The organism is Mesorhizobium sp. M1227 (assembly GCF_040318315.1).
Taxonomy (GTDB): Bacteria; Pseudomonadota; Alphaproteobacteria; order Rhizobiales; family Rhizobiaceae; genus Mesorhizobium.
The window spans coordinates 1-84,234 of record NZ_JAMYLZ010000028.1; the positions used below are offsets into that span (position 1 = coordinate 1).

General features: G+C 62.1%; 72 protein-coding genes and 1 pseudogene. 26 read left to right on the top strand and 47 right to left on the bottom strand.

What is annotated here, in order from left to right; all coding sequences use genetic code 11:
* Both NKH28_RS25310 and NKH28_RS25315 read left to right on the top strand, forming a co-directional pair.
* Positions 1-430: phosphatase PAP2 family protein (locus NKH28_RS25310; protein WP_352980678.1), on the top strand; the 430-nt coding region annotated here is incomplete at its 5' end.
* A gap of 17 nt (positions 431-447) precedes the next feature.
* Positions 448-1,005, top strand: coding sequence for a cytochrome c (locus NKH28_RS25315; protein WP_352980679.1), 558 nt, complete (start codon positions 448-450; stop codon positions 1,003-1,005).
* A gap of 5 nt (positions 1,006-1,010) precedes the next feature.
* On the opposite strand, the gene atzF is transcribed toward NKH28_RS25315, so the two are convergent.
* From atzF to NKH28_RS25355, 8 genes are read right to left on the bottom strand one after another with little or no spacing between them, the layout of a single operon-like run.
* A complete protein-coding gene (gene atzF / locus NKH28_RS25320; protein ID WP_352980680.1) occupies positions 1,011-2,819 on the bottom strand; it encodes an allophanate hydrolase in 1,809 nt (602 codons plus the stop codon).
* The gene (locus NKH28_RS25325) at positions 2,816-3,166 is read right to left on the bottom strand and encodes a cupin domain-containing protein (protein WP_352501326.1); all 351 of its coding nucleotides are present in this window, start codon (positions 3,164-3,166) and stop codon (positions 2,816-2,818) included. The genes atzF and NKH28_RS25325 overlap by 4 nt, the downstream gene beginning before the upstream one ends.
* The gene (locus NKH28_RS25330; RefSeq protein WP_352771278.1) at positions 3,159-3,827 is read right to left on the bottom strand and encodes a cysteine hydrolase family protein; all 669 of its coding nucleotides are present in this window, start codon (positions 3,825-3,827) and stop codon (positions 3,159-3,161) included. The genes NKH28_RS25325 and NKH28_RS25330 overlap by 8 nt, the downstream gene beginning before the upstream one ends.
* A complete protein-coding gene (locus tag NKH28_RS25335; RefSeq protein ID WP_352980681.1) occupies positions 3,827-5,359 on the bottom strand; it encodes an ABC transporter ATP-binding protein in 1,533 nt (510 codons plus the stop codon). Before NKH28_RS25335 ends, NKH28_RS25330 begins: the two co-directional genes overlap by 1 nt.
* A gap of 10 nt (positions 5,360-5,369) precedes the next feature.
* Positions 5,370-6,071, bottom strand: a complete 702-nt coding sequence (gene biuH / locus NKH28_RS25340) for a biuret amidohydrolase (protein WP_352980682.1) — start codon at positions 6,069-6,071, stop codon at positions 5,370-5,372.
* Positions 6,072-6,085: 14 nt separating this feature from the next.
* Positions 6,086-7,012, bottom strand: coding sequence for an ABC transporter permease (locus NKH28_RS25345; RefSeq protein WP_352980683.1), 927 nt, complete (start codon positions 7,010-7,012; stop codon positions 6,086-6,088).
* Positions 7,012-8,136, bottom strand: coding sequence for an ABC transporter permease (locus NKH28_RS25350; RefSeq protein WP_352699442.1), 1,125 nt, complete (start codon positions 8,134-8,136; stop codon positions 7,012-7,014). The genes NKH28_RS25345 and NKH28_RS25350 overlap by 1 nt, the downstream gene beginning before the upstream one ends.
* Positions 8,137-8,156: 20 nt before the next feature.
* Positions 8,157-9,284 carry a BMP family ABC transporter substrate-binding protein gene (locus tag NKH28_RS25355; protein WP_352980684.1) on the bottom strand — a complete coding sequence of 376 codons (1,128 nt, stop codon included), beginning with the start codon at positions 9,282-9,284 and terminating at the stop codon, positions 8,157-8,159.
* A gap of 322 nt (positions 9,285-9,606) precedes the next feature.
* Here NKH28_RS25355 and NKH28_RS25360 point away from each other — a divergent pair, with 322 nt between their 5' ends.
* Entirely contained in the window at positions 9,607-10,266 is a 660-nt protein-coding gene (locus NKH28_RS25360) for a GntR family transcriptional regulator (protein ID WP_023677208.1), read from the top strand.
* 3 nt (positions 10,267-10,269) lie between these two features.
* On the opposite strand, the gene doeB is transcribed toward NKH28_RS25360, so the two are convergent.
* The 10 genes from doeB to ehuR all read right to left on the bottom strand — a co-directional run bounded on the left by doeB (position 10,270) and on the right by ehuR (position 19,989).
* The gene (gene doeB / locus NKH28_RS25365) at positions 10,270-11,271 is read right to left on the bottom strand and encodes a N(2)-acetyl-L-2,4-diaminobutanoate deacetylase DoeB (RefSeq protein WP_023677207.1); all 1,002 of its coding nucleotides are present in this window, start codon (positions 11,269-11,271) and stop codon (positions 10,270-10,272) included.
* Between the two features lie 5 nt (positions 11,272-11,276).
* Positions 11,277-12,455, bottom strand: a complete 1,179-nt coding sequence (gene doeA / locus NKH28_RS25370) for an ectoine hydrolase DoeA (RefSeq protein WP_352980685.1) — start codon at positions 12,453-12,455, stop codon at positions 11,277-11,279.
* Positions 12,456-12,493: 38 nt separating this feature from the next.
* A complete protein-coding gene (locus tag NKH28_RS25375; RefSeq protein WP_352980686.1) occupies positions 12,494-13,486 on the bottom strand; it encodes a cyclodeaminase in 993 nt (330 codons plus the stop codon).
* Complete coding sequence (gene eutB / locus NKH28_RS25380; protein ID WP_352980687.1) at positions 13,483-14,475, bottom strand: hydroxyectoine utilization dehydratase EutB; 993 nt, start codon at positions 14,473-14,475, stop codon at positions 13,483-13,485. The genes NKH28_RS25375 and eutB overlap by 4 nt, the downstream gene beginning before the upstream one ends.
* Positions 14,476-14,485: 10 nt before the next feature.
* Positions 14,486-15,259: an ectoine utilization protein EutA gene (gene eutA, locus NKH28_RS25385; protein ID WP_352980688.1), complete on the bottom strand. Its 774-nt coding sequence runs from the start codon at positions 15,257-15,259 to the stop codon at positions 14,486-14,488.
* Positions 15,256-15,915 carry an ectoine/hydroxyectoine ABC transporter permease subunit EhuD gene (gene ehuD, locus NKH28_RS25390; RefSeq protein WP_352467665.1) on the bottom strand — a complete coding sequence of 220 codons (660 nt, stop codon included), beginning with the start codon at positions 15,913-15,915 and terminating at the stop codon, positions 15,256-15,258. The genes eutA and ehuD overlap by 4 nt, the downstream gene beginning before the upstream one ends.
* Positions 15,916-15,931: 16 nt before the next feature.
* The gene (ehuC, locus tag NKH28_RS25395) at positions 15,932-16,591 is read right to left on the bottom strand and encodes an ectoine/hydroxyectoine ABC transporter permease subunit EhuC (protein WP_352541675.1); all 660 of its coding nucleotides are present in this window, start codon (positions 16,589-16,591) and stop codon (positions 15,932-15,934) included.
* Positions 16,592-16,778: 187 nt separating this feature from the next.
* Positions 16,779-17,630, bottom strand: coding sequence for an ectoine/hydroxyectoine ABC transporter substrate-binding protein EhuB (ehuB, locus tag NKH28_RS25400; protein WP_023677200.1), 852 nt, complete (start codon positions 17,628-17,630; stop codon positions 16,779-16,781).
* A 65-nt stretch (positions 17,631-17,695) separates the two neighbouring features.
* Positions 17,696-18,481: an ectoine/hydroxyectoine ABC transporter ATP-binding protein EhuA gene (ehuA, locus tag NKH28_RS25405; RefSeq protein ID WP_023677199.1), complete on the bottom strand. Its 786-nt coding sequence runs from the start codon at positions 18,479-18,481 to the stop codon at positions 17,696-17,698.
* Positions 18,482-18,603: 122 nt separating this feature from the next.
* Entirely contained in the window at positions 18,604-19,989 is a 1,386-nt protein-coding gene (ehuR, locus tag NKH28_RS25410; RefSeq protein WP_352980689.1) for a MocR-like ectoine utilization transcription factor EhuR, read from the bottom strand.
* Between the two features lie 82 nt (positions 19,990-20,071).
* Here ehuR and NKH28_RS25415 point away from each other — a divergent pair, with 82 nt between their 5' ends.
* From NKH28_RS25415 to NKH28_RS25435, 5 genes are all read left to right on the top strand, one after another.
* The gene (locus NKH28_RS25415) at positions 20,072-20,563 is read left to right on the top strand and encodes an Lrp/AsnC family transcriptional regulator (protein WP_352473224.1); all 492 of its coding nucleotides are present in this window, start codon (positions 20,072-20,074) and stop codon (positions 20,561-20,563) included.
* Between the two features lie 127 nt (positions 20,564-20,690).
* Positions 20,691-22,184, top strand: a complete 1,494-nt coding sequence (locus tag NKH28_RS25420; protein WP_352980690.1) for an NAD-dependent succinate-semialdehyde dehydrogenase — start codon at positions 20,691-20,693, stop codon at positions 22,182-22,184.
* 34 nt (positions 22,185-22,218) lie between these two features.
* Positions 22,219-23,598 carry an aspartate aminotransferase family protein gene (locus NKH28_RS25425; protein ID WP_352980691.1) on the top strand — a complete coding sequence of 460 codons (1,380 nt, stop codon included), beginning with the start codon at positions 22,219-22,221 and terminating at the stop codon, positions 23,596-23,598.
* Between the two features lie 9 nt (positions 23,599-23,607).
* Complete coding sequence (locus NKH28_RS25430; protein WP_352541678.1) at positions 23,608-24,702, top strand: alcohol dehydrogenase family protein; 1,095 nt, start codon at positions 23,608-23,610, stop codon at positions 24,700-24,702.
* 271 nt (positions 24,703-24,973) lie between these two features.
* On the top strand, positions 24,974-26,086 hold the full coding sequence (locus NKH28_RS25435) for a nucleotidyltransferase family protein (protein WP_352980692.1): 1,113 nt from the start codon (positions 24,974-24,976) through the stop codon (positions 26,084-26,086).
* A gap of 87 nt (positions 26,087-26,173) precedes the next feature.
* On the opposite strand, the gene NKH28_RS25440 is transcribed toward NKH28_RS25435, so the two are convergent.
* Positions 26,174-27,550, bottom strand: coding sequence for an aspartate aminotransferase family protein (locus tag NKH28_RS25440; protein ID WP_352743585.1), 1,377 nt, complete (start codon positions 27,548-27,550; stop codon positions 26,174-26,176).
* Positions 27,551-27,716: 166 nt separating this feature from the next.
* On the opposite strand from NKH28_RS25440, the gene NKH28_RS25445 reads away from it, so the two are divergent.
* Both NKH28_RS25445 and ftsZ read left to right on the top strand, forming a co-directional pair.
* On the top strand, positions 27,717-28,835 hold the full coding sequence (locus tag NKH28_RS25445) for an NAD(P)/FAD-dependent oxidoreductase (protein ID WP_352743583.1): 1,119 nt from the start codon (positions 27,717-27,719) through the stop codon (positions 28,833-28,835).
* 221 nt (positions 28,836-29,056) lie between these two features.
* The gene (ftsZ, locus tag NKH28_RS25450; RefSeq protein WP_023677189.1) at positions 29,057-30,064 is read left to right on the top strand and encodes a cell division protein FtsZ; all 1,008 of its coding nucleotides are present in this window, start codon (positions 29,057-29,059) and stop codon (positions 30,062-30,064) included.
* A gap of 46 nt (positions 30,065-30,110) precedes the next feature.
* On the opposite strand, the gene NKH28_RS25455 is transcribed toward ftsZ, so the two are convergent.
* The 7 genes from NKH28_RS25455 to NKH28_RS25485 all read right to left on the bottom strand — a co-directional run bounded on the left by NKH28_RS25455 (position 30,111) and on the right by NKH28_RS25485 (position 39,033).
* Positions 30,111-31,127: a phosphotransferase family protein gene (locus NKH28_RS25455; RefSeq protein ID WP_352980708.1), complete on the bottom strand. Its 1,017-nt coding sequence runs from the start codon at positions 31,125-31,127 to the stop codon at positions 30,111-30,113.
* Positions 31,128-31,134: 7 nt separating this feature from the next.
* Positions 31,135-32,376 (bottom strand): acyl-CoA dehydrogenase family protein, encoded by a 1,242-nt coding sequence (locus NKH28_RS25460; RefSeq protein WP_352541731.1) that lies wholly within the window; start codon positions 32,374-32,376, stop codon positions 31,135-31,137.
* A gap of 217 nt (positions 32,377-32,593) precedes the next feature.
* Positions 32,594-34,735 carry a beta-galactosidase gene (locus tag NKH28_RS25465; RefSeq protein ID WP_352980693.1) on the bottom strand — a complete coding sequence of 714 codons (2,142 nt, stop codon included), beginning with the start codon at positions 34,733-34,735 and terminating at the stop codon, positions 32,594-32,596.
* Positions 34,736-34,753: 18 nt separating this feature from the next.
* Positions 34,754-35,893: an ABC transporter ATP-binding protein gene (locus NKH28_RS25470; RefSeq protein WP_352473208.1), complete on the bottom strand. Its 1,140-nt coding sequence runs from the start codon at positions 35,891-35,893 to the stop codon at positions 34,754-34,756.
* A 61-nt stretch (positions 35,894-35,954) separates the two neighbouring features.
* Positions 35,955-36,806 carry a carbohydrate ABC transporter permease gene (locus tag NKH28_RS25475; protein ID WP_352452362.1) on the bottom strand — a complete coding sequence of 284 codons (852 nt, stop codon included), beginning with the start codon at positions 36,804-36,806 and terminating at the stop codon, positions 35,955-35,957.
* Complete coding sequence (locus tag NKH28_RS25480) at positions 36,806-37,690, bottom strand: carbohydrate ABC transporter permease (RefSeq protein ID WP_023677182.1); 885 nt, start codon at positions 37,688-37,690, stop codon at positions 36,806-36,808. Before NKH28_RS25480 ends, NKH28_RS25475 begins: the two co-directional genes overlap by 1 nt.
* Before the next feature lie 71 nt (positions 37,691-37,761).
* Positions 37,762-39,033 (bottom strand): ABC transporter substrate-binding protein, encoded by a 1,272-nt coding sequence (locus NKH28_RS25485; RefSeq protein WP_352473206.1) that lies wholly within the window; start codon positions 39,031-39,033, stop codon positions 37,762-37,764.
* Positions 39,034-39,277: 244 nt separating this feature from the next.
* On the opposite strand from NKH28_RS25485, the gene NKH28_RS25490 reads away from it, so the two are divergent.
* Positions 39,278-40,480 (top strand): ROK family transcriptional regulator, encoded by a 1,203-nt coding sequence (locus tag NKH28_RS25490; RefSeq protein ID WP_352473205.1) that lies wholly within the window; start codon positions 39,278-39,280, stop codon positions 40,478-40,480.
* A 26-nt stretch (positions 40,481-40,506) separates the two neighbouring features.
* Here the strand turns inward: NKH28_RS25490 and NKH28_RS25495 are convergent, their stop codons facing one another.
* The 6 genes from NKH28_RS25495 to NKH28_RS25520 form a co-directional block, all read right to left on the bottom strand.
* Positions 40,507-41,877 carry an alpha-glucosidase/alpha-galactosidase gene (locus tag NKH28_RS25495; RefSeq protein WP_031211901.1) on the bottom strand — a complete coding sequence of 457 codons (1,371 nt, stop codon included), beginning with the start codon at positions 41,875-41,877 and terminating at the stop codon, positions 40,507-40,509.
* 21 nt (positions 41,878-41,898) lie between these two features.
* Entirely contained in the window at positions 41,899-43,566 is a 1,668-nt protein-coding gene (locus NKH28_RS25500; RefSeq protein ID WP_352817371.1) for an ABC transporter ATP-binding protein, read from the bottom strand.
* 10 nt (positions 43,567-43,576) lie between these two features.
* The gene (locus NKH28_RS25505; RefSeq protein ID WP_352473202.1) at positions 43,577-44,710 is read right to left on the bottom strand and encodes an ABC transporter permease; all 1,134 of its coding nucleotides are present in this window, start codon (positions 44,708-44,710) and stop codon (positions 43,577-43,579) included.
* Position 44,711: 1 nt separating this feature from the next.
* Complete coding sequence (locus NKH28_RS25510) at positions 44,712-45,719, bottom strand: ABC transporter permease (protein ID WP_352452370.1); 1,008 nt, start codon at positions 45,717-45,719, stop codon at positions 44,712-44,714.
* Between the two features lie 112 nt (positions 45,720-45,831).
* Positions 45,832-47,916, bottom strand: a complete 2,085-nt coding sequence (locus tag NKH28_RS25515) for an ABC transporter substrate-binding protein (protein ID WP_352980694.1) — start codon at positions 47,914-47,916, stop codon at positions 45,832-45,834.
* Positions 47,917-48,035: 119 nt separating this feature from the next.
* Positions 48,036-49,502 (bottom strand): alpha-glucosidase/alpha-galactosidase, encoded by a 1,467-nt coding sequence (locus NKH28_RS25520; RefSeq protein WP_352980695.1) that lies wholly within the window; start codon positions 49,500-49,502, stop codon positions 48,036-48,038.
* A gap of 276 nt (positions 49,503-49,778) precedes the next feature.
* Here NKH28_RS25520 and NKH28_RS25525 point away from each other — a divergent pair, with 276 nt between their 5' ends.
* The 6 genes from NKH28_RS25525 (at position 49,779) to NKH28_RS25550 (ending at position 54,917) form a co-directional block, all read left to right on the top strand.
* Positions 49,779-50,576, top strand: a complete 798-nt coding sequence (locus NKH28_RS25525) for an AraC family transcriptional regulator (protein WP_352541733.1) — start codon at positions 49,779-49,781, stop codon at positions 50,574-50,576.
* Positions 50,577-50,951: 375 nt separating this feature from the next.
* Positions 50,952-51,086: a hypothetical protein gene (locus tag NKH28_RS25530; RefSeq protein ID WP_352501351.1), complete on the top strand. Its 135-nt coding sequence runs from the start codon at positions 50,952-50,954 to the stop codon at positions 51,084-51,086.
* Positions 51,083-51,520, top strand: a complete 438-nt coding sequence (locus NKH28_RS25535) for a CBS domain-containing protein (RefSeq protein ID WP_352472517.1) — start codon at positions 51,083-51,085, stop codon at positions 51,518-51,520. Before NKH28_RS25530 ends, NKH28_RS25535 begins: the two co-directional genes overlap by 4 nt.
* A gap of 111 nt (positions 51,521-51,631) precedes the next feature.
* The gene (locus NKH28_RS25540) at positions 51,632-52,558 is read left to right on the top strand and encodes an NADP-dependent oxidoreductase (RefSeq protein WP_352449638.1); all 927 of its coding nucleotides are present in this window, start codon (positions 51,632-51,634) and stop codon (positions 52,556-52,558) included.
* A 359-nt stretch (positions 52,559-52,917) separates the two neighbouring features.
* The gene (locus tag NKH28_RS25545; protein WP_352980696.1) at positions 52,918-54,609 is read left to right on the top strand and encodes an FAD-dependent oxidoreductase; all 1,692 of its coding nucleotides are present in this window, start codon (positions 52,918-52,920) and stop codon (positions 54,607-54,609) included.
* Complete coding sequence (locus NKH28_RS25550; protein WP_036238601.1) at positions 54,606-54,917, top strand: UBP-type zinc finger domain-containing protein; 312 nt, start codon at positions 54,606-54,608, stop codon at positions 54,915-54,917. Before NKH28_RS25545 ends, NKH28_RS25550 begins: the two co-directional genes overlap by 4 nt.
* A 221-nt stretch (positions 54,918-55,138) precedes the next feature.
* Here NKH28_RS25550 and NKH28_RS25555 read toward each other — a convergent pair whose 3' ends face one another.
* The 3 genes from NKH28_RS25555 to NKH28_RS25565 form a co-directional block, all read right to left on the bottom strand.
* Positions 55,139-56,308 carry a GNAT family N-acetyltransferase gene (locus NKH28_RS25555; RefSeq protein ID WP_352980697.1) on the bottom strand — a complete coding sequence of 390 codons (1,170 nt, stop codon included), beginning with the start codon at positions 56,306-56,308 and terminating at the stop codon, positions 55,139-55,141.
* Positions 56,305-57,300, bottom strand: a complete 996-nt coding sequence (locus NKH28_RS25560) for a sterol desaturase family protein (RefSeq protein ID WP_352980698.1) — start codon at positions 57,298-57,300, stop codon at positions 56,305-56,307. Before NKH28_RS25560 ends, NKH28_RS25555 begins: the two co-directional genes overlap by 4 nt.
* Positions 57,301-57,539: 239 nt before the next feature.
* A complete protein-coding gene (locus NKH28_RS25565) occupies positions 57,540-59,468 on the bottom strand; it encodes a heparinase II/III family protein (protein WP_352980699.1) in 1,929 nt (642 codons plus the stop codon).
* 116 nt (positions 59,469-59,584) lie between these two features.
* On the opposite strand from NKH28_RS25565, the gene NKH28_RS25570 reads away from it, so the two are divergent.
* On the top strand, positions 59,585-60,826 hold the full coding sequence (locus NKH28_RS25570; protein WP_352980700.1) for a glycoside hydrolase family 5 protein: 1,242 nt from the start codon (positions 59,585-59,587) through the stop codon (positions 60,824-60,826).
* Between the two features lie 168 nt (positions 60,827-60,994).
* Complete coding sequence (gene asnB, locus NKH28_RS25575; RefSeq protein ID WP_352817247.1) at positions 60,995-62,920, top strand: asparagine synthase (glutamine-hydrolyzing); 1,926 nt, start codon at positions 60,995-60,997, stop codon at positions 62,918-62,920.
* Here asnB and NKH28_RS25580 read toward each other — a convergent pair.
* On the bottom strand, positions 62,894-64,012 hold the full coding sequence (locus NKH28_RS25580) for a glycosyltransferase family 4 protein (protein WP_352980701.1): 1,119 nt from the start codon (positions 64,010-64,012) through the stop codon (positions 62,894-62,896). The genes asnB and NKH28_RS25580 overlap by 27 nt on opposite strands.
* Before the next feature lie 169 nt (positions 64,013-64,181).
* Between NKH28_RS25580 and NKH28_RS25585 the strand changes: the two genes are divergently transcribed.
* Entirely contained in the window at positions 64,182-65,621 is a 1,440-nt protein-coding gene (locus NKH28_RS25585) for a lipopolysaccharide biosynthesis protein (RefSeq protein WP_352771238.1), read from the top strand.
* Between the two features lie 45 nt (positions 65,622-65,666).
* Here the strand turns inward: NKH28_RS25585 and NKH28_RS25590 are convergent, their stop codons facing one another.
* Genes NKH28_RS25590 through wecB form a run of 3 tightly spaced genes read right to left on the bottom strand, consistent with a single transcriptional unit; the run spans position 65,667 to position 68,945 of the window.
* Positions 65,667-66,470 carry a WecB/TagA/CpsF family glycosyltransferase gene (locus NKH28_RS25590; RefSeq protein WP_031211886.1) on the bottom strand — a complete coding sequence of 268 codons (804 nt, stop codon included), beginning with the start codon at positions 66,468-66,470 and terminating at the stop codon, positions 65,667-65,669.
* On the bottom strand, positions 66,467-67,798 hold the full coding sequence (gene wecC, locus NKH28_RS25595; protein ID WP_352569040.1) for a UDP-N-acetyl-D-mannosamine dehydrogenase: 1,332 nt from the start codon (positions 67,796-67,798) through the stop codon (positions 66,467-66,469). The genes NKH28_RS25590 and wecC overlap by 4 nt, the downstream gene beginning before the upstream one ends.
* Complete coding sequence (gene wecB / locus NKH28_RS25600; RefSeq protein WP_352541699.1) at positions 67,791-68,945, bottom strand: non-hydrolyzing UDP-N-acetylglucosamine 2-epimerase; 1,155 nt, start codon at positions 68,943-68,945, stop codon at positions 67,791-67,793. Before wecB ends, wecC begins: the two co-directional genes overlap by 8 nt.
* 201 nt (positions 68,946-69,146) lie before the next feature.
* Between wecB and NKH28_RS25605 the strand changes: the two genes are divergently transcribed.
* On the top strand, positions 69,147-70,589 hold the full coding sequence (locus tag NKH28_RS25605; protein ID WP_352980702.1) for a glucosamine inositolphosphorylceramide transferase family protein: 1,443 nt from the start codon (positions 69,147-69,149) through the stop codon (positions 70,587-70,589).
* An 18-nt stretch (positions 70,590-70,607) separates the two neighbouring features.
* Here the strand turns inward: NKH28_RS25605 and NKH28_RS25610 are convergent, their stop codons facing one another.
* A complete protein-coding gene (locus NKH28_RS25610; RefSeq protein WP_352980703.1) occupies positions 70,608-71,921 on the bottom strand; it encodes a VpsF family polysaccharide biosynthesis protein in 1,314 nt (437 codons plus the stop codon).
* A gap of 167 nt (positions 71,922-72,088) precedes the next feature.
* Here NKH28_RS25610 and NKH28_RS25615 point away from each other — a divergent pair, with 167 nt between their 5' ends.
* Complete coding sequence (locus NKH28_RS25615; RefSeq protein WP_352472503.1) at positions 72,089-73,639, top strand: GumC family protein; 1,551 nt, start codon at positions 72,089-72,091, stop codon at positions 73,637-73,639.
* 8 nt (positions 73,640-73,647) lie between these two features.
* Complete coding sequence (locus tag NKH28_RS25620) at positions 73,648-74,754, top strand: glycosyltransferase (RefSeq protein WP_352980704.1); 1,107 nt, start codon at positions 73,648-73,650, stop codon at positions 74,752-74,754.
* Positions 74,755-74,848: 94 nt separating this feature from the next.
* Here NKH28_RS25620 and NKH28_RS25625 read toward each other — a convergent pair whose 3' ends face one another.
* The gene (locus tag NKH28_RS25625; protein WP_352817234.1) at positions 74,849-75,709 is read right to left on the bottom strand and encodes an alpha/beta hydrolase; all 861 of its coding nucleotides are present in this window, start codon (positions 75,707-75,709) and stop codon (positions 74,849-74,851) included.
* Positions 75,710-75,947: 238 nt separating this feature from the next.
* On the opposite strand from NKH28_RS25625, the gene minC reads away from it, so the two are divergent.
* From minC to minE, 3 genes are read left to right on the top strand one after another with little or no spacing between them, the layout of a single operon-like run.
* Positions 75,948-76,667, top strand: a complete 720-nt coding sequence (minC, locus tag NKH28_RS25630) for a septum site-determining protein MinC (RefSeq protein WP_352980705.1) — start codon at positions 75,948-75,950, stop codon at positions 76,665-76,667.
* Positions 76,668-76,686: 19 nt separating this feature from the next.
* Positions 76,687-77,502, top strand: a complete 816-nt coding sequence (gene minD, locus NKH28_RS25635; RefSeq protein WP_023677152.1) for a septum site-determining protein MinD — start codon at positions 76,687-76,689, stop codon at positions 77,500-77,502.
* Positions 77,499-77,771, top strand: a complete 273-nt coding sequence (gene minE, locus NKH28_RS25640; protein WP_023677151.1) for a cell division topological specificity factor MinE — start codon at positions 77,499-77,501, stop codon at positions 77,769-77,771. Before minD ends, minE begins: the two co-directional genes overlap by 4 nt.
* 182 nt (positions 77,772-77,953) lie before the next feature.
* Here the strand turns inward: minE and NKH28_RS25645 are convergent, their stop codons facing one another.
* The 6 genes and pseudogenes from NKH28_RS25645 to NKH28_RS25670 all read right to left on the bottom strand — a co-directional run.
* Entirely contained in the window at positions 77,954-79,273 is a 1,320-nt protein-coding gene (locus NKH28_RS25645; RefSeq protein ID WP_352980706.1) for an ABC transporter substrate-binding protein, read from the bottom strand.
* A 94-nt stretch (positions 79,274-79,367) separates the two neighbouring features.
* On the bottom strand, positions 79,368-80,216 hold the full coding sequence (locus tag NKH28_RS25650; RefSeq protein ID WP_031211878.1) for a carbohydrate ABC transporter permease: 849 nt from the start codon (positions 80,214-80,216) through the stop codon (positions 79,368-79,370).
* Complete coding sequence (locus tag NKH28_RS25655) at positions 80,213-81,130, bottom strand: carbohydrate ABC transporter permease (RefSeq protein WP_502893759.1); 918 nt, start codon at positions 81,128-81,130, stop codon at positions 80,213-80,215. The genes NKH28_RS25650 and NKH28_RS25655 overlap by 4 nt, the downstream gene beginning before the upstream one ends.
* A gap of 19 nt (positions 81,131-81,149) precedes the next feature.
* Complete coding sequence (locus tag NKH28_RS25660) at positions 81,150-82,241, bottom strand: ABC transporter ATP-binding protein (RefSeq protein ID WP_352980707.1); 1,092 nt, start codon at positions 82,239-82,241, stop codon at positions 81,150-81,152.
* Positions 82,242-82,290: 49 nt separating this feature from the next.
* The gene (gene arfA / locus NKH28_RS25665; protein WP_352449659.1) at positions 82,291-83,802 is read right to left on the bottom strand and encodes an arabinosylfuranosidase ArfA; all 1,512 of its coding nucleotides are present in this window, start codon (positions 83,800-83,802) and stop codon (positions 82,291-82,293) included.
* A 184-nt stretch (positions 83,803-83,986) separates the two neighbouring features.
* Positions 83,987-84,234, bottom strand: a pseudogene (locus NKH28_RS25670) (transcriptional regulator); the annotation flags it as partial.

The following is an 84,234-nucleotide window of genomic DNA, read 5'->3' on the forward strand; positions in this document are numbered from 1 at the left end:
TGCCCTGCAATGGTGGGCAAAGGCCGACCGCTACCATGTGCGCCATGCTGCCTTGTCCGCCGGCTTGGCGTTCCTGCTCGGTCTGGCGATCAATCAGTTCATTTTGCTATTCGTCCACCGGCTGCGGCCCTACGATGCCGGCGTGACGCATCTGCTGATTGCGCCCAGCGCCGACTGGTCGTTTCCCTCCGACCACGCGACAGCCAGCTTTGCGGTTGTTGCTGCTCTTGCAATGCAAGGTCTGCCGCGCCGGACGCTGGCCCTCTCCATCATGGCATTGCTGATCTGTTGGTCGAGAATTTATATCGGCACCCACTATCTCACCGACGTGATAGGCGGTGCCACCACTGGCGTCTTAGGTGCCGTTGTGGTCCGATTTGCCTATCGCGAGAACTCCCGACTGGACAGTCTGGTCACAAGAATTCTCTAGCTCCTTATGTGCCAACGATGAGACGAGCAGCTATCATAGCGGTCCTGTCGCTTGCCTGCGTCTCTGTCGTGCTCGCCGCCGCCCATTCGGGTCGTGATGCGGTCATCCAGGCTCGCCAGGCCTCGATGAAGGAAATGGCCGCGGCGGCAAAGGTGATCGCTGGGATGTTCGACGGCAAGCAGGCGTACGACGCCGCGGCCTTCAAGGCGGCGGCCGAGACCATCCGCGCCCGCACCGGCCCTGCCCTGATTGCCGAATTCCCCAGCGCGACATTGGGCGCGCCTTCAGGCGCCAGGCCGGATATCGACCCCGCCCGCGCGGAGTTCGAAGAGCTGGCTCGCCACATCGGGACGCTGGCCAGCGCCTTGGCCTTCGACGCCGAGCGGGCGCCGCCGCGCATCACCGACGACATGAGAATGGGTTCCGGCCTGGCGATGGGCGGTGGCAGCCTGCTTGGCAAGCGACCATCACTCGCGGAAGCCGATCCCACTAAATTGCCGGCGGAGCACCTCCTGCATCTCATCTTGCAGGATTGCTCGAGCTGCCATTCGAAGTTCAGGCAAAAGGTCGAGTGATAGCGTCAGCTTCGCTGCAGCTGACCCGCCATGAAATTGCGCCAGCCGCCGAAATGCGAAATCTCCTTTGCATCGGTGAGACCGGCACTTTCGACGAGGAAGCCTTTCGGCGAAGTTCCGTCATCAAGCAGAAGCGTGCCGATGCCTAGCGGCGGCGGGATCGCGGCAACAAAACGGCCGAAGGCTTGCGGCGAGAGCCGCCAGACTTCGACCTCGATCGCTGTTCCCTTGCCGTTGCAGATCCGTTCGAGCCCCGGTCGCGGCACCGACTGGCCGGCGAGCGCGTAAAGCCGGTAGAGCGGCGCCGTTCTTGCAGCCCGGGCGAACATTGCGCCGAGCTGCTGCAGCTGGCCGTTCAGCGCCATCCCCGACAGATGCGCGCCGACCACGGCCAGCTCGATCGTGCCTTCATCCACGCCCGCCAGAACATCGCCGCGCTGCGGCTGCGGCCAACCGATAGCACCAAGCGCAAGGCCGCTTGCCGCATGGACATCGCGCGCAAGCGACGCAGTCAGGTGGTCCTTGCCCGCCGCGGCAAGCAAGGTGACGCTCATCGGCAGACCGTCGCTACGGGTTCCGCTCGGCACGGCAATGCCGCACATGTCGAGCAGATTGACGAAGTTGGTGTAGGTGCCGAGCCGGCTGTTGGTGACGATCGGATCGGCCAGCACCGCTTCGACTGTGTAGTGCGTCGGCGCGGTCGGCACGCAGAAAACGTCGACCGAGGCGATGACCGGCGCAAGCTTGGCCTTATAGCCTTGCAGGGCATAGAGCCCGTTGAAAGCGTCCGCAGCGGAAAGTTTTCGCGCACCGCCGATGATCTGCCGCGTCACCGGATGCATGGCGGCCTCGTTGGCATCCATGAAGTCCCTGATCGCGGCGTAACGCTCGGCCACCCAGGCGCCTTCGTAGAGCAGAGTGGCGGTGGCGTAGAAATCACCGAACGGGATTTCGACCAGCCGGCAGCCCAGCGTCTCCAGCGAGGCAAGAGCGGCCTCGAAACCCGCCTGCATCGCCTCGTCGCCGAAGAACGTCCAGTCGGCCCTGGCCGGCACGCCGACAGTCAGCACCGGCGGGCGCGCGGCAAGAGCCTGAATGCAGAGGTCACGTGAATAGGGATCGGCGTCGTCCTTTGCCGCCGCCGCCTCGAACACGTGATAGGCGTCATCGACGGTGAGCGCGAAGACCGAGACGCAGTCGAGCGTCCGGCAGGCCGGCACGACGCCGGCGGCTGATAGCGCGCCGACGCTCGGCTTCAGCCCGACGATGTTGTTGAGGCCGGCGGGTATGCGCCCCGAACCGGCGGTATCGGTGCCGAGCGCGAAGGAGACGATGCCGCGCGCCGTCGCCACGGCCGAGCCGCACGAGGAACCGCCCGGCACCAGTTTCGGGTCGATCGCATTCCTCGGGATTGGATAGGGCGTGCGAACGCCGAGCAGGCCGGTGGCGAACTGGTCGAGATTGGTCTTGCCGACAACCAGCGCGCCGGCGGCCTTGAGCCGCGCGACGACGGTGGCGTCTTTCGCCGGCAAGTAGGCATATTCCGCACAACCCGCCGTGGTCGGCATGCCGGCAACATCGATGTTGTCCTTGACCGCGAACGGCACGCCCCACAGCGGCTTTGCCGCGGGATCGAACGGGCCGAGCTTTTCCGCCTCGGCAAGCAACTCCGCCCTGCTCGCCAGATGGATGAAGATGCCGGGGTCATCGGCCGCCGCGAGCCGCGCATGGACCACATCGATCACCTCGCCAATGCCGACGCCGGCCTGATAGGCAACGTGCAGGCTCGCTATGTCGAAGCGGATGTCGCTCATTTGGCCTCGCCCAGAATGACTACCGGCAGGTTCCACTGGATGAGCACGACGCAGCCATCCTTGGTCCACACCGAATGCTCGGTTCCGACCGGGTTCAGGATCACGCTGCCCGCGGCATGATCGCCGTTCTCGTCGCTCTGCGTGCCTTCCAGCACGATGATCGTCTCCAGCCCGGCATGGCGATGACGCGGCACGCTGGCGCCAGCCCGGTAGTTCAGGATGGCGACCGACGGTTCCATCGGCCCACCCTTGAGCAGCCAATGCACTGTGATGCCTTCGCGAAAATGCTCGAATGGCAGATCACGCCAGCCCCCTTGGATGAGAGCCGCGTATGCGACGTTAGGCATTGGAAAGTCCCTCGAGCACCTGGTCCGTCGTTGCCGTCCAGCCGACGATGGCGCCCTGCGCCCTGATCATGGCAAGGGCTGCCGCCTTGAACTCTGGAAAATAGCTCTCAGTGGCATCCTCCGCCAGAAGGCATTCATAGCCGCGGTCGTTGGCCTCGCGCATCGTCGTCTGCACGCAGACCTCCGTCGTCACCCCGGCAAAGACTAGCTGCTGTGCGCCGAGCCGCTTGAGGTCGTCGCCGAAGCTGGTGGCATAGAACGCGCCCTTGCCGGGTTTTTCGATGACGATCTCGCCAGGCAGTGGGGCAAGTTCATCGAGGATCGCCGTTCCCGGCTCGCCGATGATCAGCACACGACCCATTGGCCCGACATCGCCGATCCTGATCGACGGATTGCCGCGATTGCGCTTGGCCGGCGGCAGATCCGAAAGGTCTGCCTTGTGGCACTCCATCGTGTGGATCACCGGCAGGCCAGCGGCGCGAAACCCCGCGATCAGCCTCTTCACCGTCGGCACGATCGCCGTGACCCGGCTGACGTCATTGCCGAGGCTGGCGCCGAAGCCGCCGGGTTCGGCAAAGTCGCGCTGCATGTCGATGACGACCAGCGCCATCGCCTCAGGCTTGAACACAAACGGAAACGGCAGCGCCTCGATCTCCGCCATCAGTGATGTCCCGCCATGTGCTCGCCGATCGTCTGCACGCTCGCCTGCGCGATCGGCGTTTCATAGACCAGCGCGCCATCCGACATGACGAAGATGCGGTCCGAGAGCTCGAGCAGCTCATCAAGGTCCTCCGACATAAGGAGCACGGCGGCACCGGCGTTGCGCGCCTTCATGATGCGGGCGCGGATTTCGGCGACGGCAGAGAAGTCGAGGCCGAAGCAGGGGTTGGACACGATGAGCAAATCGACCTCGCCGGTCAGCTCGCGCGCCAGCACGGCGCGCTGCACATTGCCGCCCGAGAGCGACGAAATCGGCGAAGCGAGCGATGCCGTCTTGACCTTGAACTGTTCGACCAGGCGGGCCGCGTAGTCCCTGATCGCACTCATCCTGATCCAGTTGACCGGCTTGCCCGCCTCGTTGAGGTCGAAGGTCCGGAAGGCCATGTTTTCCGCCACCGTCATCTTCGGTGCGCAGGCATTGCGCAACGGCTCCTCCGGAATGAAGCGGACATTGAGCGTACGCGCCTCGCTGCGGCTGGCGCCATAGGGCGAGCCTTTCACCAGAACGTCGCCGCCATTGCGCGCCCGCTGTCCGGCAAGGACTTCGAGAAACTCCTTCTGGCCGTTGCCGGAGATGCCGGCAATGCCGACGATCTCACCCGACTTCACATCGAGTTCGCCGATGTCGATGGTTTTCAAACCGGTGCGGTCAGGCGCCTTCAGCGACTTTACCGTCAGCACCTGTCTGGCGCCGGCCGGCACCGGGGCGCGGCTGTCGAGTGCGGCGATCGGTTGGTCGCCAATCATCATCGCCGCCATCTGCTTGTGGGAAAGTTCGGAGACCTTTCCGGTTCCGGTCAGCCTGCCCTTGCGCAGCACGGTGATATCGTCGGCAAAGGCCGTCACCTCGTGGAATTTATGCGAGATCATCAGCACGGTGAGGTCGCCGGTCCTGGTCATGTCGCGCACCAGGCCAAGCACTTCGTGTGCCTCGCCGGGAGTGAGCACCGAAGTCGGCTCGTCGAGCACCAGGAAACTGCGGCCGAGATAGAGCTGCTTGATGATTTCGAGCTTCTGCTTCTCGCCGGCCGCAAGTTCCGCCACCTTGACGTCGAGCGGCAGCTTGAACGGCATACGCTGCATGAATTGCGCAAGTGCGGCGCGCTCCTTGCGCCAGTCGATGACGCCGGGCACCTTCTCGCGCGAAATGACCAGGTTTTCCGCACCGGTCAGCGACGGGACCAGGGTAAAGTGCTGGTAGACCATGCCGAGCCCGAGCGCCGAGGCATCCTTCGGACTGGCGATCGCGACCTCGCGGCCATCGACCAGCATGTCGCCGGCGGTCGGATGGTAAAAACCCGTCATGCATTTGACCAGCGTCGACTTGCCGGCGCCGTTTTCGCCGAGCAGCGCATGGAACGATCCCGCCGGCACCTTGATCGAGACGTCGTCCAGCGCGGTGAAAGCGCCGAAGCGCATGGTCATGCCGATGGTCTCGACGCCGGCGGCTTTCTTGCCGATGCTTCCGCTCAAGATCGTGTCCTCACGGCAGCTGCGCGACGAAGGATGCCGAATTCGACACCGCGCCGAACACGCCGCCCTGCATCTTGATCATCTTGATCGCGGCGAGATGGTTGCCGTAATCGGTCGCGCCGCAGCAATCCTCCAGCATGACGCATTCAAAGCCGCGATCGTTGGCCTCGCGCATCGTCGTGTGGACGCAGACATCGGTGGTGATGCCGGTCAGCACGATGTTTTCGATGCCGCGCTGGCGCAGGATCAGCTCGAGGTCGGTGGCGCAGAACGAGCCCTTGCCCGGCTTGTCGATGATCGGTTCGCCCGCCGCCGGATAGAGGTCGGGGATGATGTCCCAGCCGGGTTCGCCGCGCACCAGGATGCGCCCGGAAGGTCCGGGGTCGCCGATGCCGGCATTGATGCGGCGCGAACGCCAGCGCTTGTTGGCCGGCAGGTCGGCGAGATCGGGCCGGTGGCCCTCGCGCGTGTGGATGATGGTGTAGCCCTTGGCCCGCATGGCTGCGAGCACCGACTTGATCGGCTCGATTGGCGCCCGCACCAGCGAAAGATCGTAACCCATATGATCGACATAGCCGCCCGGCCCGCAGAAATCGGTCTGCATGTCGATGATGATCAATGCCGTATTGTCCGGCCGCAGCTCGCCATTATAGGGCCATGGATAGGGGTCGGCATCGATATAGCGCTGGGTGATCTCGGCTCTGGCGTTCATCGGAAAAACTCCAGTCATTTGGTGATCGACAACTCGCCCGGCGCGCCGGCAAGCGTGCGGCTCGGCGACGAGGTGGCGATCATGATGATGAGCGTGAGGATGTAAGGTGCGGCGTAGAAGAGATAGTAGCCCTGCGTCACCCCGACCGATTGCAACGCCGGGCCTAGCGCGCCCGCACCGCCGAACAATAGTGCCGCGGCAAAGCAGCCGAGCGGATTCCAGCGCGCGAAGATGACCAGCGCCACCGCCATCAGCCCCTGCCCCGACGAGATGCGTTCGGTCCAGCTGCCGGGATAATAGAGCGACAGATAGGCGCCGCCGATGCCAGCAAGCGCACCGCCGACACCTGTCGCAAGCAGGCGCACGGTGTTGGGATTGAGGCCCATGGCGCGCGCCGCATCGGAGCTGTCGCCGACGACGCGCACGATCAGGCCGGCGCGCGTATTGCGGAACGCCCACCATAGGAACACGGCAAGTGCGGCACCAATCAGGAACAGGATGTTGACGTTGAACGCCGCCTGCACCTGCGGGATATCCGACCAGCCACCGAAGGCGATGGCCGGCAGGTCTGGTGCCGAGGGCTGGATGAACGGCTTGCCGAAGAAGAAGGCGAGGCCGGAGCCGAACAGCATCAGCGCGATGCCGATGGCGATGTCGTTCACCCCGCGGAATTTGCAGATCCAGCCGTGGAACAGGCCGAAGCAAAGACCGGCACCGGCGGCAGCCAGCACGCCGAGCCATGGCGAGCCGGTCATCACCGCGACGGCGTAGGCAGTCATCGCACCGAAGACCAGCGTGCCTTCGAGGCCAAGATTGATGCGGCCGGAGCGTTCGGTGATGGCTTCGCCGAGCGAGACGAAGATGAAGGGCGTCGAAACGCGGATGGCGCCGCCGAGAATGGCGAGCGGCACGCCCCACAGGCCGATCTCGGTCGCGTCCATCAGGAGCCTCTCTTCCACAGATCGGGATTGAAGACCTTGAAGCGGCCGTAAAAGGTTTCGCTGAACAGGATGACGACGAAGAGCATGCCTTGCAGCACCAGCACGGTGGCGTCGGGCAGGTCCATGCGGCGCTGGATCAGCCCGCCGGAAGCGCCGATACCGCCGAGCAGGAAAGCGACCGGGATGATGGCGAGCGGATTGTGGCGAGCGAGGAAGGCGACGAGGATGCCGGTATAGCCATAGCCGGCGGCGAGCGAGGCGTTGGCGCTGCCTTGCACGGCGCCGACCTCCAGCATGCCGGCCAGCCCGGCAAAGCCGCCGGCGAGCCCGGTGAAGCCGACGATCAGCGGCCCGACGGCAAGCCCTTGCACCTGAGCTGCCCTGACATTGCCGCCGGCGATGCGGGCGGCAAACCCCCAGCGCGTCTTTTCGATCAACAGCCAGGACAGGACGCAGGCGAGAATGCCGACGACCAGGCCCCAGTGCACGTCCATGCCTGGAATGTTGCCGATGCGGTAGGCATCCGCCAGCGGCTCGGTCGAGGGTTTGTTGAGCGAAGCCGGATCGCGCAGCGGCCCTTCGACCAGATGGTTCATCAGCGCGATGGCGATATAGGCCATCAGCAGGCTGGAGATGGTTTCGTTGACGGCGCGGTAGTGGCGGAGTGCGCCGACGGCACCGATCCAGATGCCGCCGGCGACCGCGCCCGCCACGCCCATCAGCAGGATGACCAGAAAAGCCGGCGCGCCATTCGCCGCGACGCCGATGGCGGCGGCGGCAACGCCGCCCAGCACGATCGCGCCTTCGCCGCCGATGACGACGAGGCCGAGCCGGGCCGGCAGCGCCACGCAGAGCGCTGCCAATAAAAGCGGTGCTGCCCGCGACAGCGAGTTCTGGATCGAGAACCACGAGCCGAAGCCGCCGCGCCACATCGTCTCGTAGAGTTGCACCGGCGATTTGCCGACCAGCGCGATGAACACGCTGAACAGCGCCATGCCGACGATCAGCGCCGCGAGCGGTATGACGAAGGCTTCCGCCTGCCGCGCCGCCCATTCGAGCGCCGCCGGATAATTCCTGGCGCCAAACAGCGCCGGTGCGCCCGCAGTGCTGACAGTGTCTGCCATGGCCTCGTCTCCGATCCGGTTCAGGCGGTCGAACCGACGACGCCCTCGACCAGGTAGTCCATGCTTTCGAGTTCGAGCGCGGTCTCGGCGAAGGCCTGGCCTTCGGTCGCGACGACGACGCCCTTGTTGCTCTTCAGCGGACCCTTGATGACGGAAAAGCCGCCTTTCATCATTTCGGCCAGCGTGCCGTCGAACTGCTTGCGGGCGGCCTCTCCGACAGCGGGGCCGAGCGGGCTCATCTTGACGAAGCCGTCGGCCAGGCCACCGCGCGTGAAATTGGGCAGCGGCGTGCCGGCCACCAGATCGTCGACGAACATCTTGTAGACCTTGGCCCAGTTCCATTCCGCGCCGGTCAGGTATTTTTCCGGCGCCAGCGGGCTCTGGTTGGCATGATAGCCGCAGACGAAGGCGCCACGCCCGGCCGCCGTCTCGACCACCACCTTGGGGCTATCGACATGGCAGGTGATGACGTCGGCACCCTGGTCGACCAGCGCATTGGTGGCCTCGGCCTCCTTGACCGCTAGCGACCACTCGCCGGTGAAGATCACCTGGCAGGTGATGGTCGGGTCGACCGAGCGCGCGCCGAGCAGGAAGGAATTGATGTTGAGCAGCACCTGCGGGATCGGCTTTGCCGCGACGAAGCCGAGCTTCTTGGTTTTGCTGGTGTGACCGGCGACGACGCCGTTCAGATACTGGCCCATGCCGATATAGCCGAAATAGGAACCGGCATTCATCGAATGCTTGTCCTTGTTCCACATGCCACCACAATGGCGGAACTGCACGTCGGGGAATTTCGCGCACATGGCGAGCATGTGCGGATCGAAATAGCCGAACGAGGTCGGGAAGATCAGCGACGCACCGTCGAGATTGATCATCGATTCCATCGTCTTCTGAACGTCGACCGTCTCCGGCACGTTCTCCTCCTCGACGACGGAAATTCCTTCGATCCCCTTCAGCGTGGCGGCCCCTTCGGCATGCGCCTGGTTGTAGCCGTAGTCGTCCTTTGGCCCGACATAGATGAAGCCGACGGTGGCCGTCGCGGCGAAGGCCCTGCTGATCGGAAACGATGCGGACGCAAGGCCGAGCGCCGCTCCGGCGGCGGAGGTTTTGAGCAGGTCGCGGCGGCTAAGCATGAATCTCTTGGACATTGAATGCTCCCTCTGTGGGGCCTTTGGGGCCGGTTAACACCTCAATGAAAGAAGTGTATGCAATCAGCATGCCAGTTTCAGAAATGAGATTTATTCAGTAATATCAATGAGTGTTCCGATGTGGACTGCACAAAGCCGGAGCAATTGCATACACTTTTTGCCTCCAAAATCGCCAATTTGACATGAAGGCTAAAACATAGGCATACAGAGATGCGGAGGAATCGAAGCCGGTGAGTGGCTTACAGCTCTAGCGAAAAGACTGGACGGAGGAGACGTGTCGGGAAAGCGCAATTTGATCAGGTCGGGCACGACCGTCGATCAGATGGTGAGGGCGATCAGCGACCGGATCGTCACCGGTTTCCTGCGCCCGGGCGAAAAGCTCGACGAGGCCTCGCTCGCCGCCCGCTTCGACGTCTCACGCACGCCGATCAGGGAAGCGCTCAGCCGGCTCAGCGCCATGGGGCTGGTCGAAAGGCGGCCGAACCGCGGCGCCACCGTCGCCGTGGTGACGCAGGAGCACCTCGCCTCGATGTTCGAAAGCATGGCCGAGCTTGAAGCGATCTGCGCGCGGTTCTCGGCCGAGCGCATGACCGCTGGCGAGCGCCGCACGCTGGAGGCCGAGCACCAGGCCTCGGCGCGCTTCGTGCAGCTCGGTGCCGAAGAAGAGTATGAGCTTTTCAACACCGAATTCCACACCCGGCTCTATCGCGGCGCCCACAGCAAGCACATTTATGAACTGACCGTCATGACCCGCGGCCGCCTGGCGCCGTTCCGGCGCGCGCAATTCATGCTGCCCGGGCGGCTGGCCCAGTCCTGGCAAGAACATGACGCCATCGTCACCGCAATCATGCGCGGCGACAGTGCGGCGGCCGGAACAGCCGCCAAGGATCATGTCTCGATCGTCAGCGAGGCGAGCGCCGTCTTTGCGATCGGCGATCGCCCCAAAGGCAGGACCGAGCCGTTCCCGACATCGGCTTCCTAACCGTCAATCGACCAGCACGGCGACCACGGCAGCGCAGTCGCCGGCCTTGACCAGCCCCGGAAAATGCCGCGCCGCCAACAGACCGGACATTTTGGCCCGGATCTCCTGCGGAGCGCCGCCGGTGCGGCCTATGGAATGGATACGTGCCAGCACCTGGTTCTCTGCCACCGGCTCGCCGAGATCGATCATGGTTTCGATCATCCCGTCGTCCTCGGCGAACGAGAAGCAATCGCCGGACGGCATGTCGAGCCAGCGGGTTGGCTGCATCTCGACCGCGCCGGCGACGATGCCGGCATGGCGCAGCACATTGAGCACGCCGCGACGTGCGATCCGCACCGTTTCCGCGCGCGAAGTCCCGCCGCCGCCAAGCTCTGTGGTGATGAACAGCTTGCCCATCTCTTCGGCGGCAGTGTCGAACATGCCGACCGCGTCGATCTCCAGCATTTTCATCGACCATGGTGCGGAGAAGGCTTCAACCGCAGCGAAACCCTTCGCTTCCAGCACCTTGTCGGGCCGGATGTGGGCGGCGCAGAACGGCACGAAGTCGAGCGTCTTGCCGCCGGAGTGGAAGTCGAGCGCGATGTCTGTACGGGGCAGAAGCTCGCGCTGGAAATAATCAGCGATCTTCTCGGTCACCGTGCCGTCGGGCCGGCCGGGAAAGCTGCGGTTGAGATTGCCCTTGTCGATCGGCGAGGTGCGCGTGCCGGCGCGGAACGCCGGATAGTTCATCGCCGGCACGATGATGATCGTGCCGCTGACTTGCTTCGGGTCGAGCGTACGGGCGAGGTCATAGAGCGCCAGCGGCCCCTCGTACTCGTCGCCATGATTGCCGCCGGTGAGCAATGCGCTCGGCCCCTTGCCGTTGCGGATGACGCAGATCGGGATCATCACCGACCCCCAGGCGGAATCGTCGCGGCTGTAAGGCAGGCGCAGGAAACCGTGCTGCACGCCGTCGCGCTCGAAATCGACGGTCGGCGTGATCGGTGACGGGCGAAGGCTGGACATCGGACTCAATTCTTCACCACCAGTTTGCGCGGCACATTCGCCAGGCACTCGACGCCCGTCTCGGTGATCAGGATGGATTCGGTGATTTCCAGCCCCATCGTCTCAAGCCACAAGCCGGTCATGAAATGGAAGGTCATACCGGGCTTCAACTCGGTGCGGTCGCCTGGACGCAGGCTCATCGTGCGCTCGCCCCAGTCAGGCGGATAGGAAAGCCCGATCGGGTACCCGGTGCGGTTGTCCTTGACGATGCCGTACCGCTTCAGCACCGCGAAGAAGGCGTTGGCGATGTCCTCGCATGTGTTGCCGGGCTTGGCGGCGGCAAGTCCCGCCTCCATGCCTTCCAGCGTCGCCTTTTCTGCATCGAGGAATTCCGGCGTCGATTTACCAAGGAACACGGTCCGCGACAGCGGGCAGTGATAGCGGTTGTAGCAGCCGGCGATCTCGAAGAAGGTGCCCTCGCCCGATTTCATCGGCCGGTCGTCCCAGGTCAGATGCGGCGCCGATGCGTCGGCGCCTGACGGCAGCAGCGGCACGATCGCCGGATAGTCGCCGCCGATGCCGTCGACGCCGCGCGTGCCGGCATCGTAGATCTCGGCGACCAGGTCGCATTTGCGCATGCCGACCTCGATCTTATCGACGATGCGCTGGTGCATCGCTTCGACGATGCGGGCGGCCTTGCGCATGTAGTCGATTTCGGTCGGGCTCTTCACCGCGCGCTGCCAGTTGACGAGTGCCGTGGCGTCGACGAAGCGGGCATTGGGTAAGTGCTTCTGCAGCGCTGCGAAGGCAGCGGCCGAGAACCAGTAATTGTCCATCTCGACGCCGATGCTGAGCTTGCCCCAGCCGCGATCGGAGAGCACGCTGGACAGAAAATCCATCGGATGGCGCTCGGTCGACTGCACATAGTGGTCGGCATAGCCGATGATGTTGTCGTGCGCGAGATAGGCGGTGCGCTTGGCGCCGTTGGCGTCCTGGCCGCGCCCGTACCACACCGGCTCGCCCGACGGCGGCACGATGACAGCCTGGTGCACGTAGAACGACCAGCCGTCGTAGCCGGTCAGCCAGGCCATGTTGGACGGATCGCTGACGATCAATAGATCGACGCCCTTGGCCTCCATGACCTTCCGCGTTTTGGCGAGGCGCTCCGCATATTCGCCGCGCGAGAATTTCAAATTGGGCTGCATTGTTCTTGGTCCTCGTTTGTTGGGCCTTGCGGCCAGCATCAGCTTTCGAAAATCGTACCGGTCTTGGCTGCACGCGCACGGTCGCGGGCGAGCGTGGCGATCGCCGTGTCCTGCACGCCGGTGCCGGTCAGGTCGGCAATGGTGATGTCGCTGTCCGAGCGCCGGCCATGCCTTTCGCCGGCGATGATGTGGCCAAGCTCGGTGATTTCGGCATCGGACGCCATCACGCCCGCCGCGATAGCATGGTGCAGTTCGCCCAGCCGGCGCGTCTGTTTGGCGCTATCGGCGACGTAGAGATCGGCCATGCGCAGGATCGCCGGCGCGATCTCGTTCTTGTGCTCGGCATCCGAGCCCATGGCAGTGATATGCTGGCCGGCGGAGACGAAGCCGGCCTTGATCAGCGGCTCGGTCGACGGCGTCGTGGTGACGATGATGTCGGCATCGGCCGCAGCCTTTGCCGCGTCGGGCTCGGCGTGAACGGCGATGCCCAGTCTTTCGGACAATGCGTCGGCCGCGGCCTCGGCCTTGGCGGCATCCCTTGCCCAGATGCGAGCCTCGGTGATTGGCCGCACCAGCATCAGCGCCTCGAGCTGCAGTCCGGCCTGAACACCGGCGCCGAAGATCGCGGCAACGGAGGAGTCCGGCCGCGACAGATGTTTGGCGGCGACCGCACCGGCGGCGGCCGTGCGGATGTCGGTGAGATAGCCATTGTCGAGCAGCAGCGCTTCGACCAATCCGGTTTTCGCCGACAGCAGCACCATCATGCCGTTGACGCTGGGCAAGCCGAGCTTGGGATTATCGAAAAAGCCGGGGCTGATCTTGATCGCAAAACCGTCGATACCCGGTACATAGGCGGTCTTGACGTCGACCTCGCCGCGATGCTCGGGAATGTCGAGCCTGAGGATTGGCGGCATCGCCACCTGCAAGGTGGCGAGCGCGCGAAACGCGTTCTCGACGCAGGCAACGGCATCGAGATCAAGCTTCACGATCTTGCGCAATTCAGCTTCGGTGAGGATCGTCATCCGGCTCATGCTGCGCTCTCCGCAATTGCTTCGCCGCAGATGATCTTGCGGTGCAGTGTCATATCGATGTTGCGGCCGGACAGCACGAGCACCGTCGGGCCATTCGCTTTGACCTTGCCGGCAAGCACGGCCGCGATGCCGACCGCGCCGGCGCCTTCGACGATCTCGCGCTCCTGCTCATAGGCATGGCGGATGCCGGCGGCGATCTCGTCCTCGCTGAGCAGGATCACATTGTCGAGCAGGTCGCGGCACATCGAGAAGGTCAGCCGGTTGTCGAGGCCGATGCCGCCGCCGAGTGAATCCGCCAGCGTCGGCAGTTCTTCGACCAAAACCGGATGTCCGGCGTCGAGGCTCGCCTTCATCGCCGCACCGCGCGCCATTGAAACGCCCACCACCTTCGTCGCCGGGCTGACGCCCTTGACGGCAGCGGCAACGCCAGCCGCCAGCCCACCGCCAGAAAGCGGCACCAGCACAAGGGCGGCATCAGGAACCTGTTCGATGATCTCCAGCCCGAGCGTGCCTTGCCCGGCGACAATGGCGGGATGGTCGAAAGGCGGCAGCATGACCAGCCCCTCTTCCGCGACCAGCCGTTCGACCTCCCGCTGCGCATCGTCCTGGCTGTTGCCGACGATGCGGATCCCGGCGCCGAGCCGGCGGATCTCGTCGAGCTTGTTCTGCGGCACCAGCCGCGACATGCAGATCGTCGCGTGGATGCCTTGCAATTGAGCAGCATAGGCAAGTGCCCGGCCGTGGTTGCCGGTCGAGGCCGCGACGACGCCGCGCGCCTTCTCCTCTTCTGTCAGCGAAGCGATAGCGTTCGAGGCACCGCGCAGCTTGAAGGCGCCGGTGGTCTGCCGGTGTTCGAGCTTGAGATAAACAGGAGCGTCCAAGTGCTGGGAAAGACTCCGGGAAGGAACGGTCGGCGTACGCTCGACCTTGCCTGCGATGCGCTCGCGCGCGGCGTGGATTTCGGACAGGCTTATCCTGGACGTGGTCATGGCTCATCAATCAGTTCAGCGGCAGCGTCATCAGACGGCCGAATTCAGGGCGCGGCTCGTCGTCGTCGCAAAGCCGCAGGCAATTCCAGGCCGTCGCCTGGTTGCTGGTGACGACAGGACGGCCGATGGCTTCTTCCATACCGACAACTGCCGCCGCGGACCGCAGTGCCGTGCAGGAGACAAACAGCGCGTCCGAGTGTTCGGCCGTCGCCTCGCGAGCCAGATCGACCAAGGATTTCGGCGCAATCCGCGCCATCTCGCGATCATCCTCGAAGCCGAGGCAAGTGAAGCTGACGATTTCGAAACCATGCTCGGTGAAATAGGTCGCCATCGGCCGGCTGGTCTCGACCGTATAAGGGGTAAGAATGCTGATCGTCCTGGCGCCCAGCGCCTTCAGGCCGCGCACCCCGGCCATCGGCGGCGTAACCACCGGCGCACCGGGTTTCGCGGCCTGCACCGCCGCCTCGATTTGGGCATCGCGGATCACGACGGAAGCTGAGGTGCAGGAATAGCAGATCGCATCGAGCGGCTCGTCGGGCAGGATCAGGGCCGCGGCCGCCGTCAGTGACGGCTGCATCTTGCGCAAATTGTCCGGCGTCGTCGGGTTGGCGTAGGGGATGCGTGCGACATAGACCCCGATGCGGTCGCTTGCCACCATGCGGTGAAAATCCGGTTCGCTCGTATGGTCGGTGGCAAGGATGATCAGGCCGACCCGCTTTTCCAGCGGACGCGCGTCGAGCGGCGGCCGGGCCGAATGCAGGCGGATTTCGGGTGCAGCGCTCATCTTTCGATCCGCCCATAACGGTGTTCCAGCCAGCGCAGCAGCACCACCGAGAACAGGCTGATGGCGAGGAAGAAGGCGCCGACCAACGTGATCGGTTCGATATACCGATAATAGGTATTGGCGACGCTCTTGGCCTGGTTCATCAGTTCCAGCACGGTGATCGCCGACAGCAGCGGCGTCTCTTTGAACATGGCGATGAAATAATTGGCAAGCGCCGGGATCATCGGCGGGATCGCCTGCGGAATGATGATGTGCGTCCAGGTCTGGGTGGCGTTCAGATTGCAGGCCTTGGCCGCTTCCCACTGGCCGCGCGGAACATTATCGATGCCGGCGCGGTAGACCTCGGCCGTGTAAGTGCCGTAATGCAGCCCGAGACCGATGACGCCCGCGACCAGCGGCGGCAACAGGACGCCAAAATCCGGCAGCACGTAGAAGATGAAATAGAGCTGCACCAACAGCGGTGTGCCACGGATGAACTCGGCAAGGAAACCGACGGTGCGCGACAGAGCCCTGTTCGGCGACCGGCGCGCCAACGCGATGCCCAGCCCGACGATCGCCGCCAGTACCGAGCCGAGCAGCGTCGCCAGGATGGTGATCTTCACCCCCTCGATCAGCGTCGGCAGGATCTGCCGGACAAAATCCCAATCCCATTCCATTATCAGGTCCGATCCATCATACGCGCACCCCGTCGAGGCCACGCGCCATGCGGCGTTCCAGCGACCGCACGCCCCAGGAGATGAGCAGCGCCAGGACGAAATAGATGACGAGGATGGTGCTGAACGGCACCAGAGTATTGCCGGTCTGCGAGCGCACCACCTGCGCCTGGAAGGTCAGGTCGGCGAGCGAGATTAGCGAAACGACGGCGGTGGCCTTGAGCAATTCAATGGCGTTGTTGCCGAAGGTTGGCAGCATCACCAGAAGCGCCTGCGGCAGGATGACATGGCGCATGGCTTGCCAGCGGCCGAGATTGAGCGCGGTGCACGCCTCATATTGTTCGCGGCCGATCGACTTGATGGCGCCGCGCACCACTTCCGCTGCATAGGCGCCGACATTGAGGCCCAGCGCCAGCACGCCGGCCTGCAGCGGCGTCAGCGAAATGCCGGCAAAGGGCAGCACGAAATAGGCCCAGAACAGCTGCACGAAAATCGAGGTGCCGCGGAAGAACTCGATATAGGCGGTGGCCAGCGCCCGCAGCACGAAAAACCGCGACAGCCGCCCCAGCCCGGCAAGAAAAGCCATGATCAAGGCCAGCACCGACCCCATCAGCGTCAGCTCGATGGTGACAAGCGCTCCTTGCAATATCAGGCCGAAATAGCCGGACCATTGGGTCATTGGGTCGAAAGTTTCCGCGTTGAATGTCTAGCGACACGTTGCTTCCAGCGTCCTTCTCCCGGTTCACGGGGAGAAGATACCGGCAGGCAGATGGGGGGCAGCGCGAACCAACCGGAGTATGGCGCCGCCCCTCATCCGGCCCTTCGGGCCACCTTCTCCCCGTGAAAGGGGAGAAGGAAGAACGCACCTACTTCGCCGAGCAGAGCTTGTCGCGGCTCGTCGACATTGCCGCCGCCGCCGAGAAGCCGTAAGGCTCGATGATCTTGGCGAACTCGCCGGACTTCTTCAGTTTCGCCAGCTCGACATCATAGGCGTCGCGCAGCGCTTCGTCGCCCTTCTTGAAGGCCGCGCCGTCGCAATAGACCGGCGCACCGACCACCGGCGCGATGACTTCGAGGTTCGGATCATTGGCTTTCTTGACCAGGTCGTTGATCGACAGCACGGGCAGCGAATAAGCATCGATGCGGCCGTCCTGCAGCATTTTCAGGCCGCTCTGGCCGTCCGGCACGACGATGACGCGCTCGCGCGGCACACCTGCGGTGAGCGCCAGCTTCTCTTCAGTGCCGCCACCCGGCGCGCCGATCGTGGCGCTCGCGTCCTTCGCGACGTCCTCGTAGCTCTTGAAGCCCTTCGGGTTGCCCTTCTTCACCAGCATCGCCTCGGCGTCGCACAGCACCGGTTCCGAATAGGCGACCGCAGCACAACGTTCGGGCTTCATGAACAGGCCGGCGGTGACGACGTCGAAACGGCCGGCCTGCAGGCCGGGAATCATCGCGCCATATTCCGAGATCGAGGCGACGATATCGTTGACGCCAAGGCGCTTGAAGATTTCACGGGCAACGTCAGGCGCCGCACCCGAAACCTTGCCGTCGGCAGCGACCGCCGTATAGGGCGGCTCGTTGGCGATGGCGACGCGGGCAAAGCCTTGCGCCTTGAGCTCTTCGAGCTTGCTGTCGTCGGCCGAGCCGGCCGTCGAGGCGGCCAGCACCGCCGTCAGCGCGATACCGGCGACGCCGGCCAAAATGGCAAATTTCTTCATTGTTCCCAACTCCTTGTTTGTCTGTCTTCTTGGCTTGCTTGAGGCGTCGCCGCCTCGCATGGCAGTCAGACCCGATGTCCGGCCGCAATGATCTTCTTCAGGAAACCTTGCGTGCGCTCCTGTTTGGGATGGCGGAAAATCTCGTCGGGCTTGCCCTCCTCGACTATTCTGCCGCGATCGAAGAACAGCACCCGGTCGGCGAAGTCATGGGCGAAACCCATCTCGTGGGTGACCAGCAGCATGGTCATGTCGGTCTCGGCGGCGAGCTTGCGCATGACGTTGAGCACCTCGTCGACGAGCTCAGGGTCGAGCGCCGAGGTGACCTCGTCGAACAGCATGATTTTCGGCGACAGCGCCAGCGCCCGCGCAATCGCGACGCGCTGCTTCTGGCCGCCTGAAAGCTGCGCCGGCATCGCTTTGGCCTTGTCGACCATGCCGACCATGTCGAGCAGTTCCATCGCCCGCTTTTCGGCGGCGGCCCGCGGCACGCCTTTGGTCAGCATCGGTGCCAGCGTCACATTGTCGATGACGCATTTGTGCGGAAACAGATTGAACAGTTGGAAGACCATGCCGATCTTCTGGCGCATCTTTGCCAAATGCCGTTCATCGGCCGTCAGCAGCCGGCCGTTACGCTCCATGTGGTACAACTGTTCACCGTCGACCTGGATGTGGCCGCTGTCGATACGCTCTAGCGTCATCAGGATGCGCAGGATCGTCGTCTTGCCCGAACCCGATGGACCGATCAGTGCCAGCTTCTCGCCGGGCATGACTTGCATCGAGAGGCCGTCCAGCACCTTGAAGGTGCCGAAGCTTTTCGAAATACCGTCGATCTTGATGATGGGCGCCGACAATGAATTTCCCGTGCTGGAGAAGCTATGCCTTTAACGATGCGGATCGCGGCAAATCATGTCAATCAAGAAAATAATATCATGACAATATTTCGAACTCCGCACAATTCCCCGCCATGTGTTCCCTAGATGGCAAGCAGGAGATGCTCGGGATCGCCGAGCAGAAGCTTGGTGACAACGCCGAGACCGGCACGCAGTTCCCCCTCCGTGGTCGAGCCAAGCGAAATCCGGACAGCTGGATGCCAAGGCATCTGCGAAATGCGAAACGACGTACCGGGCGCAATCGCCACGCCCTGCAGGCGCGCCTGGGACACAAAGCTTTCCTCGCCGCGATCCTCGGGCAGTTGCAGCCAGACATGCAGCCCGTCGCGATGAGCCCGATAGTCCACTCCGGCAAGCACCTCGGCGGCTATGTCCAGACGCCGCCGCAAAGCCAGGCGCTGCCATCGCACGAGTTCCATCGCGGTGCCGTCGGTCACCCATTTGGTGGCGATCTCGGCCACCAACGGCGTCGCCATCCAGTTCGAGACGAGATGGCGATTGGCGACCGCGGCGACATAACGATCGGGCGCCGCGAGATAGCCGATGCGCAGGCCCGGCACCACGATCTTGGTAAAGGAGGTGACGTAGAGCGTGCGCTCGGGGGCAAACGCCGCGACCGGCGGCGGACGGTCCTCGACCAGCGGGCCGAGCACGTCGTTTTCGATAATGGCGATGTCGTGCCTGCGCGCCACCGCAGCGATCTGCTCGCGCCGGGCGGCATCCATCAGCGTTGCCGTCGGGTTGATCACCGAGGGCTGCACGAACACGGCGCGGATGTCGGACAGCCGGCAGGCCTCGTCGAGCGCTTCCGGGATCAGCCCATTGTCGTCGATCGGCAAACCCTCGAGGTTGAAGCCGAGATAACGCGCCAGCGGGATCAGCGTGTGGTGGCCGATCGCCTCGGTGGCGACGGTCGAACCGGGCGGCGCTACGCTCATCAGCGCTACCGTCATACCGGCGGTGGCGCCGTTGGTCAGGCTGATGTTCTGCGGCGACGCGTCGAGGCCGCAGAGCCGCAGCCACTCGACACCCACCGCACGGTGGCGTGGGAACACCATGTTCGGCCTGAACGACAGCGCCGAGCTCGACGGCAGGTTTTCGGCGAGCCAGCCCAGTGCCTGCCTCAGCCGCTCCAGATGCATCGGTTCGCAGACCGGCTTCAGGATGGAGAGGTCGATGAGCTCGCCCAGCCGCTCCGGCAGATAGGGCGGCTCCGGCTCGCGGCGCTGCGTCTGCACGAAGCTGCCGCGGCCGACCTCGCCGGAAACCAGCCCGCGGCGGATCAATTCCTCGTAGGCGCGGCTGACCGTCTGCACGGAAAGTTGCAGATCGTCGGCCAGTTGCCGGTGCGTCGGCAAGCGCGCGCCATTGGCCAGGCGCCCGTCATGAATGGCGCGCGCGAACTGGTCGGCGAGCGATTGATAGGCCGGCCGCCGGATAAGAGCGGGATCTGGTCGCCAAAATGTCATGACTTATTAGAGATCGAAATCAGTGCAATTGACAATCGAAATAATGCGCCGTCATGGTGTCCGGCACCGGAAGTGGGCGATCATGGCTGCAGCGAAACTCGATCCGATCGATCTGAAAATACTCGACGCCATCCAGCGCGACGGGCGCATCACCAAGCTGGCGCTGGCCGAGAAAGTCGGCCTGTCGCCGACGCCGTGCTGGATGCGGCTGCGCAAGCTGGAAAAGGCCGGCATCGTCTCGGGCTACCATGCCAGGATCGCCATGCGCGCCATCTCGCCGGTCGCTACCGTGCTGATGGAGGTGACGCTTGCCAGCCACCGCCAGGCCGATTTCGACCGTTTCGAGCGCGTCATCCGCGACATTCCCGAGATCGTCGCCTGCTGGTCTGTCGGCGGCGGCGTCGATTACCTGCTGAAGGTGATGGCGCGCGACATCGACGCCTATCAGCGGCTGGTCGACACTCTGCTCGAACGCGAGATCGGCATCGACCGCTATTTCACATATATCGTCACCAAGACGGTGAAGGAGGAGAGTGTGCTGCCGGTGGCGGACCTGTTGCCGGCATCTTCCTGATACCGGAGAGATCGTCTGCGCGCTCGGTGCAATAGAGACAATCTCTCTACGTGCAGGCACGCAAACAGCCTCTCTGTTTGCGCGGCAGAGATAGTCTTGCGGCATCACCCGAACCGGGAGCCCGATGATGTCCGCACATTTTGCCCGCTCGCAGCGCCATGAAGCACTTGACCGCCTCGCCGACCGACGGCTGCTGCGCGAACTCGCCTATGTCGCTGGCCACTGGACGGCGAGCGAGACCGCGGAGAGTTTCGAGGTGACCGATCCGGCCACCGGATCCACCGTCGCTTTCGTTGCCGCGCTCGATGCCCGGCAGACGACATTGGCGATCGATGCGGCATCGCGCGCCTTTCCTGCCTGGCGCGCATTGCTGCCGCAGGAACGGTCGAAAATCTTGCGAAAATGGTTCGATCTGATCGTCGCCGCCAAAAATGACCTGGCCCTGCTGATGACGCTCGAACAAGGCAAGCCGCTGAAGGAATCGCGCGGCGAGATCGACTACGCAGCCTCTTTTGTCGAGTGGTATGCCGAGGAGGCCAAACGTCTCAACGCCGAAAGCGTCACCAGCCATTTGCCAAATGCCGAGATGGTGGTGCGACGCGAACCGCTCGGTGTCGTCGGCGTCGTCACGCCGTGGAATTTTCCAGCGGCCATGCTGACCCGCAAGGCGGCTGCCGCCCTTGCCGCCGGCTGCACCATCGTCGCGCATCCTTCCTCGGAAACGCCGCTGTCGGCACTGGCGCTGGCCGAGCTTGGCGAACGTGCCGGCCTGCCGGCTGGCGTGTTCAACGTCCTCACCGGCAGGGCTTCGACCATCGTCGGGCGGATGTGCGAAGACCCGCGCGTTCGCGCCATGAGCTTCACCGGCTCGACCGAGGTCGGCAGGTTGATCGCCGCGCAGAGTGCGCCGACGATGAAGCGGCTGGTCATGGAGCTTGGCGGCCATGCGCCGTTGATCGTCTTTGCCGACGCCGATCTCGACAAGGCGGTGAGAATAGCCGTCGACGCCAAATTTGCCACCTCCGGCCAGGACTGCCTCGCCGCCAACCGCATCTATGTCCAGCGTCCGCTCTACGATCGGTTCTGCGCTGCTTTCGCCAAACGCGTCGAGGCATTGCGGACCGGCAATGGCCTGGCTGACGACACCGAAATCGGACCGTTGATGCACGAGCGCGGCGTCAAGAAGATCGAAGAGCAGGTGGCCGATGCGCTCGCCAAAGGCGCGCGTTGCCTGACCGGCGGCAAGCGCCATCCTGCCGGGCCGCTGTTCTACCAGCCGACGCTGCTGGCCGATGTTGACGACGACGCCCTGATCATGCGCGAGGAGACCTTCGGTCCGGTTGCGGCCGTGACGCCCTTCGACAGCGAAGAGGAAGTCGCCGCCCGCGCCAATGCCACCGAGTACGGCCTGGTCGCCTATGTCGTCACTGAAAACGGCGGCCGGCAATTGCGCATGGGCCGCGCGCTCGACTATGGCATGGTCGCCATCAATCGCGTCAGGATCACCGGCGCGCCGATCCCGTTCGGCGGCGTCAAGCAGTCCGGCATCGGCCGGGAGGGCTCGCGTCACGGCCTCGAAGCCTTTACCGATCTCAAATATCTCTGCCTCGACGTAGCGTAAGCCGCGCCCGACACTTTTCCTCAGGAGTAAAAAGATGCTCGATCAGTCAAACGAACTCGCCGCCTGGGACCGCGATCACTTCTTCCATCCCTCGACCCATATGGGCACGCATGCACGGGGTGAATCGCCGACCCGCGTCATCGCCGGCGGCGAAGGCGTCACCATCTGGGACAACAACGGGCGCAAGAGCATCGATGCTTTCGCCGGCCTCTATTGCGTCAATGTCGGCTATGGCCGTCAGAAGATCGCCGACGCCATCGCCGCACAGGCCAAGAACCTCGCCTATTATCACGCCTATGTCGGGCACGGCACCGAGGCGTCGATCACGCTTGCCAAGATGATCATCGACCGCGCGCCGCAGGGCATGTCGAGGGTCTATTTCGGGCTCTCCGGTTCCGACGCCAACGAAACCAACATCAAGCTGATCTGGTACTACAACAACGTGCTCGGCCGGCCGGAGAAGAAGAAGATCATCTCGCGCTGGCGCGGTTATCACGGCTCCGGCATCATGACCGGATCGCTGACCGGCCTCGACCTGTTCCACAACGCCTTCGACCTGCCGCGTGCGCCGGTCCTGCACACCGAGGCGCCCTACTACTTCCGCCGTGCCGACCGCTCGCTGAGCGAGGAGCAGTTTTCGCAACACTGTGCCGACAAGCTCGAGGAGATGATTCTCGCCGAAGGGCCGGAGACGGTCGCCGCGTTCATCGGTGAGCCTATCCTCGGCACCGGCGGCATCGTGCCGCCGCCGGCCGGCTACTGGGAGAAGATCCAGGCGGTGCTGAAGAAATACGACGTGCTTCTGGTTGCCGACGAGGTCGTCACCGGCTTCGGCCGGCTGGGCACCATGTTCGGCTCCGACCACTACGGCATCAAGCCCGACCTGATCACGATCGCCAAGGGCCTGACCTCGGCCTATGCGCCGCTGTCGGGCGTCATCGTGTCAGACAAGGTCTGGCAGGTGCTGGTGCAGGGTTCAGACAAGCTCGGCTCGCTCGGTCATGGCTGGACCTATTCGGCGCATCCGATCTGCGTCGCCGCCGGCGTCGCCAACCTGGAACTGATCGACGAGATGGACCTGGTGCGGAACGCCGGCGAGACCGGCGCCTATTTCCGCGCCGAGCTGACGAAAGCTGTCGGCGGCCACAAAAACGTCGGCGAGGTGCGCGGCGACGGCATGCTGGCGGCGATCGAGTTCGTCGCCGACAAGAACGATCGCGTATTCTTCGACGCCTCGCATAAAATCGGGCCGCAGGTCGCGACCACCCTTGCGGCAAGCGGCGTCATCGGCCGGGCCATGCCGCAGGGCGACATTCTCGGTTTCGCGCCGCCGCTCTGCCTGACGCGGCAAGAGGCCGATATCGTCGTGTCGAGGACGGCCGACGCGGTGAAGAGCGTGTTTGCAAATATCTGAAGAGCCGACATGAATGCCATGACCAAGACCCTCCCCGCCACCATGGCCGCCGTGCAACTGATCGGGCACGGCGGACCGGAAAAGCTCGTCTACCGCACCGACGTGAAAGTGCCCTCGCCCGCCCGGGGCGAGGTGCTGGTCAAGGTCACCGCTTGCGGCATGAACAACACCGATGTCTGGGTGCGCCAGGGCGCCTATGGCACGGAGGAGGATGCCGCCGCTGTGTCGACCTGGCGTCGTCAGGGCAATACGCTGAGCTTCCCGCGCATCCAGGGCACCGACACGGTCGGCAACATCATTGCCGTCGGCGACGGCGTGTCGCCGGCCCGCATCGGCGAGCGGGTGATGGTCGATTTCTCCATCTACAATCGCGACGACGATTCACTCGCCGACATCGACTATATGGGCCATGGCCGCGACGGCGGCTATGCCGAATACCAGGCAGTACCGTCCGAAAACGCCCATGTCGTCGACACCGATCTGAGCGATGTCGAGCTTGCCACTTTCTGCTGCGCCTATCTCACCGGCGAGCAGATGTTGGAACGCGCCGCATTGAAAGCCGGCGAGCGTGTGCTTGTCACCGGCGCCTCTGGCGGCGTCGGCTCCGGCATCGTGCAGCTGGCGCGGGCGCGCGGCGCCATTCCCTATGCGGTTGCCGGCAAGGGCAAGGAACAGGCCGTGCGTGAGATCGGCGCCGAGGCGGTGATCACCCGTGGCGTTGCCGATCTGCCGGCCGCCGTCAGCGCGGCGACCGGCGGGCGGCCAATCGATGTGGTCGCCGACCTGGTCGGCGGCGCGATCTTCAACGACCTCCTGCGCATCTTGAGGCCGGAAGGCCGCTATACCACGGCCGGCGCGATTGCCGGCCCGGTCGTGCAGCTCGATCTGCGCACCATGTACCTGAAACAGCTGCAACTGCATGGCTCAAGCCAGGGCACACGCGCGGATTTCCGCCGCATCGTGCGCTACATCGAGGACAAGAAGATCCGGCCGCTGGTCGGCGGCGTCTACAAGCTGTCCGATTTCCATCGCGCCCAGGCCGATTTCATCACCAAGGATTTCGTTGGCAAGCTGGTCGTCGTGCCGGATGCGTCGCCAAAATAGCGCGTCGACCAAAAACGCCTATGACAGGCTCGGGCCGTTCGCGGACGCGGTGAGGTCGAGCGCCACATCCAAGCAGCGTTTTCGTGATGGCTTTGTTTATCTGAATGAGCAAAACCCATTCTGATTTGGCTGCACGCCGGCAACAAGGATTCCTGACCCTCTCCTGCGGTGTTATAGGTTTTCGCGATTTTCTTATAACTTCCGCTTGCGTCCCTTGAGGTCATGCCGCTATAAGAGAACCGCATTTTTCTTATAACCGGAGCCGCCTGACATGAAGACGGTCGACCTCGTTTACCGCACGATGTATGCGGAACTCGTCCAGCGATCCTTGGACGCAGTCTTCGAAACGGATTTCCCTACGACGGGCAATCTCGTCAAGGTGCCCGTCAAGGGCAAGGTATACTGGTATTTCGAGGAAACGCAGCCGACGAAGACGCGACGGTATGTCGGGCCTGACAGCGATCCCGAGATTGCAAAACGCGTTGAATCCTTCCGTCAGATCAAGGACGACCTCCGCGCCCGCAGGAAGCTGGTATCCACGCTCGTGCGCGAGGCAGGGCTGACAGAACCCGAAAGGTTCACCGGGGATGTCGTCGAGGCGCTGGGGAAGGCTGGCATCTTCCGCTTGCGCGGCGTCCTGGTCGGCACAGTCGCCTTTCAGTCCTACGCGGGCTATCTGGGCGTGAAGCTGCCCGGTGCAGCGTTGCAGACGGGCGATGCAGACTTCGCCCTATTCCATTCCGTGTCGGCCGCGGTCGAGGACAGCCTGCCGCCCATCCTCGAAATCTTGAGGGAGATCGACCCAACCTTCAGGGAAATCCCTCACAGATCAGATCCCGAACACGCGACGCAATTCGAGAACGCAGTCCGATACAAGGTCGAGTTCCTTACACCGAACACGGGCAGCGATGACTACGCCGATCATGCAACCTCGATGCCGTCTTTGGGCGGTGCATCCGCGCAGCCTCTTCGGTTTCTCGATTTCCTGATCCACGAACCAATCAGAACTGTGCTGCTGCATCGATCGGGAGTGCCTGTCGTGGTACCGTCGCCCGGACGATATGCGGTTCACAAGCTGATCGTTGCCTCGCGCCGACAGAACAACGCAAACGGCGTGGGCAAGCGGGAAAAGGATGTCCACCAGGCAGCACTTCTGGTCGAGGCACTGGAAGCTACCCGTCGCCAGGACGATCTCGCCATCGCGTTTTCGGAAGCGTGGGACAGGGGGAAACATTGGCGTGAAGCGATACAAAAAGGACTTGGCTTGATTCCCCAGAAACAGCGTGGCGACGTCGAGGCGACGATCGTCAACGCACTTTCAGGAATCGGCGAGGAACTGGAAGGATTCAGCGGCTCATCTGCGAAAACAAAGCACGGAGACTAAACGGCAGCAACGGGTGTGGAGGGTAACCTTCTGCCAGCCGTCGCCGACGCGTTTTTGTTTTCAGGTTTCAAAATCGACTTTGCCTATTCAGCTCTGCGATCGGACCTGCTTGGCGGCAGCCTCGAGCGACCGTTCAAACGCGTCGATCACCTGGTCGACCTGCGGCTCGGTGATGATCAGCGGCGGGCAGAAAGCCAGCGCATCGCCCATATTGCGCGAGATGACGCCGTTCTGCTGCATGAAGCCGTTGACGAGTCCGCCCAAGGCACCAACCGTGCCCCACGGCGTCTTGTTCGCCTTGTCGCTGACCAGCTCGACCGCCGCGATCAGGCCGACGCCGCGCACCTCGCCGACAAGCGGGTGCGAAGCGAGCGTGCGCAGCCGCTTCTGCAAATGCGCGCCGACCGCACGCGCATTGCCGACAAGGTCGCGCTCCTCGATCAGCTTCAGGTTCTCGAGCGCGACCGCTGCCGCAACAGGATGGCCGCCGCCGGTGAAGCCGTGGCCGAAGGTGCCGATACGGTTGCTTTCGTCGGCGATCGGCTCAAATACCTTCTCGTTGATCAGCAGGGCCGAGATCGGCAGGTAGGACGAAGAGATCTGCTTCGACAGCACCATGATGTCGGGCCTGATGCCGAAGGTCTGCGAGCCGAACATCTCACCTGTTCGGCCAAAGCCGCAGATCACCTCGTCGGCAATGAGCAGGATGTCGTATCTCCATAGCACCGCCTGTATCTTCTCCCAGTAGCCGGCCGGCGGAACGATGACGCCGCCGGCGCCCATGATCGGTTCGCCGAAAAAGGCGGCGATGGTTTCCGGTCCTTCGGCGAGGATCAGCTTTTCCAGCTCGTCGGCAAGCCGCGTCGAAAACAGCTCTTCGCTTTCACCCGGCAGCGCCTCGCGCCAATGGTGCGGCGTCGAGGTGTGCAGCACATTGGCGATCGGCAGATCGAACGAAGTGTGGTTGTTGGGCAGTCCGGTCAGGCTCGCCGAGGCGATGGTGACGCCGTGATAGCCCTTCTTGCGGCTGATGATCTTCTTGCGCGCCGGCTGGCCGAGCGCATTCGACCGGTACCAGATCATCTTCATGGCCGTATCGTTGGCCTCGGAGCCGGAATTGGTGAAATACGCCTTGCTCATCGGTACCGGCGCCATCTGCACCAGTCTCTCGGCGAGATCGATCAGCGGCGAATGCGATTTGGAGCCGAAATCGTGATAGTAAGGCAGCTTCGACATTTGCCGTACTGCCGCATCGACCAGCCGCTTCTCCGAAAAGCCGACCGCGACGCTCCAGAGCCCCGCCATCGCCTCGATATAGCGGTTGCCGGCAAGGTCCTCGACATAGATGCCGTCGCCCTTCTCGATGACGAGCGGCCCCGACTCCTGATGCTTGCGCGCATTCGTATAGCCATGCATGTGAAAGCTTATGTCGCGGGCTTCGGGTGAATTCGGTCTTGCGTCCATGACGGCTCCTGTGCTGCACGCGGAACAGTCCTGCCGCCGGTCCGGCTCAGCAGGTCCCCGTGCGTTATGCCGTTTGATGCATCTTTCTCGAACGGTATAGTGTCAAGCGCTTTCGACAGGGCCAGCGGATGGATGGACGCATGCAGAACTTCGGCTTGACCTAACCGTGGACCATGTCGACTGCATTGTCGCCGGCGCCGGCGTTGTTGGCCTGGCGATCGCGCGAGAGATGGCGCAGCGCGGCATCGATACGCTGGTCCTGGAAGCCGAGAGCGCTATCGGCACCGGGACAAGTTCGCGCAATTCCGAGGTCATCCATGCCGGCCTCCACTATCCGGTTGGATCGCTGAAAGCCCGGTTCTGCGTGGCCGGCCGGGAAAGACTCTATCGCTATTGCGAGGAGCGGGCGATCCCGCACGCGCGCTGCGGGAAGGTCATCGTTGCCACAAATGCCGAACAGGAGCCGGTGCTCGCCTCAATCCGGGCCAATGCACGCGCTTGCGGCGCCGGCGACCTGTTGCGCTTGAGCGATGCCGAGGCGCATACGCTGGAGCCCAGCCTTAAGTGCACGGCGGCGCTGCTGTCGCCCGCCACCGGCATCATCGACAGCCATGCCCTGATGCTCGCCCTGTTGGGCGACGCCGAGGAGCACGGGGCGGCACTTAGTCTCAACACGCGCATCGCCTCCGGCCGCATCGAAGCAGGCCGCGTCGTGCTCGAGACGGTGGACGCTGCCGGCGGCGAGCGCTTCGAGATCGCCACTCCGCGTTTCGTCAATGCCGCCGGGCTTGGCGCGGCAGCACTTGCAGGTTCGCTTGAAGGGCTCAATCAGCAATTCGTGCCAAAGCTCCATTATGCCAAGGGCAATTATTTTTCGGTGGCCGGCCGGGCGCCCTTCTCGCGATTGGTCTATCCGGTGCCCGAACCCGGCGGGCTCGGTGTTCATCTGACGCTCGATCTCGACGGCGTCGCCCGCTTCGGGCCGGACGTCGAATGGACCGATCAACTCGACTATCGCGTCGACCCGGCTCGTGGCGAGCGCTTCTACAGCGAGATCCGCAAATACTGGCCGGACCTGGCCGATGGCAGCCTGCAACCCGCTTACAGCGGCATCCGGCCAAAACTGTCCGGTCCCGGTGAGGCCAATGCCGACTTCGTCGTCCAGGACGTGGCGGTGCACGGCGTGGATAGCCTGGTCAATCTGTTCGGCATCGAAAGCCCCGGCCTGACCTCCTGCCTGACGATTGCCGACCATGTCGCGCAGTGCCTCGCGCCGAAGTTGTAGCGTGCGGCGCCACGCGCCATGATCTGCACTGTATCAAGGCGCATTGCGTGAACTTTCAGACGCAAGTCGCCTATGAGGCACATCGCGCACTTGCAGCCCGCTCCGCGCTCTGATTCCCTGCATTCTGGGCTGTCCTGATTCGCACTGCCCGGTTCAGAGTTTTCGCAGTGCGCCCGGGACAAGCTTCCAGCGACCACTCGGCGTATCCAGGGAGAACGGCAATGAACACCGCGACGAGGCCGGTAATCTCGGAGATGAGGCCCAAGATCACCGTCGTCGGGGTCGGCGGCGGCGGCGGCAACGCCGTCAACAACATGATCGCCGAAGGCCTGCAGGGCGCGGAATTCATCGTCGCCAACACCGATGCCCAGGCCCTTGCCATGTCGAAGGCAACGAGGCTGATCCAGTTGGGCGCTCATATCACCGAAGGTCTCGGCGCCGGGTCCCTGCCCGAGGTCGGCCGTGCCGCGGCCGTGGAATCCATCGACGAGATCATGGATCACCTTGCTGGAACGCACATGTGCTTCGTGACCGCCGGCATGGGAGGCGGAACCGGCACTGGTGCCGCGCCTGTTATAGCACAGGCAGCGCGGGCAGCCGGAATACTGACCGTTGCCGTCGTCACCAAGCCATTCGTCTTCGAAGGCAGGCGCCGCATGTACGCTGCCGATGAGGGCATCGAGCGCCTGCGCGAAAGCGCCGATACCGTCATCGTCATTCCCAACCAGAATCTGTTCAGGATCGCCGACGCCAGAACCACGTTCGCCGACGCCTTTGCCATGGCCGACCGGGTCCTCTATGCGGGTGTCGGCTGCATCACCGATCTGATCGTCAAGGAAGGCCTGATCAATCTCGACTTCGCCGATGTGAAGTCGGTGATGCGCGACATGGGCCGCGCCATGATGGGAACCGGCGAAGCCGCCGGAGAAGGCCGCGCCAAGAAGGCAGCGGAAGCGGCAATCGCCAACCCGCTGCTCGACGAAGCTTCGATGATGGGCGCCAAGGGCGTCCTTGTCTCGATATCGGGCGGCATGGACATGACGCTGTTCGAGGTCGACGAAGCCGCTACCCGCATCCGCGAGGAGGTCGACAACGATGCCGACATCATCGTCGGCGCCATCTTCGACAAGGCACTCGCCGGAAAATTCAGGGTATCGGTCGTGGCGACCGGCTTGCGGCGTGGCCTGGAGATTCCACTGCTTGCCGAACCGGAAGTTCGCATGAACTGAACAGCGTTATCGCGTGCGGTTCGCTCAGCTGTTTGCCAGCCTCGCGTCACCACGGCCGCGCGCCGTCGATGACTTCCATGGCGCGTGCAGCAAAACGGCCGGCCAGCGGTGCCACGTCGGCCGCATCGGCCGCAACCGCGCTGCCGGCCAGCACGCGGTCGGCGATGCCGACGAAGATCACGGCAAAGCGGAACATGGCAAACACCAGATGGAACCGCTGGAGCGGCGCCGTCGGCACGGCGTGGGCGAAGTAATGATCGAGGAATTCGCGCTGTGTCGGAATCCCGAGGGCTGCCTGATCAAGGCCGAGGATGCCGCCATATTCGTCCGATGAGGAATGCCAGGGCATCGAGCAGAAGCCGAGATCAGCAAGCGGATGGCCGAGGGTCGATAACTCCCAGTCGAGTATGCCGATCACCTCGGGCCGCTCGGGATGGAAGATGAGATTGCCGAGACGGAAATCGCCATGCGCGATCGAAACGTGGCCGTCATCTGGCGGAAGATGTCGCGGCAGCCATTCGGCGACGGCTTCGAGCGCGGCAATGCGCTCACTCGGCGATTCCCGCAACTGTCTGGTCCAGCGCGCGATCTGTCGCTCAAAATAGTTCCCGGGACGGCCATAGTCGCCGAGCCCAACCTCTTCCGGCCGGACTGCGTGCAGCTTTACCAGCGCCTCGGCCATGCCGAAATAGATGCCGCGCCGCTCGTCCGGCGCCAGTCCCGGCAACGCGCCATCGTGGAACACCCGGCCGTCGAGCCGCTGCATCAGATAGAACGGCGTGCCGAGCGGCTCGTCGCCGTCGTGATAGAGCACCGGCCGCGGCACCGGCACCTTTGTCGATGCTAGCGCCTCGATCACCCGGTACTCGCGATCGACCGCATGAGCGCCGCGCAGGATCGGTCCCGGAGGTTTCTTGCGCAGAACCATGCGGCGGCCGCCATAGTCGACGAAATAGGTCGGGTTGGATTGGCCGCCGACGATCCGCTCAAGCGACATTTGGCCATCGCCAAAATGCGCTCTCAGAAAATCCTCCAGGCGTACCGGATCGAAATCCATCCTCATTGCCGGCTCAGCGGTTCCCGCCGCGACCTGTTTCGTCTTGTCTGCCGGCTTCGACATGCCAGCGCCAGAAGCCCGCACCTTCCTCGTTGAGAAAGCGGTTGAGCACCATCTTGTGGACCTCGTCGGCGCCGTCGACCAGGCGAGCCTGGCGGGCGTAGCGGTAAATCCATTCGAGTACAGTGTCTTTCGAATAGCCGCGGGCGCCGTTGATCTGGATCGCCACGTCGGCGGCGTCATGCAGCACGTTGGCGACCTGGATCTTGGCCATGGAGACCTCCTTGCGGGCAAAGCCACCGCGATCGAGCTCCCAGGCCGCCTTCATCACCAGCAGCCGCCCGATCTCGATGCGCATGGCAAGGTCGCCGAGCATCAGCTGGATACTCTCACGGTCGGCCAAAAGCTGCCCGAAACCGCTACGCTCGGCGGCATAGGCGCGCGCGATCTCGATGCAGCGCTTGGCAAGACCGAGCCAGCGCATGCAATGGGTGAGCCGCGCCGGACCGAGCCGGACCTGGGTAACCCGGAGGCCGCTGCCTTCGCCGGCAAGCACGTCCTCGACCGGGACTTCCAGGCCGTCGAACTCCAGCTCGCAATGGCCGCCATGTTCTTCCGGTCCCATGATTTCGATGCGCCGCACGATCCGCCAGCCCGGCTGGTCCTTGTGGAACAGCAAGGCCGAAAGGCCGTGACGCGGATCGTCCGAAGTGCGCGCAATGAGAATGAAGTGGCTCGCCTCTTGCGCGCCGGTGATGAACCATTTGCGGCCTGTGACGACATATCTGTCGCCACGCCGTTCGGCTCTGGTCATGATCATCGACGGGTCGGAGCCGCCGCCCGGATGCGGTTCCGTCATTGCGAAAGCCGAGCGCACCTTGCCCTCGACGATCGGTTTCAGCCATCTTTGCTTCTGCTCAGGCGTTCCCAACCCTTCCAGCATCATCATATTGCCATCGTCGGGGGCCGCGGAATTGAACACGACCGGACCGAAGATCGAGCGGTTCATCTCTTCATAGCAGACGGCCATATCCACCTTGGAAAGGCCGGCCCCGCCGGTCTCGGGTTTGAGCTGCAGGCACCACAGGCCGGCTGCTTTCGCCTTGCCGCGCAGCGTTTCAAGCAGCGGCAGCGCAATATTGCCATGGCCGTCATAGCAAGCCTTGTCAGCCTCGAGCGGCAGGATTTCGCGCTCGACGAAATCGGCGATCCGGCTGCGGAAGGCCTCGGTTCGGACGGAAATGTCGAAATTCATGGCGCTCACAAGGATGAAACGAGATGCCGCCATCGGCTCCGATGGTCGCGCCGGTAGTGTAACTGCCGTCGTTGAATGCGAGCAACAGCAGTTCGCCGGCCGTTCCTTGCGCACGTTCAAAGCGCCGGTTCGATACGCATCGATGCCGGCGTGCTGCCGATGGCGGTCGAATTCCAGGAGTACTCAGGCTTCGTATGGCTAACGTCCGCGACAATGCTCAGATCAATTCGAGGACAGCGCAGCCATAGCCGTCCAGCGTCAACACTCCGGAGACGGGTCCTTCGCTATCGAGCAGGTTGCTGCCGAAGGGAACGCCGGTTACCGAAACGGGCGTGTCTTTGACGTTTTGCACGAACAGCAGCCGGCGTTCGTCATTCTCGCGCATCGTGACCTCGACGCCGTCCGGCAGATCCGGAACCAGAGGCTCCACATTCGCATCGACGAAAGTGCGCGTAGCGAGTTGAGCTGTCAGCTCCGGGGTTAGATAAGTGCCGACATAGAGCACACGGCCCTTGCCGACGGCGCGGGAGGTAATTGCAGGCGTTCCCGCCGCGTAGCGGTTCGACCAAACCCCTACAATTTCGACTTCCGGTTCGACTGCGAGGTTCTCATAGAAATAACCGGCATCGACCTCGTGGTTTCCGACGGTAAAACGACGGATACGGCGGCTGGATTCGGCCGGTCTGTCGGGAGGAATGACGAGCCCGCCGGAGCGCGACATCGTATTGAACAGGCCATTGGCCCCAGGTGCCGCCAGCCGCCCGAAATCCTCGACGCGAACGCCGGTCAACTTCGACAGCGACCGGCCCGGCGCTGTCTCGCGGATGACGTGGTTGTTTTCGTCGCGGGTTCCAGTGCGCGCGCCGATGATGACGGTACCGCCATTTTCGGCAAAGACTTGCAGCCGCTCGGTCCAGCTGTCCTTCCAGATCACCCAATGCGGCACGTAGAACACCTTGAGCTTCGACAGATCGTCTTCCGGGTGGATGAAGCCGCAGGCGATGCCGCGGTCATAGCAATACTGATGCAGCAAGATTGCATCATCCTGCGGACTTGGCAGGCCGATGGGGAAGGTCTTGTGGGCTTCCTGATTGTCGAAGTCCGAGCCGGCGATGCCGACATCCATCCGCACATGGGTGCCCAGGATCTTGTCTTTAAGCGCCGTCATCTCGGTGGCGAACTGCCTGGCTTCGTCATAGCGGCGGCGAGCGACATCATCATGGTCTATGATGCCCATCCAGTATATCTCGGCGCCGAAATGTGCGGGACGCCAGCGGAAGAACATGATCCCATCGGCGCCACGCGCAACCGACGACATCGCCATGCGTCGCATTTCGCCTGGCTCCGGCGTCAGCGTGCAGAAGCCCGGCTGGGCGCCAAAACCCGACTGTTGTTCCGGCACTATGTAGTTGCCGGAAAATCCCCTGCAGATGTCGAGATGCAGCGCCTGGATCTTGGCGTGGTTGCCTAGGCGAAAGAACTCGTCATAGAGGAACGGATAGATGTCGTAGCCGACGAAGTCGAGATCGGTGGAGAATTGGCCGCGAAAGTCGATGTCACGCAATCCGCCGAGATTGTGGAAAATGAACCAACTGGCATTCGCTTTTCTCAGGATCTCGACCTGGTCGTGCTGGAACCGTGCTGTCGAAAAGGCGAGAAAACGGTGGTAGTCCTGGAGGTGACCGGGACCGGGAAAGGACGGGGAAAAATCCAGCGGGAAGACAATTTCGCTGAAATCGCCGTAAGCCGTCGCCCAGAAATCGCCACCCCAGGCGAAGTTCAGCCTGTCTATCGTCTTGTAGGTTTCCTGAAGGTAAGCCTGGAATTCCTTCAATGCCGACGGCGAATAGGATTCCGGCATGCTGGTGTTGAGTTCATTGTCGGTCTGCCAGCCGATGACATTTGCGTTGTCGCGGTAGTGGTCCGCCATCGCCCTGGTAATCTTGCGGCTGTAGTCGCGAAACACCGGGCTGCTGGTGTCGGCATACTGGCGCGAGCCGTGGCCCATCGACCGGCCATTTCCATCAAGCCGCAGGATTTCCGGATGTTTTGCCGTCAGCCAGCGCGGCGGGGTGGCGGTCGGCGTGCACAGGATCGTGTTGACGCCGTGACGCGCGAGGCGCTCGATTGCCCGGTCGAACAGGTCGAAATCGAAGGTGCCTTCACGCGGTTCGAAAATGTGCCAGGCGAATTCGCCGAGGCGGGCGACGTTGAAGCCGGCCTCGGCCATGCGCCGGGCGTCGTTGTCCCAGTAACTCTCGTCCACATGTTCGGGATAGTGCGGCGCGCCGACCAGAAAGCGGTCGGTCTGGATCGTGCGCCAGACCGACAGGGCGCGGCCTCTTGAAGTCTTGTTCACGAAGGATACTCCTGCAGATCAGTCGGTGATGGTGGATTTGCGGGCACTGATTGTCCGCTCATCGACAGAGGAAAAGAGATAGACGTCACGCGGCTCGACCTTGAAGCCGACGGTCGCGTCGGCAGCGACGGCACTCGCATGGCCGATCTGGACGGTGACGTTGCCGCTGCCGCTTTCGGAACTGACGCATTGCAGCGGGCCCGCGTCGGCATAGAGGATGGTCTCGCGGCCGAGATGCTCGACCAGCCGCACCCGTCCTGCAAAACTCGCTGTCCCTTCCGCGGCCAAGCTGATGCTCTCCGGCCGAATCCCCATCGTCACCCTATCGCCGACCTGTACGGATGCCGCTTCCGTCAGTTCGACAGTCAAAGGAGAAAGACCGGCGGTCGACAGCGTGGCGGCACCGCCGGAGACAGCGGCGACGGTCACTTCGAAAAAATTCATCCGGGGTGCGCCGAGGAAGCCCGCGACGAAGAGATTGGCCGGATTGCGGTAGAGTTCGAGCGGAGCGCCCACCTGCTCGACCGAGCCGCGATTGAGCACGACGATACGGCTCGCCATTGTCATCGCCTCGGTCTGGTCGTGCGTGACATAGACCATGGTGGCGCCGAGCCTGGCGTGCAGATCGGAAAGCTCGACGCGCATCTGCGTGCGCAGCGCTGCGTCGAGGTTGGACAATGGTTCGTCGAACAGGAACACGTCGGGCGAGCGGGTTATCGCACGGCCGATCGCCACTCGCTGACGCTGGCCGCCGGAAAGCTGTTTCGGCCGCTTGTCGAGCTGGTCGGTAATGCGAAGGATCTTGGCGGCTCGCAGCACGGCGGCATCGATCTCGGCCTTGGGGCGATGCGCCATGCGCAGGCCGAAACCCATGTTCTCGGCGACGGTCATATGCGGGTAAAGCGCATAGGACTGGAAGACCATGGCAATGCCGCGCTCACCCGGCTCGGTGGTGGTGACATCACGGCCGTTGATCAGAATCTTACCGGTCGAGACGGTTTCAAGCCCGGCGATGATCTTCAACAGCGTTGACTTGCCACAGCCGGACGGCCCGACGGTGACAATGAACTCGCCCTGTTCGACGCTGAGATCGATGCCGCGCAGCGCGTGGTAGCTGCCATAATTCTTTTGTATCTGCCGGAGTTCAAGACTGGTCATGGAGCCCTGCTTGCGAAATCAGTTTCGGATCGGGTGGGCGACGCCTTGAAGTCATGGTCGCTCATCCCTTGACCGCTCCCATGGTGAGGCCGGTGATGAAGTGCTTCTGCATTAGGAAGAACATGGCAACCGGCGGCAAAGCCACGACGATGGTGCCAGCCGAGATCAGGTTCCAGGCCGAGACCCATTCGCCGCGCAGGTTGGCGAGGCCGGCGGTTACCGGTTTGACGGTATCGCTGATGGTCAGCACGACCGCCCAGAAATAATCGTTCCAGATAAAGGTGAAGAGCAGGATGGCCAGCGCCGCGAGAGCCGGCCGCACCAATGGGACCACGACATGTACCAATGTCTGAAACGGCGTCGCGCCCTCGGCCCTGGCGGCCTGAAACAGTTCTCCCGGCAAGGCGGCGATGAAGTTCCGCATGAACAGTGTCGCAAACCCGGTCTGGAAGGCGATATGGAAGATGATCAGGGCCGCCATCGTGTCGTAGAGGTTGAGCCGCACCATGAGATCGCGCACCGGGATCATCATGATCTGGTGCGGCAGGAAGTTTCCGCCGACGAACAGGGCGAAGACGAGCATATTGCCGCGAAACCGGTAACGGGCGAGCACGAACCCGGCGAGCGTGCTCAAGATGAGAACGCCCATCACCGAGGGGATTGTGATCGTCAGGCTGTTGAGGAAGTAGCGGGCCATGGGCGTCTGGGTGAAGACCGCCGTGTAGTTGTCGACCAGGCCGAATTGGGTCGGCCAGCCCCACAGATTGCCGCCCATGACATCCTGTGTAGAGCGGAACGAGGTAAGGATGATGGCAAAGAGCGGCGCCAGCCAGACAATCAGGATGCCGACCACCAGCACGACATAGAGGCCACGCTGCCAAATAGCAGTCTCGGGAATCGGGCGGGGAAACATCAGCCGCCTCTTTCATCGGCGCGGATCATCCGCGTCAGGTACCAGGCGATGAAGACCGCCATGATCACGAACAGCACCGAGGCAATGGCCGCGCCATAGCCGAAGCGGTAGGAAAATATGGACTGCTCGAACATCTGATAGGCAAGCACCTCGGACGAACCGAAGGGGCCGCCGCTGGTCATCACCGAGACCATGTCGAAGGAACGCAGTGCGCCGACAACAGTGACGGCGATGGCGATAAAGGTGACCTGCGTCAGCTGCGGCAACACGATGTGGCGCAGCATGTTCCAGCCCCTGGCGCCGTCGACCCGCCCGGCGCCGATCAGGTCCTCGCTGAGATTGTTGAGGCCGGCGAGATAGAGCACCATGCAGAAGGCGATCTGCGGCCACAACGCTGCGATCACGACGGCGAAGGTGACGAAGTTTTCATCCGACAGCACTGCCGGGGCGGTCGCGCCGAAGGTGCGGAAGATCAGGGCGAGAAGTCCGAATTCCGGCGTATAGACCCAGGTGAAGACAACGCCGACGGCAACCGAAGCCAGCACCAGCGGAATGAAGAACAGCGATTTGAGCAGGCGCATGCCGCGGATTTTCTGGTTGACGAGCAGCGCGATGGCGAGGCCGAGCGGCGGCGCCAGCATGAACATCACCAACCAGATCAGATTGTTCTTCAGCGAAACATAGAACTGCGGGTCGGCGAACAGTTCGCGGTAGTTGCCGAGGCCGATCCAGACCATCGGGCTGAAGCCGTCCCATTCGTGCAGGCTGATCCACAGGCTCTCGACCGCAGATGCCAGAATGACGACGGAAAACAGCACAGCGGCTGGCAGGATCAGAAGTGTCGGTGTCAGCCACCAGCGATGGCGGCGCCAAAGCTTCGTCATTTTGGGAGACCTCATTCACGGAAAGCATCAGGGAGCAGAGTACGAACCCCGCTCCCCTCCGCTGGGAGGCGCTAGATCTTGAAGATCCGGCGACGGGTTCCCTCGAGACGCTGAAGAATGGCGTCCCGGCGCTCCGGCTTGGCCATGAATTCCTGGAAGCCGACCAGGCCGGCCTGGGCCATGTCGGGATCGGTGTCACGGTCGTAATATTGCGACGTGCCGGCCACCGTCTTCAGGCTTTCCACAGCCGCGTTGACCAGCGGGTCCTTGCTGGCCGGAAGGTCGTTGCGCGGCGGAACGTTGCCGCCGGGTTCCAGATAAGGGCCGAAATTTTCCGGCTGGTAGAAGAACGCGAGGAACTCGCGGGCACCCGCCTTGTTCTTGGCGTTGGCCGGGATGTGGACCGAATTGACCGAGAATTCTTCGTAGCGGTCGAGGGCGCCGTCAATCTTCGGGAAAGGGGCGAATGTCAGCTGCTCGAGATCCTGCTCAGGGAAAGTAGCTTTCACGAAGGCACCGAGGTTCATCATGCCGGCCTTCTTCTGGGCGAGGAAGGCGCCGGCCTCCTGCCAGCCGAACGACGTCTGATCCGGTGTGAAGAAACCCTGCTTGATCAGCTCTTCCCAGTGGTCGAAAACAGGCGTCAGCGCCGGGTCGGTGTAAGCCATCTTGCCATTCATCAAGGCAAAGTGCTTGTCGAGACCGTTGATCCGCAGGTTCATCTGGTCGAACCATCCGGCCGCCGGCCAGAGTTCCTTGGTGCCGATGCTGACGGGAATAAGGCCGGCAGCCTTGGACTTCTGGCCGTAAGCAAGGAATTCGTCCCAGGTCGCCGGCACCGTCAGTCCGTGCTCGGCAAAGACGTCCTTGCGATAGAACATGCCCCACATCGTGCCGCCAGTCGGCAGGCCATACTGCTTGCCGTCGACAGTGACGGCACCGGTCGTGGCACCCAGCACGTCCTTGTACTTTTCCTTCTCGAACAGATCCGAAATGTCGTCGAACAGGCCGCGAGTGACGAAGGCGCGCATGCGGTTTCCGGAGAACCAGAAGCAGACATCCGGCGCGCCGGCGACAAGGTAGTTGCGGATCGCGGTCTTGTGGGCCTCGTGATCCATATTGTTGATCACAACCTTGGTGCCGGACTGCTTCTCGAAGTCGGCCGCGATGCGCCGCAAGATCCGCAGGGCATCGGCATTGTTTTCGTCGGAAATGATGGTGACTTCGCTCGACTGGCTGAGTGCCGGCATCGGGAAGCCCGCGAGGGCTCCAGCGGAAATGCCCCCAGCTCCCTTCAGGAAATTGCGCCGCGTCGACGGCTTTTCAATCCACTTGAACGTCATTGTTACTCCTCCCGTGTTGTCAATTCTCTACTGGCACACCGGCCGGCGCGGTTGTTCTTCTCAACGGCACGGCTCACCCTCCCGGGCAAGGGAATATGCTTGCCCGCTCCTTCAGAGCGCGGTGACATTGCTAACCGGATTAATTTCGCTGACCCCCGGTTCGGGTGTTGAACAGTCGGGCAAACTTATGCATATGTTTTCTCGAGAGGCAATAATTAATTTACAAAATTAAGAAAGCGGATCCGTGAAGCTCAAGGGTGACCCGAGCACGACTCGGGCGATGAACCGCAGACTGATCCTCAATCTCTTGCGGCAGGAAGGAGCGCGCAGCCGGGCCGACATAGCGTCAGTTACCGGCCTTAGTCCGGCAGCGGTCACCTTCGTCGTGGCCGACCTCATCGAGGATGGCCTGCTGATCGAAGGCAAGACAGTCGTGGGCTCGGCTGGGCGCCGCCCTATCCCGGTGGATATCAACTATGCCAACGGCCTTGCCATAGGTTTCAAGCTGATGGTCGGATCGGTCGAATGCGTGGTCACCGATCTTGCGACCAATCCGCTGGGCTCTCTGCGCGTCAAGCTCTCGGACAGCGATCCCGACCACATCATAGCGACCTTGGCCAAGGCGGTACCGGAGCTGATTTCCATTGTCGATCGGCCCGCTGCCAAGCTTGCCGGGATCGGCATTTCAATGCCTGGCGTCATAGACAACCAGAAGGCTGTGTGTATCCGCAGCAATCGCTATAACTGGGACAACGTTCCCCTTGGCCCGATGCTGGCCGAACTGGTAGACGTCCCCGTGTGGCTTGAGGACGACACCAATGCCTATGCCATTGCCCAGCAACTCTTCGGCCTGGGACGCCAGCACCGCAATATGGCTGTGCTGGCGATCGGCGTCGGAATCGGCTGCGCGCTCGTCTTCGATGGCAAACTCTATCGCGGCGCGAACGGTGCCGCCGGCAAGTTCGGCCACACCTCATATGAGGAGAACGGCCGCCTTTGCGAGTGCGGAAAGCGCGGCTGCTTGATGGCCTATTACGCCGAGCCGGCGATCCTGCGCACCTGGCGCGAAGCCACGGGGCACAACGAAACGGATAGCAAAGTCAGCCTTATGGCAGCCTTGGCAGACCGCGAACCGCGAGCCGTCGCCATTCTCGAGGAAGCGGGACATGGCATCGGCCGGCATCTCGCCAATCTTGTCAACATCACCGACCCGGAGGTCATTGTCGTCGGTGGTGAAGCCGTGTCGTTTGGCGATGCGCTGTTTGGCCCAATGCGGCTGACGCTTGGGAAAAATACCTTTCGCGCGGCACCACCAATGCTGCTGGACTGGGAGGACAATTCCTGGGCAAGAGGGGCGGCTGCACTCGTGACGCAGAAGCTCTTTGATTTCGAAACATCTGCCGGCAACGCCGCTCCGCTTTCAAAGCCGGCCCTATGGTCGGCATAGGCGAGTGAAATAGACAGCCCTGCGCCTCAGGCCGCTCGAACGCTGCGCGCTCCACGCGCCCAGGCCGGCAGCCAATCGCCATGCGCAACCAGCAAATCATCGACCAGCGACCATATCTGGTCGAGGTCGAGCTCGGCCGCCGTGTGCGGGTCCATCATCGCCGCGTGATAGATGTGCTCGCGGTTCTCGGTCATCAGCGCCTGGACCGTCAGCTCCTGGACGTTGATATTGGTGCGGATCAGCGCGGTGAGCTGCACCGGCAGGTCGCCAATGAACGTGGGTTGAATGCCGGAGGCGTCGACGAGGCATGGCACCTCGGCCGCGCAATTATACGGCAATGACGTGATGCAGCCATTGTTGCGGACGTTGCCGTAGATCACCGACGGCTCGCCGGTCCAGACCGAATTCATGATCGAGGACGCATATTCCTTCGACTGCTCCACTTCGATCTTGTCAGCCGAGCGATAGGCTTCCGCTTGCCCCTTCCAGCGTTCGATCTGCTCGATGCAGCGCTTCGGGTATTCGTCGAGCGGGATACCGAATTTCTCGATCAGATCCTCGCGCCCGTCCTTGATGAAATAGGGCGTGTATTCCGCGAAATGTTCGGAGCTCTCGGTGACGAAGTAACCGAGGCGCTTCAGCATCTCGTAGCGCACCTTGTTCGGGCAGCGCGGATTCCATCCCGGCTTCGGCGCCCGCCCTTCGCTGTAGGCGCGCAGCAGATCCGGATAGAGATTGCGGTAGGAGCCGTCCGGCTGGCGATGCTCGAACTTCAGGTAGAAGGCCATGTGATTGATGCCGGCCGAGCGGTAGCGAATCTCCTCGTAGGGAATATCGAGATCATGCGCCAGTTCCATCGCCGTACCTTGCACCGAATGGCAGAGGCCGACCTGCTTGATGTCGGGGTATTTCTCCGCGATCGCCCAGGTGTTGATCGCCATCGGGTTGACATATTGCAGCATGATCGCCTGCGGGCAGACCGCGAGCATGTCCTCGCAGATCTTCCAGAGATGCGGCACGGTTCTCAAGCCTCGCATGATGCCGCCAACACCGAGCGTATCGGCGATGGTCTGGCGCAGCCCGTATTTCTTCGGAACTTCGAAATCGGTTACCGTGCAGGGCTCGTAGCCGCCGATCTGGAAGGCGACGACGACGAAATCGGCGCCCGCCAGCGCCTTGCGCTGGTCCGAATAGGTTTCGGCTTTGGCCTTTACGCCAAGCGTCGAGATCAGCTTGCCGACGACGATTGCGCTTTCCTCGAGCCGTTGCGGATTGATGTCCATCAGCGCGATCGTCGAGCCGGATAAAGCCGGACGCTGCAATATGTCGCCGACGATGTTCCTCATGAACACCGTCGAGCCAGCTCCGATGAAAGCGACCTTGGGATTTCTTGCCACAACAACCTCCGGCATAAGCAATTAGGCTACCTCGAAAGCGGCTTTGACCAGCCGTTCGGTGTAAGCGGTCTTGGGATGGGACAGGACTTCGTCGACCGGCCCCTCTTCGACGATCTTGCCGTGCTGCATGACGATGACGCGGTGGCACAGCGCCCGCACGACCTTGAGGTCGTGCGAGATGAAGATGTAGCTCAGGCCCCGTTCGCGCTGCAGCTTGCGCAGCAATTCGATGATCTGCGCCTGGACCGAGAGATCCAGCGCCGATGTTGGCTCGTCGAGTACGATGAATTCCGGTTCGAGCGCGACGGCGCGGGCAATCGCAATACGCTGGCGCTGGCCGCCGGAAAACTCGTGCGGGAAGCGCGAGAGGATATCGCCGGGCATGCCGGCGCTGATCAGCGCCTCGCGCACCCGCTCGATCCGATCGTTCCTGGTGGCGCCCATGCGGTTGACGACCAGCCCTTCCTCGATGATCTGGCCGATCGTCATGCGCGGGTTGAGCGACGAGAACGGATCCTGGAAGACGACCTGCATGCGCGACCGCAACGGCCGCATCTGCGCCCGCGAGCAGCCATGGATCGGCTGGCCATCGAAATAGATCTCGCCGCTGTCGGTGGTGTTGAGCCTGAGCAACGCCTCGCCGAAGGTGGTCTTGCCCGATCCGGATTCGCCAACGAGACCCAGCGTCTCGTGCCGTCGAAGGGTCAGGCTGAGGCTGTCGACGGCAACGAGTTCGCGCAGGTCCGGCCTCATGAACGTGCCATGCCGCAGCATGAAGGAGACGCGCACATTCCTAGCTTCAAGAATAACGTCGGCGCCTTCCGGCAACGGATTTGCCTGGCCGCGCGGCTCGGAGGCAAGCAGGTGACAGGTGTAGGGATGCTGCGGATTGGCGAACAGCTTCTCCGTCACATTGTGCTCGCGCATCTCCCCATGCTGCATGACGTAGACATAGTCGGAGAACTGCCGCACCACGGTCAGGTCATGCGTGATCAGGATCACCGCCATGCGCAGTTTCTTCTGCAGGTTTCGGATGAGATTGAGGATCTGCGCCTGAACCGTGACGTCGAGCGCCGTCGTCGGCTCATCGGCGATCAGCACATCGGGATCGTTGGCCAGCGCCATGGCGATCATCACACGCTGGCGTTGGCCGCCGGAAAGCTGGTGCGGGTATTGTTTCAGCCGCGCCTGGGGCTCAGGAATCTGTACCTGCTGCAGCAGCTCGAGCGCTCTTGCTTCGGCCTGCCTGCGGCTCATCTTGCGATGCACCCGTATCGCCTCGACGATCTGGCTTCCGATCGTGTAGATCGGGTTAAGCGAACTCATCGGCTCCTGAAAGATCATCGAGATGCGGTCGCCGCGCAGTTTGCGCCGCGCACGCTCGGAAAATTTCAGGATGTTGGCCCCGTTGTATTCGACAGTCGATTTCGGCGACACGACTGCGCGCTTCGACAACAGTCCCATGACGGTGCGCGCCGTCACCGACTTGCCCGATCCCGACTCGCCGACAATGGCGATCGTCTCGCCGCGATAGAGCTGGAAGGAGATGTCCTTGACGGCTTCGATCATGCCGTGTTCGACCTTGAAATCGACGGCGATGTTGCGGGCATCAATGACCGGGTTTTCCGAACGGCCGTCATGGTCGAGCCGGACAGGCGGTGCGAAGGATTTGACGAGCGCGTGTTGCATCATCTCATGCTCAATAAGGATCGACCGCATCGCGCAGTCCATCGCCAAGCGCGTTGAACGCGAAGACGGTGACAAGCACGAAGCCGACCGGTGAGAGGATCCAGGGATAGGTGCCGATGACCGAATACGTCGCGGTGTCTTGCAGCATCAGGCCCCAGGAGATCAGCGGCGGCTTCACCGCGAAGCCGAGAAAACCGAGGAAGGATTCGAGCAGAACCACGCTGGGGATTGCCAACGTGACCGCAACGATCACGTGGCTCATCACGTTTGGAAAAATGTGTTGCATGATGATGCGGCCATCTGTGGCGCCGACCGCCATCGCCGCACGAACGTAATCAATCCGCGCCAGTGCCAGGGTCTTGCCGCGCACTTCGCGCGACATCTGCGCCCAGCCGAGTGCCGACATGACAACGATCACGAAGGCCAGGAAGACATTCGTCGGCGCCGTCACCGGAACCAGCGAGGTCAGCGCCAGATAAAGCGGCAATTGCGGAAACGCGAGCACCAGTTCGACGAAGCGCTGGACCCAGACGTCGAATGTGCCGCCGAAATAGCCCGACACCATGCCGACCGTCGTGCCGATCACGGTGACGATGAAGACCACGGTCAATGCGATCATCAACGAGATGCGCGAACCATAGATCGCACGAGCCAGCACATCGCGACCGAATTTGTCGGTGCCAAGGAAGTGCACCGGCTGGCCGTCGGTCGAGCCGAAGAAGTGCCGGTTCGCGGGAAGCAGGCCGAGCAGTCTGTACTCCGCTCCCTTGACGAAGAAGCCGAGCAGCCGCGGATGGTCGTAGTCCGGCCCGACGACGGGTTGGAAGGTAACCGGGTCGAGGTCTTCCGAATCCGCCAGGGCATAGACGCGTGGCTGGAAGACGAAGTTGCCGTCCTTGTCATGGAAGCTCATCACCTGCGGCGGGGCGAAGCCGACATCGGTCACCTTGGGATCCATCGGTGCGAAGAAGTCGGCAAACACCGCCAGCAGCACCAGAAACGCGACCAGGATGAGCCCGGCCATGCCGGTCCAGGACCGTTTCAGGCGGCGCCAGACGAGTGCGATGTAACTCTCATTGCCGCGCGGCTTGATCTTGGCCGGTTCCTCGGCAAGTGGCGGCAGCGAGGGCTCGAAAGCAAGCATCTCAGGACCCTGCATATTGGCGCACACGCGGATCGAGCATGACGAGCAGCATGTCGGCGATGATGTTGCCGACGATCAGCGTCGCCGACAGCACCATCATGAATGTCGCCGTGACATAGACGTCGCCGACCGCCATCGAGCCAACGATCGCCGGGCCGACGGTCGGCAGGGCAAAGATGATCGCGGTCTCGATCTCGCCGGTCAGCATATAGGGCAGCACCACGCCCTGATACATGACCAGCGGATGCAGCGCATTGGGCACCGCATGGCGCATCACGACCGCACCGCCGCTAAGGCCCTTGGCGCGAGCGGTTTCGACATATTGCGCGTTCAGCGTGTCGAGCAGATTGCCGCGCATCACCCGCATGTTGTAGGCGAGCCCGCCGAAGGTGGCGATGGCGACAACCGGCCAGACATGCCGGACGAGATCGACGAACTTCGCCCAGGACCACGGCGCCCCGCCAAATTGCGGCGAAAAGAAGCTGCCGATCTCGGAAACGTTGAACTGGAAGACCAGCAGATAGACGATGATCAGCGCCATCAGGAAGCGCGGCACCGTCATGCCGAGGAAGGAAATCGCTGACAGCGTACTGTCGATCCAGCTGTACTGCCTGGTCGCCGCCCATATGCCGAAGGTGATACCGAGGACCGAGGCCAGCAGATGGCACACCAGCGCCAGCAGCAGCGTGCGCGGCAGCCGCTCGCCCACCACATCGGCCACCGGCTTGTTGTAATAGAGGCTGTAGCCGAAATCGCCGCGGGTGATGATGCCACCGATCCAGTTGAAATACTGGACGGGCAGCGGCTTATCGAGCCCGTGTTCTATCCGATAGGCCTTGGCCTGCGCGTCGGCCTCGGCGAATGAGGCCCCGCCCTGATTGATCAACTGCGAGCGGATGTAGTCGGCATAGTCGCCCGGCGGCGCCTGGATGATGGCGAAGGTGACCAGGCTCAGAATGGCGAGGACCGGGATCGCCGACGCTATGCGCGTGAGCAGGAATCGCAACATCGGTCGGTCCGCTTCCTTGTCTGGCCGGTCGCTCTCTTTGAGCGTACGGAGGTTTGCTTTGTCCGGCCGCGCCAACTGGCGCGGCCGGAGTTGTCAGTCAGGGGAGGTAAACCTAGTTCATCGGGCCCTTGTCTCCGGGCTTGCCGGGAAGCTCTTCGGGGAACAGCTCGTACTTGGCCTGCTTGTCGGCAGCGACAAAGACCCGCTCGCGGACGATCGAATCCTCGGCCCAGTTGAACATGAAGATCGGCGTGCCCTGCGGGATGTTGGAGAAGCGTTTGTTGATGATCAGCGCGCCGGGATATTCCGTCAGGCCGACATTGTAGACGTGCTCGGTCGAGATCTTCTGGAACTTTCTCATCAGGCTGGCGCGCTCGTCATTGTCCGCGGACGAGACAAACTTGTTGACGATGTCGACGAGGTCCTTCTCGAAAGGCATCATATCGACCTCGCCGTTTTCCGGCGCACGATGGTCCCAGCTGGTTCGTGGACCGACCGGGGCCAGCTGATCGGTATTCTGGACGACGGAAGTCAGCTCCTGATCGTTGCGCCGTACCAGCCAGTCGAAGCGGCCGGAGTATTGCGAGGCATCGCGCTGGGTGCCGTTGAGTCCGTTCAGCACGATCCGCAGCCCTAGCTTTTCCATCTGGGCGACGACACCTTCGGCAAGGCTCTTGTCGGTGGTGTAGTCGTTGTTGACGAGCATCACGATCTCGACATTCTTGCCGCCGGCGGTACCTGCAGGAAAATTGACGAAGCCGTCGCCATCCGTGTCCTTCAGGCCTGCCTTGGCGAGTTCCGCCTTAGCGCCTTCGAGATCGAAGGGGTAGTAGACCGTCGACTTCCGGTCGTAGAAGCTCGTGCCCGAGGATAAGCCGCCCGGATAGATGGCAGTGAACGGACCCTTGACCAGCGAGTCGCCGAGCGCCTTGCGGTTGAGCGCCATGGTGACGCCTTTGCGGAAGTCCTCGTTGCGGTTCAGCTCGCGTATCGCCTGTCCGCGCTCGTCGGGGTTGCCCCAGCCATTGGCTGAGAAATTCATGCGCAGATTATAGCCGATCAGCCGCGCGCCGAACGCAAGCCGTGCCGGTGCGTCTTTTTGCGCCGCGCGCTTCAGCGAGGCGACGAAGTTCTCTGGCTGCTCCAGATTGGAGAAGTCGCCGGCTCCCGCGACGGCCTGAACGTCGCGGTCGGCCCAGGTCGACAATTTGTAGTGCAGTTCATTGAGATACGGCAGTTGGTTGCCCTTCTCGTCGACCTTCCAATAGTACGGATTGCGACGCATGACGATGATGTCGTCGGGGCGGTATGCCACCGGCACCCAGGCGCCCATCACCGGCATGTTCATATATTCCGGCGGGAACGCGTTCTTGAACTGCTCGTAGGTGTTCTTCGAATATTTCGGATGCTGCGGCTTGAGGATATGCGACGGGCCCGGACAAAAGGTGCCGTAAGCCATGGCGTAAAGGTATTGTTTCGGAAAGGCGTCCTTGAACGTCCACTCGACGGTGTAGTCGTCGATTTTCTTCAACGTCGTGCCGACGCCGAAGGTCTCCTGCGTCGCGCCGTTCAGCGGCGACACATTGGGGTCGATCACCTCGTCGTCCCAGTAGAACATCACATCGTCGGCGTTGAACGGAACGCCGTCCGACCATTTGGCGCCTTCGACCAGATGCATCGTCAGCGTGTGGCCGTCCTTCGACCAGTCCCAGCTCTTGGCGAGGTTCGGCAGCGGCTCCGTGTCCTTGGCCTCGACCTGGAACAGCGGCGCGGTGCGCGTCAGGCATTCGGAAAGGCCGATGTCGATACCGCCCCAGCCTTGCGTCTGGCCGGCGCCGTAGTTCCAGCCCTCCGGCCGGCCGCCGATGACATGACGCATCGTATCACCGTAGACACCGACGCCGTCCGGCATATTGCCGGTCTTGAAGACCAGCGGCTCCTTCGGCAGCCGGTCCTTGACCGGCGGCAGCTTGCCTGCCTTGACGTATTTGTCGGTGACCCAATCGGGTTCGTGGTATTCCGGAAGTGCCTTGAACTCCAGGATGGAGTCGCGCGCCACGTATTTGATCTTTCCCTCGGCGGGAAATTGCGCGGGCACCGGCGGCACGGTCGGCTCGGATGCATACGCGTTCAGCGCCGAGGCCGAGACGCTAAGCACCAGCCCGGCGAGAATGCCAATGTTTCGAAAATTCCTCATCGTCTCTCCTCCCTGTTGTTCAGGAGCGCGTTGACGCCGCTCCATTTCTCCTCGAACGAATGTACAGACGGGTGCGGAAAATCCTCCCGAAAGCTTGCCGCGATCCGTTCTGGCGAAATTCAGACGGCCTGCTTGAGAGCCGTTTTTTCCGCACGCAATTCCTCGATCGAACGGACGTCGCGCCTTGCCGCACCGGCCCATTCGCGGGTCTTGATCCTGGATTTCGAAAGCCGTTCCTTCGCGGCCGGCACCGCATCGGCATATTGCGGCAGCCAGCGAGCCTGGGCGACGACCATTTCGTCCACCATTTGCCAAACCTCTTCCGGCGTCGAAACCGCGCCGACCAGCGGGTCGTGCAGGACCGCGAGCTTCAGCAGGTCGATATCGCCGGAGATCGCCGCATGAACCGACATGCGCTGGACGTTGATCGAGGAAATGCAAGTGGCGGCGCAGGCCTCCGGCAGCGTGATGCCGGAGGCCATGTTGATACCGAAGCGGTCGACGAAGCCGGGCGACTCGATGATCGCGTCCTGCGGCAGGTTGGTGATGATGCCGTTGTTCTTGACGTTGAAATGGCCGCGGTAAACGCGGTTCGTCTCCAGCGCCTCGAGAATGTGGCTGGCATGCTCGTTGGAGCGCTTGGCGGGGTCTATCGGCCTGGCGGCGGATTCCAGAAATTGCGGGAACTCCGTTTCGAACCAGTTGCGTGTTTCGGTCGAATAACGAAGGTAGCCGCCGGTCTCGCCGTGAATCCAGTCGGACATGTCGATCCAGCGGGTGATTTCGTCCGGCCGCTTGCGATACCAGGGCAGGTATTCGGAAAGATGGCCGTTGCTTTCGGTCGAATAGACGCCGAAGCGCTTCAGGACATCGATGCGCAGCTTTTCCTGCTGCGAATAGACCGGATGCGCCTCGAAGGCGGCAACCAGCTCGTCCTTACCGATCTTGCGGCCGTTGAGACGCAGGTCGATGAACCAGGTCTGGTGATTGATGCCGGAGCAGACGTAGTCGAGCTCGGTGCGCGACTTGGCGCCGAGCACTTCGGCGATCTGGTCGGCGCCATGCTGGACGCCGTGGCAGAGGCCGACGGTATCGACCCTGCCATATTCGATCGCCGCCCAGGTGTTCATGGCCATCGGATTGGCGTAGTTCAGGAATTTCGCCCCAGGCTCGGCGACTTCGAGGATATCCTTGCAGAAATCGAGGATTACCGGAATGTTGCGCTGGCCATAGAGGATGCCGCCGGCGCAGATCGTGTCGCCGACGCACTGGTCGATGCCATACTTCAAGGGAATGCGGATATCGTCCGCATAGGCTTCGAGACCGCCGACGCGAACGCAGCTGATGATGTAGCGGGCACCCTCGAGGGCAGCACGGCGGTCTGTCGTTGCCGTAACCTTGGTCGGCAGCCTGTTGAATTCGACGACCCTGTCGAGGATCGACTTGATCATCTGGAGGTTGCGCTCGCTGAGATCGGTCAATGCGAATTCGACATCCCTGAATTCAGGAACGCACAAAATGTCGGTGAAGAGCTTCTTGGTGAACCCGACGCTTCCCGCACCGATGATAGCGATCTTGAAACTCATCAGCCTCACCTCGACCTGATCGAACACTAGGCAAAGGCGGCGAAAAGAGGCCTGGCCCGCCTGCCACGCTATGCAGGCTGGAATCCGGCACTTCCTCCCATCCGCTCTTCGACCGCGGTTTCTTTTGCTTTTCTCGAGGGATTATGCGCCTTATTCGGCAAGCGACCAGAGAAGGATTATGCTTTTAGGGGTAATTTTGTGCTGCGGAACTTGATCGACATCGGGCCGGCGGGCAGGACAGTATCGCTGCCGCGCGGGCGCCAGCGCCTACACACCATGCCGACAAGCACCGGCTATGAAGTGCGCGAGAACGAGGTCTACGACTGGGATGGGCGCAAGCGCGGCCTGACGCCGTTTACCGTGCTCCAGCATACGATCAGCGGCACCGGCCGATTGCGCTACGAGAACCGGAACTACCGCCTGCAAAAGGGCGACACTTTGCTGGTTCTCGTGCCGCACAACCACCGTTACTGGCTGGCCAAGGGCGAACGCTGGGAGTTCTTCTGGATATCGATGAACGGCGAGGAGGCACTGCGCATCCACAAGTCGATCCTTGCCGCCGTCGGTCCGGTGCTGCGGCTGCAGCCCTCGACGATCGATCATCTGGCTGATTGCAGTGTGCGCCTGATCACGGGCGCGGTCTCGCCGGGAGCCGCCTCGGCCGTCGCCTATGAAGCAGCCATGGCGCTCTACGACGATGTCTTCGGCTCGCATGCCGTCACCGACGACAAGAGCGCCATGCAGCCGGTCATCGATCACATCAGGGCCAATCTCGACAGGCCGCTCCGCGTTGCCGATCTCGCTGAGATCAGCGGCCTGAGCCGCGCGCATTTCTCGCGCTGCTTCGCCGAGAGCGAGGGACTTCCGCCCGCCGAATTCGTGCTGCAGCAGCGACTGCAGCTCGCGGCGAAGTTGCTGACGAAGGCCGATTTCCTGCCGGTCAAGGAAGTCGCCATCATGTGCGGCTTCGAGGATGCCAATTATTTTTCGAAGGTCTTCCGCCGCCTCTACGGCATCAACCCGACGCAGTTCCGCACCAACGGGATGTATGCCAGCCTGGGAACCGCCCGATAGCCCGATAGATTGGCACCGCGCTTGGCATCGGATGCGGGAACGCTTTTGCTTCCCCTCGGTTTAGGACAAGAGAGCCTGCTCGCCGCTGCGGCACCCCCGCTCTGGCGGAGATCAGGCCACAGATGTCAGGGAGTGATCGATGAACAACCCCGATCCGAACAACCCGAATCCACTGCCGGACAATCCCAATCCGGAGCCGGCCCGGCCGCCTGCCCCGCCGGAGACTCCGCCGGGAGAACCTCCAGGCGTACCCCCGCCCTCGCCGGATCCAATTCCGACGCCGGACCAGGAGCCGATCGGAGTTCCTCCCGACACGCCTTCCGAAATTCCTTCGGAACCGACCTTTCCCGGGCCGACCGCCTGAAGGGCAGTCGGGTGGAGGATGGCAAGGGTGATTTCGGCGAAGCGCTCGAAACGGGTCTTGCCATGGAACGTTTTGCGCTGGCGCTCATTCACCCTTTCATCCTGGAAACCGGCGGCGGGCCCTGCAACCAAGGGAGGTTAAAATGAAAGTTGGCAACTGCATGACAAAGGACGTCGAGATCGCCAGTCCGCAGCAAACCCTGCGCGATGCGGCAGAAATGATGGGTCGCCTCGACGCCGGCGCAATGCCGGTGGGCGAGAACGATCGGCTTGTCGGCATGGTAACCGATCGCGACATCGCAATCCGCGGCGTCGCCCAAGGCAAGACACCTGACGCCAAGGTACGGGAAGTGATGAGCACCGAGGTCAGGTATTGCTTCGAAGACGAAGACGCGGAGGATGTTCTGCGTAACATGGCTGACCTGAAAGTGCGCCGCTTGCCGGTGCTAAATCGCGACAAGCGCCTGGTCGGCATCGTTTCGCTGGGCGACCTCGCCACCAACAGCGAGACGGCAACAGCAGGTGAAGCGCTGAGCGGCATCTCGCAACCCGGCGGCGAGCATTCGCAAACGATACACTGACGGCGCACCATCGGCCGGCCTTTGCTACGACCGAACCGCCGGCTGGATAGACGCCGGCCTGCCGGCGAAACTGTTCAGAGGCGAACTGGACTACAACCCGAGGAGCAAGCCATGATTACTATGAAGGCCGTCCGTATCCACGATTTTGGTGGACCGGAGGTTCTTTCGCTGGACGCGGTTCCGTTGCCTCAGCCGCATGACGACGAGGTCACGCTCAAGGTCTACGCGGCAAGCGTCAATCCCGTCGACTACAAGGTTCGCGAGGGCTCTTCGGGCGCGGATCTGCCCGTCACACTCGGCCGCGACGTATCCGGCGTGGTGGAACTGTGCGGCACGCGGGCCCATACGCTGAAGAAGGGCGATCCGCTATATGCCATGCTCGGCAACGACCGCGGCGGCAACGCCGAATATGTCGTCGTCAAGGCAACGGAGGCGGCGGCGAAGCCGCAACGCTTAAGCCACGCCGAAGCCGCCGCCGTGCCACTTGCCGGCCTTACCGCGTGGCAAGGCCTTTTCGATCACGGCGGCCTCAAATCCGGGCAGCGGGTCCTTATCCATGGCGGCGCCGGCGGCGTCGGTCATCTGGCGGTGCAGTTCGCAAAGGCCGCGGGCGCGTTTGTCGCGACGACTGTGTCCGCGCAGGATTTCGATTTCGTCCGCGCGCTTGGCGCCGACCAGGCGGTCGATTACAAGAACCAGCGCTTCGAGGAGCTTGTCGAGGACGTCGACCTCGTCTTCGACCTGGTAGCGGGCGAAACACAGGACCGCTCGTGGGACGTGCTCAAGCCCGGCGGGACGCTCGTCTCAACGCTTTCCGAACCGTCGGCGGAGAAGGCCCGCCTGCATCGGGCTCGCGGCGTTTCCTATTTGACCAAGCCGAACGCGGCGCAGCTTGCCGAGATCAGCCGCCTCATCGACGCCGGGAAGGTCAGGCCATTCGTGCAGGCAATCTATCCTCTTGAGGAAGTCGCCAGGGCCGAGGAACAGCTCGAGAAGCAGCACACGCGCGGCAAGATTGTGCTTCAGGTAGCTGCCTGAGCACTCGCCGAACAACAGGCCGCGGGCCAGTTTGCGGAGTGCTCGGACACAGGCCGTTTTCTGCTGTCCAGAAGCCCGGCGGCCGAGAGTTTGACACAGGACGGCCCGCCGGGCCTGGCCGGCTTAGGCAGGTGCCGGCTAAAGCAGCATGCGCCGGGTTTGCCGGGATGCGCAAATCAAACAAATCAAGGAGATGCAACGGATCGTGAGGCACGTCGCGACGACACCGTCGCACGGCCGCCGTCAGCTAACTGCGAAGTGAAGCACACAGCGTTTACCGACAGGCGAGCCAGGTTCCTACCGGCCGCAAGCCGCAAAAACCGCTTCAAACTGTCGGAAACCGGCGATAGGTTCGAACCATGTCTCAACCCGCCAATCCGATCTCCATTGCCCGTCGCGATCAGATGTTTCCAGTGCTGGCTGAGGCGGACCTGGACCGCATGGGCCGTTTCGGCGAAGCCGTGTCCTATGCTGCAGGCGAACAGATCGTCAAGGCCGGCGAGCTGGCGCCAGGTCTGATCGTGGTCCTGTCCGGCAAGGTGGATATCATCCAGGGCGGCAGCTTCGGCCGGCGCGAAACAATCGTCACGCACGGTGCAGGCAATTTCGTCGGCGAGTTGGCGCAGCTTTCAGCCCGACCCTCACTGGTGGATGTGGAGGCGGTCGAGCCGGTCGAGGCGCTCGTCATCCCCTCGCAAAGGCTGAGGGACCTGATGGTGCAGGAAGCAAACCTCGGCGAGCGCATCATGCGGGCGCTGATCCTGCGCCGTGTCGGCCTGCTCGAAAGCGGCACAGCCGGCCCGATCATTGTCGGACCGGTCGACAGCGGCGACGTTCTGAGGCTGCAAGGTTTTCTGGCTCGCAGCGGTCAGCCGCATCGCGTTCTCGATTCGGCTGCCGATCCCTGCGCCAGGACGCTGATCGAACGCTTCCATGTCGACATCCACCATTTGCCGATCGTGCTCTGTCCGAACGGCAAGCTGCTGCTCAATCCCGGAGAGAACGAGCTTGCCCGCTGCATCGGCCTGGTGAGGCCGATCGACGCCGGCAAGCTGTACGACGTGGCCATTGTCGGCGCCGGACCGGCCGGCCTCGCGGCGGCCGTCTACGCGGCTTCCGAAGGGTTGTCGACGATCGTGCTCGATTGCCGTGCCTTCGGCGGACAGGCGGGTGCCTCCTCGCGAATCGAGAACTACCTCGGTTTTCCGACCGGCATTTCGGGAATGGCGCTGATGGCGCGCGCTTACAACCAGGCGCAGAAATTCGGCGTCGAGATGGTGATACCGGACGAGGCGAAGCTGCTGGGCAGCGTAAGCGACACGTCCGGTGCCCACTATACGCTCGCCGTCGGCGGCGGGGAGACCGTGCGGGCACGGTCGGTGGTGATCGCCAGCGGAGCGCGCTATCGCCGCCTCGACATGGCAAACCTGGCGCAATTCGAGGGAACCTCCGTGCATTACTGGGCTTCGCCGATCGAAGCGCGGCTTTGCGCCGGGCAAGAGGTAGCCCTGGTCGGCGCCGGCAATTCGGCTGGCCAGGCTGCCGTCTACCTGGCGGCGCATGTGAAGAAGGTATGGCTGCTGGCGCGCGGCAGCAGCCTCGATGCGAGCATGTCGCGCTATCTGGTGGAGCGCGTCAGTGCACAGCCGAACATCGAAGTGCTGGCTGAGACGCAGGTTGCGGCACTGGAAGGCGACGACGGCAATCTTGGCAAAGTGCGCTGGCGCAACCGCGACACCGAGACAGCACGTCCGATCCGCCACCTCTTCCTGTTCATCGGCGCCGATCCGAACACCGACTGGCTGGCGCAATGCGGCGTGGCGTTGGACGCGAAGGGCTTCGTTCGCACCGGGCCTGACATTGGCCAGGAACGTGGTGCGCTGGAGACGAACCGCGGCGGGGTGTTCGCCATCGGCGACGTGCGCTCCGGCTCGATCAAACGCGTCGCCGCTGCCGTCGGCGAAGGCGCCCAGGTGGTTGCAGCGCTGCATGCATATCTCGCGCGAAACGGCAGTCTCGCCGTGGCGCCACAACTGGTCAGGAGCGTATGATGGCAGACGAATGCAGGCACGCCGGGGACATTCGCGACGTGACACCGAGCGCGCTCGGCTGCGAGGAATGCCTGAAGAGCGGTTCGCAGTGGGTGCATCTGCGGCTCTGCCGCACATGCGGCCATGTCGGCTGCTGCGACGACTCGCCCAACCGACATGCCACCAAGCATTTTCGGGCAACCGGCCATCCTGTCATCGAAGGCTACGATCCGCCGGAAGGTTGGGGATGGTGCTACATCGACGAAATCTTCCTCGACCTCGGCGACCGCACCACGCCGCAAAACGGTCCGATACCGCGCTTCATTTGAGCTTTTTGCGAGCGGGCCGCTACAGCAATTCCAGGAAAAGTGTGAACGGTTTTCGTCCGGAATTGCGTCAAAACAAAAGATGGAGCTGTTCCGCGTTTCCGTGAAACGATGAACCGTTCTAAAGCATGTCGCGCAAAAGTGTGCAGCGATTTTGCGATAACGACATGTATAAAACAAGAATCGAAAGCGCGTCGCATGAGGCCGATCGAATGCGACGCGCTTTAGTCCAAGGCTGCTTCGGCTTGAGCGGGCGTATCGCGTCCCTCTGGTGGTGCCGATGACCGCTCGCGCATATGCCTGACGGTCTGGAGGACACGATCGGCAAGAGATGCAAGCGCGCCCTGTGCCGTGCGCGTCCCGATGACGGATTCCAGCGTAACCGCCTGCGTTGAGAATTTGTGTTTGAACGACTCTGCGCCACAGAGGAAATCGACCATGCTCAAACCGTGATCTATCGACCACTGCACGTAATCCATCAACAGGATCACACCCGGCGACGCCCGGCCGAAATCCGGATCGAACGTCGTCACGAAGGCCATCATCACGTCGTGCTGGACGAAATTGATCGACACCGCGACCATCACGCCATTGCATTCGAGGACGAAGATATGCAGCACGCCGGCGCGCGCCAACGCACCGACGAGCGCGGCGAGTACCGGGACGCCCTCTTCGAACAGGTCTGACTCACGCATGCGCTCGGTCAGCCATTTCCGCTTCAAGGCCGCGAGGCGCTCCAGTACCGGTTGCAGCGGCTCGTCGGGGGCAAGCAGGCGAAATCTCACCTGTCCGGTTTCTTCCAGCGCTTTGATGCCGCGCCGATAGTTCTGGCGCGTCTTTTTCGACTGGCCCGCGAACCATGCCGCTCCGCTTTCCCATTGTCCGGCAACGCGATAGCTGACTTCCGTTCGGTGAAACGGACGAAGCCTGATGCCGCCGGAAGCTCCTGGCGTGAAAATTTTGCGGGCCGCCGCATCCGGTGAGAGACGATTGATCAAGGCAAGGTCGAAGCCGCCGGCATCGCAGAGTTGGGTCCATAGCTCCTGCAGCGCCGATAACGAGCATTCCGGAGCAACGAGAATATCCCCATAGTCGGTATAGCTGCCGGCCGCCCATTCGAGAAACCGCAGCCCCCTGCGCCTGCCGATCGCCAGCGGAACGACAGCAACGAGTCTCTCGCCCTTCCAGACCAGGCCGATCCGCAACGCGCGCTGGTCACGGCGTTGTACGGTACTCCACCATGCCGAAATCCAGGCATGGCTTTGAAAGATCAGCCCGTCGGTACGATGCCAAAGCTCCATCCAAGCGGCTTCGACCGCAGCCAGGCGATCCGCCGAACGGACGATTTCCAGGCGCTCCGCGCCTAGGACGTCGATGGAAACAGCGGTGTTCATGAAGGAGAACTGTCCTGTGGCTGCGCGACCACATTGGGCCGTCTGTGAAACAGTCGCATGACATGCCTTGCCATCTTCTTGAGCGGCAGGATGTAGAGCCCAAAGAGCGACTGGTAATCGCGCACATCGCGATCGACCAGGCCAAATTTCAGGTCTTCATCGGGCTCCGGGACAAATTGCGTTCCGAACAGACGATCCCAGAACGAAAAAAGCAGGCCGAAATTCTTGTCATAATGACGAGGGTCGATGCTGTGATGCACCTGGTGCCAGTGCGGACACAGGATGATGTTGTTCAACGGGCCGAACGATATCTTGAGATGCGTATGGCGAACAAAGTCCATCATCAGGATGTTGCGGATGACATAGACGTTGATTCCGAAGATAGCGACCTCTACCGGATCGAGTGCGATCAGGCTCCAGATCCCAAAGCAGATGCCCGGGATGATGCCATCCCACATACGGTTCATCAGATCGTCCAGCGGATGAACCCGGTCCTTGGTGATCCCCACCATCACCTCGGCCGAATGATGTACCTTGTGCAATTCCCACAGGAACGGGAAACGGTGCTGGGCGACGTGGTAGAGGTAGTATGAAATATCATAGGCGACCAGCATGGTTGCGGTGAAGATGACGATCGTCACCGGTCCCGCCGGGCCGCCGGGAAGCGGCGCGTGGATGTTAAGGAGCCAGCCAATTGCCTCGCGTGTGCCATAGCCCACCGCGACGACGAAGGTGACGCCGGCAGGAATAAGCAGGAAAGGCATCATCGCCCGTTTCGTGATCCAGAACATGGCGTCGGCTCGCGCCGACGGGTGCAGGATGACTTCCTGTGGGAAGGCGAAGTCGAAAAAGTCCCTGAGGGACTTATGTTCGGCAGTTCGCCAGTAGGCGATCACCGCGCTGCCCAGTGCGGTGAGGAGAAGCAGGCCGAGCGTGGTCAGATTGACGTTCGAAAGCTTTTCCACAATCGCTCTGGCAAATTCGGAAAACATTGATGCAGCGGCTCCTGGTCGTAAGAAGGCAGTCTGGGGGTCGTAAGAAGGCGATCTGGCGAATAGCAAAGCACAAAATTCCCGCCAAACTTGCTACGCCGCCTGCAACCAGTGGCTGTTGCGGGGCGCAGCGGGCAAAGCAGGCTGGATGGTGCGAGACTAGCAGATCAACGGTAACGAAACCGCTAAATGTCCAAACGTAATTAATGTCGAATACGGCTGGAACTCGCCCGGCAACTCTACGTTGGCACCGGCTTTTGCTGTTGCGGCGGGTGAATTGGGGCAAGATGGATATCGATCCCGGCTTCGCCCACTTCACCGTGCCAGGCGATGCGTTCGGCTTGCTGCCTGGTGCCAAAACGCAGTGAAACCCAACCGCCTTGGCCCGGCATGTCACCGCCGGCGCCGATATCGAGCACAGCATCAGGAAAGCGGATGGCCAACAGTACCTCGTCGCCGCGCAATACTGCGACCGTATCTTCGTGCCGGTCGGCATGGAGGCCGGGGGCCAGTTGGAAGACGATCTCGGACTGGCGCCTGCCGCCGAGCAGTTGGTCGGTGATGAGGATGCCATCGGCCTGGCGCGCCAAAGTGCGCTGATGCACGACGCCGAAGCGGCTTCTATAGCCGTCATGCCGGGCGCTCAGCCTCCAGTGCGTCCCCGGCTCGCTCTCCACCAGCGCTGCGACTGCCTTGTGCGACCAGTTGAAATTTCCAGCGATGGTGCTTTGACTCTTGCCCTCGATGTTCAGCGTGTTGTGCGCCGGTGTGGAGCGGAACCAGTCGCGCCATGCGCCTCCCGAACCGTAGAGCCAGGTGCCGGGATCGACCAGCACCGGCTCATCGTCGATGCACAGGGTGAGCGACAGCGCGTCGGCATGGCCGTGCGCCGCTATCGAGAGATAGCCGAGCGGTCCATGGTCGAACGTCAGTTCGACATTGCGGCCATTCATTGCTCCGCGCCAGACGGAGAGCCCGCCTTGCGTGAATGTCTGCAAGCCATGCACCGCGGGCGCCGGGCCTGACGGCGCACCAAAGAAAAGCGAACGAAAATCGTCAGGCTCCGGCGCGTTGCCCGGCGTCCCCAGTAAGCCGTGGATGGCGGCCGCGACGGATCGGATATAGTTCGGCTCGTCGCCCAGCTTCAGCACATGGCCCTCATCGTCGTCGCCGAAGCGGGCGGCTTTCTGTGGCAGCCAGCCGACGAAATTGGCGAAGGCGCCCAGACGCGCTTCGACGGCCGAGGGAAACGGCGTTCCCGCCTGGCGCGCCGCGGCGGCGCACAGCAAGATGAGTTCGGCGCTGAAGGCTGCATAGGTCGGCGTTTGCTCGGCACCGGCGCCGTCGGCAAGAATCTGCTTGTGCGTCTCATTTAAGAGGGCGCTGCGGGCAATTTCGGATTCGGCCCCGAGCGCCAGGCCAACCAGATATTCGCCAGCCAACTCTGCGACGAGATGGTTGTTGGCGGAGGAATATCGCGACGGAAACCGCGGCAGCCAATAGGCGCTTGCCGCGAGTATCTCACCGGCTTTCCGCAGCGTCGCCGGGTCAAGCCGGTCACCGATAAGGTCCAGGGTGACGATCAGGCTGATGGCTCGCAGCGCTACTTCGATGCCGGAAGCCCAGCCAATGCCTCGGTACGGCGGATTGGCGGAATGCCAACTGCCGATTGCCGCCTCAATGGCACTCCGGGATCGATTGTCCTCGCTGAGGAGCAGGTGTGCAGCCAGTACTGGCAATTGCTGCAGCCGGTTGATCTCCCAGACATATTTTATATCGCCAAGGTCGCCGCCATCGCGAAAATCGATATCGAAAGTATGAGCCTCGGCGCCAGGCCAAAGCCTGCCGGTTACCGGATCAAGACGCCAAAGCTCAGCAGGAAACAAACGATCGGGCTCACGCTTTGGCCATGTCCGCCCGAGTGCCGAAAACCGGCCATGAAGCATCTCTTGCGCGGCCGCCGCTATGGCCTGCCGTTGAGCGTCGGTCGCTGCCAGCGCAGCATGGCGAAATCCGGGCAGCACTGGGTGCAACTGCGGCGATGGATAGCGCTCCCACCCATCATCGCGGCGGCGCGACGCGATCCTTCGACGTTGCTCGCCCAGCCGGTGCAACACCTCGGCCGGTCCCATGCTGCGCAATCGGTTGATGTACCAGCCGATTCTCATGCACGCCCCGTCAACGTTTCGGTCCTTGTATACCATGCCGTCGAAAAGCTGCGGGCCGGCAATCTTCTTTCCCGTTCGTTGCGGTTAATATCTCCCGCGAGCATGCGGAGGGAGCGATGCGAAAAGCGGTGTATGTTGTTGCCTGGGCGCTCGCCTTGCTTGTGGCGGCCGAGGCAGAGCCCATCCCTCTCAAGCGCGGCGTTGGCGTGCATCAGTGGCTCAACTGGTCGCCGGTGGCGAAAGACGGAACCTACGTTTGGCCGCCCTATCGCAGCGAAAAGGAATGGCTTGCGGAAAGCAGGCCGCTCACCGACTGGCCGGCCGGGGAGGTGTTTGCTCACATCCGATCGATGGGCTTCGACTTCGTCCGGCTGAGCGTCGATCCCGGCCCGCTGCTTGCCAGCGGGGACGCCAAGCGGCAGCAGGCGCTGGACATACTTGCCGCCGCCGTCGAGCGGATCACGTCGACCGGCCTCAAGGTGGTTTTCGACCTGCATGGCGTCACTCAGGTTCCCGACTACAGCATGGAGATGATCTATGGCGGCGCCGACAGCGAGGGCGTTGCCCGCTATCGTCAAATGGTTGTGGCGGTCGCCGCCATGCTGGTCAAGATAGGCACCGACAAAGTCGCCCTCGAACCTTACAACGAGCCCGCATACTACCCTTGCGATGCGAGCGGCAGCGATCACTGGCAGCGGATCATGGCAGGGACCGTCCACGACATTCGAGCGGTCAGCAGCGAACTTACCATCGTTGCAACCGGCGCCTGCGGCGGCAGCATTGCCGGATTGGTCAACCTCAGCCCCGGCTTTGATGACCCAAACCTCTATTACAGCTTCCATATGTATGAGCCGCACAGCTTCACCCACCAGCGGCCCGATGACACGATCAGCTTTGCTTCGGGACTTCCCTGGCCGGCCGACAGCAGTACACCCGAAGTGGTGACCGAAACCCTTAGAGCGCGGATGGACGCTGCCGGCTTGAGCAGGGTCGAGCAGGTCATGAACATGGCCACCGCGCGCCAAGCAATCGCGAACTATTTCGAGCAGAACTGGGGCCAGAGCCAACTGGAGGCGAGCTTTCGCCAGGCTGTCGACTGGGCTGATGGCCATGGCATTCCCAGCCGGCGGCTCTTCATGGGCGAATTCGGCGCTATTCTCATGTCCGCGGACGGCCGCATGGGCGCCTTTGAGGCCGACCGTTCGCGCTATCTCAAGGCAGTGCGCCGAGAGGCCGAACGCTTCGCGATCCCATGGTCTGCCTGGGAGTTCTCCAATCCCTATGGGATGAGCCTCATCCCGCCCGATGGTCCCCCGGTTCCCGACCCGGAGATGCTGCAGGCATTGGGCCTGCCATAGGTGCCATCACACGCCCTCACTAGCGAACAACCGGTGGCAATCCCTGACCCGCCAGGCTCGATCGAGGAACGGCCCGCGGCAGCTTTCTCCCGGTTGGGTTGTATTGGCACGAAGTGTTTAACACATTTGTTGTACTGAGTGGGGAATGCGCGCGCCTAGGGGGGAACAATGTGTGGAATTGCCGGATGGATCGGGCGAAGGGCTAAAAATCCACAAGAGCGGGCCGCCAAAATGTCAAACGCATTGCGGCATCGCGGTCCCGATGCCGAAGGCACCGAGATATTGGACCTGAATACCGGCGAGCAACAATTGGCATTGGTTCATCGCCGCCTGGCGATCATTGACCTAGCGCCCGAGTCGAATCAGCCGATGCAGATTGAGGACGGTCGTCTCAAAATAATTTTCAACGGCGAGATATATAACTACATCGAGCTGCGCCAGGAACTGATCGGCCTTGGCCATCATTTTCGAACGCGCTCCGATACCGAGGTGCTGCTCCGAGCCTACGATCAGTGGCGCTTGTCAATGTTCGACCGGCTGAGCGGCATGTTCGCCTTTGCACTCTGGGATGCTCAGAGGCAGGAATTGATCCTCGCCCGGGATCCCTTCGGGGAAAAGCCGCTTTACCTCATGCAAAGCGAAAAATTGCTGCTATTTGCCTCGGAGATCAACGCATTGTTGTCATCGCAGCAAGATGCTCAGGAACTCGATCTGGATGCCGTGCACGAGTATCTGAACTGGCGTTATGTGCCGGGACCGCGCACGCTCTTCAAACAGATCCGCAAACTCAATCCCGGAAGCTATGCTGTCTGGTCGCAAGGGGTAGTCAAGGAAACGCGCTACTATACGCCTCCGGACCAGGCGGCCGTTACCGAGCGGATCGACGGAAAAACCGCCAAGCGGCGATTTCTGGAATTGCTCGACCATTCCGTCGAGATCAGGATGCGCAGCGATGCACCTTTTGGGGCCTTTCTCTCCGGAGGGCTCGACTCCTCGGCTATCGTCGCGCTGATGGCCAGGCACAGCGCCACGCCCATTCGCACGTTTTCCGTCGGGTTCGACAACGCAGCCTATAGCGAATTTGCATTCGCCCGACGCGTTGCCGATCATTTCAAGACCGATCATTGCGAACTTGTAATCCAGCCAGGCGATCTGATGGATCATCTGCCGACGATGGTTCGCCAACGCGGGGCACCTGTTTCGCAAAGCAGCGATATTCCAATTTACCTGATGTCGGAGCGAGCCTCGCAAGACGTCAAGATGGTGCTCACCGGAGAAGGAGCCGACGAGATTCTCGGCGGCTATCCCAAGCATCGCGCGGAATCACTGGCCGGGATCTACCAGTCGCTTGTTCCAGCCTCGCTGCACGATAACGTCCTTTCCCCTTTGGTACGCGCCATGCCGGGCGCGTCGGCCAAGGTCGATACATTTGCCCGCACCGCGGGCGAAAGGGACTTTGCCGCCCGGATGGTCTCCTGGTTTGGAGCCGTTTCGGCGCAGCAGAGCGCTTGCCTGATCGGCGCGTCCGCAAATCGCCGTTATGAGCGCAACGACTTTCCGTTCTCGTCAAGCGCTGCGGCTTCCCATCTTCGCCGCGTGCTGTTTTTCGATCAGACATCGTGGCTGCCTGACAATCTCCTGGAACGAGGCGACCACATGATGATGGCCGGTTCAATCGAAGGAAGAATGCCGTTCCTGGATCGAGACCTGGTTTCATTCGTCAGCAAATTGCCCGATCGCTACAGGCTGGGTTGGTTGCACAGCAAGCAGATCCTGCGCGACAGCATGGCCAATATCCTCCCGGAGGAAATTCTCAGCCGCCGCAAGGTCGGGTTCAAGGTACCGGTCGCCGAATGGTTTCGCGGATCGATGAGGAACTACCTGCATGACCATCTTTGCTCGCCTCACTCTGTCATTCGCAGCTATCTGAGTCCTAAACAGCTAGATCAAATCGTCTCGGAACACACCACGCGTGCTGCAGACCACGAAAAGCTGATATGGGCGCTGTTGAATTTGGAGATATTCCACCGCGAATTCAGGCTCGACGCGCCGCCGCGATCGTCGGCCTCAGCGCTTGACCGTTTGACGGCTTGACGCGGCCGACCGCCAGACATCGCAGATTGCGCCGACAAACGGGGCGAGCTCAAGCCGTTCCCGATGCACTGCCATGGCACCGGCACCAAGCTTTGCCCGCAGTGCCGGGTTCTCCGCGAGGCGGCTCAGCGCCTCGGTCAACGCTGTAACATCGCCTGGCGGCACCAGCAGCCCGGATTGCCCGTCGGTGATTATGTCTTCGACGGCGCCAACCGGGGTCGCCACCACCGCCAAACCGGCTGCCATGCCTTCGATCACCGACATCGGCAGATTTTCGGCGAAGGATGGAAGAACCAGAATATCGGCCGAAGAAATCAGCGATGCGACATCGTCCGGTCCCACCCAACCCGGAAAGGCGATCCGGTCTGGAATCCCCAGCGCGGCCGATTTTGCCCGTGCCGCCTCGACTTCGCCATCGCCGGCAATCGTGGCGCGCCAATTCTTGACAGGGCTCATGCGGTGCAGCGCGTCTAACAATTGCGGTACGCCCTTGCGGTCGCCGATGCGGCCCAGGAACAGGATATGCACATGGTCGCCGCCGCCGACATGCGCCAGCGACGGGACTTCGGTCGCATTGGGCACGATCACGATATTGCCGGCTGCGCCCGGCGCCCGGCTGGCGACGAAATCGCGCCAAAGCCTGCCCAAAACGATCACCCGATCGGCATGCTCGAACAGAGCTTTGATACGGCGGCTAATGAAACCGCGGTCGGCTTTCCAGAATGTCTGATACTGCGCCCCGTGCAAATGCAGGACATAGGGTATCGACAGCAGCCGTGCGCAGGCGGCGATCACCATCTTGCGGTAGGTGCTGCCGGAAACTGAGATGTTGATATGAATGACATCGGCGCGTCCAGCCAGACGCGCTTTAAGCATCCGTAAGCAAAAACCGAGCATATAGAAGATCGAAAGTCCGACATGCCCCGGGCCACGACTGGCAAGGAAGCACACATCGATGTCGGCGATTTCTTGCCGTTCGAACTCCTGCTTCAGCGCGCCCATGATGCGGTCGATGCCGCCCTGCCCCGAAACGCCCGAGGGCGTCGCGACCAGGACATGTATTTTTCGATCGGATATGAGGCGCTGCAACATGATGGTACTCTAAATAACACAGACCGGGTAACTGCAAAGCAAACGTTCCCGATAAGTTTTACGGCAAATCTTTTAGTTCAAACTGAATCTGTTCACCCTTCGGCGTCATCGGGCTGGATTTTCCGCCAGTCGGCGGCTAGTCGAAGGTGAGTTTTCCAGGGACACGCCCTTGCTGCTCCGTTCCACGCTCATTTATGCTCCGGCGATCCTGCTGACGCGAATTTCGGCGCTGCTCCTGCTGGTCGTCGTGACGCGTTTGATCGACCAGACCGAGTATGGCCTGCTCACCCTGGTGGTGACCGTCGGGGAAATGACCGACATTGCCGTCACCAACTGGCTGCGCATCGCCTTGCTCAGGCTTGGCGGCAAGGGCGAAGTCAGCCGCGGCAGCCTGATGCTGGCCGGGCAGGTGTTGCTTGCCACCACAGCACTGGCGCTGGTCATATCGGTAGGCGCGTCGGCGGTGATCGTGCCTGAACGCTGGATCGAGTTCGCGATCGCAGTCTGCGGCTATCTGGTCGCCGGGTCCATCAGCCGCTTCGCGTTGACGGTGCTGCAGATGCAGCAGCGCCATTCGGTCTATTCGATGCTAGAAGCCCTGCGTGCCCTGCTGCAACTCGCGTTACCGATCGGCGCTATCCTTGTCTTTCAGGATAGCTTTCTGACGGTGTCGCTCGGCTCGAGCCTCGGCGCCTTGATTGCCGGCATCGTGGCGGGCATCATGGCATCGCGACGGCTCGTTGCCGGTCCGCCGCGTTTCACCCACAGGGACTTCTTTGCGCTCGGTGTGCCGCTGATCATCATGGCGCTGGTTGGCTTCGGGCTCAACAGCGCGGAGCGTCTGTTCCTCAAGTTCTATTACGATGCCAGCGCCGTGGCGATCTTCGCGGCAGCCTATGCGCTGGCCCGCCAGCCGATCGATATGGTCGCCAACGCCATCAACATGGGCGCCTTTCCCGAGGTGGTTAGCCGGTTCGACGAGGATGGGCCCGCGGCATCGGGTCGGTTGCTGTCGCAGTTAATGGCCTTGATGATGCGGCTTTGCCTGCCGATTGCAGCGATGCTGGTCGCGCTCAGCAGCGATATCACCGAGCTCATGCTGCCCTCGCAATATCACGGCCGCTTCGGCCTGCTGTTTCCGATCATTGCCTTCAGCGTGCTGTGCGCCAACCTCACCAGCTTCGTCTATGGCGTCGTGGTGCACGCGCACAAGCGGCCGTGGCTGCTGATCATCGCCAATCTCTTCGGCTCGGTGGCAACAATCGCATTGTCCCTGCTGTTGATCCCCCCGATGGCGGAGATCGGCGCCGCTTTGGCGCTGGCGGGGGGCTCGGTGGTGGGCTCCATAACCTGCATCATCATCAGCGAGCGGCTCACACCGGTGCCGGTGCCGTGGCGCGACATCGGTGTTTCGGTAATCATCTCGCTCAGCACGGGGGTGGCCGCCAAGCTTGCCAGCATGGTGGCCGGCGACGTGCCGGCGATCTTCTCGCTTGTCGCCGGCGGCACCACCGGCGCCGCGGTTTTCTTCGGGCTGACCTCGTTGTTCCACCCCGTGGCAGCGACGCAATTCGTCGCCCAGCTGCGAGCGCGGCTACGGATCGCGTAAAGCGAAGTCCAGGGGCAACGCCTGTTTTGTGGGGGGAACGCGAAACTATAAACCGGCGTTTCGGCGCCAGCGACGCTCCCAGAACTCCCGGCACAGCAGTCCCGCATAGGCAGTGTTGGTGTCGTAGTAGCGGCGCCACAAGCGTCGCGGCTCCTGGACGACGCGGAACAGCCACTCCAGGCCGGCCGCTTGTATCAGCTTCGGCGCACGGGCAACCTTGCCCCCATAGACGTCGAAACTGCCGCCTACGCCCATCACGAAGCTTGAGGCGAGTTCATCGCGGTAGCGTTTGAGAAAGCGTTCCTTGCGCGGTGTCGGCATGGCCACCAGCAGGCAGTCGGCGCCCGAGGCGTTGATCGCCGCGACGATCCCGGCCTCGTCCTCCGGCTTGAAATAGCCGTTGCGCATTCCCGCTATGACGAGGCTCGGATGGTCCTTGGCAAGTCTCACTACAACCGCGTCGAGAACGTGCTGTTCGGCCCCCAGCAGATACGGCCTGAATCCACGCTTCGCGCAGAGGCTCAGCAGATTGATCATGATGTCGACGCCCGCCACCCGCTCGGGCAGCGCGACGCCGCACAGACGTGCACCCCAAAGCACGCCGATGCCGTCGACATTGACCACGTCCGCCCCGGCCACGTCCTCGCGCAGCTCGGCATTCTGGCGCATGGTCACCAGCTTGGCGACGTTCACGACCACATGATGCAGCGGCCGCCCCAGGGTCATCGCCTCGTCGGCGATGGCCAGTGTCTCGGCCATGGTCAGCGCATGGATCGGTGCACCAAGGAACTCCCGGCGCCGTGATGCCAACAGGGAATGCTGCGCCCATGCCGGGGCGTGCGCGTTCATGCGGCCTGCTCCCTTGCAAGCGTCACTTGTGCGACCTCTGGTTTCTTGCCTTCGATGCGGGCGTCGGGCTTGCGTGCCTTGCGCCACGTCCACAGACCCCTCGTATCGACGAGCTTCTTGTCCTTGAGCGCTTCGGGGTCGACCAGATTGAACTGCCGATGGTCGACCAGGAGGACGACGATATCGGACTTGTCGATGGCCGAAAGTGCGTCGGTGAACACGATGCCCCTGCCCTCGAGCTCATGCGGCAGCGCATTTGTGTTGGGTTCAGCCGCAATGATCTTCACATTGGGGTTATCGGACAGAAGCTTCACCACCTCGACGGCCGGGCTCTCGCGCAGATCGTCGATATTGGCTTTGAAGCTGAGGCCAAGACAGGCGATCGTTTGCTTGCGGGAGGGGTCGAGCAAGGCCTCGATATCCCTGACCACCGACATCGGCCGCTCGGAATTGATCCGGCGTGCCGAAGCCATCAGCCGCGTGCTGTTGGGTGCGGCGTCGATGATAAAATATGGATCGACCGCAATGCAGTGACCGCCGACGCCCGGGCTCGGCTGGAGGATGTTCACGCGAGGGTGCCGATTGGCGAGATCGATCACTTCCCAGACATTGAGCGACAGGTCCTGGCACACTGCAGCAAGCTCGTTGGCGAAGGCGATGTTGACGTCGCGGAACGCGTTCTCGGTCAGTTTCACCAGCTCAGCACTTTCGGCCGTCGTCATGAACAGGTCGCCGGTGACGAAGGTTGAATAGAGTGCCGCGGTCCGCTCCGACGATTTGCGGGACAATCCCCCGATCGAGCGATCGTTGTTGATCAGCTCGGTCAGCACCTTTCCCGGCAGCACACGCTCGGGCGAATAGGCGACCAGCACATCGGCGTCTTCGCCATGCTGGACAGGAAATTTGAGATCAGGCCGCAACTCGGCAAGCAGCCCGGTCATGATACGCGTGGTTCCAACCGGCGATGTCGATTCCAATACCACAAGGTCTCCGCGCTTCAGCACGGGGGCGATGCTTCGTGCCGCCGCGAGCACGTAGGTTACGTCCGGCTTATGATCGTGGGTCATCGGGGTCGGCACGGCGATGATATAGGCGTCCGCCGGCTGCGGCGTGCTGTAGGCCATGAGCTTGCCGTTCGCCACGACCTTCTGGATCAGACCGTCAAGGTCCGGCTCGACGATGTGGATTTCGCCGCGATTGACCTTCTCGACCACCGCTCCGTTGACATCGACGCCAATGACGTTGAGCCCGCGGCTGGCGAAAATGGCGCAGGTCGGCAGGCCGATATATCCCATGCCGATTACGGAAACGGTTTTGATTTCAGCCATGATGCAGCAGTTCCTCAACAATCCGGTTACTAGCCCGGCCATCGCCATATGGGTTGTGTCGTTCCGCCATGCCGCGATAGGCAGCCTGATCGTCGAGCAGGCGATTGGCGTTGAACAGGATTTTTTCGACATCGGTGCCGACAAGGCGGGCGGTGCCGGCCACGATCCCCTCGGGTCGCTCGGTATTTTCGCGCATCACCAGCACCGGCTTGCCGAGCGAAGGCGCTTCTTCCTGCACGCCGCCGCTATCGGTAAGCACCAGATAGCTCTGCTTCTGCAGGTACAGGAACGGCAGATAGTCCTGCGGCTCGACCAGATGGATGTTCGGCACGCCTTCCAGCTCTGCGTTGACCACCGAGCGCACATTGGGGTTTGGATGGACAGGGTAGACGATCTGCACGTCTCCCCGCGCCGCCAATCCCTTCAACGCCGTACAGATGCGCTGAATGCCGCCGTCAAAATTCTCGCGGCGATGTCCGGTGACGAGGATCATCTTCTTGGAAGGGTCGAGGAAGGGGAAGCTGGCAGCGAGCTTCGCGTTCATCAGCCTGTCGGCATCGATCGCGCTTGAAAAATGCAACAGCGTGTCGATCACCGTGTTGCCGGTCACGAAAATGGTGCTTTCGGCCTTTCCTTCGGCGATGAGATTGTCGCGCGCTTGAACGGTCGGCGCAAAATGCCAGGTGGCGATGTCGCCGGCAATCTTGCGGTTCAGTTCTTCAGGAAACGGCGAGTTGATGTTGTGGCTGCGCAATCCTGCTTCGACATGAGCGACGGGGATACGCTTGTAGAAGGCAGCAAGAGCCGCGGCCATTGCCGTGGTGGTGTCGCCCTGTACCATGACGATATCGGGCTTCGCCTTGTCCAACACCTCGGCCATGCCCAGGAGCACGCGCGAGGTCACATCGAACAGCGACTGGCCGGGTTGCATGATGTTGAGATCGTGGTGCACAGGCAAGCCCGTCAGCTCGACAACCTGGTCGACCATTTCACGATGCTGGGCGGTTATGCATATTTCGGTGATGAAGCCTGGATGAGCGAGGGCGGCACGCGCCACTGGAAAGCATTTGAGTGCCTCCGGCCTAGTGCCGAACACGATCAGCAGTTTCTGCCTGGATGGCAGTTTTGGACGTGAAAGGACGTTCATCGCTGATCCTGGTCGCCTGCAGCCTTCGGGACATGCCGACTATTGCCCGCAAGAGTCATAATAGCGCCGGAAAGCGCCTTCGTGATCTCAATTCTTAATATATGATTAACAACCAAGGCCGCGTTCTCCCGGTTTAACTCTTGTGAAAGGTTGGGCTGACAAGTAGTCTATGGCAGTAGTCTTGAAAAAGAATATATTGGATTGACTAATATTTTAATCATCGGCCACGCCGACACATCCCGGCGCTGGGAAAATGAGCTTCTGGCGCGGTTGAGTGCGGCTGGACATGCGGTTTCGAGTTGCCGCGCGCCGACGCCTGAACCCAATGCGCGCACGATGGATAATGTGCTGGCGCTCGAGGGCCGGCGCTTCGGCCCCTCACTGGCAAGCCGTTCCCGGCCGTTGCCGTCCGGCGACACCGGCCCAGTCGATCTTATAGTCGATCTCACGGCTACCGCCGCACGACGCGGCACGCCTGTCCTGACGCTCGAATTTTGCGGCCAAAGCAGCTTTGCCGCAGGCATGACCGAGATGCTGGCGAGCGGGCGGCTGCCCGAACTCACCGCGCGCCTCGACGGCGTTGCCGTCGCTAGGGCGCGGCCGATGATCAGCGACCGGTTGTGGCTGTCCCGAACCAGCAACGACCTGCTCGCCGGCGCCATCTCCCTGATTGCCCAATGTGTCGCCCGCTTTTCCGCGGGCAAACTTGCGCCGATTGCCGAGAGCCCGGCGCCGCCCCTGCAGAAAGGCGGATTTATCGGGCACTATCTGCCCTTTTTCGGCAGGGGGTTAGTCGACCGCGCCGTGCAAAAACTGCGACGTGGTCGGCGTCCCTTCTATTGGCAGGTTGCTTATCGGCTGATCGACGGTCCAGGCGTCGCCGAAACCGGACTGCTGGATGGTAAGCCCTTCACCGTGCTTGCCGATGACGGGCAGCGCTTCTACGCCGATCCGTTCGTTCTCGAGCGCGACGGCCGTCATTTTCTGTTTGTCGAGGAGTTTCCCTACTCCACCGGCCGCGGGGTGATTTCCGTCGCTGAACTTGGCACCGACGGCACTTTCGGCGTGCCGAAAGTGGTGCTGGAGGAAGCGCATCATCTGTCATATCCGCAGGTGTTCGCTCACTCCGGCGAGATTTTCATGATCCCTGAAAGCGCTACGGCGCGTGAAGTGGTGCTCTACCGTGCCGTGCAGTTTCCGGATCGCTGGGTACGCGACACGGTGCTGATGATGGACAGGGACTTCAACGACGCCACGCTGCTCGAATCCGACGGCCGCTTCTGGCTGTTGGGGACTGAGCGGTTCGGTCACGGTAGCGCGTCCGACACGATGGCGGTCTATTCCGCCCCTGCGCTGCGTGGGCCTTGGGTCGCGCATGCGCTCAATCCCGTCGCCGTCGATCACTCGGCCACTCGGCCGGGCGGCGCTTTCATCCGCCAGGGCGACGCTTTGCTGCTGCCCGTGCAAAACGGGTCTAGAGCCTATGGCGGCGGCCTGGGATTGATGCGGTTGGATCGCCTTGACGACTTCGATGTCCTGTTTGCACCGCCCCACCCGATCGGCCCAGGACCGGCATGGGCGCGGGCGGGCATCCACACGCTCAATCGCGCAGGCAATGTCGAGGTTGTGGATAGCGCCGGCTGATGCGTCTGGAGCCTGCGCTTATCCAAGCTGATCCAGTTTCGGCTCGGATGCGACAGCGGTCGAAGACGTGCTCTTCGGCTGGTTTCTATACGGCACGTTTCTATAGGCAAGCAGCAACACCACGATAGTCGTAATATCCGGCGCTTTTGACGAGAGCGCGTTGTTCGACAGCGCAGCAAGCAGGAAGGTCATGGTGCCGATCCATGCCGGCAGCGGCGCCGCGCGCAGCAGCCGAAAAATGAACCAGAATACCAGCACTATGAAGAGCACAGCTATCGGCAAGCCGAAGAGCATGGTGATGACCACCGGAGCGCTCTCGATATAGGGCAGATGCAGCTTCTCTTTGACGATCGCCAGGAGGTCGTCGACGTTCATGCCAAACAGGATGTCTTTCCAGCTAACAAGTCCGAATATCTGGTAGATCGTCACCCGCGCCATGAAATTCTCGTCAAAGATCGTGTTGCCGAATCGATTCAGCAGCCCGCCCGAGAATAGTATGGCCACCAGCACTGCGCCGCTCACCAGGGCGAACAGCAGCACCACGGACTTGGCCTGCCGCTGGTGCTTGAGAGTCAGGCGCGGCCAAGGCACGAACAGCAGCAGAATGAGGGTTTCTCCCGCTGCGAGCATCAGGGCGGCGCGAGCGCCTGACGCAGCACAACCGACGAGCAACACGAGAATCGATGCCACCCGCACCCATATGCGCCAGCGCGTCAGCGGCACGAATCCGATGGCTGTGGCGCAGAGCGCGCCTAGCGCCAGCGGGTGCGCCGATAGGCCAATTGGCCTGAACTGCAGTTCGTTGAGACCGTAAGGCATAAATCGATGTTGAGTCACCGCTTCGATCGTGCCGAGCACAGCGCTGAGGATCACCATTCCAAGCACGACGTCGCCCAACGCCCGCCGCACTTCCGCGTTCAAGGCCAGCATCAACAGGCCTGCGGCGCCGGCCACCAGATAAGAATCGATAATGAACCCGGAGGAGCCCGCACGGCCGGTGACGAACAGATAGGGCACCAGCGCGAACATCAGCACCGAAAAGCGAATCAACGCTTTGAATATCCCAATTTCGTCGCCCTGCAGCAGAAACGGTCGGCTGAAAAGAACGACGGCAAGGACCAGGAAGATCGCATAGGTGCCGAAATGCAGCTTCTCGTAGAACGAGCCCCCCTGGGCCGTATAGTCGACGACCATGTTCATCACCTGCGGCGACACCGTAAAGCGAAGCAGGAGCGCGAAGGCGGCGCATAGGAAAAACAGCAGCGACAGCGCGTTCTCACGGCGCGCTCGACTGGGCAACAATCGTTCCGATGCGGCAGCGGGATAGCTCATGGCCCATCCAGGTGAAGGTATTCAAACAGCATTCCGGGCAACGAGACCCCTTCAACGTCCGCCGGACGGACAGCGTGAGCGGTAAAATGGGCCAACTTGGAAAATAAGATCTTAACGATGTTTCTGTAGAGCAGGCCAAGCGTAATGATTTAACAAGGGTTGTCACCATGTCTGCCGGTTCCGGCACACCCCCTATCTCCGCGACGGCTTCCAATAACAGTGCATTCGAGCGTATCGCCAATGCACGGCGCAGGGCATTGCTGCAACAGCATGGCCCAGTCGCGGGGCTAAGCTCCGCGCCGGTGACGCCGCAACCTCCAGAGCCTGTCGCAACGGTGACCCTGGACAAGATCGGCGATTTCCTTGAGCTCGATTTTCGGCGTCTGTTCGTCTGGCTGCGGGCCGGCCTCGCCCTGGCCTTCATGCTGGCGGTAGTCGGCGGCATTGTCGGCGGCGCCTATGCATTGCTGAGCAAGCAGCGTTACACCGTCACGACCGAGGTCCTCATCAACCCATCCAATTTGCAGGTTGTGGAAAACGACCTCTACTCGCAACCGGGCCAGGTCGATAGCCAGTTGCTCAGCACGCGCAGCAAGCAGCGCATCCTGACCTCGGGCAACGTGCTTTCCCGTGTGGTGGACGAACTGAACCTGACTCACGATCCGGAGTTTTTCGATCCGGACCGGAGCACATCCTCGTCCGGCGCTGTGGCGAAGCCCGACCCGAGGCTCATCGCCTTGAAGAACCTGGCGGACCGGGTAGACGCCATCGCGGATCCGACCTCGTTTGTCACAACCCTCTCGGTATCTGCGGAAACCACCGCCAAGGCGATCCTGATCTCGCAGGCCATAGTCAAAAACTTCCAGGAAGAACTGGCTAAGGCCGAAGCTGCCGGCGCCAGCCGTGCCGCGGCTGCCCTTGACAGCCGGCTTGGCCAACTCAAGAGCGACGTGCAGGCAGCCGAAGAGAAGGTCGAGAGCTACAGGCGCAGCCACAACCTGTCGTCCAGCAATGGCCAGCTCGTCAGTTCGCAGACGCTGACGCAGCTCAATGGCGAAATCGTCGATGCGCAATCGCGTGTCATCGCCGCGCAGGCAAGCTACGACGCCCTGGTTGCCTCCGGTATCAACGGGGCCAATCCCGACCCCACGGTTTCGGAAGCGCTCGCTGCGCTGCGCGACAGGTCAAACAGCCTGCGGCAGCAGATCGACTCACAGTCGATGACCTTCGGTCCGCGCCACCCGACGATTGTCAGGCTCAGGACGGAACTCGAGACCGTCAACTCGCAACTCCGGGCCGAGTTCTCCCGCACCGTCGGCACGGCAAAGGCCAGCCTGGACAAGGCCCGGGCCTCGTTGGCTTCTCTCAACGCCAGGATGAACGATCTGAAGGGCAATGTATTCACCGACAGCGAATCCGAAGTCGCCCTGCGTGAACTTGAACGCGATGCCGCGTCCAAGAGAGCGGTCTATGAGAGCTTCCTGTCACGTGCGCGCCAAATCAGCGAGCGCGAGCAGATCGACACCACAAACGTACAGGTGATTTCGACCGCGGTGCCCCCGCCCGCGCGCTCATGGCCCCCGCGCACTGCCCTGGTGGCAGGCGCCGGAGCGTTCGCAGGCTTTGCCCTGGGGATGCTGCTGGCCATCGGCATGGGCATCATCCGCGACATGCGCCGGCCGCCGAACCGATCAGGCGTTGCCGCCAGCCGAGCCTGAAGCAAGGCATGGTGAAGCGCATCGTTTTCCACATCGCCAGCCTGAGGGGCGGCGGCGCCGAACGTGTTTTCGTCCTGATGGCAAATGAACTGGCATCGCGTGGCCACGAGGTCACGCTTTTTACCTGGAACGCGGAAGGCCCTAACGCCGCGCTGCGTTCCGCTGCCGTGCATCTGGTCGACTTCGGCCTTCTCTTGCGCGGCGAGGGTTACGCCAAGTCGGCGACACTGAAAGGCATCGTGCGAAGCGCAAATTTGTTCCGCCGCCTTAATCCTGATGCGGTCTATAGCGCCCCGGAATTCGCCAATCTGGTGATGGCGCTGTCACTCATGTTGGCCAGAAGCCGGGCAAAATTCTTTCCAAGCTTCCATGCCGCCGCCTCGCTGCCTGCCAGCGGCCTCGGCGCGAGGCTGGCGATCTGGCTTTCCGCGCTGGTTGCAGCGCGCGCAACCAAAGCCATCGCCGTTTCGGCGGGTGTTGGCCGTGACATCATCGCCCGCGACTTCCCCGAATCGAAGGTTGTCGTCATCAACAATCCGCTGCCGCCGGCTGTAGCACCGCAGAGGAAATCCTATGCCTGGCAGGCAGCGTTGGCGGCGATGGGCGATGGCCCGGTCATCGCCACCGCGGGACGCCTGGTGCCGGTCAAGGACCACCGGACTTTGCTGCGGGCCTTCGCTGCCCTGCGCGCCGGCCGCCCTGCCCGGCTTGTCATCTTCGGCGAAGGTCCGCTGGCTGCCAAATTGCACGCCTGTGCCGAGCAGATCGGCATTGGCCAGGACGTACTCTTTGCCGGCTACGTCAACGATCCCGCAGCCTGTTACGCCGCAGCCGATCTGTTCGTCCTTACATCCACGAGCGAAGGCTTTGGCAACGTCTTGGTCGAGGCCATGGCCGCCGGTGTCCCCGTAATCTCCACCGATGCTCCGCACGGCCCGCGCGAAATACTCGGTGACGGCCGCTTCGGCACCTTGGTGCCGGTCGGTGACGCCGCGGCCCTGGCGAAGGCGATGGCCGAGACGCTGGACCACCCCACCCCTGCTGCCGTGCTGAAAAACAGGGCGGTGGATTTCACAGTCGACAAGATTGGCAATCAATACGAAGCGTTGCTCTAGTCGTTACGCACTGGCAGCAAATCGGCGTTGGATGCGGTCGACGTAGTCGGGCTTTGATTGCGATAATCTCTTCACGGGCTGGGGCGCAACGAATTCATCGTGAGACGTTTCCTCGTTCCTTGAGTTGTTGGGCGAGGAAATCCTTGACCGAATCGAGAACCGCGTCCCGTTCATGAGATATGCCTGGCAGCAAATCGAAGCGCACGCGCACACCCGCCTCCTCGAACGATCGACACAATGCCATGAGGCGTTCCGGCCGTGTTCGCCCGGCATCGTTGGCGCCTGGCATCCAATGGGTGCTGCCTTGGACATGAGTGATTTCCCAAGTCTCCAGGTCAGCGCCGCCGACGATCATCTGGAAAGGCACTTTTGCCAGCGCTGCGGCATCGAAGGTGATGCCGAACTTCTCCGGCAGATCGCGAATGCCCACCCACCAGTCATGCGTCGGATCGAGCAAGGTCACCGAGCCTGGCGCGCCGATTGAGGCCGCCCAGAGCCTGTCGGGATGCAGGATAGCAAAACGATGCGTGAAATGTCCGCCGCCGGAAAATCCGAACATGGCAAAGCGGCTCCAATCCTGACTGTATTTGGCGCTGACCTCCTCAACCATGGCGAGCAGCACCTGATCGTAGCGTATGTTGCCCTCGAGCAAATATTTGTACCCGCTGCGGGCATCATCCCCGAGAACGCCGATTGGAAACAGCGGACACAAAACGGCGCAGCCGTTCCAGCGTCCGAACTCGGAAAACGCGTCGCGGAATCCAAGAAAAGAGGTGCGGCCGGTGCCATGGACAGCGACCATCAGATCGACTTTGGCCCCTTCCCCAACCGCGGGAGGCACATACAGGCAATAGTGAAAGCGCGGGTCTGATTTGGAAGCAAAGATGGCGGTCGCGCCAAGGTCATAGGCAGCGCGACCGCGATCCGCGACAGGTCCCCTGGCAACGCTTGTCAAATCGATAACTCCTTAATAGGCCCGGCGTTCCGACAACAATATACCGGTCGGCCGACCTCGTGAACTGGAGGCGCCTCCAGGCAGCCGCGAGGAGGACCTCGTCGTGCACCGGAAGCAGGGCGCCGGCGGGACGATCAGGGACAAAAAGAATGCTTCCGCCAACGCCTCGGAAAGCCGCCATTAACTTTTCGTTAACCATGCCGGGCTAGCTTTAACCAATCAGTAAGGACTCGCCTCTGTGACCTGCGTCGCTCCCATTCAAAACAAGTCCATACGCTTTCGAGCGCGCTCGTTTGTAGCCTTCACCCTCACCCCTGAGGCCCTGCTTGGGGAATGGCTGCAAAGCCTCGATCACTGGACCGAAAACTCTCCCGGCTTCTTTGCCGGCCGCCCGGTCGTGCTCGATCTGAATATACTCAAGCCCGAGGTGGGCGAGATGCGGGATCTGGTCTTACAACTCGCGGAGCGCGGGATTCGCATCTACGCGATCGAGGCCGATGGCAATGTAGCTCTCGATGCCGATCTGCCGCCGCTCCTCGTTGGCGCCAAGGAGGCCACCGCCGACGCGCTTTACGTGCAGCCGGACCCGAAGGCCGCAGCTGAGGCCAAGACGGAAGAGCCGCAGGCGCCGAACTCATTGATGATCAAGGCACCGATCCGCTCCGGCCAGTCGATCTTTCATCCCGATGGCGATGTGGTCATTGTCGGCTCCGTCAGTTCCGGTTCCGAGATCATCGCCGGAGGATCGATCCACGTCTACGGCACGCTGCGTGGACGTGCGTTCGCCGGCGCCACGGGAAATTCCGCGGCTCGCATCTTTTGCCGGAAAAACGAAGCCGAACTTCTGGCGGTGGACGGCTGGTACCGCACTGCCGAGGAGATGGACGCCTCCTCGCGAGGAAGGCCGGTACAGGCCTTTCTCGAGGACGGCGCACTTTGCGTCGCACCGCTCAACTAACAACATTGGAGGCACAAATATGGGCAAGGTAGTGGTTGTCACATCCGGCAAAGGGGGTGTCGGCAAGACGACCTCGACGGCCGCTCTCGGCGCCGCGGTCGCGAAAACCGGCAAGCGGGTGGCTCTCGTCGATTTCGACGTCGGCCTGCGCAACCTCGATCTGATCATGGGTGCCGAGCGGCGCGTTGTTTTCGATATCGTCAACGTCATTCAGGGAACCGCCAAGCTTTCGCAGGCGCTGATCCGTGACAAGCGACTCGAAACGCTGTTCCTGCTGCCGGCCTCGCAAACGCGCGACAAGGATGCTCTCACCGAGGAAGGCGTCGCCGACGTCATCGACAAGCTGCGCTCCGTTTTCGACTACGTCTTCTGCGACAGTCCGGCCGGCATAGAGCGGGGCGCGCAACTTGCCATGCGCTTTGCCGACGAGGCGGTAATCGTCACCAACCCGGAAGTGAGCTCGGTCCGCGATTCCGATCGTATCATCGGCCTGCTCGACTCCAGAACGATGAAAGCCGAGCAAGGTGAATCGATTGTCAAACACGTCCTCGTCACGCGCTACGATGCTGCGCGCGCTGCCCGCGGCGAGATGCTGAGCATCGATGACGTGCTCGAGATCCTGTCGACGCCCTTGCTGGGAATAATTCCCGAGAGCCAGGACGTGCTGCGCGCATCCAACGTGGGCGCGCCGGTTACGCTCAGCGAAAACACCAACCCCGCCGCACGCGCCTATATCGACGCGGCAAGAAGACTCGAGGGCGAGGACCTGCCGGTCATTCTGCCTTTCGAACGGAGGGGCCTCCTCGACCGGCTGTTGGGAAGGAGGGCAGCATGAACCTGCTCGATATCTTCAAGCGCCGCGGGAGCGCGCCCGTGGCGCGCGAGCGCTTGCAACTGCTGTTGGCTTACGAGCGTCGAAGCCGCAACCAGCCCGATCTCGTCTCGGTGTTGCGCGAGGAGATCATGGCGGTGATCGCCCGGCATGTTCAGGTCGACCAGGATTTCCTGCAGGTGAGTATGGATCACGGCGAAACGACGTCGAGATTGGAGATCGACATCCAGATCCCCAACAAGGTCGCAATGCCCATGGCCGCGGCGTTCTAACGGAATTCTCGGCCAGGGCTTGCGTCGGCTGCTGCCGAAAATTGCGGCGCCGTGGTTGGTGTGCTTGAGCCGGTCGCCACCGGCAAGTTCTCGCAATTCGAGGACAATAACCACTGCCTCACCAAAACCCCGCGGCCGTTTCCAGCCGCGGGGAGCCTTGGGAGGTCTTTCGAAACCGGTGGTCAGATGTTGGCGAGCAATTCGTTGACGCGGCTTTCCATATCGGCAAGGGCGGTGTCGACGTCCTTCTGGCCACTGATTGCTGCACTCATCTCTTCGCCGATAATGTCCTGGATCGCAAACTGACGCTGTACGGCGGACGGCAGCGGCTTGCCGAGATCGGCGACCGCAGAGATCGTGTTGCGATGCGGCAGGGCCTTGAAGGCGTCCGAGGTGATGACGGCCTTATAGGCCGGCAGGTGACCGGTGCGCGACCATTCGAAGTCGTTGTCGGCGAAGAACTTCAGGAATTTACCGATGGCCGCGATCTGTTCGGGCGTGCGGTCTTTCTGTGAAACGGCCCAGGTATGGCCGTCGGCATACTGCGCGTGGGCGCCGCCAAACAGCTGCGGATACGGATAGACCGCATAGCCGCCCTTGTTGAGCGCCGTACCCTTGGTCTCGGACTGGGCGTTGTAATCGCCGACCACCCAGGTGCCGTTAAGGTGGACGCCACCCTCGCCGGCAAGGAAGGCGTTGATCGAGCCGCCATAATCGAGATCCTTGGTGGTGTAGCCCTTCTCGAAGATCGCCTTGTACATCTCGACGACCTTCTTGGCTTCCGGCGTATTCAACTTCACATGCTTCGGATCGGCGAAGAAATCGGAATCCTGCTGGAAAAGATAGGTGTAGAGGTTGCGTGTGTAGAGTGCAGTCTCATTGGTTAGGTTCTGGACGAAATAAGGCTTGCCCGTCTTCTGCTTGAACTGTTCGGCCTGGGCGAGCAGTTCCTCAGGCGACTTTGGAAAAATCGGCATGCCGTCGGCATTGACCAGGCCGGCTTGTTTGAAAAGATCCATGTTGACGTGATAGAGCATCGTCCAGCTGTCGATCGGCAGGCCGTAGATCTTGCCGTCTTTGGTGGCGCCATTGCGCGCCGCGTCGGTGAAGGCGTCGGGTGTCACGCCGACCGACTTCAAGAGATCGTCGAGCGGCATCAACAGGCCCTTCGACTGATAATCCGACAGTACGGATTCATGGATCGTGACGATGTCCGGAGCGTCGCCTGAAGCGAACTGCGCGGTCAGCTGATCATAGCCGGGCCATTCCACGGTAGTGACGTTGACATGGACATCGGGATTGTCGGCGTTGAACTTGTTGATTAGCGAGGTGATGATGCCGCATTCGCCAACGGCCTTGGTGGCATCGGTGTTGGTGCCGAAATCGGCATCGCAGGCGCCGAAAAAGCGCTGCACGCTCAGCTCCGTGGCCGCGAAGCTTGGACTTGCGAGCATCATTGCGCCCGCAGAGACTGCGGCAAACAGTATTTTCTTCAGTTTCATATCAGTTCCTCCTACTGAGTTTCCGCCGCTCCACCCTGGATTGGCTTTCGTGCTTCAATTGCTGCGCATTCCCCCGGCCGTCAGGCAATCTTCGTTATCTCACCGCAGCGCCGGAGACCGCCGTGACGATGTATTTCTGGAAGAACAGGTAGACGATCAGGATCGGTGCACCGGCGAACACCGCCTGCGCCATCAGGAAGCCGATGCCTTCGGACTGGGCGAAGTTGGTCTGGGTCGAGGCCATGCCGACCGTCAGCGTGAACATGTCCTTCTTCGTCGCCGAAATCAGCGGCCAGAAGTAGTCGTTCCACGCGCCGAGAAAGGTGAAGATGCCGAGCGTCGCCTGCGCAGGCAGCGTGAGCGGCAGAAGCACCTTCCAGAAAATCCTGAGCCGGCTGGCGTTATCGAGCATGGCGGCTTCGTCCAGCTCCTTCGGGATGGCCTTGAAATACTGGGTCATCAGGAAGACGCCGAACGGAGCTGAAAGGCCCGGCAGGATGAGCCCTTGATAGGTGTTGTGGAACTTCAGCATGCTGAAGATCTGGTGACGGGCGACAAGCACGGCCTGTTCCGGGACCGCCAGGCCGAACAGCACGATCACGAACAGCACGTCTCGGCCGGGGAAATTCAGCCGTGCAAAGCCGTAGCCGGCGAGCGATGACAGGATCAACGTGCCGAGCGTCAATCCGCCCGAGACGATGATGCTGTTGCGCACCCAGATGAACACCGACGAGGTGCCGACGGTGTTGATGTAGTTCTTCAGCGTATAGGGCGCGTGAAACACCGAATTCGGATCGGCCATCAGCTCCGTATTGTCCTTGAGTGACAGGCCGATGACCCACAGAACCGGCGCGATCATGACGATCGAAAGCAGGATGACCAGGGCCAATAACAAATGGTCGCCAAATGCCCGGCCCTTGATGGAAGCTGCTGTGGCGCTCATGCCTGGTCTCCCCTGCTGCGTGTCACCAGGTACTGGGCCATGGCCGCGACCAGGATGAGGATGAACAGGATTTCCGATGCCGCGGCGCCCAGGCCGAGATCCCAGCGACGGAATGCGGTATCGTAGATGTAGAGCACGATCGGCTTGGTCAGGTTGTTCGGACCGCCGCGCGTCATCAGCCAGGCCTGGCCGAACAGCTGGAATTGCAGCACGATCTGGATGATGATCACCAGGATGAAGGTCCGCTTGATCGACGGCAGCGTGATCGAGCGTAGCGTCTGCCAGCGATTGGCATTGTCCAGCGCTGCCGCCTCGTAAATATCTTGTGGAATCTGCTGGAGCGCCGAGAGAAAGAGCATCATCGGCAGGCCGATGCACCACCAGATGGTGGCAATGGCGATGCCGATCATCGCAAGGCTGGGGTCGGAAATGAAGGCCGGAGCCGTTGCGCCGAACCATCCGTAGATCGTCGACAACAGGCCGACATTCGGAATGAAGACGATGCGCCAGATCAGCGTGACGATGGTGACCGACAGCACCGACGAGGAAAAGAACAGCGTCCGCAAAACCGCGGCAGTGCGCGTGCGGCGGTTGAGGCAAAGCGCCAGGAAAAGGCCGATCAGCGCCAGCGTCGGCACCGTCAGAAGCACGAAATAGAAGGTGTTCCAGATCGATTGCAGGAAGACCTTGTCGTGATACAGCCTGGCGTAATTGCCGAGACCGACAAAATTTCCGGACGAGAACGTGTCGGCCTTGTGGAAACTCAGCCACATCCCCCAGAGCAGCGGGAAGAGCAGCAGCGTGGTGAAGAAGAACAAGAATGGCGCAACGAAAATGACGTTTCGCCATTGCGGCGCATAGATGTCGGCGGTAGGGGCTCTGACGCCGACAGCAAGTGTCGCGGTTGGGGACATCGCCAGCCGGTCAGCCATCTCAGGCCTCCCTCGCATGCCAGGCGCGGCCGGTCTCGTTGAACAGATGCGATTTCTGGCCGTCAAAGGCGAGCCCGATTCTGTCGCCGACGGCGACGCGGCTGTTGCCGGCATCCGAGCCGACGATCTGCTGGCCATCGCCCAGCCGCGCGTAGATCAGGGTGCGTTCGCCGAGCCGCTCGAGCACATCGACCACGCCGCCGGCATTGCCCTGTCCGGCGGCAACGATGCGCACGTCTTCAGAACGGATGCCGAAAGTGTACCTGCCATCGGTCAGTTGGCTGGAGGCGATCTCGGTCTGCACCGAGACGCCGTCCGCAAACCTGGCCGTGGCGTTCTCGCCGGATCTGTCAAGCGTCGCATCGACGAAGTTCATCGCCGGCGCGCCGACGAAACCCGCGACGAATTTGGTCGCCGGGCGTTCGTAGATCTCCATCGGCGTACCGATCTGGTCGATCTTGCGATTGTTCATGACGACGATGCGGTCGGCCAGCGTCATGGCCTCGACCTGGTCATGAGTGACGAAGATCATCGTCGATTGCAGCCGCTGGTGAAGCTGGGCAAGCTCGATGCGGGTGCGGGTGCGCAACGCCGCATCGAGATTGGAAAGCGGCTCGTCGAACAGAAAGGCCTTCGGCTCCTTGACGATCGCACGGCCGATGGCGACGCGCTGGCGCTGGCCGCCGGAGAGCTGGCCCGGCTTGCGATCGAGCAGATGCGGCATTTCGAGGATGCGGGCGGCTTCGTTGATGCGCGCCTCGATGACCTTGCCTGGTACGCCGATATTCGCAAGCCCGAAGGCCATGTTGTCGCGCACCGTCATATGCGGATAAAGCGCATAGGACTGGAACACCATGGCAATGCCGCGCTTGCCCGGTGGCAGATGATCGATGCGCTCGTTGTTGATGGCAATCTCGCCGCTATCGACAGCTTCGAGCCCGGCAATCATTCGAAGAAGCGTCGATTTTCCGCAGCCGGACGGGCCCAGGAACACGATGAATTCGCGTGCCCTTATGGAGAGCGACAGATGATCCAGCACCGTCATGGCACCGAACTGCTTGCTCACGTTCCTGATCTCGATATCGGCCGTCACGTCGACGCTCCTCCTCAGCGTTTGCGCTTTCTCGATGATCCGCCTGAACTCAGAGTCTCAGGCGTATGACCTGGTAGGAATAGGCCGGCAGTGACAGGCTCAGCTTGCCGCCGGCGAGCGAGGCGCCCTCACCCTTCCTGGGGCCGACATTGCCAGGGTTTTCGGCCGAATTGACGGCTTTCAGATCGGCGTGTGCCATCACCTGGTGGTCGACGATCTCCGCCGCGCCGAAGCCGGTGAGGTCGACCACTGTTTCGATTGCCTCGCTCGAATGGCGGTTGACCGCGAAGAAGGTGACGTGGCCGGTTTGCCTGTCGTGCACGCCGGCAACATCGACATAAGCGACGTCGCCCGCAACGCTGGATTTGTAGGTCGGGCTTTCCACCTTGAGATCCAGCGCATTGCCGCGACCATAGTTAGAAGCAAACAGATAGGGATAAAAAATCGTCTGCCGCCATGCCGGGCCATTCGGAACGGTCATGATCGGCGCGATGACATTGACCAGTTGTGCCAGGCAGGCGATCTTGACGACATCGGAACGGCGGATGAAGGTGTTGAGGATCAGGCCGACCTGCAGCACATCCTCGAAATTATAGATGTCTTCGAGCAACGGCGGGGCGAACGGCCAGCCGTTGCTGCCGCCGAGTATCTTCCTGTCCTGCTCCTTGGAATGGTACCAGACGTTCCATTCGTCGAACGAGATGTAGACCTGCTTGTTGGAGCGCTTCTTGGCCTTGATATACTCGATGACGCCGGCGACCGAGACAATGTAGTCGTCGAGCTTTTCGCTCATGGCGAGATAGTTCGGAGCGTCGTTGGCTTCGTTGTCGAAATACATGTGCAGCGAGATGTAGTCGACCTCGTTGTAGGTATGGTCGAGAACCGTCGCTTCCCATTCAGGGTAGGTCGGCATCTTGGCATTCGAAGAGCCGCAGACCACCAGCTCAAGTGACTTGGAGAAGGCACGCATGGCCTTGGCCGTCTCATGCGCCAGCCGGCCATACTCGTCCGCGGTCTTGTGGCCGATCTGCCAGGGGCCATCCATTTCATTGCCCAGGCACCAGAGCTTGACGTCGAACGGCTCCTTGCGGCCGTTGGCGATGCGCCTGTCGCTCCATTTGCTGCCGCCGGGATGGTTGGCGTACTCCAGCAGGTTGCGGGCTTCATCGAGGCCGCGCGAGCCGAGATTGACGGCAAGCATCATCTCGGTGTTGGCGGAGGTGCACCAATCGGCAAATTCATGCAGGCCGACTTCGTTGCTTTCCGACGTGTGCCAGGCGAGGTCGAGGCGCACTGGGCGCTGTTCCTTGGGGCCAATGCCGTCTTCCCAATTGTAGGCCGAGACGAAATTGCCGCCGGGGTAGCGGACGATCGGAACATTGAGTTCCCTGACGAGGTCGATGACGTCCTGACGCATGCCGTTGGCATCCGCTGTCGGATGGCCGGGCTCATAGATGCCAGTGTAAACTGCCCGCCCCAGATGCTCGATGAAGGATCCGTAGAGCCTCGGATCGATTTCCGAGACAACATAGTGCGGATGAGCCGTAACGGCTGCCTTCATGCATTCCTCCCATCGATATCACAAACGATGATTTAAATCATCTTGCCCGATATCAAAGAGGAATTGGCAGCCCTTCGTCAAGCCAAAATAGCCAAATGTAGGACAATTAGACGAACGCCTTGGCACAGCAGAATGCCAGATCGTTGAAATCGCTGCGTTATCTTCAGAACCCGGTTTCATGATATCAACCAGTTTTGATCCTGAGCAGGATGTCCTGATCGTAATTTCCAAAGCCCTTGCCGAAAATATTGATCCCGCCGGGGCGCTTGGCGTCGTCCTTGACGCCGATACGGACGCGGATTGAATGATGGCTCTTCAGATCGAGTGCAGCGAGGCCGGTTTCGGAAATCCTGAGGCCGTCGACATGGGTGCCGTCATTGGCAATTCGCCAGTTCTTCAGCTTACCGTATTGCGAGCCCTTGAGCTTCCACC

Excerpts from the sequence above, each read along its gene's own strand:
- NKH28_RS25655 (WP_502893759.1), bottom strand. The coding sequence starts at position 81,130 with ATGTCCCCAACCGCGACACTTGCTGTCGGCGTCAGAGCCCCTACCGCC.
- NKH28_RS25550 (WP_036238601.1), top strand. The coding sequence starts at position 54,606 with ATGATGGCAGACGAATGCAGGCACGCCGGGGACATTCGCGACGTGACA.
- NKH28_RS25440 (WP_352743585.1), bottom strand. The coding sequence starts at position 27,550 with ATGGACGCAAGACCGAATTCACCCGAAGCCCGCGACATAAGCTTTCAC.
- NKH28_RS25435 (WP_352980692.1), top strand. The coding sequence starts at position 24,974 with ATGAAGACGGTCGACCTCGTTTACCGCACGATGTATGCGGAACTCGTC.
- NKH28_RS25520 (WP_352980695.1), bottom strand. The coding sequence starts at position 49,502 with ATGAGTTTCAAGATCGCTATCATCGGTGCGGGAAGCGTCGGGTTCACC.
- NKH28_RS25620 (WP_352980704.1), top strand. The coding sequence starts at position 73,648 with ATGGTGAAGCGCATCGTTTTCCACATCGCCAGCCTGAGGGGCGGCGGC.
- minD (WP_023677152.1), top strand. The coding sequence starts at position 76,687 with ATGGGCAAGGTAGTGGTTGTCACATCCGGCAAAGGGGGTGTCGGCAAG.
- biuH (WP_352980682.1), bottom strand. The coding sequence starts at position 6,071 with ATGAACGCCAGAGCCGAGATCACCCAGCGCTATATCGATGCCGACCCC.
- wecB (WP_352541699.1), bottom strand. The coding sequence starts at position 68,945 with ATGAACGTCCTTTCACGTCCAAAACTGCCATCCAGGCAGAAACTGCTG.
- NKH28_RS25560 (WP_352980698.1), bottom strand. The coding sequence starts at position 57,300 with ATGTTTTCCGAATTTGCCAGAGCGATTGTGGAAAAGCTTTCGAACGTC.
- NKH28_RS25610 (WP_352980703.1), bottom strand. The coding sequence starts at position 71,921 with ATGAGCTATCCCGCTGCCGCATCGGAACGATTGTTGCCCAGTCGAGCG.
- NKH28_RS25350 (WP_352699442.1), bottom strand. The coding sequence starts at position 8,136 with ATGGCAGACACTGTCAGCACTGCGGGCGCACCGGCGCTGTTTGGCGCC.
- ehuD (WP_352467665.1), bottom strand. The coding sequence starts at position 15,915 with ATGGAATGGGATTGGGATTTTGTCCGGCAGATCCTGCCGACGCTGATC.
- NKH28_RS25375 (WP_352980686.1), bottom strand. The coding sequence starts at position 13,486 with ATGAGCCGGATGACGATCCTCACCGAAGCTGAATTGCGCAAGATCGTG.
- NKH28_RS25415 (WP_352473224.1), top strand. The coding sequence starts at position 20,072 with ATGGCTGCAGCGAAACTCGATCCGATCGATCTGAAAATACTCGACGCC.
- NKH28_RS25515 (WP_352980694.1), bottom strand. The coding sequence starts at position 47,916 with ATGAGGAATTTTCGAAACATTGGCATTCTCGCCGGGCTGGTGCTTAGC.
- NKH28_RS25565 (WP_352980699.1), bottom strand. The coding sequence starts at position 59,468 with ATGAGAATCGGCTGGTACATCAACCGATTGCGCAGCATGGGACCGGCC.
- eutA (WP_352980688.1), bottom strand. The coding sequence starts at position 15,259 with ATGAGCGCTGCACCCGAAATCCGCCTGCATTCGGCCCGGCCGCCGCTC.
- ehuC (WP_352541675.1), bottom strand. The coding sequence starts at position 16,591 with ATGACCCAATGGTCCGGCTATTTCGGCCTGATATTGCAAGGAGCGCTT.
- eutB (WP_352980687.1), bottom strand. The coding sequence starts at position 14,475 with ATGACCACGTCCAGGATAAGCCTGTCCGAAATCCACGCCGCGCGCGAG.
- NKH28_RS25645 (WP_352980706.1), bottom strand. The coding sequence starts at position 79,273 with ATGAAACTGAAGAAAATACTGTTTGCCGCAGTCTCTGCGGGCGCAATG.
- NKH28_RS25580 (WP_352980701.1), bottom strand. The coding sequence starts at position 64,012 with ATGTTGCAGCGCCTCATATCCGATCGAAAAATACATGTCCTGGTCGCG.
- NKH28_RS25470 (WP_352473208.1), bottom strand. The coding sequence starts at position 35,893 with ATGACCAGTCTTGAACTCCGGCAGATACAAAAGAATTATGGCAGCTAC.
- NKH28_RS25475 (WP_352452362.1), bottom strand. The coding sequence starts at position 36,806 with ATGTTTCCCCGCCCGATTCCCGAGACTGCTATTTGGCAGCGTGGCCTC.
- NKH28_RS25500 (WP_352817371.1), bottom strand. The coding sequence starts at position 43,566 with ATGCAACACGCGCTCGTCAAATCCTTCGCACCGCCTGTCCGGCTCGAC.
- NKH28_RS25540 (WP_352449638.1), top strand. The coding sequence starts at position 51,632 with ATGATTACTATGAAGGCCGTCCGTATCCACGATTTTGGTGGACCGGAG.
- NKH28_RS25615 (WP_352472503.1), top strand. The coding sequence starts at position 72,089 with ATGTCTGCCGGTTCCGGCACACCCCCTATCTCCGCGACGGCTTCCAAT.
- NKH28_RS25590 (WP_031211886.1), bottom strand. The coding sequence starts at position 66,470 with ATGAACGCGCACGCCCCGGCATGGGCGCAGCATTCCCTGTTGGCATCA.
- NKH28_RS25345 (WP_352980683.1), bottom strand. The coding sequence starts at position 7,012 with ATGGACGCGACCGAGATCGGCCTGTGGGGCGTGCCGCTCGCCATTCTC.
- NKH28_RS25325 (WP_352501326.1), bottom strand. The coding sequence starts at position 3,166 with ATGCCTAACGTCGCATACGCGGCTCTCATCCAAGGGGGCTGGCGTGAT.
- NKH28_RS25525 (WP_352541733.1), top strand. The coding sequence starts at position 49,779 with ATGCCGACAAGCACCGGCTATGAAGTGCGCGAGAACGAGGTCTACGAC.
- NKH28_RS25480 (WP_023677182.1), bottom strand. The coding sequence starts at position 37,690 with ATGACGAAGCTTTGGCGCCGCCATCGCTGGTGGCTGACACCGACACTT.
- NKH28_RS25545 (WP_352980696.1), top strand. The coding sequence starts at position 52,918 with ATGTCTCAACCCGCCAATCCGATCTCCATTGCCCGTCGCGATCAGATG.
- NKH28_RS25535 (WP_352472517.1), top strand. The coding sequence starts at position 51,083 with ATGAAAGTTGGCAACTGCATGACAAAGGACGTCGAGATCGCCAGTCCG.
- NKH28_RS25555 (WP_352980697.1), bottom strand. The coding sequence starts at position 56,308 with ATGAACACCGCTGTTTCCATCGACGTCCTAGGCGCGGAGCGCCTGGAA.
- atzF (WP_352980680.1), bottom strand. The coding sequence starts at position 2,819 with ATGAGCGACATCCGCTTCGACATAGCGAGCCTGCACGTTGCCTATCAG.
- NKH28_RS25455 (WP_352980708.1), bottom strand. The coding sequence starts at position 31,127 with ATGAGGATGGATTTCGATCCGGTACGCCTGGAGGATTTTCTGAGAGCG.
- NKH28_RS25570 (WP_352980700.1), top strand. The coding sequence starts at position 59,585 with ATGCGAAAAGCGGTGTATGTTGTTGCCTGGGCGCTCGCCTTGCTTGTG.
- ehuB (WP_023677200.1), bottom strand. The coding sequence starts at position 17,630 with ATGAAGAAATTTGCCATTTTGGCCGGCGTCGCCGGTATCGCGCTGACG.
- NKH28_RS25420 (WP_352980690.1), top strand. The coding sequence starts at position 20,691 with ATGTCCGCACATTTTGCCCGCTCGCAGCGCCATGAAGCACTTGACCGC.
- ehuR (WP_352980689.1), bottom strand. The coding sequence starts at position 19,989 with ATGACATTTTGGCGACCAGATCCCGCTCTTATCCGGCGGCCGGCCTAT.
- asnB (WP_352817247.1), top strand. The coding sequence starts at position 60,995 with ATGTGTGGAATTGCCGGATGGATCGGGCGAAGGGCTAAAAATCCACAA.
- NKH28_RS25650 (WP_031211878.1), bottom strand. The coding sequence starts at position 80,216 with ATGAGCGCCACAGCAGCTTCCATCAAGGGCCGGGCATTTGGCGACCAT.
- NKH28_RS25505 (WP_352473202.1), bottom strand. The coding sequence starts at position 44,710 with ATGCTTGCTTTCGAGCCCTCGCTGCCGCCACTTGCCGAGGAACCGGCC.
- doeB (WP_023677207.1), bottom strand. The coding sequence starts at position 11,271 with ATGTCCAGCCTTCGCCCGTCACCGATCACGCCGACCGTCGATTTCGAG.
- wecC (WP_352569040.1), bottom strand. The coding sequence starts at position 67,798 with ATGGCTGAAATCAAAACCGTTTCCGTAATCGGCATGGGATATATCGGC.
- doeA (WP_352980685.1), bottom strand. The coding sequence starts at position 12,455 with ATGCAGCCCAATTTGAAATTCTCGCGCGGCGAATATGCGGAGCGCCTC.
- minE (WP_023677151.1), top strand. The coding sequence starts at position 77,499 with ATGAACCTGCTCGATATCTTCAAGCGCCGCGGGAGCGCGCCCGTGGCG.
- NKH28_RS25510 (WP_352452370.1), bottom strand. The coding sequence starts at position 45,719 with ATGTTGCGATTCCTGCTCACGCGCATAGCGTCGGCGATCCCGGTCCTC.
- NKH28_RS25360 (WP_023677208.1), top strand. The coding sequence starts at position 9,607 with ATGGTGAGGGCGATCAGCGACCGGATCGTCACCGGTTTCCTGCGCCCG.
- ftsZ (WP_023677189.1), top strand. The coding sequence starts at position 29,057 with ATGAACACCGCGACGAGGCCGGTAATCTCGGAGATGAGGCCCAAGATC.
- NKH28_RS25330 (WP_352771278.1), bottom strand. The coding sequence starts at position 3,827 with ATGGCGGAGATCGAGGCGCTGCCGTTTCCGTTTGTGTTCAAGCCTGAG.
- NKH28_RS25485 (WP_352473206.1), bottom strand. The coding sequence starts at position 39,033 with ATGACGTTCAAGTGGATTGAAAAGCCGTCGACGCGGCGCAATTTCCTG.
- arfA (WP_352449659.1), bottom strand. The coding sequence starts at position 83,802 with ATGAAGGCAGCCGTTACGGCTCATCCGCACTATGTTGTCTCGGAAATC.
- NKH28_RS25355 (WP_352980684.1), bottom strand. The coding sequence starts at position 9,284 with ATGTCCAAGAGATTCATGCTTAGCCGCCGCGACCTGCTCAAAACCTCC.
- NKH28_RS25460 (WP_352541731.1), bottom strand. The coding sequence starts at position 32,376 with ATGAATTTCGACATTTCCGTCCGAACCGAGGCCTTCCGCAGCCGGATC.
- NKH28_RS25430 (WP_352541678.1), top strand. The coding sequence starts at position 23,608 with ATGAATGCCATGACCAAGACCCTCCCCGCCACCATGGCCGCCGTGCAA.
- NKH28_RS25425 (WP_352980691.1), top strand. The coding sequence starts at position 22,219 with ATGCTCGATCAGTCAAACGAACTCGCCGCCTGGGACCGCGATCACTTC.
- NKH28_RS25315 (WP_352980679.1), top strand. The coding sequence starts at position 448 with ATGAGACGAGCAGCTATCATAGCGGTCCTGTCGCTTGCCTGCGTCTCT.